The organism is Pseudomonas rhizozeae (assembly GCF_031583775.1).
Taxonomy (GTDB): domain Bacteria; phylum Pseudomonadota; class Gammaproteobacteria; order Pseudomonadales; family Pseudomonadaceae; genus Aquipseudomonas.
The window spans coordinates 1-93,400 of the sequence record NZ_JAVLSB010000055.1 but is presented as its reverse complement, the minus strand read 5'-3'; the positions used below and the strand labels follow the sequence as shown (position 1 = coordinate 93,400).

Here is a 93,400-nt window from a genome sequence, read left to right as displayed (position 1 = left end):
ACCCCTGTGGGAGCTGCGGTGCGACGATTCGACTTGCCAGCGATGACGACCTGCCAGCCAATCCATCACCATCAGATACACCTCCACCCCCTGTGGCGAGGGAGCAAGCTCCCTCGCCACAGAATTATCTGGCAGATGTTCCCAATTCAAAGGTGGGAGCTGCGGTGCGACGATTCGACTTGCCAGCGATGAGGCCAGTCCAGGCAATGAAGTTCCAGCGGCTTGTCTACGCCAACACGGCAACCGCTTTGATTTGCGCCCAAAGCAATTGCCCCGGATGGATGTTGAGCTGGTCGCGGGAGTAGCGAGTAATGCGCGCGAGCAGGGGTGTGCCGCCGGCGTCTAGCTTGATGAGTACGTGGGCGGTGTTGTCGGCGGGCATTTCGCTGATGACGGTGACCGGCAGGCGATTGAGGATGCTGCTGTGTTCCGAAGCTTGTTGGCTGAGGCTGACGTCCCGTGCCTGGACTTTGCAGCGCAGGGCGTGGCCGATGGCGAGTGGCGAATGGGCCACGCGCATGCTCAAGGCGCCCGTGGTGGCGGAGGCGCCGGGCAATTCCAAGGTCAGCAATTGGTAGCTTGCATCGTAGTCACTGACGCGGCCTTCAATCACCACCCCGGCGTCATCACCTAGCGCCAACGGCAGGTCGAGGCGCGCCAGGGTTTCGCCGATCGGGCCGCTGGCCAGTGCCTGACCGTCGCTGAGCAGAACGATGTGATCGGCCAATCGTGCCACTTCATCCTGGGAATGGCTGACGTACAACACCGGGATGTCGAGTTCGTCGTGCAAGCGCTGCAGGTATGGCAGGATTTCGTTCTTGCGCTGGCTGTCGAGCGCCGCCAGCGGTTCGTCCATTAGCAGCAGGCGCGGGCTGGTGAGCAGGGCGCGGGCGATGCCGATGCGCTGGCGCTCGCCGCCGGACAGGTTGTGCGGATGGCGCTCCAGCAGATGGCCAATGCCGAGCAGCTCGGTGGCGTGGGCCATGTCCACGCGCCGCTGGGGCTTGGCGATGCGCTTGAGGCCAAATTGCAGGTTGGCCAGCACCGACAAGTGCGGAAACAGGCTGGCTTCCTGAAACACGTAACCGAGCGCCCGTTTATGCGGCGGCACGAACAGTTTTTGCTGGCTGTCCTGCCATACCTCGTTGTTGACCTTGATAAAACCCTGCTCGGCTTTTTCCAGCCCGGCGATGCAGCGCAAGCAGGTGGTCTTGCCTGAACCCGAGTGGCCGTAGAGCGCGGTAACGCCGCGACCTGGCAAGTGCAGGTCAACGTCCAGCGCGAACCCGGAATACTGCAACTTCAAACGCACATCAATCATCAATCAGCTCCAGCCCGCTTTGGTTTTACGGCTGGAGTACAGCGCCAGCAACACCAGGAACGAAAACACCAGCATCGCCCCGGCAAGCCAATGCGCCTGGGCGTATTCCATGGCTTCGACGTGGTCGTAGATCTGCACCGAAACCACCCGGGTCTTGTCGGGAATATTGCCGCCGATCATCAGCACCACGCCGAACTCACCGACGGTATGGGCGAAGCCAAGGATGGCGGCAGTGATAAAGCCGGGGCGGGCGAGGGGCAGGATCACGCTGAAAAAGGTGTCCCAAGGATTGGCCCGCAAGGTCGCGGCGACTTCCAGAGGGCGGGTGCCAATCGCGGTAAAGGCGTTTTGCAGCGGCTGGACCACGAACGGCATCGAGTAAATCACTGAGCCGATCACCAGCCCGGCAAAACTGAAAGTCAGGGTGCCCAGGCCGAGGGACTGGGTAAATTGCCCGAAGAAGCCATTCGGCCCCAGGGCCAGTAACAGGTAGAAGCCGATCACGGTGGGCGGCAACACCAGGGGCAGGGCGACAATCGCGCCGATGGGGCCGCGCCACCAGGAGCGGGTGCGCGACAGCCACAACGCAATCGGGGTGCCGATAACCAGGAGGATGGCCGTGGTCAGTGACGCCAGTTTCAGGGTCAGCCAAATGGCGGAAAAATCGGCACTCGATAGCGGCATTTAGAGTTGATAACCGTAGGACTTGATGATGGCGGCGGCTTTCGGCCCTTTCAGGTACTCGACCAGCGCCTTGGCGGCGGCGTTGTCCTTGCCCTTGGTGAGGATCACGGCGTCCTGCTTGATCGGCTCATGCAACTCGGCCGGGACGATCCACGCCGAGCCGCTGGTGACTTTGCCGTCCTTGTAGATCTGCGACAAGGCAACGAAACCCAGCTCGGCATTGCCGGTGGAGACGAACTGGAAAGCCTGAGTGATGTTCTGGCCGGTCACCAGTTTGTCTTTGACCTTGTCAGTCAGGTTGAGCTTGCCCAGCACCTGGGTGGCCGCCAGGCCATAAGGTGCGGTTTTCGGATCGGCAATCGACAGGTGCTGGTAGGCGTTGTCGCTCAGCACTTTGCCCTTGGCGTCGACATAACCGTCCTTGGCCGACCACAGCGCCAGAGTGCCGATGGCGTAGGTGAAGCGCGAGCCCTTGACTGTGTCGCCTTCTTTTTCGAGCTTCAGCGGCGTGGTGTCATCGGCGGAAAGGAAAACCTCAAACGGCGCGCCATTTTTGATTTGCGTGTAGAACTGGCCGGTAGCGCCAAACGAAGCAACGAGTTTATGGCCGGTGTCCTTTTCGAATTCAGCGGCAATGGCCTGGACCGGCGCGGTGAAGTTGGCGGCCACGGCAACCTGGACGTCATCGGCGTGGGCAGCACTGAAGGCAAGCGCCGCAAAAAGGGCGACACCGCTGGTGATGAATTTCATTCAAAGCTCCGTTTCAGGCAAGACAGTGGGCAGTTGTTGTTTGGAATCGATTTCGTCGTGCGGTGGTGGAAGCGCTATGTACGGAAATATATAGCGAAATGCCTTTAAGCGGAACTCACTAACGGGTCATTTTTGTGACTTCTTCTAAGCCTGCCCGGAGCCGTTAACGTCGATGGAAACCACCGCCGCCACCGAACGAGTGATTCATCACTCGCGAAGAGGTGTGGAAGTCGTTCAAGCGCTGATTACCAAAATTCCGCGCCGCCGATTCACGATCCAGATTCTGCAGCTGTGCCGACGCATTGGCGCGGGTGGCGCCGCCCTTGACCATGGATTGCCAGCCGTTGTCGGTCTTGCGGTAGACATTGCCGTCGTGCCCGACGTAGACGTTGCCGCCAACCTGTGCCGCCCCGCCGTTGCGTCCCCGAACGCCACCGAATTGCGTGGTGTTGCCGGTGTTAGGGTTGTACACGGCACCGCGGTTGGCGCTGACTTGCGTGCCATTGCGCACATTGCCCGCCGTGACCCGTCCGCCAGCGATAGCGCCGCCCTCAGGGCCGACAATCGAGCCGCTGTGGCCGGCGGCATAGCGTCCGGTAAACACATTGCCGACCGCGCCGCGTTGGCCGGCCGCCGCCACGCCGGTGCGCGAGTTGTAGGCGTTGCCCACCTGGCCGGCCCAGCGATTGCCGGTCCAGGCGTTATAGCCCGCGCCGTAACGGCTAACCGAGGCGCGATCGCCCCATTGGCGGTAGATGTTGCCGGTGGTCCCGGCCCAGCCGCCCGGTCCCCAGGCCACAGCGCCACCGTGATAACCGTAGGCGGCGCCACCCCACGCCAGCGGCGCCGGGTAGAGGTGCGGCCCCCAGGCGTAACCCCAGCCGTAATTGCCCCACCACGGATAAGCGCCCCAGCCCCAGCCCATGGCGACCGTGCTTCCGCCCCAACTCCAGCCGAAGCCAAAACCGAAGGTCCAGCCGGTCCACGGTGTGTAGCGAATCGCAACACCGAAACCATAAGTCACCGGCGGCCCGTACCACACGTTACCCACCCACGGCGTGTACGGATAACCGGTACCGTAGACCACCACGCCACTGTTCGGGTCGAAGGTCGAGCCTTGATAGCCCGGCGTATAACCGACCACCACCGTGTCGCCGCTGACTTCATAGACTTTGACGTAGGTGAGGTAGTGCATCGGTGAGCTGGGCGGAATCGAATAGATCACCGCTGGCACTGAACTGGCCACTGCCCATGGCCCTTGTACCGCCGTCGCGCTGAACCAGATGCCGTTTTCCACCGCGTACCAGTGACTGCTGTCGAGCATGATGATCGGCGTCGAACTGTTGACCACATATTGCAGCGATGTGCCGCCGATGGCGTTGAGCTGCGGTTCGCCGTCGAACTGCGGCGCGGTCATCTTCACTGCACTTTTCTTGATCGCCGAGGTTTGCGGGATGGTCGCGGCAATCGCCGCTTCCCTGGCCTGGGGCGTGCCCGCCACCGAGGCCTTGACGTTCTCTTTGGGGCTGTCGTCAGGGATGTTGGTGAAGTCCGCCGGGAGTTTATCGGCCGGGGTGAAAGTCCACGGGCCGTTCATGTCGCTGGCGCGGAACCAGCGCCCGGAAATCAGCACGTAACTGTTCTGGTCGCCGATCTGCTTGAAGATATGCCCGGTGGTATTGCTGACATAAAGCAACTGGGTGCCCTGGATCGGTTGCCATTGCGCCGGGCCGTCGGTGACCAGCAGTTCGTTGGGCGCGGTGGCGATGTAAATCTTCGGTACTGGTGGCTTAGCCAGGGTCGGGATTTTGTCTTTGGGGTCGCTTTGGCCAGTCAGGAGATCCACCTGACGACTTTGAATTGCGGCTTTCCTGGCTTTTTCAAGATCGGCGCCGGGGGAGGGCAGCGGGGCATAACTGCCATTCAATCCGTCGGCGACCATCCAGCCGTCGAACACATGTAGGTAGTGTTTGCCTTGGGCATCCTTGAGCAGCAATGGCCGGGTATTGATCACTCGCTGCAGTGACGTTCCATCGACCGGGCGATAGGCCGGCTCGCCGTCGATGTACACGAGCATCGCCGGTACCTCGGAATTGATGATGGCCGGCGGGGTGTTGTCGATGGGCGCGCTGTCGGCCTTCTGTTCGGCGGCCAGTACGCCGACCGCCGCTTCCAGTTGATCGAGGGCGATGGTTTTCTTGCGTCCCGCAGCGTCTTTTTGCAGGGCCGCGACCCAGGCCTTGGACTCGCTGGCGCTGGACGGAAAATCGGCTTTGATAAGGGTGTACTGATCCAGTGCGACCCAGCGCGTGGCTTTGTCGACCAGGGTGTGCGCACTGAATTGCACAATGCCGTAGGTGGATTTGCCGTCCTTGCCGGTGGCTTCAACGGCCGCCCGTGCGATCAGGGTGTAGCCGTCCCAATTGTCGAGTTGCGGCTGGTAAATGGTCAGTTCGGTGGTGCCGCTGGTCAGCACCTGGGGCCAGCTCGGGCTGACGGTCGGCGGTTGGTCGGCGGCGGACTCTGGCGCTGCATGGGCTACCGGCACGCTGGCAAGCAACAGTGTGCAAAGTAGCGACCAACAGAGGGCAGGTAAGCGGTGGCGGGTCATTGTCAGCTCCTTCGACAACCGAGTATTGCTCGGTCAAAAAAGCATAGCCGCGCACTTCGCTGGCGCCTGTGAATTTAATGAATTAGCGTTTAGTCGGGGTAGGGCGGAGCGAACCGGTGTGGTATTTCATGGGCACGACCTTTCCATTAAACCCATTCGGAGACCGTGATGTTCAAAGGCATATACATCGAGAAAGACGACCAGGGTTACCGCGCCGATCTGCGTGATCTCAGCGAAGAACAACTGCCCGAAGGCGACGTCACCGTGCGTGTGGCGTACAGCACCCTGAATTTCAAGGACGGTCTGGCGATCACCGGCAGCAGCCCGGTGGTGCGAAAATTCCCCATGGTGCCGGGGATTGATCTGGCGGGTACGGTCGAATCCAGCAGCCATGCGGACTACAAGGAAGGCGACGCTGTCCTACTGAACGGATGGGGCGTCGGCGAGGGACATTGGGGCGGCCTGGCGCAAAAAGCGCGGCTCAAGGGTGACTGGTTGATCCCGTTGCCAAAGGCATTCACTGCCGCTCAAGCGATGGCCATCGGCACCGCCGGTTACACGGCGATGCTGTGCATCCTGGCGCTGGAGCACAACGGCGTGACGCCGGAGCAGGGCGAAATCCTGGTGACCGGCGCAAACGGTGGCGTTGGCAGCTTCGCCATCGCTCTGCTGAGTAAACTTGGCTACACGGTCGTGGCCTCGACTGGCCGCACCTCTGAACACGAATACCTCAAACGCCTGGGTGCCAGCGAGATCATTGATCGTGCCGATCTGTCGGCGCCAGGCAAGCCGCTGGCCAAGGAGCGTTGGGCAGCAGTGATCGATTCGGTGGGCAGCCACACCTTGGCCAACGCCTGTGCCAGCACCCAGGCCAATGGCACTGTGGCCGCTTGCGGTCTGGCCCAGGGCATGGACTTTCCGGCGTCGGTCGCGCCGTTCATTCTGCGGGGCGTGACCTTGGCCGGGATCAACAGCGTGACGCAACCCAAAGCTAAACGAGTAGAGGCTTGGGATCGTTTGGCAACGGACCTGGATTTCGCCTTGCTGCCGCTGATCAGCCACGAAATCGGCCTCAGCGAAGCCATCGACGCGGCACCGCAGCTGCTGGCCGGGCAGTTGCGCGGTCGAGTGGTGGTCGACGTCAACCGCTGAGTTCAGCGCACCTGTTCGCGTTCGAGCAGTTGCCGTTTGCGCTCAACGCCCCAGCGATAGCCCGACAGGTTGCCGTCGCTGCGCACCACGCGGTGACAGGGGATCGCCACCGCCAGGCTATTCGCCCCGCAAGCCTGGGCCACGGCGCGCACGGCTTTGGGTTGGCCGATGCGCTGGGCGATCTCGGCATAGCTGGCGGTGCTGCCCAGGGGGATTTCCCGCAGTGCCTGCCAGACCCGCTCTTGAAACGCGGTGCCGCGCACGTCCAGCGGCAAATCAAGGCCCAGCGCCGGTGCTTCGACAAACCCAACCACTTGCGCGATCAATTGCTCGAACTGCTGGTCCGCGCCGATCAGGTTGGCGCGACGAAACTGGTCCTGCAGATCACGCACCAGTTGATCCGGGTCGTCCCCCAACAAAATCGCGCACACGCCGCGATCGCTCTGCGCTACCAGAATCGCGCCGAGTGAGCATTGGCCTACCGCAAAACGAATGTCGATATTGGCGCCGCCGGCCCGGAAGCGAGTGGGCGTCATGCCCAGCAGGTGATCGGCGGATTCATAAAAGCGGCTGTTGGAGTTGAAACCGGCGTCGTACAGCGCGTCGGTGACTGAGGGGCTGTCCATCAGGCTTTGACGCACGCGCCGCGAACGGTGGGCGGTGGCGTAACCCTTGGGCGTCAGGCCGGTGACTGCTTTGAATACGCGATGAAAATGAAAGGTGCTCAGGCCAGCGGCTTCGGCCAGGGCGGCGAGGCTGGGCAGGTGTTCGGCAGTTTCGATCTGCCGGCAGGCGGCTGCGACAATAGAGGCGTGCTGCGCGGCGGACTTGGTCTGGTCCGAGGTGGCGCGTTTGCTCGGCCGATACCCGGCGGCTTCGGCTTGCTCGGCGGTGTCGAAGAACACCACGTTCTGCGGATTCGGCCGGCGGGCCAAGCTGCTGGGGCGGCAGTAGACGCCGGTGGTTTTCACCGCGTAGACGAATTGCCCGTCGGCCCGTGGATCGCGAGCCAGCACAGCAGCCCAGCGGAGGTCTTTTTCTGATGGGGTGGTCATGATGCGCTGCCCTTGGACGAGTTCAGGCCAGCGTAATCACGCGGGTGATATGCCGCACTCCCGCTCTTGCGGTCAAACTCGAAAGTGCTCATCCGGCCTTGCGCAAGGTGAAATTGATCCGCCGGCTGCCGAGGCGCGGATGCTCGCCGTCCTTGAGCGGCAGCACACCGTGGTAGCGCAGACGGTCGACACCGCCCCAGACCACCACATCGCCATGGGCCAGCGGTATCCGTTGCGATTTGTCGCTACGCTCGTGGCCGCCGAACAGGAACACCGCCGGCAGCCCGAGGGACACCGAGACAATGGGCGCGTCGTAGTCCTGCTCGTTTTTATCCTGGTGCAAAGACATCTTCGCACCCGGCAGGTATTGGTTGATCAGGCAGGAATCCGGCAGGAAGTCGCTGAATCCGGCTTCCTGTGCGGCCGCTTGCGCCAGCTCAAGAAAAGACCCCGGCAGCTCGGGCCAGGGCTCGCCGTTTTGCGGATCGAGTCGGGTGTAGCGATAACCGTGGCGATCAGTGGTCCAGCCCAGCGTGCCGCAGCTGCTGAGGGCCACTGACATGGTGAAACCGCCAGGGGTAGTCATTTGCCGGAAAGGTGCGGCGAGCAGCACGGTTCGCAGTGCCGGTAACAAACGGTCAATCCAGGGCAGGGCGAAGCCGCGCAAGACGTAGGATTGTTCGCCGATCTGTTCACTGCGGCCCGGTTGATCGGGCTCGAAGTCGGCAAACAGATCGAGAGTGCTCGGCGGCATGATGGACGGCGCCTCGTGTCAATGCTGCGAATTACAGGGCTTTGCTGACCTTGATGTCGTCGATCACATCATCGGTCGCACCGTGCAGGGCTTCCAGCGCAGCCTTGGCTTCTTGCTCGGTGCCCTGTTCGAGTTGCGCGAACTCGAAACGACGTTCGCCGTTGAGGGTGTATTTGATCACGTACTTGGTTGTTTGAGCCACGGTGAACCTCTTGTGCCGTCGTGCCGGTGTCAGCTGAGTTTCGAGCTGGAGCGGCGGATGATCTTGATCGAGTGGGTCAGGGTCGGTTTGCGGGTGACGCTGATGGCCTTGCGGGTGATCATGTCGATGGTGATGTTCCAGAACCCGGTACTGGGTGCGGTGATGCGCGCCGGAAAGGTGTCGAACGCGCCGCCGTGGTAGGTGTGACGACCGCCATTCTTGAAGCTGCGGAAGTTGGCGTCGTTCATCAGGCGGATATTGCACATCTGCGAGCACTGGATGACGACAATGTCGTCCTCGTTGAGGTGCTCGCGCTGGTGGATAAATTTCATGGCGCCTCCAGAAGGGCTTTTGCTACTAAATCAAAACGATGGCGAAGTTTATCAGCCCGGCGGCGCAAATATGCGCCCGGGCGTCCCGGCAGCGAAAATTAATAACGGATAACAGGCTATTAATGAGCGATAAAGGTAAGGTGCGCCGGAGAAAAACAGTGATTGTGCTGTCGGAGGGTCTTTATCGGAGGTTTTATATGAAGTGGGGCGTGTGGGTTTTGCCGGTGGCATTGACGATGAGTGGTTGCGCAACAGTCTCGGACATCAATGAGACACTGCCCACCATGAGTGTGATTTCGGGCAAGAAGCCCCATGAGTACGCGCAGTGCCTGGTGGAAAAGCTCGCTGACAGCCGGGGCGCGCTACAAGTCGAACCGTACAAGAGTGGCGTGCGGGTGATCGTGCCGCAGAAGCTGTCCGCCGGGCCGGCCGCGGTGTTCGAGATCGAAGATCGCTCCAGTGGCAGCAGCATCAAGCTGCACGAGCGGCTGTCCAATGTGCCGTTGCGCCCATGGGACGTTCGTAATGCCGCCACCGAATGTATTTCCGGCTGATAAACTGTTGCCAGTCAATCGATGCCGCCAAAGCGAACCTTGGCGGCATCGTCATTTCTGGAGCAGGCATGAAGCGAGAACAGGTACACGATCGACATGCAGAGGGCCATATCTCTGCCACCCATGTGATTCGCAATCCTGCGGATCTGGACGAGTGGATCGTCTTTTTCAAGAAAAGCGCGGGCCGCAGTTTTTTTCTGGTGGACGACAACGATGAAGTCGAGTCCTTTCGCAGTCTGGACGATTTGATCGAGACCCTGAAAGGCCTCGGAATCAAATTCGCTGAAATCCAGATGTAAGCGGTACGGGGGCTTACTTGCAGATCACGGTCACGCTACGGCTTTTATAGTTACCGACGTCAACGCCCAAAGTCTTGTCGCTTTCCTTGGCGGACGGCGTGCCATCGGTGCCGACAATGCGATACCCCGTGCCAGCGCAGGATGCATCGGCTTTTTCGTAGCAGGCGGCCCAGGAATTGGCTTCGCCGGAGCAGTCAATGGCCAGGCCTTGTTCGCCGTTGGCCAGCACGGTTTGTTCGGTCGAGGCGCATCCGGCCAGGGCCAGCAGGGCAAGCAGGGGAATAAGTTTTATCATGTCGGGTCGTCGCTCAAGGCTGGTCGGGTTATTTGCCGCCGCGCCGTTTCGGGGCTGGCGGCTGATCCTGCAACACCGATGCCACTTCGATTGCCAGAGCTTCCGTAGGGAATGCCCCGGCGATCTTTTCATCGCTGGCGCTATTGACCCACCACTGGCCGTCCTTTGCTTGAACGATCAGGTATCCATTGACGCTTTTCACTGCCGACATCGATCTGTCTCTTTGGGGGTTAAAAGGCGCAATGATAGCCGCAATCGCCCCTAAGTGGTGCTGGCAGGCGTACAGTGGACAAGACTCTGGATCGACTCGAAGTGTCGATGCTGGCGTTTCGACAGCGCCCGATGGCAAGGGTTGCGGAACTATCCGCAGAAATATTTCTCTATCTTCGCATCGGCCAGCCAGCGCGGGGCATTGTAAGGTGCCACCAGCCTGATTAGACTGCGCCAAAACCCGTACGCACAGCCCTTTCAAGGACTTATATGATCAAGAAATGCTTGTTCCCAGCAGCCGGTTACGGCACTCGCTTCCTGCCAGCGACTAAGGCGATGCCCAAGGAAATGCTGCCGGTGGTGAACAAGCCACTGATCCAGTACGGCGTCGAAGAAGCGCTGGACGCCGGCTTGACTGAAATTTCCATCGTTACCGGTCGTGGCAAGCGCGCCCTGGAAGACCACTTCGACATCAGTTACGAGCTGGAAAACCAGATCAAGGGCACCGACAAAGAGAAATACCTGGTCGGCATCCGCAAGCTGCTGGACGAGTGCTCGTTCTCCTATACCCGCCAAACCGAAATGAAAGGCCTCGGCCACGCGATCCTGACCGGCCGCCCGCTGATCGGTGACGAACCCTTCGCCGTGGTCCTGGCGGATGACTTGTGCGTCAACCTCGATGGTGACGGCGTACTGACCCAAATGGTCAAGCTGTACGAGCAGTACCGCTGCACCATCGTTGCGATTCAGGAAGTCGATCCGCTGGAAACCAACAAATACGGTGTGATCGCCGGCGAGCTGATTGCCGATGACCTCTACCGCGTGCGCAACATGGTCGAGAAGCCAGCGCCGGAAGATGCCCCGTCGAACCTGGCGATCATCGGTCGCTACATCCTGACCCCGGACATTTTCGAACTGATTAAACAAACCGAGCCAGGCAAGGGCGGCGAAATCCAGATTACCGACGCTCTGATGAAGCAGGCGAAAAACGGTTGCGTGATTGCCTACAAATTCAAAGGCAAGCGCTTTGACTGCGGCGGCGCCGAAGGCTACATCGAAGCGACCAACTTCTGCTTCGAGAACTTCTACAAGACGGGCAAGGCTTACTAAGCGTTCGCTGTTGGTTGTACGAAAAAGCCACCTCCGGGTGGCTTTTTCATTTTTAGGCCCCATTTACTCCGCGGCACTTGTCCGTTAACCCACGGCAGGTATGCTGATGTCCTGCCGAGGAGAGTGAAATGGCCTACGATTTTGACCTTTATGTGATTGGTGCCGGTTCCGGCGGTGTGCGCGCAGCGCGTTTTGCAGCAGGGTATGGCGCAAAAGTCGCCGTGGCTGAAAGCCGCTATCTGGGTGGTACCTGTGTGAACGTCGGCTGCGTGCCGAAGAAATTGCTGGTCTACGGCGCGCATTTCGCCGAAGAGTTTGAACAGTCCGAAGGGTTCGGCTGGACCCTGGGCAAGGCCAATTTCGATTGGCCAACGCTGATCGCCAACAAGGACCGTGAGATCAATCGCCTCAACGGCATTTATCGCAACTTGCTGGTCAACAGCGGCGTGACCCTGCACGAAGGCCACGCCAAGATCGTCGATCCGCACACGGTCGAGATCAACGGTGAGCGACACTCCGCCGAAAACATCCTGATTGCTACCGGCGGCTGGCCGCAGATTCCGGAGATTCCGGGTCGCGAACACGCCATCAGTTCCAACGAAGCCTTTTTCCTCAAAGAACTGCCCAAACGGGTGCTGGTCGTCGGCGGCGGTTACATCGCGGTCGAGTTCGCCGGGATTTTCCATGGTCTGGGCGCCGAGACGACGTTGCTGTATCGCGGCGATTTGTTCCTGCGTGGCTTCGACGGTTCGGTGCGCAAACATCTGGAGGAAGAGCTGACCAAGCGTGGCATGAACCTGCAATTCAATGCCGACATCGAGCGCATCGATAAGCAGGCTGACGGCAGTTTGCAGGTGACGCTCAAGGATGGACGTGTGCTGGTCGCCGACTGCGTGTTTTACGCCACCGGGCGCCGGCCAATGCTGGACAACCTGGGCCTGGAAAACACCGGTGTCACGCTGGATAGCAAGGGCTACGTCGAAGTCGACGAGCAGTACCAGACTCGCGAGCCGTCGATTCTGGCGCTGGGTGATGTGATCGGTCGGGTGCAATTGACCCCAGTGGCGCTGGCCGAAGGCATGGCGGTGGCGCGGCGTTTGTTCAAGCCAGAAGAATACCGGCCAGTGGATTACAAGATGATCCCGACCGCCGTGTTCAGCATGCCCAACATCGGCACCGTCGGTATGACCGAAGAAGAAGCGCGCGCGGCCGGACACGATGTACAAATCTTCGAAAGCCGTTTCCGGCCGTTGAAGTTAACGCTCACTGAATGCCAGGAGCGCACGCTGATGAAACTGGTGGTCGATCTAAAGACCGACAAAGTCTTGGGTTGCCACATGGTTGGGCCAGACGCGGGTGACATCGTTCAAGGCTTGGCGATTGCCTTGAAGGCGGGCGCCACTAAGCGCCATTTCGATGAAACCATCGGCGTGCATCCTACGTCCGCTGAAGAATTCGTCACCATGCGCACGCCTGTGGCCAGGTAATCAACCAGGCTCTGTGTCGGCCGCCGCCGCAAGGGTGGTGGCCAGGCGCAGGGCTGTCTCGGTTTGCGCGAGTTGCAGTTCCAGAGCTTGCTGTGCGCGCCGCTGTTCTTCGCCGGTCTCCTTGAGCGCCTGATGTTCTTCCATCGCAACGCGCAAGCGTTCCTGGAGGAGGGTGCGTTCACTTTCCGTGCGGCTGATTTGCTCGATCATCTGTGTCTCGCGACTGTGGCTCTGCTTGAGCTGATCCTGCATCAGGCTCAGTTCGCGCAGGGTGCCGCGGTTTTCCGTTAGCAGGCGCTCGTTGTCACGATGCAGCTGGGTGATTTCATCCTGTCTGATCAGCGCGCTCTGCTGCGCCTGCCGCAACTCCATCTGCACCTGCTGCACTTGGCCCTCGTGGCGGCGCTGTTCCTGCTCCCGTTGTTCTTTCACGGCATTGCGGTAGTGCTCCAGCGCATCGCGAGCGTGCAGGTGTTTTTCTTCGAGTGAGCGAATCTGCTCGTCTTTGTCCTGCAGGCGCAGTTCGAAATCGCTGAGCGCTTGATTCAGCCCGGCATTGCGTGTTTGTTCGGTCTGCAGCATCGAGTGCGTGCGCTGCAAACTGGCGCTTTCCTGGCTTAGCGCGGCGGCCTGGATATCGAACTGCTGCTGGAGTTGCGCGAGCTGCTGTTGCGCGACCGCCAATTGTGTCTCAAGCGTCATACGCTGTCGATCGAAGGCTTCCCGCGCCTGATCAATCGGCTCCTGAGCCTGTTCCCGCAGGCGCTGCGCCATGCGCGATACCAGACTTGCCAGCTCATCCTCCAGCGCTTCGGTCGGTGATTCAACGTCTGCGACGCCGTCATCCAGTTCTTTGAGATAGCGGTGGATGGTGGTCTTCGAGCCGGTATTGCCCATTTCTATTCGTACTGCATCGATGCTCGGGTGTTCACCGCGGGCGAGGATTGCCGCACGCGCCGATTGCACCACTGCCTTATTCACGCCGCCGCGAGCCATATTGCCTCCTACGATTTCGTACTGTGGTATGTACCACGTATTTAGAGACTGTACCACGCAATGGATAATCAATAAAAATTTCAATTTCACAAGCGGGATATACTGGTATTACCCCGTGTGAGAGGCTTAATCGCTCACTTCAACCGTCTATCCCCGTACACCCTCGGAATCCAGCCATGACCGAACTCGATCGTTATCTGCAAGCCGCCACTCGGGATAACACGCGGCGCAGCTATCGCGCGGCGATCGAGCACTTTGAAGTGACCTGGGGTGGATTCCTGCCGGCGACGGCCGACAGCGTTGCGCGTTATCTGGTGGATCACGCCGGGACGCTGTCGATCAACACCTTGAAGCTGCGGTTGTCAGCCCTGGCGCAATGGCACAGCAGCCAGGGCTTCGCTGATCCGACCAAGGCCCCGGTGGTGCGCAAAGTCTTCAAGGGCATTCGCGCGTTGCACCCGTATCAGGAGAAGCAGGCTGAGCCACTGCAACTGCGGCATCTGGAACAGGTGATTGAGGTGCTGCATCAAGAGGCGGCCAACGCGAAGTCTTCGAATGACCGCCCCGCGTTGTTGCGTGCCAGGCGCGATACCGCGCTGATCCTGCTGGGCTTCTGGCGCGGGTTCCGCAGCGATGAGCTGTGTCGGGTGCGAATCGAGCATGTGCAGGCCCACGCCGGTTCTGGCATCAGCCTGTATCTGCCGCGCAGCAAGGGTGATCGCGAGAACCTTGGCAAGACCTACCAGACACCGGCGTTGCAGCGGCTGTGCCCGGTTCAGGCCTACATCGACTGGATCAACGAAGCGGCGCTGGTGCGCGGGCCGGTGTTTCGCGGCATTGATCGTTGGGGGCACGTGGGCGAGGAGGGCTTGCACGCCAATAGCGTGATCCCCTTGCTGCGCCAGGCCTTGGAGCGTGCCGGGATCGCGGCCGATCATTACACCAGTCACTCGTTGCGACGCGGCTTTGCGTCGTGGGCGCACCAAAGTGGCTGGGATCTCAAATCGCTGATGAGTTATGTGGGCTGGAAAGACATGAAATCCGCCATGCGTTACGTAGAGGCAACACCATTTTTTGGCATCGAGCGGCTCGAAGAAAAACCTGTCGAATCAGCAGATTAAGTTTTCTTCTATTAAGACTGCCCCTCAATAGCGAAAACACATCACTAGCATCAGGTTTGCCAATGAGCTATCGATCGAGTGAGTGGGTAAAGTTCACTTCATCAACTTCTCAACACATGCTTTCAACCACCTGACGGAGAGTCATCGATGCCTATCATCAACAGCCAAGTTAAACCGTTCAAAGCTACCGCCTACAAAAACGGCGACTTCGTACAAGTGTCGGACGCCGACCTGAAAGGCAAATGGTCCGTTGTGTTCTTCTACCCAGCTGACTTCACCTTCGTTTGCCCGACCGAACTGGAAGACCTGGCTGACAACTACGACGCGTTCCAGAAACTGGGCGTGGAAATCTACAGCGTGTCGACCGACACCCACTTTGCTCACGCGGCCTGGCACAACACTTCGCCAGCCATCGGCAAAATCCAGTACACCATGATCGGCGACCCAACCCTGACCATCTCCCGCAACTTCGACGTACTGATCGAAGAAGCTGGCCTGGCTGACCGCGGTACTTTCGTGATCAACCCAGAAGGTCAGATCAAAATCGTTGAACTGAACGACGGCGGTGTCGGCCGTGACGCTTCCGAGCTGCTGCGCAAAATCAAAGCCGCTCAGTACGTTGCCGCTCACCCAGGCGAAGTCTGCCCAGCCAAGTGGAAAGAAGGCGAGGCCACTCTGGCTCCGTCCCTGGACCTGGTCGGCAAGATCTAAGTCAGTGACACGTACACCAGGGCGGTTTACCGCACCTCAGTAAGCTGCACCGCCCACTGAAAACGCCCGGGCGAGATTCGCTCGGGCGTTTTTTTGCGCCTTTTTTTTACCTTTTTCATGGAAATCGCCCGTATGTTGGACGCCAATCTTAAAGCTCAGTTGAAGTCATACCTGGAACGGGTCACCCAGCCGATCGAGATCGTCGCTTCCCTCGACGACGGTGCGAAGTCCCAGGAAATGCTGGAATTACTCAAAGACGTTGCCAGTCTTTCCACCCAGATTACCTTGCTCGATAACGGTGATGATGTCCGCAAGCCATCGTTCTCGATCAACCGCCCGGGTGGCGATATCAGCCTGCGTTTCGCCGGCATCCCGATGGGCCATGAATTCACTTCGCTGGTGCTGGCCCTGCTGCAAGTCGGCGGCCACCCGTCGAAAGCCAGTGTCGAAGTGATCGAACAGATCCGTGCCCTCAAAGGCGAGTTCTCCTTCGAGACTTATTTCTCGCTGTCCTGCCAGAATTGCCCGGACGTGGTCCAGGCGCTGAACCTGATGGCCGTGTTGAACCCGAACATCCGCCACGTCGCCATCGACGGCGCGCTGTTCCAGGACGAAGTCAACGATCGCAAGATCATGGCCGTGCCGAGCGTTTATTTGAACGGTGAGAACTTCGGCCAAGGCCGCATGGGCCTGGAAGAAATCCTCGCTAAGCTCGATACCGGTGCCAGCGCCAAGCAAGCGGAAAAAATCAGCGCCAAGGCGTCGTTTGACGTGCTGGTAGTGGGTGGTGGCCCCGCCGGTGCCGCTGCAGCGATCTATGCCGCACGTAAAGGCATCCGCACCGGCGTCGCCGCCGAGCGCTTTGGCGGTCAGGTGCTGGACACCATGGCCATCGAGAACTTCATCTCCGTGCAGGAAACCGAAGGGCCGAAGCTGGCCAGCGCACTGGAAGAACATGTCAAGCAATACGACGTCGACATCATGAACCTGCAACGCGCCACCGCGTTGATCCCAGCGAAGAACGCCGGTGACCTGCACGAAATCCGTTTCGAAAGCGGCGCGAGCCTCAAGACCAAGGCGCTGATTCTGGCGACTGGCGCCCGCTGGCGCGAAATGGGTGTGCCGGGCGAGCAGGAATACAAAGCCAAGGGCGTGTGCTTCTGCCCGCACTGCGACGGTCCGCTGTTCAAAGGCAAGCGTGTGGCGGTGATTGGTGGCGGTAACTCCGGCGTTGAAGCGGCTATCGACCTGGCCGGTATCGTCAGCCACGTGACCTTGCTGGAATTCGACAGCAAACTGCGCGCCGACGCCGTCCTGCAACGCAAGCTGCACAGCCTGCCGAACGTCGACGTGATCACCAGCGCCTTGACCAGTGAAGTGAAGGGTGATGGCGAGAAGGTGACCGGCCTTGTGTACAAGGATCGCGATTCGGGTGAATTCACTACGGTCGACCTGGAAGGTATCTTCGTGCAGATCGGGTTGCTGCCGAACACCGACTGGCTCAAAGGCACGGTCGAGTTATCGCCTCGCGGTGAAATCATTGTCGATGCTCGTGGCGAGACGTCGCTGCCTGGGATCTTCGCAGCCGGTGACGTGACTACCGTGCCGTACAAGCAGATCGTGATTGCGGTCGGCGAGGGCGCCAAGGCCTCGCTCAGCGCGTTCGACCACCTGATCCGCACCTCGGCCCCGGCATAAATCCACAGCGCTGAAACACAAAACCCCATGAGCGATCATGGGGTTTTTTGTTGTCCTGAGTTTGTGGTTTTGTAATCAGGAGCGTTCTACAGCGGCGCTGGCTGAATGATTTCAACCCAGTACCCATCCGGATCCTTGATAAACGCCAGGCTCTTCATGCGGCCGTCGTTCAGGCGCTTCTGGAAATCGCAGCCCAGGGCTTCGAAACGCTCACACGCGGCGCGGATGTCCGGCACGGAAATGCAGATGTGGCCGAAACCGCGCGGGTCGGTGTTGCCGTTGTGGTAGGCGAAATCCGCGTCGTTCTCGGTGCCGTGGTTGTGGGTCAGTTCCAGAATGCCCGGGATCGATTTCATCCATTCGGTACGCGCGGTGGCATCGGCTGGAATCTGCGCTTTATCCACCAGCGCCAGGAAGTACAAGCTGAACTCGGCTTCCGGAAAGTCGCGTTTTTCCACCAGCGAGAAGCCGAGGATGCGCGTGTAGAAGTCCAGGGATTTGCTGATGTCCTTGACCCGCAGCATGGTGTGGTTGAACACGAAGCCGTGGGTGGACGCGTCAGGTTGGGCGGTGACGCCTGGGAATGTCTCGAGATCGTGCAGGCTCATGGGCCCTCCGGAATAAAGTGGGGCTGATGCAGGCCGTCCATGATACGCAAGGGGGGCGGCTACGCCAAACCCGTGTGTCTGCGGACTTGCCTGACGGCAAAGGGGGGCTCAGACTCGCGGCCATCTGGATAAAGAGCGTGTGGAACAATGATTCAACCTTCGTTGTTTGTTGTAGGGCTGATGTTGGCGGCGGTCGGTGCGCAAGCCGCTGAGCCGGTCATGACCTGGCCAGAGGGCTGGGTCAGCGAAGAGGTTTCAGCGCAAGCGCAAAATGCAGCGGTTCACCGTCAGCGTGCAGTTAAGAACGATGCGGAGGGCAACCCGCTGGTAGTCATGGAACTGACGATGACTACGGTGGAAAGCGGTCATCAAGTCAACTTGCAGGGCGTGTTGCTGGAGATGCGTAAATCCGTGCAGAAGGACTTCGCGCAAAGCGGTTATCAAAGCGTGTGCAACCGGATTCACCCGGCGAGCCTAAGTCGACTGACGGCCGTGGAGACTACCTGCACTATTACCGAGAACGGCCGCCATGTGCTGTCGCAAACTTTGGTGGCGGCGGTGGATGGTGACAAGGCGTATGTTCTTTCCTACGCCGGACAAGCGCAGGCTTATAAGGAAAGCGAGGCGGAAATATCGGCGGCGCGTAACAGCTTGAAACTTTAGCACCGAGCATTTTGTGAAGGCGGCCACGCTGCTAAAAAGCCCAAAGGCATTAAGCCTAAAGTTAGGCTCGGCGGATTAACCGGTTCGCAATTACCGCACATTTTCAACTAATTTGGTGAAATCCGTTGCAACAATAAAAACGCAGACATAAAAAAGCCCTGCATTAGCAGGGCTATCGTGATGCGGCGCTATGAGTTTAACCGCGCAACCAGGAATCCACTGTGGCGGCACCGTATTCTTCCTTCCAGGCTTTCAAGCCACGGTGGTTGCCACCTTTTGTTTCGATCAGTTCGCCGGTGTGCGGGTTCTGGTAAACCTTGACCACCCGAGCGCGACGAGTCTTAGGCGCAGAGGCTTGTTGTAGACCGGATTTCGAAGGATTCGGATCGAGAATGGCGATGATGTCGCGCAAGCCTTTGCCGTAGGTTTTCATCAGCCCCTGGAGCTTCTCTTCGAATTCGATTTCTTTCTTGAGGCCGGCATCGTTCTTCAGCGATTCCAGCTGCGCGAGCTGTTCTTGAAGGGCCTTTTCAGCGGCACGAAATTCAGCGAGTCTGGACAATATCTTTACTCCAATAATGTATTTGGCTGATACCAACCGCAAACAAAGCTATAAGCCAAGAGCCTTGAAGCGACTCGGTGAGAATGACTCACCTGCCGGTTTTGCACAGGCATGAAAAATTGTAGTAGTTAATTTGCAAAGAGTAAATCCTGACTTTTTCTTCATGTAACAAACTGTCTGTCTTTGATTCATGTTGGTGCGGCGTCAATTTTTTATGCCAAAAAAGTGGCTATTTAATGGCGGCTAATGCATTCATGAACTCTAGCGCCGGCATGGGGCGGGCAAACAGATATCCTTGCAGAAAGTTAACGCCGTGCGCCGTCAGGTAATCACTTTGTCCGGTTGTTTCCACCCCTTCGGCAACGGTCCGCAAGTCGAGCTTGGCCGCCAGTTCGATAATGCTGTCCAGTAGATGCCCGGACAATGTATCGATGCCGATCATCGCGACAAAACTCTGGTCGATCTTGAGAAAATCCACATTGAACTGGCGCAAGTAGCCCAGGCTTGAATGGCCCGTGCCGAAGTCATCGATCGCAATCATTACGCCGAGCCCATGGAGCTGTTCGAATAACTGTCGGGTGACTTGCGTCGGCTCGATCAACTCCCGCTCAGTCAACTCCAGCACCAGGGACACCGAGCCGGGTTTGAATGCGTCGAGAAATTCGCGGCAGTCAGCCACCAGCGCCAGATCGTGGCAATGGCTGGCGGTGATGTTGATGCCGATGTGGAAGGGCTGCGTGAAGGACGCGGAGAGCGGCGCCAACAGGGCGGCAGTTTGCTGCATTAGCGAGCGAGTCATCGGCACGATCAGCCCGGAGTGCTCGGCGAACGGAATAAACAGATCAGGTCGTACCAGTCCTTCTTTGGGATGATTCCAGCGCATCAGCACTTCGGCACCGGCCCAGCTTTTGCTAGCGCCGTGAATGACGGGCTGGAAGTAGGGGATGAATTCACCGGCTTCCAGCGCCCGCTGCATTTCAACGCTGGGGGACGAAGCGCGTTTTTGCAGGAAATGCCCCAGGGCACTGGCGATGGCACCGAAGAACACCAGCAGACTAAACAGTGGCGGGTATTCATCGGCCATGTAGCGCCAGGTTTCGCCCGTCGGGTAGCCTGACTCGACCACAAAACGGTAGCGTTGGGATGTCAGGCGAGTGGGCGCCACCGGCAAGTGCGGCGGCTCGCCGGCATGCACCTTGCCATCCGCCGAGAGCCAGTGATCGCCGACTCTCAGCGCGAGCAAAGTTTCGCGTCCGATCAAGCGCAACATATTGCTCAGGTGGTAGCCGTCCAGGGTGGTCAGCGCGCCGAGCCGGCCTTCACTGAGCCGGTACACCAACAGCGCGGTGTCAGGTGTGACCGGATTGCCATTCATCAGCCATAACTGGCCGCCGGCGTAGTCACCGGGGTTGACCGCTTCGCGATAGTCGCCAAATAAGGAACTGCAATAAAGGTTGTTGTCCCATACCAGATTGGTTGAGCGCACGAAGGGCCGGCGCGTGACTTGCTCGCGCAGCGCCAGTTGCACTTCGCTGCAGCGCCGGCCGGACAACGGCAGCAATTCTCTGGCGGCAGCGGCAGTACTGTCGAGCATCAGCTCGAATTGCTTCAAGGCTTCAGCGGCCGTTTGCCGACTGCTTTGCTGCAGCGCCCGTTGCGCTTGCATATGCAGAATGGCGAGGCCCAGCAGGATCGGCAGCAGGCCACAGATGACAGTCAGGATGATGCGGATGTTGCGTGAGCGTCGCGGTTTGACAGTCAAGGGCATAAGCGCAGCCTGTTGCAGAGACGGAAATCCCAGAACTGCGCCAATCACAAGCGCAGCCGGGAGCGGGTGAGAGCAGGATAGATGGCTAGAGGCATCTGTTGGGGATTTCCGTTGCAACAAATCTCTTGCACGGCACTCGCAAAAGGCGATCTGATACAGGAAGCGGACAAACCGATTTACGCTGTGTAGAATCGATTTACGCATACAAGAATAAATGTCTTCTGGCGACAGAAGCCTTGCCCGCAAGAGCCTTGGTTCGACAATGAAGAGTTTCGGTTTCCAGCTGATTTACGGTGACTTCCTCGCCCGCAGCGTGCGCGGCATCTCCTGCGCGCCTCCCGCCAGCCTCTGCGATGCCTGATAACTAACGATCCGTTAATTCTTAGCAGCATGATGAGGCGCCAACCATGGCAGATTTATACGAAAACCCGATGGGCCTGATGGGCTTCGAGTTCATCGAATTCGCATCGCCGACCGCCAATACCCTGGAGCCGATCTTCGAGATCATGGGCTTCACCAAGGTCGCGACCCACCGCTCGAAGAACGTCCACCTGTATCGCCAGGGCGCGATTAACCTGATCCTCAACAACGAACCACACAGTGTCGCGTCGTACTTCGCCGCCGAGCACGGTCCATCGGTGTGCGGCATGGCGTTCCGGGTCAAGGATTCGCAACAGGCCTACAAGCGTGCACTGGAGCTCGGCGCTCAGCCTATCCACATCGAAACCGGGCCGATGGAGCTGAACCTGCCGGCGATCAAAGGCATTGGCGGCGCGCCGCTGTACCTGATCGACCGTTTCGGCGAAGGCAGTTCGATCTACGACATCGATTTCGTGTTTCTCGATGGCGTTGATCGCCACCCGGTCGGGGCTGGCCTGAAGATCATCGATCACCTGACCCACAACGTGTATCGCGGTCGCATGGCCTACTGGGCAAACTTCTACGAGAAGCTGTTCAACTTCCGCGAAATCCGCTACTTCGATATCAAGGGCGAGTACACCGGCCTGACCTCGAAAGCGATGACCGCGCCGGACGGTTTGATCAAGATCCCGCTCAATGAAGAGTCGTCCAAGGGTGCCGGGCAGATCGAAGAGTTCCTGATGCAGTTCAACGGCGAAGGCATCCAGCACGTGGCGTTCCTCACCGACAACCTGGTGGACACCTGGGATTGCCTGAAAAAAATCGGCATGCGCTTCATGACCGCACCGCCGGACACGTACTACGAAATGCTCGAAGGCCGCTTGCCGAATCACGGCGAGCCGGTGGATGAACTGCAATCGCGGGGGATTCTGTTGGACGGCTCGTCCGAGTCGGGCGACAAGCGCCTGCTGCTGCAGATCTTCTCGGAAACCCTGATGGGCCCGGTGTTTTTCGAATTCATCCAGCGCAAGGGCGACGATGGCTTCGGCGAGGGCAACTTCAAGGCGTTGTTTGAATCGATCGAGCGTGATCAGGTGCGGCGTGGTGTGTTGACCGCCGACTGACGTCCCCGCTGTGAAACACCTGTGGGAGCGAGCCTGCTCGCGAAGAGTCCTTCAGCTTCAACGACTACGTTGACTGAACGATTGCCTTCGCGAGCAGGCTCGCTCCCACATTCGGTCAGGCGATAGCTAAGGCTTGCGCTGCCGCACCAAGTGCTTGAAGCCCTCATACACCAGCACCACCACCGCCAGCCAGATCGGAATGTACGTCAACCATTCCCCGGCCTTGATACTTTCCCCAAGAATCAGCGCCACGCCCAGCAGCAGCACCGGTTCGACATAACTCAACAAGCCAAACAGGCTGAACGGCAGCAAGCGACTGGCGATGATGTACACCACAAGCGCCGAGGCACTGATCAGTCCGAGCAGCGGGATCAACAGCGACAACCACGGGTGTTGATCGAATACGCCGAAGCCCTGCGCGCCGCTTTGCACGAACCACGCAGCCACCGGCAGCATCAACGTCATGTCCAGCCACAAGCCGCCGAGGTTATCGGCCTGAATGCGTTTGCGCAGGATGAAGTAAACCGGATAACCCAAGGTCACCAGCAGGGTTGCCCAGGAGAAACTGCCCACTTGATACAACTCGTTGAGCACCCCCAGGCTCGCGAGGAAGACCGCGACTTTCTGCAGATACGACAGGCGTTCGCCGTAAACGATGCGGCCGGTCAGTACCATGGTCAGCGGCAGCAGGAAATACCCCAGCGAAACGTCCAGGCTGTGGCCATTGAGCGGCGCCCACATAAACAGCCAGAGTTGCACCCCCAGTAGTGCGGAGGAGGCGAGCAGGCCGGCGATCAGGATCGGCTCGGCGCGTAACCGGCGCACGATTTCCACGGCGCGTTTCCACTCGCCCGACACCAGCATGAACACGGTCATGCAGGGCACGGTCAGGAGCATGCGCCAGCCGTAGATTTCCACGCCGCTCAAGGGCTCGAGCAGCGACGTGTAGTAATACATGACGGCAAACAGCACCGAGGCTGAAACCGAAAGAGCGATACCTTTAACCACACTGTTCTCGCGTGATGTGATGAACCTCAGGGCTGCGGAGGATACGTGGTTTTTGTGCTGAATATTGGCCGCGTGATCAGGATTTTTGACGTTTCCATCGTCAGTGTGAGCGAGCCTGCTCGCGAAAGCGGTCTGTCAGCCACTGATGCGGTGATTGACTGGCCGCCTTCGCGAGCAGGCTCGCTCCCACCAGGCTCGCTCCCAAAAAGGGATGGCGATTCAGCTGGAACGCAATTTCCGTCCCGAAACGAAATGGCTCACATCATTGAACCCCGGTGTCGAGGAGTGCCCCGGCGTCACCAGCGAATCGATGAAGGCTTCGTCTTCAGCGGTGATCTTCACGGTCTGCGCTTTGGTGTAGGCGTCCCACTGTTGTTCGGTGCGCGGGCCGACGATGGCCGAAGTGACGGCGGCGTTGTTGATCACCCAGGCGATGGCGAATTCGACAATGCCGACGCCGCGACCCTGGGTGTATTCCTGGATCTGCTGGGCAATGCGCAGCGATTCCACGCGCCATTCGGTTTCCAGGATGCGTTTGTCCTGGCGCCCGGCGCGGCTGTTGGCGTCCGGGGTCACGTCCGGCGCGTATTTGCCGCTGAGCACGCCGCGGGCCAGCGGGCTGTAAGGCACCACGCCGAGGCCGTAGGTTTGCGCGGCGGTGATTTGCTCGGTCTCAGCCTGGCGGTTGACGATGTTGTACAGCGGCTGACTGATCACCGGACGGTCGACGCCCAGGTGATCTGCGATCCGAATCACCTCGGCGATGCGCCAGCCGCGGTAGTTCGACAGGCCCCAGTAGCGAATCTTGCCTTGGCGAATCAAGTCGCCGATGGCGGAAATCGTCACCTCCAGCGGCGTGTTGTGGTCTTCGCGGTGCAGGTAATAAATGTCGAGGTAATCGGTGCCCAGGCGCGTCAGGCTGGCGTCGATGCCGTTGAACAGGTGCTTGCGGCTCAAACCGCTGCGGTTCGGCACGCCGTCCACCGGGCCGAAGCCGACCTTGGTTGCCAGTACCCACTCCTGACGGCGGCTGGCGATCGCTTCGCCGACGATTTCTTCCGAACGACCGTTGGTGTAGACGTCGGCGGTGTCGATGAAATTGATGCCCTGGTCCCATGCCTTGTCGATGATCCGCAGGGATTCTTCGGTGCTGGTCTGTTCGCCGAACATCATGGTGCCCAGTGTCAGGCTCGACACCTGTAATCCTGAATGGCCGAGGGTGCGGTAGCTCATGATCGAAATCCTTTTGTCAGTGAGGGAATAGGCTTCAATCAAATACCAGAACCCTTGCCGGGAGCAACCGGAATTCAGCGCCCTGATTCATCTGCTCGAGTCCTGTTGTGAGCCGTCCGCAATAACAACAAACACCACAATCCCTGTGGGAGCTGCGGTGCGACGGTTCGACTTGCCAGCGATGGCGTCCATCCAGCCACCCCTTCAGCAGCTGAACTAGCGCTTTTGCGTGCAGGGTCGCTCCCACAGTTCTTGTGCCGCTACCAGCGCATCCTGACCCCCAAACTGCCGATCAAGCCGTTCAAGTCGTTGTCATCCACGTCACTGCTGTAATCGGCGCTGACATACAAACTTACCGTTGAGGACATCTGCGCCACCAGCCCCAAGCCCAGTTCCACGGTGGATGACTTGCGGCTGCTGCTGATTTTGTCGACCTGGTCCAGCGTTACGGTGTTGGCGCTGGAGACGGTGTGCCAGAGGTTGGTTCTCACATAGGGTTCGACGCCCAGGCCGTTGAGGTCGTAACTGCCTTTCAAACGCGCGCCCACGCGGCCGCTCCAAGAGCTGAGGTTGCTGGAAGTGGCGATGCCCGAGCCGGCGTTCGGCGCGTCGAGGGTGATGCGTTGGTTGATCAATTGCGCCTGGGGTTCGACCACCCAGTTATCGCTGATGCCGATCGGGAAACCGCCTTCGACCGACAAGGTCACCGCGTTGCCTTCAGCCGCTTGGCGCACGCCATGATCGTTGCGGCTGATGCCGTTGACCCGGCCACCGCTGGCGGTCAGGTCGACATGCCAGCCTTCGGCACCAACCAGGCTCCAGTAGGCCCCGAGGCTCGGGCCTTGCAGATTAAGGCTGTCGTGGCGCGGATCGGCCAGTGGCCGCGAGGTCGGGAGGCCGCTGCTGTTGGCCTGAACGTGTGTATAGCCGCCCATCAGCCCCAGATGCTGAGTTGCACCGCCGGCGATGGGCAGGCTGAGCAGCGGCGGGCCTTTGAATTCGCGACCTATCGCTTGCCCGACATAGGGGGTGAGGAAGTCGGTTTCGGCCTGCCGCGAAGGCTGTCCATAAATCCGGTCCCAGGCAAACGGCGCGGCCTCGGCGATGGTCAGTGGCGGGTTGTCAAAGCCCGGCACCCGGGCAAAGTAACCGCCGTAGGCCATGTCGGGGGTGGGCAGGGTGAAGGCAGGGACGTTCTCTCGGTACCAGGGCAGTGTCTCATCGTCCGCAGACTGCGCTCGGACTTCCATGGACGAGCACAACAACAGTGAGCTCGAAACGGTGCACAGGGTGAACGTGATCTCGTGGTGGGTGCGTGGCGTTTTCATGGAGGTCTACCTTGCAATCGCATGCCGGTTCTCGATATGGCGTCTCTCCTACCCCGAATGAGGGGCGACCGAACGGATTGAGGCAAAACCATGGGCAGCCGGCTGACGCGGGCGTTTCCGAGGCTTTGTCCCATAGTTACTTCCGGGGGTAGTAAGGTTGAGATAAGGCGAGCGCAGGCGGCGCGTCAAGAAAACGTCCGATAAGCGGTGCGACAAATTTCACGCGCAAAAGTGCCTGATATTTGACGAATCCCTAAGTGATTGTTTATCTGCAAAAAGCCGCGAAAACACCGGGCTAGAGACGTTGCGTAGCCAACTACCCACCGATTGGCACCACGGTTGCCGGTCACCGCGCGCCGACCAGCGTGTCACCGTAATCGGATACTAAAGGTGCACTTCCACCGCCAACGGCAAATGATCAGACAAATGCGTCCATGGCTTGTTGCCGAGGATTCGCGGATCGTGGCTGCTGGCGTTGCGCAAGTAAATGCGGTCCAGGCGCAGCAGCGGGAAGCGCGCCGGGTAGGTTTTGGCCGGGCGACCGTGATGGCGTTCGAAGGCTTCGTGCAGATCATCGCGCAGGGCGAGGGCGGCGTTGCCTTGCAGTTGCCAGTCATTGAAATCCCCAGCGACGATCACAGGGTCTTTGGCGGGCAGGGATTCGAGCAACTGACAGAGCAGCTGCAATTGCAGTTGGCGATGGCTTTCCAGCAGGCTCAAGTGCACGCAAATCGCATGCACCGTCGCGTGCCCCGGTACATCCAGTTCGCAATGCAGCAAGCCGCGCCGCTCGGGACCGGTAATCGATACGTCGAGGTTGCGGTACTGGCGGATCGGGTATTTCGATAACAGCGCGTTGCCGTGATGACCGTCCGGGTACACGGCGTTGCGGCCGTAGGCGAAATCACTCCACATGCTGTCGGCGAGGAACTCGTATTGCGAGGTTTGCGGCCAATTGTTCAGTCGTGAGGCATGCCGGTCGTGTTCCCCGAGCACCTCTTGCAAAAACACCAGGTCCGCCGAGGTGCTGCGCACCGCCTCGCGTAATTCCGGGAGGATGAACCGCCGATTGAGGGCGGTGAAGCCCTTGTGGGTGTTGACCGTCAGGATTTTCAATCGGTGGATCGCCGGGGGTGGATCCACCGGTTCGATCTGGACGGCTTGCCGCTTGGGATCGCTGGTCACGTTCACTCCGCTGCGTCAGGGGTCTTTCCCATGCGACTGATTCGGCTGTCGCCAGTTCCTGCCACGCGACCGCCGAGCGTCACAGGAACACGACTTCAAAGGGCTGGCCCATGCGGTCCAGAATCACCCGGGGCAACAACGGGGCGATGCCGATTTCCGGCTCGCCATTCAATTGGCTGGCGTAGCTGTGCATGGCGTGGCGCTTGCGGGCGGTGGTCCAGGTGTCGAGGCGTAGCTTGTGGGCGCGGTGCCAGGGAATTCGGTCTTGCTCGCGCACCGGCCAGTGCCAGGCCCAGATCGGCACTTCGACAAACCGCGCGCCAACCATCAACGCCGCTTTGGCACTGGCGCGACCGGCGGCGTCATGGTCGGCGGTGCCGTCCTCGCGCCATGTACTGAACAGCACATCGCCGGCCTTGAGGTAGCGCGCAATGAAATGCACCAAGTGATGTTCGCGTTCGCTCAGGCTGTTATCGGCGAACCCGGCGCGCACCCACTTCAGGCTGTGCATTGGCAACCCGAGGCGGCGCAGGGCTTCGACGCTTTCCTGGGGTCGAAACACGCTGAGGCGTTCCTGTGACCATTGATGCGAGCCGGGATGACTGGAGCTGCCATCGGTGATCGACAGCAACTGCAGTGGATGCCCGAGGGCGCACAGTTGTTGCAGCAAGCCGCCGGCAATCCCGACTTCGTCGCCCGGGTGCGGCGCGACGATTACCGCGCGCGCGCCGGCCGGTACCAGGTCTTCGCTGTCGATGAGGGGGAGAGTGTCGAGATGGCGGGCGCTGTTCCAAATCTGGGGATGCTGGCCGCTGAACATCGCAGAGGGAGTGGTCATGGGTGCTACGTCCTTGTGATTCGCGCCTTCATTGCCGAGTCGATGTCGAGGACATTCAGTGGCAATCCGTGAAGGCAAATGGATAGCTTGGTTCGCGGTGCTCCAAACCCTGGATTACCGCCGAAAGAGTATTGACCAAAGTCGCCGATTCGTCGCGCCACTGGTCGTGGTTTTTTTCAGCCGACTTGCGCCAGATTCCGTAGGAAATCGCCGAAACCGCCTTGGGCTCGGCTGTCCAGCCGCGAGCTGGTCACGACTTGCGGGCGATGGCTCCAGGCAATGGTCGCGCCGCAGCGCTCCAGTTGCCGCACCAGTTGCACATCTTCGTCGCAGGCCAACGCTTCGAAGCCGCCGGCGCGCTCATAGGCTTCGGCACTCACCCCCAGGTTGGCGCCGTGGATGTGCCGGTGACCGTCGGCGGCGGTGTAGCCTTGGTGATAACGAATCTGCACGCTTTCATCCAGTGCTGCGTCCCAATCGCGGACAGTCACGGTGCCGCACACCGCATCGGTGCCCAGCTCGAGTTGCGCCACCAGCCAGTCTTCGGCCACGCAGCTGTCGGCGTCGGAACAGGAAATCCACCGCGCGCCGCGCTCCAGCAAGTGTCGGGCGCCAATGGCGCGGGCCTGGCCGACATTACGCGCGTCGATCGCCAGGCTCTGTACCGGGTACTGCGCGACGATTTGCGCCGACCGATCGGTGCAACTGTCAAGGACCACCAGGATTTCCACGCTTTCGCCGGCCAGCATTTCATGGCTGGCAGCGCGCAGGGCCGCTTGCAGGCATTCGTCGAGCAGGGATTCTTCATTATGTGCCGGGATCAGAATACCGATCATCGCAGGCCCTCCAAAGTGGCCACCGAGCGCGAGTCGCGGCCCCAGAGGTCAAGCATGAAATCAGCGTCGCGGTACTGCAGCAGACGCGGCAAGTGCAGGTGTTCATCGAGCAACTCGTGGACCTGCTCGGCGCTTTGTGGGCAGTTCTCGATAGGCGGGCGCCAGTGACAGGCCAGCAACTGGCCGTCCGGCGCGAGGGATTGCCGTGCATCGGCGATCAGGTGCAGCCAATCAGCGCGATTGAGGTAGTAGCCCAGTTCGCTGAGGACGATCAGGTCGAAGCAGTCTTCGGGCCAGTCACCGGGTAAGCGGCTCTGGTGCACCTCGGCGTGGACAAAACCCTGCAACCGCGCCTGGGCCAGGCTCACGGCGGCACTCGCGGCGTCGCTGCAGACCAGGCGATCGCAACGGGTAGCGAGTTCAGCGCTCAATTCGCCATTGGCGCAACCGGGTTCGTAAATCGCCCGGTAATGAGGCCGAGGCAGGGCGGCCAGGGTCATCGCGCGTTTGCGTTGTTCGTACCAACGTTGGCGAAACGCCCAGGGGTCGGCGTTGGCCTGGAACAGTTGATCAAAGTAACGGGTGTCGACGCTGGTCGCGGGCATGCCATCCTTGGTCATAGAAAAACCACCTCAAAGGGTTGCAGTAAACGGTCAAGCACATAGGGCGCCAACACGGGCGGCAGGCCAATCTGCGGATCGCCTTCCAACTGGCTGGCGAACGCGTGCACGGCATGCCGTTTGCGCGCGATCAATGCCGGTGCAAGGGGGATTTTCCGCGCCCGCTGCCACGGCACCAAGCTGTCTTCCGGCGAGGCCCAGTGCCAGGTCCACACCGGTAATTCGTGAAAGGTCGCCCCAACCCGGCGTGCCGCTTCGGCGCTGGCCCGGCCAACCGCTTCGTGATCGCAATGACCGTCCTCCCGCCAGGTGCTGAACAGCACGTCGTCGGGGCGGATGTGCCGCTGGATAAACGCCACCAGTTCACTTTCCCGCGCTGCGACTTGGCCATCGGAAAAACCACCGCGCAGCCATTTCAGCCGATGCACCGGCAAGCCCAGGCGGCGCAGGGCTTCGGCAGATTCCTGAGGGCGTATCACGCTGAGTTTTTCCACTGGCCAGCGCTCGGAACCTGGGTGGCTGGCACTGCCGTCGGTGACGGAAATCAATTGCAGGGAGCGTCCGGCGGCCGCCAGCAATTGCAGCAAACCGCCGCAACCGAGCACTTCGTCATCGGGATGCGGGGCGATGATTACCGCGCGCGAGCCCGGCGGAACCAGGGAGAGAATGTCGATTTCCGGCAACTGCGCCAAATGCTGCGAGCCTTGCCACAGGCGCAGTGGGGTGCCCTGGCCAACGATCGGATTGGGTTTCATAGATGCCAGGTTCCGCTGGGAGGCGTCGCGACCAGTTGGCCGAGGCCGGCGAGGTCACGTTCGGCATGGCTTTGGCGCAGAAATACCGGCAGATCGGCGATCAATTGCGCGAATTGTCGGTCCTTGCAGTAAGGCCCGGCGCCAAGGGCATGGCCAACGTGTTCGATCACTCGCTCCGCGCTGTGCTCGACCACTGCCCGCACCCGTCGCGCCAACAATTCCGCCGAGCCGTGTGGCGCCGCATCAATGGTCCGCGCGCTGGCGCACAACACCTGAGTCGCCCCGTGCAACGCGCTGTCGACCGCCCCGAGATGCGCCAGGGCGTGAGGCTCCGGACGTTGCTCGCAGTGCAGGCGCAGGCGATCCGCCAGGCAACGCGCCGCGCCGTACCAACACGCAGCGATGCCGATCCCGCCTTGCCAGAAACCTGGCCGTGACAGATAAGCGCCGGGCTCACCAATTGCAATGCCTTGGGCCTCTTCGAACAACACTTCAACACTGCCGGTAGCGCCCATGCCCACAGCGCACCAGCCCTGATCGGTCACATGAACGCCCGGCTGATGCAGATCAACGGCCACCAACTGCTGTTCGCCGTTTTCATTCCAGGCCGTGAGCAAACCATGGCTCAGCACCGCCGCGCCGGAACACCAGGCTTTTCGCCCGCTGATCGTGCAGTTCGAACCTTGGCCTCGGACTTCAACTCTGGCCTGCGGTGGTTCAGCCGCCCACATGCCCCAACTGCTGCCCGGCGCGACGGCTGGGCCGTCGAGCTGGGCGATGATCGACAAGGCATCGGTATGCCCTTCGTACAACTTGCACAGACGCAGATCGTGCGCGCCAACCGCAGCCAGGCCGCGCCAGCGCTCCAGGGTCTGGCCGCTGCCGGGCAGCGGCAAACGGTCCAGACCCTGCTCGATCAGTGCGCGCAGGCAGCGCCCCAGCGCCGGAGTGTCGGGATACTCCGGTGGCTGGGCGCGGAAGAACGCATCGAGGTCCATGTCACTCTTCATCCTCGTGCTGCAGTTCGAACAGCAGCAGCGAACGGCCGGTCACCGAATACTCGTGCTCGAACTCGAAGCGTTCCTGGCCGCGAATCGCCGGCTGATTGGTATCCAGCATGCAGGTCCAGAACCCGCCGTCCGGCACTGGCGGCAAGCGGAAGTTGACGATGTCATGGTGCGCGTTGACCACCAGCAGCACCGTGGCATCGGCGCCCTTACGGCGGATGCCGGTTTCCTGCGCGCGGCCGTCGAGCAGCATGCCGAGGCAGCGATTGTTGGCGTCGTGCCAATGTTCGCTGGTCATTTCGGTGCCATCCGGGGCCAACCAAGTGACGTCCTTGACACCAATGTCCTCGTTGTAATTGCCGACCAGGAAGCGGTTGCGTCGCAGGATCGGATACGCCAGGCGCAGCTTGATCAGGCGTTTGACAAATTTCAGCAGCGCCTTGCCGTCTTCGCTCAGGTCCCAGTTGACCCAACCGATATCACTGTCCTGGCAGTAGGCGTTGTTGTTGCCGTCCTGGGTGCGGGCAAACTCGTCACCCGCCAGCAGCATCGGCGTGCCTTGCGACAGCAGCAGGGTGGCGAAGAAGTTGCGCATCTGGCGCAGGCGCAGTTCGTTGATTTCCGGGTCGTCGGTCGGGCCTTCGACGCCATGGTTCCACGACAGGTTGTTGTTGCTGCCGTCCTGGTTGTTCTCGTCGTTGGCCTCATTGTGCTTGTCGTTGTACGACACCAGGTCCTTGAGGGTGAACCCGTCATGCGCCGTGATGAAGTTGACCGAGGAATAAGGACGCCGGCCACGCTGGTTGAACATCTGTCCCGACGCGGTCAGGCGGCTGGCGAAATCCGCCAGTTGACCGTCGTCGCCTTTCCAGAAAGCACGCACGGTGTCGCGGTACTTGTCGTTCCACTCAACCCAACCCGGCGGGAAGCCGCCGACCTGATAGCCGCCGGGGCCGCAATCCCAAGGTTCGGCAATCATCTTCACCTGGCGTAGCACCGGATCCTGGCGGCAGGCCACGAGGAAGCTGTGGCGCTCGTCGAAACCGTCGTGGTAGCGCCCAAGGATGGTCGCCAGGTCGAAGCGGAACCCGTCGACGTGCATTTCCGTGGCCCAATAGCGCAACGAATCCGTCACCATTTGCAGCACGCAAGGGTGACTCAGGTCGAGGGTGTTGCCCGTGCCGGAATCGTTGATGTAGTAACGCTTGTCGTCGGGCATCAGCCGGTAGTACGAGGCGTTGTCGATACCACGCATGGACAGGGTCGGACCCTGCTCGTTGCCTTCGGCGGTGTGGTTGTAGACCACGTCGAGGATCACTTCGAGGTTGGCGTCGTGCAGGTGCGCGACCATTTCCTTGAACTCGGCGATCTTGCCGCTGGCCAGGTAGCGCGGGTCCGGGGCAAAGAACGCGATGCTGTTGTAGCCCCAGTAGTTGGTCATGCCTTTTTGCAGCAAGTGTTGGTCGTTGACGAAGGCGTGGATCGGCAGCAATTCCACCGACGATACACCCAGGTTACGGATGTGCTTGAGCACGTCGTCGACCATCAGCCCGGCGAAAGTACCGCGCACGTTCTCCGGCACAGCGGGGTGACGCATGCTGATGCCGCGCACATGGGTTTCGTAAATGATGGTCTTGTCCCACGGCACGCTGACGCGTTGGTCGTGGCCCCAGGTGTGCGCCGGGTCAATGACTTTGCTTTTCGGCACGAACGGCGCGCTGTCGCGCTCATCGAAGCTGAGGTCGGCGTCCGGATGGCCGATGGTGTAGCCGAACAGCGCTTCCGACCATTTCAGTTCGCCCACCAGTTGCTTGGCGTAGGGGTCGATCAACAGCTTGTTGTGGTTGAAGCGATGGCCGTTTTCCGGGTCATAGGGACCATACACGCGGTAGCCGTAAATCAGCCCAGGGTGGGCGTCGGGCAAGTAACCGTGGTAGATCTCGTCGGTGTATTCCGGCAGCTCGATACGTTCGAGTTCCACTTCGCCGGCATCGTCGAAAATGCACAGCTCGACTTTGGTGGCGTTGGCCGAAAACAGAGCGAAGTTGACCCCCAGGCCATCCCAGGTCGCGCCGAGCGGGAAGGGCAGGCCTTCACGGATTCGCGACGGTTCCACATGGGATTCGGGCGCGTCTTTCTTTGTACGGGTCATAAGTGCTCCTGCAAGCGTAACAACGGTAAGGCTGAAGTTTTCTAAGGGCGAGTGCACCCATAGTGGCGGGGAAACCCGCCACGGGTGAGGTCATTGAACGGAGTAGGAAGCGTTAGACGGCCGAAGGCTTACGCGGCGCGCGGGGCTTCTTCTCAACGGCTTTTTCGCCCGGCGGAATCACCGAGGAGGCCGCGGCTGGCTTGGCTTTAGGTTTGGCCTTCGCCGCAGCGGGCTTGGCTTCAGCCTTGCCGTCGAGCTTGCCGTTAGGTTTGCTCTCGGATTTACCAGCAGGCGCCTTGGTGCCAGCCTTGCCTTTAGGTGATTTGCTGGGCGCCAGCGCCTCGGCTTCAGCCAGTTTGCGCGCCATCTCCCAGTGGCGGCTCTCCTGACCCTCGGGTTTTCCTTCCGACTCCCAGATCTGGTAGGCAAATTCACGTACGCGTTTATCGTCGGTACTCATCGCAATGCTCCTGCACTGAACTCAAGCTTAGGTAAACAATTGAATAAACAGATTGACCGGGAACACCCCCAGCGCGGCGCTGATGTTCAGCTCCTTGTGGTGTGTGACTGTGCCGTGGGAAAAAAGTCCCTTCAGGTTTTGCCCGGAGGAGGCGAACGGTAGTTTGACCCGCGTATCGCCCCAACTCAGCGCGTCGACCTGAGGATCGGCACTGTTTGCCAGCAAGTTGGCCGCGCGGATCGGGACCACGACAATGGCGCGTTGGCCGTCAAGTTCGCGCATGAAGGCGAGTACCCGATGGGCCTGTTCGCCGACCACTTCCAGCGGTTGATAGGCGCCACGGCGGAACAATTCGGCGTGCTCGGCGCGACACTGCAAGGTGAGGGCGATCAATTGCTGTTTGATCCCGCCTTCGCGCCAACTGGCCAACAGTTCCGCAGGGCTCGACGGTGAATTGAGCGCTCGTTGCCGCGCGGCATAATCCACCGGCCGACGGTTATCCGGATCGACCAGGCTGAAATCCCAGAACTCGTCACCCTGATACAGATCCGGCACACCCGGCACGGTCATACGCAGCAAGGTTTGCGCCAAACCGTTCAGCGCACCGGCCGGGGCAATGTGCTGCACAGCTGCGCAGAGGGCATCGCGCAGCGGTTGGCCGGCGTCGCTGAGCAGCAGTTTTTCCAGGAACGCCTGGGCCGCTTGTTCATAGCTGTCGTTGACTGCGCTCCAACTGCTTTGCAGCTTGGCTTCGCGCAAGGCCTTTTGTTGCCACTGCCAGACGCGCTTGGTGTACTCGGCCAATCCCTCTGCGTCGTCACTGCGCAAGTCCAGCGGCCAACTGCCGAACAGCGCCTGATACAGAAACAGCTCATCCCCTGCAGTCGGTGAGGCCGGGTCATCGCGCAACGGCGCGGCGAGGCTGCGCCAGTGCTCGACCTGTTCGGCGTACCAGCCGCTGTGCTCACTCAGCACCGCCAGTCGCGCTCGGGTGTCTTCGCCGCGCTTGTGGTCGTGGGTTGCCGTAGCCAGAAGATTGTCCGGGAATTGCGCCAATCGCTGGGCGCAGGCCTGATGGAAGTCTTCGACCGGCGCGCTGAATTGCTCGGTGCTGAAGCCGACATCATTGCGCGACAGCAACACGGCCGAACGATAGAACGCGGTGTCTTCCACAGCTTTGGCGGCGGCGGGCGAGGTCAGTTGCTGGAAGCGCACGCAAGCATGTTTGTTGACCTTGCGCGCCCGACCGATCGGCCGATTGCGCCACGGCTCGCCACCCAGCCAACCGGCCAACGAATCGAGCACCGGCCAGTCAGCCTCGCTGAGGGTTTGCCGCGCGCCACTCATGGCTTGCTGGAAAAACACTTCATCCTGTTCGGAGCGGCCAAGCGGGCTGATGTAGGTGCGGTACACCGGGAAGTGCACGATCAATTCCTGCAAGGCCCGACGAATCGCGCCCAGGGTCAGGTCTCGGGTCATCACGTCGCCCCGAGCCAGTTGCAGCAAGGCCTGGGCAACGCTTTCGAAATCCCCGGCCAGGGAACCGTTGAGGATTTGCTGGCGCGCCAGTTGCGCTTCCTGCTGGAACTGCGCCGGACGCTCGCTGTGCTTGCTCCACAGTTCGCCCAAGGTCGTTTCGCCTTCGGGATCGTGTTGCAGCAGCGACAGCTGATTCATGAATTCGTAACCGGTGGTGCCGTCCACCGACCAGTCGCGGTGCAGTGTTTCGCCTTCGCCGAGAATCTTCTCGACATAGATCGGCACATGCCGACCCGGCGCCAGGCTGTCGACCCGACGCCGCAGTTTGCGGCAGTAGCCGCGCGGGTCGGCGAGGCCATCGATGTGGTCGATGCGCAAGCCGTCCACCAGGCCCTCGCCCAGCAACTGGAAAATTTTCTGGTGCGTGGCTTCGAACACTGCCGGGCGCTCGACTCGCAAGCCGCCCAACTCGTTGACGTCGAAGAAGCGCCGCCAGTTGATGTCATCGGCGGCGGTGCGCCAACTGGCCAGGCGATAACTCTGGCGTTCCAGCAACTGGTGCAAGCGTTCAAAGCCGTGGACCTGGGTCGAATCATACTGGCCCAGTTGCTGCTCGATGGCCGCACTGAACAACGGCTCGGCCGCCAATTCCGCCAGTTCGGCTTGCAACGGCACGGCCGAACCGTGGGCGTCGCTTTGGTAGCTCAGGGCGCTGAAGCGATCGGCCAGGTATTTCAGGCGTTCGCTTTGCGGCTCGTCGAAGTCGTCGGTGGGCTTGAGCAGCTCACCGTAATTGCTCGGGCAAATCGGGAAATGATGGTCGTAGTGTTCGACGTAAAAGCCGCGCTCCGTATCGAAGCGCAGTTTCAGCGTGCCTTCCTGCAACGCCACACCGTAGTCGCTGCCCAAAAACGGCAGCAGCAGTTGGCCTTCCATCAACGGGTCGGGGGAGTGCCACTGGATGTCGAAGAATTCGCCATACGGGCTCAGTCGGCCCCAGCGCAGCAAGTCGAGCCACCAGGGGTTGTCGTTGCCGCCCACGGCCATGTGGTTGGACACGATGTCGAGGATCAAGCCCATCCGCTGTTCGCGCAGGGCGCTGACCAGACGCCGCAGCGCCGCTTCCCCGCCCAGCTCGGGGTTGACCTGGGTGGGATCGACCACGTCGTAGCCGTGCATCGAACCGGCACGGGCCTTGAGCAATGGCGAGGCGTAAATGTGGCTGATGCCCAATTGCGCGAAGTACGGCACCAAAGGCACCGCGTCGTCGAGGGTAAAGCCTTTATGAAATTGCAAACGCAAAGTTGCGCGTAGCGGTTGAATCGATTCGCTGTTCATCGGTCACGCTCGGCCGCCTGCAATCGCGCACAGGCGAGCATTTCCAGACGCCGGGCGGCGTCCTCGTCATCCAAAAGAATTTCGCTGTTGTCCCGCAACCGGCGGCGCCAGTTCGGGTGGCTGTCGATGGTGCCAGGGAAGTTCGCCTGCTCGTCGATGCCCAAGGCATCTTCCAGCGGCAACAGCACCAGTGGCGCTCGGGTGTGGCCGAGGAAACGCACGCTGGCGTCCAGCACTTGATCGGTTTCAATGCTTTCCTCGCGGAAGTTCTGCGGATCTTCCGCCAGCACCCGGCGCAAGCCTTCACGCTCACGCTGGCGATGCTGGCGCCACTCGATCTCGCCGTTGGCGTCGGTCAGGCCCAGGCGCGCGTTCCAGTCGATATCGCGACCATGCCACCAGCCATTGAGTGTGGGCAGGTCGTGGGTGCTGGTAGTGGCGAGAGCATTGTCCGGCCAGTCGAGGGTCGGTTTGAAGTGGGTGTTGTCCTGTTCGAACAACAGCACGCGCATGCCGAGGATGTCGCGGGCGATGAGTTTTTCCCGCAGGCCATCGGGCACGGTGCCGAGGTCTTCGCCGAGAACAATCGCCTGATGGCGATGGGACTCCAACGTCAGCAGGCGCAGCAGGTCATCCACCGGGTAATACAGGTAGGCGCCGTCGGCGGGCGGCGAGTCGTTGGGGATCACCCACAACCGTTGCAGGCCCATGACGTGGTCGATACGCAAACCGCCGGCGTGGGCGAAATTGGCCCGCAGCATTTCGATAAAGGCGCGGAAGCCGTTGCGCACCAAGCCCTCGGGGGAGAACGCAGAAATCCCCCAGCCTTGGCCGCTACGGTTGAGAATGTCCGGCGGTGCGCCAACGGTCAGCGAGGCGAGCAATTCATCCTGCCGGCTCCAGGCCTGGCTGCCGCCACCGTCTGCGCCCACCGCCAGGTCGGCGATCAGGCCAATGCCCATGCCGCTGCTGCGCGCAGCGTTTTGCGCACGCTCCAGGCAACGGGCGATCAACCATTGGCAGAAAGCGAAGAAGCCGATACGGCCGGCATTTTCTTCAGCGAAATCCGCCAGCGCCTGGCTGCGCGGGTCGCGCCATTCTTCCGGCCAGTGGCGCCAGTCGAGGGTGTCGCCCTTGGCGGCGCGCGACTCTTGGATGGCTTCAAAACGGCAATGGTTTTCCAGGGCTTCACCACCGCTGTGGCGGAAACTGCTGAAGTCGGCGTGCAGCGGATGCTCACCGTGTACGAAGCCTTCGTACAGCGCTTGGAGGATGCGGTGCTTGGCTTCTGCTGCCACCGGCCAATCGATCAATGGCTGGCTTTCCAGATGCTGCAGATCGGCGCCGAGCCCGGTGCTGTCGATGGCCGCGCGCAGCGCGCGTTCACCGAGGATTGCTCCCGGCGCGGCGTACAGGCTGTTTAGGAACAAGCGGCTGGACGGCGAATATGGGCTATAGCGTTGGGTGTCGCTGCTGAACATCGCGTGCAGCGGGCTGATGGCCAGAGCATCGGCACCGCGCTCACCGGCCACCCGCGCCAGGTCTTCCAGCGCCTGGGTATCGCCAAAGCCGCCATCGCCGGGCCGGCGCAAGGCGTACAACTGCACGCTCAAGCCCCAGGCCCGGGGTGTGACGGTATCGACTGCATCGCCCACGCTGTAGCAGCGGGGCGGCGCCACGGCGAGGGTGAAGTGCTGGCCGTCGATGCTGACGTGCTGGTAACCGACCGGAATCATTCCCGGCAGCACGGCTTCGGCATCGAGCTTGAGATTCAGGGTAGCGCCATCTTCGAGCTGAATCTCGCAGGGCGTTTGCGGGGCAAAATAGCGCGAAAGGTCGACGCCGACGCCCGCGTCAGCGGTCAGCAGCGGTGGCAATTGATGATTGAGTTGGACGGCTTGCAATTCCAGCAGGCTGGCGTCGATTTCCTGGGCAGTGCTGGCCGGATGACCGAGGCCGGTAAGCACGGCGCGCAGTACGGCAGGCTCGACTTTCTGTGGTCGGCCGTTGGCATCGATCCAATCGACCGCCAGCCCGGCTCGGCTGGCGAGTATTTCCAGTTGCGCATCGCTCATGGGCGCTCTCCAGTAGGGGAAGTCAAAGTGACAAGGGCGCTGTAAGCGGTCAGTTCGTTACCCTGTTGCGGCGCACTCTCGAACAACACGCGCGCCTCGGGTGATGGGTGGTAGGCCACAGGCCGGGCGCTGAGGTTCAATCGAATCTGCAACTGGCTGCCATCCCCCAGGCGCCAGCGTGCACTGACGGCGTGATCGGCCAGCACTTCAGCGCCTAATGCTTGTGCAGCCGGCAAGCGCGGGGTGATTTCGCGATGGCGCAGGCTGAGCAGTTGTTGATAGAGGCCGAGCATGCTGTTTTGCGTGTTGTCGGTCAGGTCCGGCCGCGAGTCGTCGAAGGTGCCTTGGGCATTTGGATCGGGAATTTGCTCGCGCTTGTGCTCATCAGCGAAGGCGCTGAACGCGGCGAATTCATTACGTCGACCTTCGCGCACCAGGTCCGCCAGTTCGCCGTGGTGACTGGTAAAAAACAGGAAGGGCGCATCGGCGGCAAATTCATCGCCCATGAACAGCATCGGAATCATCGGCGACAACAGGAGCAGGGCGGTGGCGGCGGCCATGGCTTCGGGCGAGGTCAATTGATGCAGACGCTCACCGAAGGCGCGGTTGCCGATCTGGTCGTGATTCTGCAGAAACAACACAAAGGCGCTGGGCGGCAGATGGCCGCTGGGTTCGCCGCGCGGCGTGCCATGCCGGGTAGTGTGGCCTTGAAACACAAAGCCTTGGCTCAGACAACGGGCCAGTTGCTCGGTGGGCTGCTCGGCATAGTCTTCGTAATAGGCGTCAGTTTCGCCGGTCAGCAGTACATGCAGGGCATTGTGGCCGTCATCGTTCCACTGTGCGTCGAAACCTTGCTGCAGCAAGCTGGCCTGGTTGTGCTCGTTTTCCACGGTTAACCAGACGTGGCGGGCCGGGTCGACCTGCTGGCGAACCTTTTGCGCCAATTCCTGGAGAAAATCCGGGTCTTCGATGGCGTGCACCGCATCCAGGCGCAAGCCGTCGAAGCGGTACTCCAGCACCCACATCAGGGCGCTGTCGATGAAGAAATCCCGCACTTCCCGGCGGCGGAAGTCGATGGCCGCGCCCCATGGCGTGTGTTGGTCTTCGCGGAAGAAGCTTTTGGCGTAGCGATGCAGGTAATTGCCATCCGGGCCGAAGTGGTTGTAGACCACGTCAAGGATCACTGCGATACCGTGGCCATGGGCGGTGTCGATCAGGTGCTTCAGTTGCTCGGGCGTGCCGTAGGAGGCGTGCGGCGCGTAAGGCAGGACGCCGTCATAGCCCCAGTTACGATCACCGGGAAATTGCGCCAACGGCATCAGCTCAATGGCGGTCACCCCCAGCGCGGCGAGGCGCGCGAGTTGGGTTTCGACCCCGGCATAACCGCCGAGCAAGCCGACGTGCAGTTCGTAGATCACTGCTTCGTGCCAGGGCCGACCTTGCCAAGCTGTGTGCTGCCATTGGTAAGCCAGCGGATCGACGACAATGCTCGGCTGATCCAAATCGCCGGCCTGGGCCCGCGAGGCCGGATCGGGGACCGACAGTTCGCCATCGATGTTGTAGCGGTAGCGCGTGCCAGGAGGGCAGCGGGTTTTCAACACGAACCAGCCATCGGCCTGGGGCAGTAATGGCAAGGACGTTCCATCGTCAAACTCGACGCCCACGTAAAACGCATCTGGCGCCCAGAGGGCGAAGCGGGTGTATTCCGCATCCAGCAGGGTTGCGCCGTGGGGCCAGGTTTCAAGGGTCCGTAACGGCATCTATGAAAACCTCTTTCTATAATTTTTGCGATTTACCCAAGGCCTTGGCGACCAGCCGTTCGTAGAGTTCGGCGTAGGGTTCCACGGCTTTGCTCCAGTTGAACGGCGCAGCCATGGCGCGGCAACGCATGGCGTTGAGCAAATCAGGGAAGGCGAAGACCTTGAACGCGCGGCTGAGGGCTTCTTCGTAGCTTTCAACCGTGGATTCGTCGAACAGGAAACCGGTGACGCCGTTTTCGATGGTATCGGCCAGACCGCCGGTATTGCGTGCCACCGGCAACGAACCGAAGCGCTGCGCGTACATCTGGCTCAGGCCGCATGGCTCGTAACGCGAAGGCATCAGCAGGAAGTCGCTGCCAGCGAACATACGACGGGCATCGGTCTCGTTGAAGCCGATCCGCACGCCGATCTGCCCCGGAAAGCGCAGTGCCAGTTCGCGCATGGCTTGTTCTTCTTCAGGCTCGCCGCGACCGATGATCGCGATCTGCCCGCCGTGGTTGACGATGAACTCGGCAACCGCTTCGGTCAGGTCCAGGCCCTTCTGGTAAACCAGGCGCGAGACCACGGCAAACAGCGGGCCCTCGGAGTCGTCGAGGCCAAACAGGTCGCGGACATGATCAGCGTTGCGGGCCTTGCCTTCCCAGTCGCCGATGGCGAACGGGCAGTCAAGATGCGGATCGGTGGCGGCGTCCCAGCTTTCGTCGATGCCGTTCGGGATACCACTGAGCAAACCTTGCTGGGTCTTGGCGGCAAGGAAACCGTCGAGGCCGCAGCCGAAGGCTGGAGTAGTGATTTCCTGAGCGTAAGTGGCGCTGACCGTGGTGATGTGGCTGGAATACGCCATGCCGGCCTTGAGGAACGACATCTTGCCGTAGAACTCCATGCCTTCCTGTTGCAGCGCATGCACCGGAATCCCCAGCTCCGGGCACGAGCCCAGGCTGACCACGCCTTGGTAGGCGAGGTTATGGATGGTGAACAGCGTCGGCGTGCGCTGACCGCGCCAGTGCATGTACGCCGGGGCCAGGCCAGCTGGCCAGTCGTGCGCGTGGACCAGGTCCGGGCACCAGTGGATCTGCGCCAGGTTGGCGGCGATGTCCGCAGCGGCCAGGCCGAGGCGTGCAAAACGAATATGGTTGTCGGGCCAGTCACGGCCGTTGTTGGCACCGTAAGGCGAACCGTCGCGCTCGTACAGTTCAGGGCAGATCAACACGTAGATGACCAGGCCGTCGGGCATGTCCATGCGGCCGATCTTGCACGGCGGCAGCGCGGCATGACCGCCGACTTCGCCGATGATGTGAATCGGGTTCTCGCTATTGAGCACTTGCGGATAGCCGGGGATCAACACGCGCACATCGTGCAGGTGGGCCATCGCGCGTGGCAGCGCGGCGGAAACGTCGCCCAGACCGCCGGTTTTCACCAGGTCGGCGATTTCCGAGGTCACAAACAGCACTTTCTTTTTGTTCGGGTTCTGACTTGGAACGGGCAGCAATGTCTTGGCGCCTGGAGCGATCACCGTACTGACCTTCGCACTGATGGTCGGTTGATGAGGGCGCTCTCCCTGAATATCTAAAGCCGCACTGATCATGTGTCTCTCCCGTGTCGTTGATCTCATTCTGGCCTTGGCATTGGCAATGTTCGTGGCCACATCCTGCGGCCGGGCGCAAACGCGCCACGCAAAGGGAAGCAATCGCAACCCGATACGCTGAAGCAAATGGGTGGATAGGCCGTTGCAAGGAATGAACCAGTGGCAGAGGCCCTACCTTTACCCTGACCCGTCGCCGAGGCTAAAAGTTTCGACTTTTTTAGCGTTGGTTGACCCACTGGTTTTGCCCTGCGAAATCCAGTCTAGGCCAGAAGCTAGAGCGGGGCAGGGACAAGCGGGAAAATTGTTCGACAATCTGAATGGGGGGCTGAGCGGCTGAGGCGATGAACGGTCAATGCACCGACCTTGGGCGGAAGATTCGGGCGGCCGGTTCAAAAAACGGGCGGGGCGGAAAAGGGCGGGCGCACTGGATTGGTGCGCCCACCAGAAGTTCTGAGGGAGGTTTAGCTCAACACGCGAATCGGCTCGCCCACGGCCCAGGCATCGATGTCTTCGATCATCTGCGAGAAAAACAGCTCGTAGTTCTGCCGGCTGACGTAACCGACATGCGGCGTGGCCAAGACATTGGGCAAGGTGCGGAGGGGATGGTCGACGGGTAACGGTTCCTGGTCGAACACATCCAGTGCAGCGCCGGCCAGTTCGTGGTTCTGCAACGCCCGAATCAGGGCAGCCTCGTCCACGATCGGACCGCGGGCGGTGTTCACCAACAGGGCATCCGGCTTCATCCAGGCCAGCGCTTCGGCATCCACCAGGCCACGGCTGCGGTCACTGAGCACCAGATGCACCGAGAGAATGTCCGCGCGCTCGAACAACGCCTGCTTGCTGACATAGGTCACGCCCACCGAGGCGGCACGCTCAGGAGTGAGGTTTTCGCTCCAGGCGATGACCTTCATGCCGAACACCTGGCCAAACTGCGCGACCTTCTGCCCGATACTGCCGAGGCCCAGGATCGCCAGGGTCTTGCCGTGCAGGTCGCCGCCCAGGCCTTGTTGCCAGAGGCCGCCGCGCAAGGCATTGGCTTCCACAAGCAGATTGCGGCTCAGGGCCATCAGCAAGGCCCAGGTCAGCTCCGGCGCTGCATGCTTGTAGCTGTCGGTACCGCTGACGGTGATGCCCAGCGCAGTGGCGGCCTTGATGTCGATTGCCGCGTTGCGCATGCCACCGGTGACCAGCAGTTTCAGTCGGGGCAAGCGGCGCAGCAGGTCTTCATCGAACCGCGTGCGCTCGCGCATCACGCAAATCACCTCGTAACCGTCGAGGCGTTCGGCGAGGGTGTCGTTGTCGGCCGGAAACTCGTGCAAGAAGTTGACCTTGCCCACGGCTGCCAGTACCGACCAATCCACCACTTCTCGCGCGACATCCTGCCAATCATCGATTACCGCAATCTGCACTGCCATGAGCGACCTCTTTACTGGGAAGGAGTGTTCAGCCAGCCCAATAGGGCTTGATGAAATTGCGCCGGTTCTTCCATCTGCGGGGCGTGGCCCATGCCCGGGAACTCGATCAGGGTCGAGCGCGGAATCAGTTTGGCCACCTCTTCGCCCAGCTCCTCGTAGTGACCGAGTTTCGCCTTGACTGCCGGCGGCGCGATGTCGCTGCCAATCGCGGTGGTGTCGCTGGTACCGATCAACAGCAGGGTGGGCACGCTCAGGTTCTTGAACTCGTAATAGACCGGCTGGGTGAAGATCATGTCGTAGATCAGTGCCGAGTTCCAAGCGACTTGTTTCTGCCCCGGTCCTTTGTTCAATCCGGCGAGCATGTCGACCCAGCGGTCGAACTCCGGCTTCCAGCGCCCGGCGTAGTAAGTGTTGCGCTCGTAGGTGCGGATGCCGTCGGCGGTGAGCTTGAGTTCGCGCTCATACCATTGATCGACGCTGCGGTAGGGCACACCAAGGGCTTTCCAGTCTTCCAGGCCGATCGGGTTGGCCAGCACCAGGCGCTCGGTCTGCTGCGGATACTGCAATGCGTAGCGGGTGGCGAGCATGCCGCCGGTGGAGTGGCCCATGACGCTGGCTTTGGCGATGCCGAGTTTTTCCAGCAGGGCGTGGGTATTGCTGGCCAGTTGCTGGAATGTGTACTGGTAATTGTCGGGCTTGCTGGAGGTGCAGAAGCCGATCTGGTCCGGGGCGATCACCCGGTAACCGGCATCGCTCAAGGCTTTGATCGAGCTGTCCCAGGTGGCGCCGCAGAAATTCTTACCGTGCATCAGCACGATGCTCTGGCCGTTCGCTTTGCCTTTGGGCGCGACGTCCATGTAGCCCATTTGCAGGGATTTACCCTGGGACTGGAACTGGAAATGCTGGACCGGATAAGGGTATTCGAAACCTTGCAGTTCCGGGCCGTAGCTCGGCGTCGGGTCCTGAGCGAGGGCGACGGCGGGCAATGCGCCGGCCAGCAACAGGGCGGGCAACCAACGGGACGGTGTGGCGGACATGGGCGAGCTCCTTTTCAAAAATTGATCGATCCTGGGTCGGGTCGATTAGGGCGAGATTAAATTCAGGCAGGGATGGAGCCGTTGGGTTCAACCGATCCAGCCCAGCGTCAGCAGTGCTACCACGGCATAACGCGCGGCTTTGGCCAGGGACACGATCAGCAGGAAGCGTCTAAGGGGTTCGCCCATGACCCCGGCAATCAAAGTCAATGGATCGCCAATGATCGGCAGCCAACTCAGCAGCAGCGACCAATGCCCGTAGCGTTGGTAGTGACGCTTGGCGCGCTCCAGTTGCGTCTCGCTGAGCGGAAACCAGCGCCGATCATGGAAGCGTTCGAGGCGCCGACCCAGCCACCAATTCACCAGCGAACCCAGCACATTGCCCAGCGTCGCCACCGCGAGCAGTGCCCAGAGCCAATGGCGCCCGTCCACCAGTAGCGCCACCAGCAACGCTTCGGATTGCAACGGCAACAGGGTCGCGCCACCCAACGCCGCGAAAAACAGGCCGAAGTAACCGGCGGTGATCAACGGGCGGGGTAGTCCGCCACCACCAGGTCAGTGCCGTCCGTCTTCAGGCCGATCACTTGGTAGGCGTCGCTCATACCGTCCATTTCCATGCCTGGCGACCCCATGGGCATGCCTGGCGCGGCAACGCCGAGCAGGTCACCGCGTTTGCTCAAGGCCAGCACTTGCTCGGCAGGCACATGGCCCTCGACAAATTTGCCGTTGATCAACGCGGTGTGACAGGAGGCCAGGCGTGGCGGCACGCCGTGCTGCTGTTTGAATTCGCTCATGTTGGCTTCGACGCGGTCGTCGACCTTGAAGCCGTTGGCTTGCAGATGGCTGATCCATTTTTTGCAGCAGCCGCAATTGGCGTCGCGGTGCACTTCAATCGGGATCAGATCGGCAGCCTGGGTAAGGGAGGAGATGAACAGGACGCTCAGGGCGGCCAGACGCAGGTGAGTTCGCATGGGATGGTCTCGGCTGGGAAGACACTCAAAAAGAAGCATTCTGACCAATTCGCCCGCGACTGCGCTGCGAGATTGTTTCCAGTTGCTACGCAGCACTGGCACAGGGTGATGCCGTCGGGTGAGAAGAACCCTGTAAGCGCGCGAGTGTTTTTTGTGGGTAAATCAACTAAGAAAATTAAAAACTGACGGTTATACCAATTCGTCAATAACTCCATAGTCCAATAAAAACAGGCACTTGCGATTTGTATCTAAAGTGTATGAGAATTGTAAAACCTTGAAACAATCGCTGGTCAGTACACTCCAGCGCGTCAATACTTGCCGCCGACTTTCGTCGTGCCGGACAACGCTTTTTCATGCATATGGACATTCACTCATGACTATCGGAGTTACTGGAGGCTGGACTAACAAGTCGGGTTTGTTAGTCCAAGATACAGGCACCACCCAGCCGAAGAGCCAAAGCGCGAAGGTCCGGCAAATGCTGGATCTGGTGGGTAACGACCCCAACGCGTTGAATAAAGCCAGAATGGATGAATTGAAGATCTTCAAAAACGTGAAGGGCTTCGATCCGACCAACGTTTCGGCGGCGCAATTGGGCGGCATGAGCAATTTCCTCTTGAGTACCGGCCTGATCAGTGATGTCACCGCGTTGACGCTGAGTAATGCGGGCGACAAGTTCGATCGTTTTGGCATCCAGAGCGACCCGGATGCCAAATTCAATGCACTTGAATACTTCGCGACGCAATTGGACGCTATTCAGCAAAACGCCTTGAAAGGCAACAAGTACGGTGCGTATTTGATCCCGCAATACAAGAAAGCCATTTATGTGCTGCAAAATCTGAAGACCTACGGCATGGGCAACGGCTCGACTGTCCCGACCGACAAAGGCGTCAGTTCAAAAGTCTGAGCGCCGCGCCCATCGTTCGGCGCGAGGGGCGGTCACCCTCGCGCCATTCAGCCCATGGCCGCTGCCAGGCGCTGCATGTGCGAGCAGTCGATGGCCAGCGCCCGCGGTTTCACCCCGCGATGAAACAGCGCCAGCCACCCCTCAGGCCCCGGCGCGGGCATGATGCCGCTAAAGCGAAAACCCAGTGCCGATAAACGCTGCATGTCCTGGGCGAAGCTCAAGCCCAACCCGAGCTTCAGTGACACCAGCCAATGCGCCGGCAATCGGTCCAATTGCCTGAGAATCCGTTTGTCCAGGCGCTGGATCACCAGCTCGATACGCTCCTGCTGATACAACGTGGTCATCGCGGCCGGACTGATGCGCGGCCAGTTCGACTGGGTGCCGAAACGCAGCGTCAGCGGCTCCATCAATTCGCGACTATCCGCCGGCCATGCCAGCGGTGGCAGCGGACGGCGATGGCCCGCGACCATCTGGCAGCCGATGATCATAGTCTCCTGCGGCGACTGGCCGAACGGCGAGGCCACGTAATCCGGCAGCACGCCGCAGTTATGAAAGCCGATACCGCGCGCCAGCCGCTGGGTGTAGGGATGGCTGGTGACCTGCTTGATGCTCAGGGTATGCAGATGCAGTCGCGGCGCCCGGCGCACCAGCTCGCGACCCAGGCGAGTGGCGATGCACTGGCCCTGCGCCTGCGGGTGTACCAGCAACAGCGCCAATTCCGCCTGATGCCGATCTTGCGCGGAACGGCACAGCGCCGCGTGCCCGACCAGACGCCCAGCGTCCCAGGCCAGCAACGAGTACCACTGGCGCCGGGTATTTTGCTGGCCAACCATGATGGGTAGATAAACGTCCGGCTGTGGGTATCGCGGCCCGTATACCTCACTGAACAACTGGCTGACCGCATCGGCATCCTGCGGCTTGAAGGCTTTCAGGGTGACCGGGTTCATGGCTGGCGCTCCCGGCATTGGGCGCCGTAGTCGCGCAGGTCGATGATTCGGCGCAACTTGCCTGAGCGCGGGTGCAGCGAGAGTTGACTGGCCTTGCACGCGCGCACCTCGAATTGTAATTGGCCGTCGTCGATCAACTGCAGCAGCTCCCGATCGCTCCCAACCAATTCCTCCCACAACGCCTGCTCAACCGGCCTCGCGGTGCTGTCGGCCGCTTCCGGCACCCAGTTCAGGATAAAGCGGTCCAGGCTGCCGAAGCGCTCAACCCGCAGTTGCCACTGCGACGTGCCCGCCAGCCGGAGCAACACTTCGTCGAGCTGACTCATGAACAGCGAACGCACGCCGATGTGCACCCGCTGGCTCTGCGCACTGCGGCCCAGCAGCGCGAATTTGCGCTGCGGACCTGGCGGTTCGCGCCAACAGGCACGATCACCCACCGGGTAGCGCAGCAACGGCATCAGCGTGCGATTGAGGTTGGTCACCACCAGCAAGCCCGGACGATCACAGTCCTCGATGGTGTCGTGGGTCTGCTCGTCGACAATCTGCACCCGTACCTGCTCATCGAACACCCGATGCTCGCCCAAAACACAATCCCTGGCGCTGAAGCCAATCAGCCCGGCGTCGACGCAGGCGTAGCCGATCGACGCAATCCGAGCGTTGGGAAAGGCCCGTTGCAGGGTGCGCAACTGGTCGGCGAACAGGCTTTCACCGGCATACAGCAGTGTGCTGACTTGCGGCACTGCGCGCTGCGCCTCCAGCACATGCGCCGCATAACGCAGCAGTTGTGCGGGCACGCTGGCCAGGACGTTGATGTGGTGCTGTTCGACGGCTTGGTCGAGGGTGGCGAAATCCACCGCGCCGGAAAACGGAAACTCGCGCACGGTGACCTGGACATGGGCCAGCGCCTCGTGGACCAACAGGAAACTGGCATACAGGTCGCCGGCAAAGAACAGATTGGCCACGCGATCGCCCGGTGCCAGTTGTTGGGTGATTCGCTGGCCGAACAGGGTGAACATCTGCTGCCATTCCTGACGCGAAAACACGGCGAGTTTGCCGCGACTGGTGGAGCCACCGGTTTTGTAGATCAACGCATCTTCGGCCGGGCCGGTCAGTACCGGCCAGGTGTCCAAGGCCTCGTTACCGGCCCAATACTGCGCCTCCTCGAGCACTGGCAGCAGGTCGAGGCTGTAGGTTGACGGTGCGAGGTGCGCATAGTGTTGTCGGTAGAACGGCGAATGTTGCCGCGCGTAGTTGACCATTTCATCCAGGTTCATGGTTGCGCCGCTCCCGCATCGATTGCGGTGTTGTGCAAGCGTCTGTCCAGCAAATAAGGCACCTTGCCGCTGTGGGCGTTGCGCACGAATTCTGTTGGCAAGCGGTGGCGCACTTCCAGCGTCAACAGCCCGGTGTTGACCAGCAGCGCCAGGCTCGAGTGCTGTAGCAGGCGTTCGCGGACCAGCGTTTCGGGCTGGGCGCAGTTGAACTGCATGTGCTCGCCGCCATCGGCGCGGTAATCAAGCACGATCTGCGCGGCGCCGCCGGCCAGTTCGAGCAATTCGCTGCTGGAGATAAACTCCGAGGTGATCCGCAGCCATTTGCCGTGCCGCTGGTGCAGTTCGAAGCGCGGCGAGTCCAGCCCGCACGGGCAAGCGCCGGGCACCCAGCGACCGCTGTCGCCTACTTCGTAACGCCGCACCTGCTGACCTTCGCGGGCCAGGGAGGTAAATATCAGTCGACCGACCTCGCCGGCGGCCACCGGTGTGTCTTCCTGCAGGTCGACGATTTCCAGGTATTGGGCGTCAGTCAACAGGTGGAAGGTGCCGTCGGACGTGGCGGGGCAGGCGTGTCCGAGCGGCCCGGCATCCACCGAGCCATAGATGGCCGAGCGAATCACGTTGACCCCGCAGGCCTGCATCAATGGCCGGATCGCCTCACTGACATGCTCGCCGCTGAGGTACACCTTGCGCAGGCCGCCGTAGGCGTTAAGACGGGATTGCTCCAGGCTGAACAGGCGCTGCAGGGTGCTGGGCATGCCGATCAAGGTGTTGACGCGCTGGCTGACGATTAGCTCGGCGATTTCGCTGAAGTCATCCTCCAAGGGGGCGCCGATCGGGTACTGCGTGACGCCCATTTGTTCAAGGATCTTCGAGAAACTCGCCAGGCCACCGTATAGATTCGCGCCATAAAACAGGTTGGCCACGCGGTCCTGGCCTGGGTTCAGGCCCAGCGCGAACAACCCATCCGCCACCGCGCGCATTTGCCGGTTGAAGTCGCGGTAGCTGAAACCGGCCAGTGCCGGAGTGCCGCTGCTGCCGCCGGAACGGAAAAAAATCTGCGCCTGGTCCGAGGCCGACCGCGCCATGAAGCTCGGTTTGTCGAGGATCGGCTCACCGTCCAGTGCCGGAGCCACGGACCGTAGGCAATCGAGACTGGCGCGGTGGCTGAGGACCTCGCCTGGCAAACTCACCGACACGCGGCGGCTCAGACGGGTCAAGGCGTAGACCCCGTCGTGGGGTTCGCCGGCGTAGCCATCATGAATCGCGCCTGGGGTGGTGATTCGGCAAATACCAGCGAGCAGCAACGATCGGGCGATGTCCGCTGTGCGGGACGGCGCGACGATCAGCGCACAGCTTTGCAGGCGCGTACGCCACGGCAGCAGCAGGCTGCTCAGTTCTTTAAGCGGCGCGGGGCGTACCAGCAACGTCCGGAACAGCGGTGACGGCGCGAGCTGGCAACTGTGTTCCCACATCACTCGCCAACCGTCGCCGGACCAGACCTGCCCCGGTTGCCCGGCAAAACTCTGCTGCAAGCGCGCGATACTGACGCGGGTGCTGATTTCCGACGATTCCTGAGGCGAAGGCAGAAGGCTCGGCCAGCGCTCATGACGCCGGACGAAGGCCTCGGCCAATTGCTCGCCGATAGACTGCAGAACCTGCGGGTCTTCGCTGTCCACCAACACGCATTGCGGACTGGAGCAGGCCTGCTGGTCGAGCTGGCAGACTTCATCGATCAAGGCGTCGAACGCCGCGCCCGAAGCGGCTTGCGGGCAAACATAGGCGAGGCTGAGCTTGTGCCCCCAGTCGATCCAGCGGCAACCCATCGGCAGTTGTTCGCGGATCGCCTTGAGCGCCGCATCGCCGCCCCAGGCCGAAACGCCATCGGCATGGGCGCTGAGTAGCGGGATCTGCGCGGTACCGACCGGTAACACGGCCACGCAGTCGGCGAGTTGGCCACTGGGGTCTTCCGCCAGCCAGGCCGCGAGCAGGCGGGCGCTGAAACCTGCGTCACTGGAACTGGGGCGCAGCCAGTTGATGTTGCCCGCCAGCAAACCCTCAAGCACCGCGAGAAACGCCAGCAGCGGTGCATTGGACGGAGTCAGGTGCAGCACGAGCCCGAGGGGTTGCCAGCTTTCGAAATGGCTGGAGCGGTAATGGATGCGCCGTGTTGAGTGCGGCTGGTCGCCCAACTCGCGCTCCAGCTTGGCGCTCAACTGGCGCCTTTGGCAAAACGCGATCAGCATCTGCCGCTGTTCGGGATCGAGCGGCAAATCACAGGACGGTTGCGCGAGGCGCTCGGCAAAGCGTTGCGCACAACTGAGCAGCGCTTCGGTCTGCGGCCCGAGCATCAGTTGCGTGGCCAGGCGCGGACGCAGCAAGTCCAGCGCACCTTCGGCGGTCATGGCGGTGTGGAGTTGGCCATTGATCAAGTACATATCAGTGGCTCCCTAACAGTTCAGCGGCAGCCAGCGCGCAACTGCGGCTGGCGCTGGTGCCGGCGCGACCGTGCAGTTCGAACCAGTCAGTGGCCTGGGCGCAGCCGCAGTCGGCGGCGGGATGCAGAGTGGCCAGGTCGCTCATGACCACGGCATGCGCCGGACTGGAAGTGATGTAGGGTGAGAGAAACTGCAACAGACCGGGCTGGCCGTACGGCTGCACGGTGAAATCGCTGGGTCGGCGCACCAGCGCGCGAGCATAGACCGGGACGTGCAAGTGGTGATGTTCACATTCGATGTACGGCACGGCGTGCTCCACTGCGCCATACCCGTCGCGGCAGCGGTCCAGGGCAATGCCCAATTGCTGATGGATGCGCGCGTACAGGTCGGGCTTGGGGATTTGTTCATGGCTGCGGTTTTTCCAGCCACCGCCGAATAACACCAATGACTGCGGCGCCAGTTGAACATCGGTCACGCCGGTGTCACGCATGCGTTGCAGGGCCTGCCAGAGAAACGCCGGGAAGCCGAAAATCCGCACGGGCAAGCCTTCCTCGGCGAATTCCTGCAAGGCGCGGATTACACCGAAACAGTCGAACTCATGGGCGTCGGCCTGACCGGTGCGGCGCAAACCGTAGACCACGCGGTTGGCCGGCGCATAGCGGCAGAGGAACTGATCTGTGAAAGCGCTGCCCAGGGACGTGCGGCCCAGTGGCTCATAACTGAGCAACAGGTAATTGCATGGCGTTTGCGGGGTTTCCCAGCGGTAATGCTGGAAAATCGCGCTGACCATTCCTTGCGCCGCCGCCAGGCTGCGCGTGTCGTAGCGCATGCGACTGAATTGGCCACTGGTGCCGGACGACGTCAGTTCCATGGCCTCGACGCCACTGCTGCTCACCAACAGTCGCTGCTTGAAATAGTCCGCCGGGATCGGCGGTAGCCGCGACCAGTCATCCAACGTCAGTAGCGTCTGGGCGTCCAGGCCATGGGCGGCGAGCCAGGCCTGATATCCGGGAGAGTGCTGGCAGTGGAACCCGGTAATTTCTGCCATGGCGCGCTCAAACAAACCCTGGGGCAGGGCTTGCAGGCAATAGGGTTGTGTCGACGCACACAGTGCATCGGTATGGGGGAAGGTGTTCATGAAAGGACATCTCGTGGGTCAACGTTCGAATCAGTGGCAGGCGGCAGGCGCAGCAACCACGTTATAAGCAAGAGGTAGAGCAGACCCGCCAGGCTGGCGAGTAACGCGAAAGCGCTGGGGCTTTGGCCGGCGCCCGCCACGGTCAGCAGTGCGGCACCGACGCCCATGACCGAGATCGAGATCATCCCGATCAGCGCCGAGACCAGGCCTTTGCTGTGTCCGCTGGCGTTCATCGCCAGGCGGTACAAGGTCGCGTGGCTCATACCCAGCCCGACGCCGTACAGGCTCAGGCCGGTGAGGAGGGCTGCCAGTGGCCTATCGAAAGCGCTGAGTGGCGCGAGCAGGCCGAGCCCGGCCGCCAACGGCCATAGGCCGTGCCGCAATACCTGGGAGAGGCTGAGGCGGGCGATCAACCGACCGAGCAGCAGATTGCCGACGATCACTGCGGCAAACACCGGGACTTGCGCCAGCCCGTAGCCGACGCTGCTCATGCCCAATTGTTCGATCAATAACAGCGGCGACAGGCCGATCCAGGCCACCAGCGGCAGGCCCATGACGCCGAGCGCCAGGCTGGCGGTGACAAATCGGCGGTTGCGCAGCAGCGCCAGATAACCCTGGGCAATCGCGCCCAGGCGCAGTGCCGGTGTGGCAGCGTCGCGCGCAAGGGTCTCGGGCATGCAGCCGTAAAGTCCGAGCCAGGTCAGGGCGCCGATGCACGCCAGCAGCCAGAACAGCTCGCGCCAGCTCAGCCACTCCAGCAGCAGACTGCCCAGCAATGGCCCGAGCAACGGCGAGAGCAAGGCCATATTGCCCAGCAGCGCCATCAGGCGAACCGCGTCGGCTTCACAGAACAGCTCTTGCAGCGCCGGGTAACTCACCGCAATCACAAAGCCCAGGCCCATGCCTTGCAGCACCCGCAGCCATTGGAAGGCCTGGATGTTCGGCACCAGCACCATGGCGCCGCAGGCCAGGGTAAACAACGCGCAACCGATCAGCAGCAAGGGGCGTCGGCCAAAACGGTCCGACACCGGGCCGATCAGCCATTGCACCAGGATGCCGCCAATCAGGTACAGGTAGAACGCGGCGGGTACGTGCGCCGCACTGGCGCCCAGTTCATCGACAACCCCCAACATCGCCGGCATCATCAAGTCGCTGGCCAAGTAAGTGAGAAGTTCGAACACAATGACGCAAACAATAAACCCGAACATTCGGTGTTTATCAGGTGGAATAAGAGAACTAAACATTTTGTTTTTTGATCACTGAAGTTAAACCATGAATGGCCTTGGGTTACTTCAGATTAATCATAAAAAACGTCGAGAAAACTTGGCGATTGCAACCAGTTATGAGTGGCTGGCAGCGGTTTTTCAAAGCGACACAAAAAAGGCAAGATCCTTGAAACAGACCTTGCCCCTGCCAGTTGGAATTAATGCTCCGAAACGCCGAACCATATGCAGTTGAAAGCTTGTTGCGTTGTCGGAGATTGGCTATCGAGAGATTCAGTTATTAACTGGATTGCCGTTAGCCAGCATCGCGCTTGAGTTGTCGAGGGTAATAGTCCGGATTGCCTCGATCATGTTTGTGGTGCCCGCCGCCGTGGGGCAAGAAGGAAAAGCCGCACAGGATCAGGATGACCGAACGGGGGAATCAGCAGTGTGATTCGACGCACCCTTGCGCAGTCCTCATGGTTAACGCCGCAGTGAAGCGAAAAATCTTCATCGGTTGTAACATGTGACCCCGTTTGCCAAGTCGCATCCCATGATCGGGCAGGGACTTGGCATGCATTCGGATACAAACCCGATACACCTCTCACGGTTCAGGAACCCGCAATGACCCAGAAGCAACGTTTGAAATATTCGATTCTGATCTCTTTGATCGTACTGGCCATCATGCTCGGCCTGTCCTGGATGCAGAACGCCGGCATGATCAGCGAGCAGCTGTTCCAGTACATCGCCATTGCCGTGGCAGTGGTGGTCGTGGTGGCCAATGGCGTCATGCGCCGCAAGGTCAAGCCCTGAACGGCGCGCCGCGACCTTACTGACGGCCGGCGAGTAGCGCAGCGGCCTGCTGATGCAGGCTGTAGCTCTTGTCCGGGTTGAGCGTCAGTACCCCTTCGCTGCACAAGCGTTTCAACACTTCGCGCACACTGAGGAAGGACAACGGGATGTCCAGTTCCAGCAGGTGGCTGTGCACGCCGCGCACCCCCAGGCTGCGCTCTTCGGCGGCGGCGCAGAGCAAGGCGTCGATGACTTTCAGGCGGATCAGGCTGGTGCGCAGGCCATAGCTCTTAAGCAACTGGCGGATGCGTTCATTGCTGTGGCGCTCGGCGCTTTTCCCGAACACTCCAGTGCCCGGATTCATCGAAATGCCCGAGGGCGCGTGACTACCGTCCGATGGCAGGTGCGAGTTGTACATGTAAACACTCCTTTTCAGAGCCTGATCAGGAAAAATGGCTGCTCTTACATAACTAGACGTATGAGCGAGCGAAATCATGAAGCCTCGAATGTAGAAATTTTGTCACCGCAGCGTCGCAAACATCCAAAAAGTAAGTGGTTAAGGGTTTTCGACTAATTTTTCCCGGCACGGCTTCGTTATTCTCGGAAGGCCATTTTTCGACCCAGGAGTGAGCGTGATTATTTCCAGGCAGCGATCCACGTTGTGCATTGTCAGTGTGTTGTTGGGCGTAGGACTGAGCCTCGGCGCCAGCGCCCGGACCCAGGAGCAGGCCGCCAGTGTCGACATCCGCCGTACCACCTTTGGTGTCCCGCATATCAAGGCCGACAATGAACGCGGCCTGGGTTACGGCGTCGGTTACGCCTACGGCCAGGACAACCTCTGCCTGTTGGCCAATGAAGTGGTAACTGTCAACGGTGAGCGCTCGCGGTTTTTCGGGCCGGAACAGGTGACCCTGGAGCAGCGGGAAAACCTGGTCAGCGACTTGTATTTCAACTGGCTCAACACACCGACTGCGGTCAACGCGTTCTGGCAAGCGCAGCCGCCGCAGGTCAAGCAACTGATAGAAGGTTATGCGGCCGGCTACAACCGCGCATTGAGCGAGCGTCGTGCCCAGGGTTTGCCTGAACAATGCCGGGATGCCTGGGTTCGGCCGATCACTGCGCTGGACATCATCAAACTGACCCGACGCCTGGTGGTCGAGGGCGGGGTCGGCCGGTTTGCCGAAGCACTGGCCGGCGCCACACCGCCGCAAGCGGTGGCGCAGCGCACCAGCGATGACCAGGCCTTTGAATTGGCGGATGTGCGCATGCAGCGGTTCGCCCTGGATCGCGGCAGTAACGGTGTCGGCATCGGCAGCGAACGCTCGTTCAATGGCCGCGGGATGCTGTTGGCCAACCCGCACTTCCCGTGGATCGGCGGCATGCGTTTCTATCAAATGCACCTGACCATTCCGGGCAAACTCGACGTCATGGGCGCCGCGTTGCCGGGTTTGCCGATGATCAACATCGGCTTCAGTCAGCACCTGGCCTGGACCCATACCGTGGATACGTCCAAGCACTTCACCTTGTATCGCTTGCAGCTCGACCCCAAGGACCCGACCCGCTATCTGCTCGACGGCAAGTCCATCGCGATGACCCGCCAAAGCGTGACTGTGCAGGTCAAGCAAGCGGACGGCGAACTCAAACCGGTGACGCGCGAGGTCTACGGCTCGAGTTTCGGTCCGGTGGTGCAATGGCCGGGCAAGCTCGATTGGGACGCGCACTACGCCTATAGCTTGCGCGATGCCAACTTCGACAACGACCGGGTGCTCAAGCAGTGGTATGCGATGAACACCGCCAGCAACCTCAAGCAACTGCAAGCGTCGGTGCACGAAATCCAGGGCATCCCGTGGGTCAACACCCTGGCCGTGGATGATCAGGGACAGACGCTGTACATGAACGTCTCCGTGGTGCCGAACGTCAGCCAGGACAAGCTGGCGAAATGCAGCGATCCGCGGGCCGGTTTACAAATGTTTGTGCTCGACGGTTCTCGTAGCGGCTGTGCCTGGGACAACCACCCGAAAGCCGTGCAAAACGGTATTTACCCTTCGGACCAACTGCCGCAGTTGGCGCGCAAGGACTTCGTGCAGAACTCCAACGATTCGGCCTGGCTGACCAACCCGGCCCAACCCCTCAGCGAGTTTTCGCCACTGATCAGCCAAAGCGACAAGCCACTGGGCCTGCGTTCGCGGTTTGCGTTGGAACGGTTGAAGGCGCTGGCCGATAAACGCGTAGCGGTCAGCGACCTGCAAGCCTTGGTGATGGACGATCGGGTGTACCTCGCCGGCCAGGTGCTGCCGGATTTGTTGAAGTTTTGCAGTGCCGATCTCGGCGCCGATGCCGCCACCCTGACGCCGGTGTGCACCAGCCTCAAGGCCTGGGACGGCAGCGCCAATCTGGACAGCGGTCTGGGTTGGGTGCATTTTCAGCAGGTGATGGAAGCATTGCTGGAAGCGCCGGACGTCTGGCGCGTCGCCTTCGATCCCAAGGATGCGCCGCACACGCCTCGCGGCTTGGCGGTCGAGCGCGAGCCGGTGGCGGCACAGGTGCGCGCAGCGCTGCTGGCGTCGGCGCAGCAGGTCAAGGAATCCGGATTGCCGACCGACAGTCGTTGGGGTGATATCCAGGTGGTCAACAGCGGCGGTCAGTCGACGCCGATTCACGGTGGCCCAGGGACGCTCGGGGTGTATAACGCAATTCAGAGCGTGCCTGGCGAGGGCGGCAAGCGTGAGGTGGTCAGCGGCACCAGTTACCTGCAAGTGGTGACCTTTGACGAGCAAGGCCCGAACGCACAAGGGCTGTTGGCGTTCTCGCTGTCCAGCGATCCGACGTCGAAGTATGCCCGCGACCAGACGCAAGCGTTTTCGCAAAAGCAGTGGAGTGTGCTGCCGTTCAGCGAGGCGCAGATCAAGGCAGACCCGAATTACCAGGTCCAGACACTGCGCGAGCAGGATGACAAAGCAGGGAGCGTGGCCCAGCACTGAGGCAGGGCTGCTGATAGTGATGCTGATTCAGGCATAAACGAAGGCCGCTTCTCGCAAGAGACGCGGCCTTCAGCTTTTTGGCGGTTGTTGCGGCAGGGCGTTGAGCACCGGATTGCCGTCCTTGTTCTGGGTCAGGTAGACCGGCAGCACCTTGGGCAGCGAGGGCACGAGTCTTTTCATTTCATTGATGTTGTAGATACCGCCGATGCGCAAGCGGCCGGTGCCCTGATCAGCGATCATCACAGGGTTGGCCAGGTAGCGGTTGATCAATGGCAGCGCTTCGCTCAGGGGCAGGTTATCCAGCACCAGTTTGCCGCTGAGCCAGGCCAGCGCATTGTCAGTGGCGTAGGTCTGGCTGATCTGTGGGGAGAAATCACCGTCGCGATAACCGGCCTGCATACCTGCAGTCAGGCGCAAGCCGTCGCCAGGCAAAGTGTCGTTGCTGGTGACCAACACCGAGCCTTCTACCAGATTGACCCGGACCTGATCGTCGTACATCCATACATTGAATCGGGTGCCGGTCACACGCACCTGGCCTTTGGCGGCCTTGACGATAAAAGGATGACGGGTGTCGTGGCTGACAGTAAAAAACGCTTCGCCCTTTTTCAGGATGACACGGCGTTGATCCTTGAAATTGAGATACGTCAGGTCCGTGCCGAGGTTGAGCTGGACTTGCGTGCCGTCCTCAAGGGTGACCAGTCGGACACTGTCCTGCGCTTGAACGTGCTGATAGGCATTTGGCAACCAGCCCAGGTTCCAGCCGCTATAGGCCGCGACTGGCAATGCCAGGACGGTGATTGCCGCTGCCATGCCCCAGGTTCGCCAGGACGTGGTCGGTTTGACGGGCATGATGGCGACAGGCGTAGGAGCGGGATCAGGCGCAATGGCGGAACGAGGCAAGTGCTCGGCGACGTCCCAGATGTCGAGCATGGCGTCGTACTCGAAGGCATGCAGTGGGTCGGCGTCCCGCCAGAGTTCGAATGCCTGGCGTTCCGCCTCGGTGCAGTCTTCCGCATGCAGGCGCATGCACCAATGGGCAGCCGCATCAGTGATGGCGTCGTATTCGGCTTCCGAGTAAGTATGTTCAGTCATCGACTCTTCCTGATTTGCTGCATTCTAACCTTCGAGAGAGTCGCCGAGAACACGGTCATGGCAATTGCATATCAAACTTCATGTTTATTTTCAGATTATCAGGCGATAGGGCCATCGGATTACCTCGGTTATTGCTAATCAGTGATTAAGAAACTATTAAACTCGCCCATTTCAAGGTGAGATATCCGTAGTGCCGGATACTGGATCCAACTGCCGGCCCATTTCGCAGATCAAATAAGCCACCGAATCGGCATTGCGCAAAATGGTGTCGATTCGCCGTTGGGCCGAGTCCACGTCGAGAAAGGCTTGGCGCGCATCGTCAATAGTCTTGGCCCCGGTGGCAGCTTTGACGGCTTTGGCCACGCTGGTTGTGCCGGGGACGTCGCCGAAATCCTGCCAGATATTCAATAAGCTGTTCCAGCGTGCGAACAACTCTTCTCTCGGCGTATTAAGCGAGAGGGCGTTGCGTTGGAAATCCACCTGACTTTGCTTCATCGCCGCGCCGAATCCGGTGATCGGCGCGATAAGATCGCTAAAGGGCCGGCGTGCTTCAAGGAAAGCGATATCGACGGTAGCGGAAAACAGGTGGGAAAATTCGTGGATGATCGTTGCAGCCTGAGCGTGAGCGGTGACGTCAAACGGCACCGTCAAACAGGATTTGTACCAGTCCAGCTGCGGATCGAAAAACAACTCGGTGAAATGCACGGCTTTTTCCTGATCCTCGCCGACCACGAACGCAATTAGTTTGCTGTGTGGCGAGGCGTTCGATCCGACAACAAAACGTTTTGAATCCAGGTCATCCAGCATCGGATCCACCAGCGCTGTGCAAATGGGCACGACCACCGCTTTGATTTTGTCCATCAGGCTGGCGTCAACGGTGCTGACGTCGAACATCTCTTTGAAGAAGCGCTCGAGGCGTGCCGTGGTGGCGTTGATCCGCGCTAACGCCATGTTGTGCATGGCATTGAAAGCGTAGAAACGCGCAAGGTCCAGGGCGTGAATGATGACGCGGGCCTTCTCTGGATACTTGCGGCGAATCTCATCCATGCCGCGCGCCTCGACGTTAAGAAACAATTTGACGTAGCCACGGGTCGCATGCCGATTGTGCATCAACGACATCGCCTTGCCGGTATGAACGCTGTGTTGGTCTAGGTCCAGCACCGGCTGTTGATCAGTGACGATGCGCACGTAAGGGCCGGGATAGGCCTCGCCGACCAGGCGCCACAAAGGCCCGTCTCGACGCACCGGGTAAACCTTGCCGGCAATGGCCGCGTAATGCTGCTGGCTGACGGGAGCCTGATGAGTCCCATGAGTGGTGCGTCGGCCCAGGTCCGCCAGCGCCAGGTCGCGGTTTTCGAAGGCTTGCAGACGTGTTCTGCGCGGATCGGTGATGTGCAGGGCCGACCAGACAGGGGCGACGATGGGCGCTTCAGCGTGCCAGGGCAGGGCGGGTGTCGGTTGCGCGGATGGCGTGCCGCTTTCACGCTCGGAGGCGTGCATCATCCGGCCCAGGTTGACCATTTGCGCGGCACCGGAAATGAACGCTTCGAGGGCGCTCCCCCATTGATGGTTTTGTAATGCCTCGGCCGACGCCTTGAAGTCCTGGTAACTGTGCCAAAGAAATACGCCATAACCGAGTTTGCCCGGCAAAAAGCTCACCGCGCGTTTGATCCCGCTGACCAGCAGTTCTTTAAGCGCAGCCCAGTCCGATTGACCGCGCGTATCACGTTGGCCATCGAGCATCAGCATCAGTAGATCGTGGTTGTCGAGGTAAAAGCGCTGGAGCAGGTTGCCCGCGATGGGCGTATTTCCCAAGGTGACTTCGGATGTTTGCCTGACCGTGGATTTGAACAGGTTGGTGAATGTGGCTTGCTGTGACGCTGGCAGGCGCCGAATCAGCAAGTCCTGCAATGCCCCGGGTGTGTTGAAAGCGGCGATGACTGCCGCTTCATCGCTGAACTCCAACAGCCCGTGGTCGACGGCATAGGGGCAGTACAGCAGGTGTGGTCCGGCCTGGCCGGCGCCCGGGCCCATCAGATACATGCCCAATGCTTTGACGGCGGTCGCGCCGCTGGTGGCCAGCAGTTCCACCGGGCGCACGACCGCCGTAGCGCCATTGATCAGGCCTCGGGCGATGCCGTCCGGCATATCCAGCACTTGCTTGAGCACGTCGAATGCTCCTTTGGAGATCCGCTCCTGCAACATCAGGGCGTGTCCATGGTGCAACAGTTGCCAGGGCACCTGGCGCATGAATCGCTGCCGGCTGATGTTGACCTGTGGATCGCTGCCAGTCAGCCGAGCTTTCAATAGAGCGGTGTAGGCGCTCTTGATGTTGAGTTGCAAGGTCATCTGCCGCACGGCGCCCGCATCCAGCCCGGCGGGCAACGTTTTGCCGGCCTGCGCGCTCACCGTGAAGCCGCTGCCCTGCAGTGCCGAGACGTGGTTCAGGGCGAAGTCGGTCAGGCTTTGCACTGGCCCGGCCAGTGTCAGGTGCGGCGTGATCAACACCTGATCGGCGTCGAGGAACTGCCCGCTGAAGCGGCTTTTCTGCAAGTTTTCAAGTTGCTCGCGTACATAATCGGTCAGGGGTTTGAGACCGTGCAGGTAGTCCTGGTCGTCGGTGACGCTTTGGCGGTATTGCTCCAGCAACTCCAGGTGCAGGGCCTGTTCGGTAAGGGAGGTCATTGCCAGCCAGGGCGGCAGTGATTGCTGGGTGATGATGCTTTGAGCGACTGCCGCTGTGCGAGCCATGCCCGTGGGGACGGGCAGGGTTTTCAAGCGACCAAGCGCTCTGGTCTGGCGGTCGGCACTGAGATTGAGCAAGCGGACCTGATCGCATGCCGACAAGTAATGCTCCAGCGCCGATTGCAAGCGTGTTTCCAGCACATGGCCTTCGATCAGCCGCAAGGGTCCGAGGCGGTAAGTGCGATGGAAAGGACGTGACCCGATGGGGGCATTTTCCAGCAGGCTCATTCGAGCGACGTCGTTATTCAAACGCTGATCCAGCTCGGTACGGGCAGACTGTATCGAGTCGAAGACTTCCAGCCCCCTGGCGGGCGTCCATAAAATGGCCAGTCCGGAGTGACGTGGATCCAGGCCGCCGCGTTCGGTCATCAGTAAACAATGGGCCAACGGCACCCTGTGCAATTGCCCGGAACACACCAGCGTCAGCCACCAGGCGTCCGGGCGAAAACCGTTCAGCCCCGGACGCCGTACGCGGTTCGGTCGATCAGGGTTGAGCACGCATTCGACGATCGCGCGCGCGTTGGCCTGTAAGGTGCCACTGAGCACGCGAAGCTCAGCTTCACTGCGGATGGCCACCGCCCAGGCATGGGCGAGACGGGGTTTGATGCGTTCGATAAAGGCGCGTTGCAACGCTGCGGTGGCAATGGGTTGCTGCGCCCATTCCTGCTGCAACGGCGAGTCGATGCTGGAGCACGTCTTCAGCGCCAGTGCAGCCTTGTCGGCCAGAACCCGGCCAGGCCCTTGCTGACCGACGATCACCGGCGAGGTGCTCCAGCGCCCGCCGGCCTCGAGCACGGTCAGTTGTGGATCGAGCATCCCGCGGATATCCAGCGATTGGTCGAACAAGGCGTGCACGTCGACCAGGCCATCGCTGTGGCGAAATACCGACAGTGCATAGTCGAGATTGCGTTGTTGTTTGCTGAGGATGGTGTCGAACAGCGTCGCAAACACGGGGCCGTTAATCGCTGCACCGGAAATGCCAGGTTGGCTGAAACCAATGAAGCGCTGGCGTTCCTCCTGCGTCAGCAAGTCATACAGTTCGTCTTCGTGGCCCACGGCGCTGAATTTGACTTTCACCGTGTCGAGCAGGTCCTGGTAGTTGTCCAGCACCTGCAAGCCACTGGCGGGGGTGTAGAGGTAAGCTTTTTGCTGCTCGAGCATCAAGGAACCGGCCAGCTCGACATAGTCCGGCGGGTATTCCCACAGGCGCACGCTTTCAACGGTCAGCGGCGGCGTGCCGACAGACTTGTCGCGATCAAACAGACTCATCAGCGCTGCGCTTTGGGTGGGCGTAATGATGCGCTCCTGGCGTTTGAACAGCAGGTCTGCTCGGGCCTTGTCGCTGATGGCCTGGGTAAACAACTGCCGGCGCGATACCCCGGTAACGGCGTCAGTGTTCCAGAAGGTTTCCAAGTGGCTGGCGAGTTGCCGAGTCAGGCTTTCCGCGGTGGTCTTGACTGCGTTATCCCAGTGTTGCTGATCCTGATTGCCCGCCGATGGCGGACGCTGCGGGTGGGTGAACTCACGGACTCGCCCCCTCGGCCAGCCTTGTTGTCGGTAGTAGAGCAGCACGGCGTCGGCCAGCAACATGGAATCGACCCAGCGTCGCGGCGCCGGGGTTCCTTCTACGGATGGGCTGCCGCTGTAGAAGCTGACGTGCGTAACGCGTTGATCAAGGCCCGGCATGGCCGTGCGCAAGGCGTCGTTGAGCATCCGATTCAGCAGCTCGGTCAAGCTAGGCAACTGCAGCAGCGAGGTGAGCAGGCGTTGCGCATTGGCCCGTTGGTTGTCGCGGATCTGCGCTTTCTGATCGTCGAACACATCGCCGCTGATCACCGCTGAACCCAGGCTCAAAGGAGCGGTGTCTTCCAGTGACTGGCGCTGATCCAGGGACAATAGACTCACCAGCTCAGCCCTCGACGCCGGATCGGCCAACCTGCCGCTGAGCGTGGTTTTCAGCAGGGCCAGGCTATCGAATTTTTCCAGACCACCGTAGGGCGTATAGAGCAGCGCGCCCTGGTCCTCCGGCGTCGGATGCAGCACTAAGCTGCCGGACAGGGGAAGGTCGGGCTGGCCGCTGCGCTGGATCAGCAAACGCTCGACGGTCATGGCCGGCGTTTGCGCACTGCGCAAGGCCTGGGTGGACAAGTTGACGTGGCTGAGCCAGGCGAAGTCCTTGAGGCTCAGGCCGTAGGTGGTGGCCCAATCACGCCAGGAACCACGGTTTTCTAGAGCTTCTGGGAAAAACAGCGGAGCTGGGGCTACTGGCATGGCGGGTTCTGGCATAGCGGGTCTCACGGTTGGTGTCGCAGGACCTGGCCTGCAAATCGAGGCCCAGACTAGAAAACCCTTTGCGCTGGGGTGCGGTACATAGTTACCGCAGGCAAATTTATTGACGTGCTATGCACCTGTTGACAGAAGCCTCGTCACGCGTTGTTTAATCGGTGGCTTGGCATACCTCGTTCTCGGCTGTTGCCCCCTCCAATAATGAATAAGCTGGAGCTTCAGATGTCTGCGCAAAATGAACCAGTCCACCTCGCGTTCGATGCGTTAGTGAGCTTGCTGCAACAGATTTTCGTCCGTCACGGCACCTCCGCTGAAGTGGCCGAAACTTTGGCGCTCAACTGCGCTGGCGCTGAGCGCGATGGCGCCCACAGTCACGGCGTGTTCCGCATCCCCGGTTACGTGTCGACACTCAACAGCGGTTGGGTCAATGGCCGCGCGGTACCGGTGGTCGATGACGTGGCGTCCGGTTTCGTGCGGGTCGATGCCGGGGGTGGCTTCGCCCAACCTGCGCTGGCGGCGGCCCGCCCGTTACTGGTGGAGAAAGCGCGGAGCGCCGGGATCGCGGCGCTGGCCATTCACAACTCGCATCACTTCGCCGCGTTATGGCCGGATGTCGAACCTTTCGCCGAAGAAGGCCTGGTGGCCCTGAGCGTGGTCAACAGCATGACCTGCGTGGTGCCGCACGGCGCTGATCGGCCGCTGTTCGGCACCAATCCGATCGCGTTCGCCGCGCCGCGTGCTGACGGCGGACCGATTGTGTTCGATCTGGCCACCAGCGCCATCGCCCACGGCGACGTGCAAATTGCCGCGCGCAAGGGCGAAAAATTGCCAGCGGGGATGGGCGTCGACAGCCTCGGCCAGCCGACCCAGGACCCGAAAGCCATCTTGGAGGGCGGCGCCTTGCTGCCGTTCGGTGGGCACAAGGGCTCGGCGCTGTCGATGATGGTTGAACTGCTGGCGGCAGCGCTGACCGGCGGCAATTTCTCCTTCGAGTTCGATTGGTCCAATCATCCTGGGGCCAAAACCCCGTGGACCGGCCAACTGATGATCGTCATCGACCCGAGCAAATCTGCTGGCCAACCGTTTGCCCTGCGCAGCCAGGAACTGGTGCGGCAGATGCACGCCGCCGGATTGCGGCGCTTGCCGGGGGATCGTCGCCATCGGGAGCGGGAAAAGTCCGCCGCTTCGGGGATCGCCCTCGACGCCGCCGCGCTGGCGCAGTTGCGAGAATTGGCGGGTGAATAAACGCCAGGCACAAAAAAGGCGAGCCGCAGCTCGCCTTTTTCTGTGCCGGATGCCGAATTAACGGCGGCCCAGCAGCAGCCCAACGACCAGGCCAAAACCAGCCGAAACGGCCACGGTCTGCCAAGGGTGACCGCCGATGTAGCTTTCGGTGGCGTCTACGGCCGGCTTGGTGCGATCACGCACGCTGGACACCGAATCCAGTGCCTGTTGCAGTTTTTGCGCGATTTGCCCGCGCAAGGTTTCGGCTTCCTCGCCCACCAGCGAGGCACTGCTCTTAAGGAGTTTGTCCGACTCTTCGATCAGCGCCTGGAGCTCGCTGAACGCTTGATCCTTGATTTGTTCTTCGATGGTTTGCGCGGCATTTTTCCGGGCCATTGTGTGCTCCTTGTAGACGGTAGGCTTGCAGGTGGTAAAGCAGTGAACAATGGAGTCCGCGTGTTGGGTAAAAGTTGCAGCGTTTTTGCACTTGGCGCCGAGCACGGAGATAAATCCACGTCAGACGAAGCGGTCGCACGGTGTAAGATGGCGCCAATTTACACAGCAGGAAATTTCCATGAGCTTCAATCTGGCCGATAAACCCCTCGCCGAACGCGCCGCCCTCGAAGACGAAAAGTCCCGTTTATTCGACCTCTGGCAAAGCAACCTGGGCAAAGCCAAGGGTGAAGCCGCACGGTTGTTTGGCGAGCGCAGCAAGCGCAAAGGCAAATGGTCCGAGTGGGTCCGCTCGGAGCTGGACGGCATGTCGCCGCCCGAGTTCTCCAACATGGTGCGCAGCGAAGTCAATCGCCTGATGGCTGCCAGCAAATAAACGCCGTCAGCTGAAACTGGCGACAATCGCCTCGCGCACGATTAGCAGCAGCGGGTCCTGGGCAGTGTGGGTGCGCCAGCCGAGTTCGATCGGGTAACGCGGCAGCGCCAGCGGGCAGGGCAGCAGCGTCAGCCCGCAGAGTGCGGCGATGCTGCGGGCCGCGTGCCCGGGAATGGTCGCCACCGCATGGCTGCCCTTGAGCAGGTGCGGCAGCGCGGCAAAATGCGTGGTCGAGGCGCAGACCCGCCGGCTCAGCCCGACCGCCGCCAAGCCCTCGTCGGTGATGCCGATAAACCCACCCGACGACACCAGAATGTGTTCGCGCGCCACGAACTCCTCAAGGCTCAACATCGGTTGCCCTTCAGCCAGGCTGATCGGGTCGACCAGGCATTGATAGTCGCCTTCGCCCAGGACTTGGCGGCTGAGTAAGCGTTCGGTGAACCCGCCGGCGGCGATCGCCACATCGATGCTGCGCTCCAGCAGCGCCTGGCCGACGATCTGGCTGTGAGTCTGACGGAAAATCAGCCGAAGCTTCGGTGCGCGGAGGGCAATCTCTTCGATCAGCCGTCGTCCGTAGGCGATCTCAAAATCATCCGACAGCCCGAGCGTCACCGAGCGTCCGTCGAAGTGCTGGCCCGCCGGATCGACCATGGCCAGGCTTTGCCGGCATTTGTTCAACGCTTCGCTGACCACCGGTTTCAACTGGTTAGCCCGCAGCGTCGGCGCCAGGCCGCGCCCGGTACGCACAAACAGTTGGTCGCTATACACCTCGCGCAAGCGGCGCAATGCCGCACTCACCGCCGATTGCGTGACGTTGAGGCGCAGCGCCGCGCGGCTGGCGCTGGATTCGTCGTGCAATGCTTCGAAAACCTTGAGCAGGTTGAGGTCAACGTCGGCGATATTCATTGGGCTCATATCATTAACAAGTGAAGGTGGCTTTATTCATGATCGGGGCCCGTCGCACAATCAGCAACCCCCACTGTCATGGAGTTCGCGGAATGCCCAAATCAATCGTTGCTGCGTTGCAAATCGGTTCGCTGCCCGGCGGCAAGGCTGAGACTCTGGAGCAGATTCTGTCGTGGGAACAGGCCATCAGTGAATCGGCGGCGCGGCTGGTGGTGATGCCGGAGGCCTTGCTCGGCGGCTATCCGAAAGGCGAAGGCTTCGGCACACAACTGGGTTATCGCTTGCCCGAGGGCCGTGAGGCCTTTGCCCGCTATTTTGCCAACGCGATTGACGTGCCGGGCGTGGAAACCGAAGCCTTGGCCGGGCTCTCGACGCGTACCGGGGCAAGCCTGGTGATTGGCGTGATCGAACGCAGCGGCAGCACTTTGTTTTGCACAGCGCTGCATTTCGAGCCCGAGCATGGCCTGGTGGCCAAGCACCGCAAACTGATGCCGACCGGCACCGAACGGCTGATTTGGGGGCAGGGCGATGGTTCGACGTTGTCAGTGATCGACAGCCAGGTCGGGCGCATCGGCGCGGTGGTGTGCTGGGAAAACATGATGCCGCTGCTGCGCACGGCGATGTATGCCAAAGGGGTCGAGGTCTGGTGCGCGCCGACCGTCGATGAGCGCGAGATGTGGCAAGTCAGCATGCGCCACATCGCCCATGAGGGTCGCTGCTTTGTGGTCAGCGCCTGTCAGGTTCAGGATTCGCCCGAGGCGTTGGGGCTGGAAATCGCCAACTGGCCGGCGGACCGTCCGTTGATCGGTGGCGGCAGCGTGATCGTCGGGCCGATGGGTGACGTGCTGGCCGGGCCGCTCAAGGGCAGTACCGGTCTGCTCACGGCACAGATCGACACCGATGACCTGGTGAAAGCGCGCTATGACTACGATGTGGTCGGACACTACGCGCGGCCTGATGTGTTTGAGTTGAGTGTGGATGAGCGGGTGAAGACGGGGGTTCGTTTTATCCAGTGAGGTGTGAGCTGTGCTGCTGGCGTCATCGCAGGCCAGCTCCCACAGGGTTTTGGGTAAATTTTGGAGGGGTTACCAACTGGCCGCAGCGCCGGGCAGGCTGAGGTTGCCGCTGTCGACGAAGCGCATGGTGCCGAACAGGCCGCCCGCCAGTTTGCCGCGCAGGACGTAGGGCAGGTTGTCCAGGGATTGGGTCTGGCTCAGGCCCAGGGTCTGGCGCAGGACCGAGAACGCCGAGACGCTGACGGGGACGGTCAGCACCGCTTCGGAAAAACGCGCGATGCTGCCGCTCTGATCACTCACGCCAGACGCCAACGGGCGACCGTTGACTTCCAGATTCAGCGCCACGCCGTTGTAGTCGATTGCGGTTTCGTTGGGGTTTTGCAGCCGCAGTTTCACAGCGAAGCGCACTTCAAGATCCTGACTCTGCAGCGGCTCGATGCCCACCACGTTGATGTTCAGCGGATCCCGTTGCGGCAGCAGGGCGCAAGCGCTGAGGGTCAGTAACAGCAGGGATGACAGGGCGAAACCGATGAATCTGGGCATGGACAGGCTCTCGACAAAAATGGCGACGCCCCGTGGAGCACAGCGGGCGCCTCCACACTGCGACCGCGTGGTTGGCAGGTCGTTCGCTGTCCGTGGCTTGGGCGTTAGCCGCCCGTCATGTTCATGAACCGCACCACTTGCACGTCATCGTTGAGTTCAAAATTGTGGCGATAGGGCTTGAGTTTCATCGCCTCGATGATCGCCGTGTCCAGCCGCTCCGGGTGTCCGGGGTGGGCGCGCAGCACGGCTTTGAGGTCCACTGCGTGTTCGTTGCCCAAGCACAGCAATAAACGGCCTTCAACCGTCAAACGTACGCGGTTGCAGGTGCCGCAGAAGTTGTGGCTGTGCGGGGAAATAAAGCCCAGGCGAATCTCAGGTGCCTCCGCCAAGCGCCAGTAGCGCGACGGACCCTGGGTCGATTCGGCAGACTCGATCAACGTATAACGTTCGGCGATGCGTTCGCGGACTTGGGCGCTGGAGTAGAAAGATTCGGCACGGCTGTGTTCGCTGATGGTGCCGAGTGGCATTTCTTCGATAAACGAGATGTCCAGTTGCCGATCGATGGCGAACGCCACCAGTTCATTGATCTGGTCGTCGTTGCGGCCCTTCATCACCACGCAATTGAGCTTGGTGTGTTGGAAACCGGCGGCGTTCGCGGCGTCGATGCCACGGATCACTTGGCTCAGGTCACCGGTGCGGGTCAGTTCGCGAAAGCGCTCCGGGTCGAGGCTGTCGAGGCTGATATTGAGGCGCTTGACCCCGGCCTCGAACAGCGGCAGGGCGAGTTTTTCCAGTTGCGAGCCGTTGGTGGTCATGCACAGTTCACGCAGGCCGGGCAGGGCGGCGATGCGTTCACAGAGGCCGACCACGCCGGGACGAATCAGCGGCTCGCCACCGGTCAGGCGAATCTTGCGGGTACCCAGGCCAACGAAGCTTTCCGCCAGTTGATAGATTTCTTCAAGGGTCAGCACCCGTTGGCGGGGCAGGAACTGCATATCTTCAGCCATGCAGTAGACGCAGCGAGAGTCGCAGCGATCGGTCACCGACATGCGCAGGTAGTCGACGCGTCGGGCAAAGCCATCGATCAACACTCGTTCTGACATGACATCCTCGATTGGCGGTGCGGGTCGAAGTGACCGTGCACGCGGGCCGCAACACCGTCGATGTGCGTCGTCGCAGGTTAAAAGCTCTGCGCGGTGCCGTCCAATCACTGCTAACGACCGAGTGATTGACGGCATCTATGATGGCGCTAATGCTGTCAGCCAACCCACTCCCACATGCAAATCGGCCAGGCTCAGGCCGCGGGAATCACGTTGGGCTCGAGAGGCTTGCCGCCCGAATAGCGCTCGGCCGAACCGCTGATCGTACCGTGGGGCACGCCTTTCTCCAGTTCGCTGGCGCCATCGAGCCGCGCCACTTGGTCGGTGCTCAGGTTGAGCGTCAGTGCGCCCAGGGTGGCGTCGAGTTGCTCACGGGTGCGGGAGCCGAGGATCGGGATCAACGCGGTGGTCGAATGCCTGGCCTTGTAGCGCAACCAGGCGATGGCCACGTGGGTCGGGCTGACGCCCAGCTCGGTCGCGACTGCGAGCAGATTGTCCAGCAGCGTGGTCTGCCGGGCGTTGCTCTCGGCGTGTACAAGCACACCCAGTTTTGTCGCGCGGCTGTCGGTGTTGCCTTCGCGGTATTTGCCGGTGAGAAAGCCGCCGCCCAGGGGCGACCACAGCGTCGCGGCCAGGCCAAGCGCTTCGGCCATCGGCAATTGTTCGCGTTCGGCGGTGCGTTCGGCGAGGCTGTATTCGATTTGAATCGCTGCAATCGGCGCGAAGTTGCGCACTTCGGCCAGCAAGTCGGCGCGGGCGATGCGCCACGCCGGGAAGTTCGACAGGGCGCCGTAGTGAATCTTGCCAGCGCGTACCAGGTCATCGAATCCGCGCAGAATTTCTTCCATCGGCGTCACGCCGTCGCTCATGTGCGCATAGAACAGATCGAGATGGTCGGTGTTCAGCCGCTTCAGGCTTTCTTCCACCGCGCGGACCATGTTTTTGCGGTTGTTGCCGGTGTGGGAAATGCCCGCAGCCGGGGTGGTCCCTAGGGAGTACTTGGTGGCGATCACCAGGTTGTCGCGCTCGGCCTGGATGAATTCGCTGAGCATGCCCTCCGACTGACCACCCTGATAACCGTTGGCGGTGTCGATGAAATTGCCGCCTGCCTCCAGGTAACCATCGAAGATGCGTTTGGCCTCGTCCCGCTCAGCGCCATGGCCCCAACCCGTGCCGAAATTACCGGCGCCCAGCGCCAGTTCCGAGACTTTCAAGCCGGTTTTACGACCAAATACTCTGTAATGCATGGGGGAGAACTCCGAGGAAAAACGTCAGCTAATTTAGATGTCTTGAAACATGTATTAAATATGATTGGAGTCATCTATATCGTCAAGAGGCATACTGGGCGCCTTTCGTTCAGCGTAGCTTGTGTATGCCTATCGACTCCCCTCTCAGCGCCTGGCAGGACGCCGTCGCGAATCAAGGTTTTGTCCAGGATGAAGCGCAGGAACAGGCGGTCTGGGCGTTGCAGACTTGTCATGACGCCCTGCATCAGGGCCGCTCGCCGATTACCGGTGTTTACCTTTGGGGTCCGGTCGGCCGGGGCAAGACCTGGTTGATGGACCAGTTCTATCAAACCTTGCGAGTGCCGGCCCGGCGTCAGCATTTCCATCATTTCATGGCGTGGGTGCACCAGCGCTCGTTTCAGCTCACCGGCATTGCCGACCCGCTTAAAGCGCTGGCCAAGGAATTGAGCGCCGAGGTGCGGGTGCTGTGTTTTGACGAGCTGTTTGTTAACGACATCGGCGACGCGATCATCCTCGGCCGCTTGTTTCAAGTGATGTTCGAGCAGGGCGTGGTGATCGTCAGCACCTCCAACCTGCCGCCGGAGCAGTTGTACGCCGACGGCTTCAACCGCGACCGATTTATCCCGGCCATCACCGCCATTCAAAAGCACATGCAAGTGATAGCCGTGCAGGGCGCCGAGGACCATCGGCTGCACCCCGGCACCCTGCAGCAGCGTTATTGGGTAGCGAAGGCGGATCAGTCGAGCGCGCTGGCGTCGGTGTTCGACACCTTGACCGAGGGCCAGCCAACCGTCAGCGGATCAGTGCCGATCGGTTACCGCTCGATCAATGTGCAGCAGGCCAGTGAAAACGTGCTGTGGTGCCGCTACGCTGAGTTGTGTGAACAGCCGTTTTCGGCGATGGATTTCATGGCCCTGTGCGATCGCAATCGGGCGATTCTGCTCAGCGAGGTGCCGGCCCTGAGTGCCCGTCAGCGCCCCGGCCGGATCGCTCGCGGCACCGAGGACGCGGCGGCGCAGGTGGTGGCTGGCGATCGCGTGTTGCCGCAATTGTCAGTGCACGACGACGGTGTGCGGCGCTTTATCGCCCTGGTCGACGAGTGTTACGACCGCAAGGTGCCGTTGTACATCGAAGCCCAGGTGCCGATGGACGCGCTGTACACCGAAGGCTATCTGGAGTTTCCGTTCCGCCGCACCCTCAGCCGGTTGCAGGAAATGCAATTGCAGCGGTTTGGCGGCGCCTGAATTTGACGGGGCTGTAATCAAAGGGAGTGATCAGCATGAATCAGCCGTTATCCCATCATCTGTTGACCCAGGCCTATCAGAACGCCTGGGCCAATCACCGACTGGCCAAAGCCTGGGGCCAATTAAGTACCGCGGAACTGACCGCGCCACGGGTGAGTTTTTTTCCGTCGATCCGCGCCACCCTCAATCACATCCTGACCTGCGACTGGTTTTACCTCGACGCCCTCGAACGCGAGCTGCGCGACGAGCCGCCAAATCCCGATTGCAACGTGTTCTTCACCCGCGAGCAGCCCTGCGTGCGCTACGGTGAATTGCAACGCGAGCAAGCCATGGTCGATCGACGCCTGATCGCCTATTGCGAGCAACTGCAAGATGGCGACCTGAACCGCATTGTCACCATCGCCCGCGAGACTCCCCAGCACGACACTCGCCTGCGCCTGCTTTCGCACCTGTTCGAACATCAGATGCATCATCGCGGCCAAGTGCACGCGATGCTCAGCGGCACTTCGGTGGAGCCGCCGCAACTGGACGAGTTTTTCTGCACTGGCGAAGCACATCTGCGCGCGGCGGATTTTGCTGAACTGGGCTGGACCGAAGCGCAGATCTGGGGCTCGGCTCAATGACGGCAAGCAACGACGTGGCAGCGGCGCGCAGCGCACCGAGCTGTTGGGCGGTGTTCCTGGTGTTTTTGCGTTTGGGGCTCACGTCGTTCGGCGGTCCAGTGGCGCACCTGGGCTATTTTCGCGAGGAATTCGTGATTCGGCGCCGCTGGCTGAGCGAGCCTGCGTATGCGGAACTGGTGTCAATCTGTCAATTCCTGCCAGGGCCGGCGAGCAGTCAGGTCGGGATGGCACTGGGGTTATCCCGCGCAGGTTATCGCGGCGCCTTGGCGGCATGGGTCGGTTTCACGCTGCCTTCGGCAATACTGCTGGCGGTGTTGGGCGTGGGCATGAGCGATTCGCTTTGGACCCTGCCGGCCGGCGTGGTGCACGGTTTGAAGCTGGTGGCGGTGGCCGTGGTTGCTCAAGCAGTCTGGGGTATGGCCCGCAGTTTGTGCGGTGGAGCGTTGCGCAAGAGCATCGCCTTGATAGCAGCAGCCGTGACCCTGGCCTGGCCGGGTACCGCCGGACAATTGGCCGCCATGCTGTTGGCAGCGGGGGTGGGGATAGTGTGGCTCCACAGTTCGGCACCGGACGACGTAGAGGGCTTGGCGGTGCCGATCAGCCGTCGTGCCGCGCGGGGCTGGTTGCTGTTGCTGGCGTTGCTGTTTGTAGGTTTGCCGCTGCTAGTGCTGATCGAACCCTCAACGTTGCTGGCATTGGCTGAGCGTTTCTTTCGCACGGGGGCGCTGGTGTTCGGGGGCGGGCATGTGGTGTTGCCGCTGTTGCAACAGGATGTTGTCGCGCCTGGATGGCTGGCCAACGATGTATTTCTCGCCGGCTACGCGGCGGCGCAAGCCGTCCCGGGGCCGCTGTTCACCTTTGCCGCATTCCTCGGCGGCGCTCTCCACGGTTGGAGTGGTGCGCTGGTAGCCGTAGTCGCGATCTTCCTGCCGTCGTTTTTGCTGGTGGTTGGGGTCTTGCCGTACTGGCAATCATTGCGGCGCTTGGTTGGGGTCGGCGCTGCGGTAGCCGGGGTCAATGCGGCCGTGGTCGGCCTATTGTTGGCGTCGCTGTACCAGCCATTGGTCACCGAGACGATCCATGGTGTGCTGGATGCTTTATGGGTGCTCGTGGCGCTGGTGGCCCTGATGCGATGGCGTTGCCCGCCGTGGATGCTGGTACTCGTTGCGGTGCTGCTGGGCGCCGTGGCCGACGCATAAAAAAGGCGTCCCGGAGGACGCCAACTTGTCCATCTCGAACCACGGAGCAGGGCGGTTCGAGGTCTGTCACTCAAGAGCAGGTGGGCAGTCTGTGGGCCGGCGATTAACGCGGGGTTAAAGCGCCGTCCGTCGACAGAGCGCCTTAGTCCTGCGCCACTTTCGGTTCGAATGGCGCCGGAATCACTTTCGGCTTCATCAAGCTGAAGTCGATCAAGGCCTTTTGCTGGCGCTCATAGGGGTTACCGATCAACAGCGGGCGTGCCTTGAAGCTGTCGCTGACCAGGCTTTTGCTGTGATCCAGCTCATCGAAACTCAGCCCGGCCAGATCGGCCCAGGTGTGAATCAAGTGCGAGCTGCTGTAAGGGCGGCTGAGGTCGCCGGCAAAATTCCAGTCGTGATTTTCACGCCACTTCGGCGAAGCCCAGGCCATGAACGGAATGGTGTACATCGGCGCGGTCGGCTTGGCTTCGTTGCGGCCCAGGGTGGTGTGGCCGGGCGAATCGAACACGTCTTCGCCGTGGTCGGACAGGTACAGGAGGAAGCCGTTCGGGTCGGACTTGGCGTAGTCCTTGATCAGGCTCGACACCACGAAGTCGTTGTACAGCACCGCGTTGTCGTAGCTGTTATAGGTGGGCACCTGATCGTCGCGAACCCCCGCCGGTACGCCCTGGCGATCCTTGAATTTGTCGAAGGTCGGCGGGTAGCGATACTGATAGCTCATGTGCGTGCCGAGCAGATGCACCACGATCAACTTGCGCGGCGCGCTGTCGGTCAGTGCTTTGTTGAACGGCGCAATCACGTCGCCGTCGTACTGCGCGGCGTTCTGGTTGCGGTTGTTGTTCAAGTAAACCTGCTCGTCCGCCTGCTCGGAGAAGGTGGTGAGCATGGTGTTGCGCTTGGTCATGGTCTGCTGGTTGGTGATCCAGAAGGTCTTGTAACCCGCCTGCTTCATCATGCTGACCAGCGACGGCGTGGACAGGTACAGGTCCGGATTCTCTTCATCAGCGAAGGTCAGCACCTGCTGCAAGGCTTCGATGGTGTAAGGGCGCGGGGTGATGACGTTATCGAACACCGCCAGTTGGTCCTTGAGCTTGTCCAGTTCCGGCGTGGTCTTGCGCGGGTACCCGTAGAGGCTCATGCGCTGGCGGTTGGTCGACTCACCGATCACCAGCACCAGGGTTTGCGGCTGCCCCGCGGTGCTGTCCTTGAGATTGTGCAGCGGCGGGATCTGGCTGGCGCTGTCGAGCATCGCCTGCATGCTGGCCAGGGTGTCGAGGTAACGGTGATAAGCCACGGCCATCTGCCACGGCACTGCTGGCTCGATGCGGGTTTCGAACTTCTCGAAGCCGCCGGCAAAACTGCCGGTGCGCGCAGTTTGCTTGATCAGCGGGTAGCCAACCACTGCAACTACCACCACCAGCGCCGCGACCATCGCCTGGCCACGGGGCAGGTTCAGCGGACGCAGGCGAGTCCAGAGGAACACAGCGACGGCCGTGTGGGCGAGGAACGCCGCGACCATCCACCAGGCGAAGTATTGGGTCATGTACTCGCCGGCTTCAGAGATGTTCGACTCGAACATAATGAAGATGACGCTTTGCGAGAACTCTTGCTGATAGATGAAGAAGTAACCCAGGCTGGCCATGGAGCAGGCCCACAGCACCACACCGATCACCGCCGCCAGCAACCGCGTGCGGGCCGGGAACAGCAGCATCGGCGCGAGCCAGAACGCACTCATCACAAAGGCCTGACGGAAACCGGTAAACCCGGAAGTGTCAGTGACCAGAATCAGCAGTTGGGTAATACCCGAAAAGTACCAAAAGAACAGGAACATCCATGCCAGACCGGCCCAATCGAAACCTTTCGCAGTCGTAGTGCTGCGTTTAAACATCGCCATTCAGCGCTCCAGCCAACCAAGAGACGGCCGACCGGGCAGTGAGACGCCGACGAACGGACGCACTGATACCCGGCAGGCCAGAAAAGGCCGGCAGTATTACCAAGGCAATGTGAAAACTTCGTCATTTTTGCCCGCAAAGTCGGGGCAGGGGAGAGTCATTGATTCAAGGCAGGAAACCGCTGCGGGCGGTTTCCTGAAAGACCCGATAAATCAGGCGCGAGAAGCGTGCATCAGCGGCACGGGTTGGGCGCTCTGGCCCTGGATTAACTGGCGCATCTGCGCGAGTTCCTGCTTCAGCTGGTCGCGCTCGTCTTTTAACTGGCGCAGTTCGTCGCGACGGATCGTCACGTAGAGGGTTTGTGCAGGTCGTGCTGGAAGTGCTGTGCCCATTGCTCACCTCGCAAATGGCGTGTTTCAACTGTCAGTTTGCTGCCCGGACGGGCTTCAAAACTCACTATCGGCGCCGATTTTGATTTCTTTTGCGCGGGAATGGAACTTTTTTATTTTTCACGGTCGTTGTGTCTTCTTTGCGACGGCGAACGTTATCGATGGGATAGGCTGTCGACATCGGGCAGAATGCCCGGAAACTATGTCGGAGCGCTCTGGACTAACCACAACAGTCGCAGTGCGCTATAACCTGTGACACACCTTTATTAGCAGTAAGGAGCATCAGCACATGCAACTCGGGATCATTGGACTGGGCCGCATGGGCGGCAATATTGCGCGGCGCCTGATGCTCGATGGGCACACCACCGTCGTCTACGACCGCAATACCGCTTTCGTTGAAAACCTGGTGGGCGAAGGCGCGACTGGCGTCGCCGACCTGGCAGGCCTGGTTGCCGGTCTGGAAAAACCACGGGCTATCTGGGTCATGCTGCCAGCCGGCGCGCCGACCGAAGACACCATCAACGATTTGAGCAACCTGCTCGAGCCTGGCGACATCCTGATCGACGGCGGCAACACCTTCTATAAAGACGACATTCGCCGGGCCAAGACCCTCGCGGAAAAAGGCCTGCACTATGTCGACGTCGGCACCTCCGGCGGCGTCTGGGGCCTGGAGCGCGGTTACTGCATGATGATCGGCGGTGACGCCGAAACCGTGACCCACCTCGACCCGCTGTTCGCCAGCCTGGCGCCGGGCATGGGCGACATCCCGCGCACCAAGGACCGCAAGTCCGATGACGACCGTGCCGAGCGCGGTTACATCCACGCCGGCCCCGCCGGGTCCGGGCACTTCGTCAAGATGATCCACAACGGCATCGAGTACGGGATGATGCAGGCCTTCGCCGAAGGCTTCGACATTCTCAAGACCAAGGCCAGTGAAAGCCTGCCGGAAGACCAGCGTTTCGACCTCAATGTCGCAGACATTGCCGAAGTCTGGCGCCGTGGCAGCGTGGTCTCGTCCTGGCTGCTCGACCTCACCGCCGACGCCTTGGCCAGCGATCCGAAACTCGACGGTTACTCCGGCTCCGTGGCGGACAGCGGTGAAGGCCGTTGGACCATCGAAGCCGCCATGGAGCAATCGGTGCCAGTGCCGGTGCTGTCCAACTCGTTGTTCTCGCGCTACCGCTCCCGTGGCCAGGGCACCTTTGGCGACAAGATCCTCTCCGCCCAGCGCTTCGGCTTCGGCGGCCATGTGGAGACCCCGAAAAAATGACTTCACCGATCCGCAAGAAATCCAAGGCAGAACCCGCACCCCCGACCACGCTGTTCCTGTTCGGTGCCCACGGTGACCTGGTCAAGCGCCTGCTGATGCCGGCGCTGTACAACCTCAGTCGTGACGGCTTGCTGGGGGATGGCTTGCGGATCATCGGTGTTGACCACAACGCCATCAGCGATGAGGACTTCGCCAAGAAACTCGAAGACTTCATCCGCACCGAGGCTGCCGGCAAGGTTGGCAAGGGCGATCAAGTCCTCGACCCGGCCTTGTGGGCCAAACTGGCCAAGGGCATCAGCTACGTCCAGGGTGACTTCCTGGACGACGGCACGTATTCCGCCATTGGCGACAAGATCGCCGCCAGTGGCACCGGCAACGCGGTGTTCTACCTGGCCACCGCGCCGCGTTTCTTCAGCGAAGTGGTGCGTCGGCTCGGCGCGTCCGGGCTGCTGGAGGAAACCCCGGAAGCGTTCCGCCGGGTGGTGATCGAAAAACCATTCGGCTCCGACCTGCAAACCGCTGAAGCGCTGAACGCCTGTCTGCTCAAGGTCATGAGCGAGAAGCAGATCTATCGCATCGACCATTACCTGGGCAAAGAGACGGTGCAGAACATTCTGGTCAGCCGTTTCTCCAACAGCCTGTTCGAGGCGTTCTGGAACAACCATTACATCGACCACGTGCAAATCACCGCGGCGGAAACCGTCGGCGTTGAAACCCGTGGCAGTTTTTACGAACACACCGGCGCGCTGCGCGACATGGTGCCGAATCACCTGTTCCAGTTGCTGGCCATGGTCGCCATGGAACCGCCGGCAGCGTTCGGCGCCGATGCGGTGCGCGGCGAGAAGGCCAAAGTGGTCGGGGCGATCCGCCCTTGGTCGGTGGAGGACGCGCGGGCCAACTCGGTGCGCGGGCAGTATGCCGCCGGCGAGGTGAACGGCAAGGCCCTGGCCGGGTATCGCGACGAGAACAATGTCGCGGCGGACAGCACCACGGAAACCTACGTCGCGCTCAAGGTGATGATCGACAATTGGCGCTGGGTCGGCGTGCCGTTCTACCTGCGCACCGGCAAGCGCATGAGCGTGCGCGACACCGAGATCGTCATCTGCTTCAAACCGGCGCCTTACGCGCAGTTCCGCGACACCGAAGTGGACGAATTGCAGCCGACCTATTTGCGCATCCAGATCCAGCCCAACGAAGGCATGTGGTTCGACCTGCTGGCCAAGCGCCCGGGGCCGGCACTGAACATGGCTAATATCGAGCTGGGGTTCGCCTACAAGGACTTCTTCGAAATGCAGCCGTCGACCGGCTATGAAACCCTGATCTACGACTGCCTGACCGGCGACCAGACCTTGTTTCAGCGCGCCGACAACATCGAAAACGGCTGGCGCGCGGTGCAACCGTTCCTCGATGCCTGGCAGCAGGACGCGAGCGTCGAGCACTACCCGGCGGGCGAAGACGGCCCGGCGGCAGGGGATGAACTGCTGGCCCGCGACGGCCGCGTATGGCACAGCCTCGGATGAGTGAGCAACCGACCCACGCCATCCGTTTTTTGCTCAGTGACATGGACGGCACCTTGCTGCTACCCGATCACAGCCTCAGCCAAGCGACCATTGCCGCCGTTCGTGCCTTGCGTGAGCAGGGCGTGCTGTTCAGTCTGGCCACCGGTCGGCCGCCGAAAGCCATGCTGCAGCAGATCGAAGCGCTCGGCGTCGACCTGCCGACCGCGGCGTTCAACGGCGGCACGCTGGTCAACCCGGACGGTTCGATCCTGATGGCGCATTACTTGCCGGTGCACGCAGCGTTGACCGCGTTGTCGTTGTTCGTCGATCAGCCCGGCGTCGAAACCTGGGTATTCTCCGGCGGCGACTGGCTGGTCAAGGACCCGCATGGACCGATGGTGCCGCGCGAACAGCGCGGTCTCGGCTACCCACCGGTAGTGGTCGAGAGCTTCGAACCGTACCTGGAGCGCATCGACAAAATCGTCGCCACCAGCGCCAACACCGAACTGCTGATCGAACTCGAAGCGCGCCTGCATCCCCTGGTCGATGGCCAGGCGCAGGTGTCGCGTTCGCAACCGATCTACCTCGACGTCACTGCGATGAAGGCCAACAAGGGCGAAGCCTTGGCGACCCTGGCCGAATTCCTCAATGTCCCCTTGGAACACACCGCGGCCATGGGCGATGGCGGCAATGATCCGGCGATGTTCCATCGCGCCGGGTTCTCGATTGCCATGGGCCAGGCCGAAGACACGGTGAAGCGTCAGGCCGATGTGGTCACCGGGGCCAACACCGAGGACGGTGCTGCCCAGGCGATCGAGCGCTACATCCTGCGTCGCTGACCGTTAAAAACCCAAAGCCCGCGCCTGATCGAGTCAGGCGCGGGCTTTTTTGTGGGCGCAGGCTTAGTTCAACCCGAGCTTGCCACGCAGGGTCGAGAGGTCTTCGGCCAGGGTGTTGACCGGCCCGACCAGCGCCTTGCGGTCGTTTTCTTTGACTTTGTCGTAAGTCTCGAAACCGCCGTCACTGGTTTTGTACTTGGCCAGGATCTTGTCCACGGTGGCGAAGTTCTTGTCGACCTTGGCGATAAACGCTTTGTCCTGTTTCTCTAGCTGTGGGTGGAACAAGTCGACGATTTTCTTCGCGCCGTCGATGTTGCCCTGGAAGTCATAGAGGTCGGTGTGGCTGTAGCGGTCCTCTTCGCCGGAGATCTTGGTGGCGGCGACTTCTTCCAGCAGCGCGGCGGCACCGCCAACGACTTTTTCCGGCGGGAAGGTCAGGCCGGCGACGCGGGTTTGCAGGTCTTTGACGTCTTTGTTCAAGCCATCCGCCAGCTCATCCAGGCCCTTGGTGGTGTTTTCTGCGAACAGCGAGTACTCGAGGCGGTGAAAACCGGTGAAGTCTTCGGCCTTCACGCCTTTTTCGTGATCGTCCACCCGCGAGTCGATCGAAGCATCGAGGTCACTGAACAGCTCGGCAATGGGCTCGATTGATTCGTAGAACACCCGGGTCGGCGCGTAGAGTTTTTTCGCGGTCGCCAGGTCGCCTTTTTTCACGGCATCGGTGAAGGCCTGGGTTTGCGTGCCGAGTTGGTCGAGTTGCTCGGTGACGTAGATTTTGTAATCCGACACCGGGGTGACCAGGTCCAGGGGAGCCGTCGCCGCGAAGGCCGACAGCGGAGTGTTGAGCAAGTCAAGGGTCAGCATTAACGCGAGGGGCGACTTTTTCATGGGACGGTTCCGTGGGGTGAGAGTTATGCAGCGGTGGTCGGTTGGATGGCGTTAAGCAATGAGCGACCGATGAAGTCTTTGTCGCCGATCACGCCCGGCAAGGTGAAGAAATAGCCCCCGCCCACAGGCTTGAGGTATTCCTCCAGCGGCTCGCCATTGAGCCGGGTTTGCACGGCGATAAAACCCTTGTCGAGGTCGGCCTGGTAACAGATGAACAGCAGGCCCATGTCGAGCTGACCGTTCTTGTTCACACCGTTTGAATAGTTGAACGGCCGACGCAGGATCAGGTTGGCCTGGCTCGCGGCGGTGCGCGGGTTGGCCAGGCGAATGTGCGCGTCGAGTTTGGTCAGTTTGCCTTCGGGGTCCTTGCTGTAATCCGGGACTTCGGATTCGTGTGCGCCGCCGATGGGCGCGCCGCTGGCCTTGATTCGGCCGAGGATGCTTTCCTGTTCCTGCAACGGCGTGCGGTCCCAGCGTTCGACGAAATTGCGGATGATCCGCACCGCTTGATAACTGCCATTGGCCGCCCAGGCCGGTTCGTCGCTGCCGGGCTGGACCCACACCAGGCTGTCCATGGCCTTGGCGTCGTTGGAGTCGGGATTAGCCGAGCCGTCGCGGAAACCCAGGAAATTGCGCGCGCTCTGCGCCGGTTCGCCAGGCTTTGCCGGGGCTTGCGGCGGCACACTGCCTTCCTGCTTCCAGCGCACCAGCAGCAGGTCCGGCAGGTTTTTCACGATATCGCGCAGAGCGTGGATGTTAGTGTCCGGGGTGTTAGAGCAAAACTGCAGGCTCAAGTCGCCATGGCAGCAGTCGGCTTCCAGCGCGTCGTTGGGGAAACCGACCATGCGGATCAGCCGTTTGGGTTTGACGTCGGCCAGGCCGAAACGCTCATCGAACAGCGACTCGCCCACCGACACGGTGATGGTCAGATTGTCCGGGGTGACCACCGGGCCGAGAATCCCCGAGTCCACCGGCGGCAGTTTCGGATCGACCTGCGGTACCGGGCCGCCGGTCATCAGGAACGCGATGCGTTCGTTGAGGGTGCGAAACAGCCGCTCTAAATCTTCGCGATCGCTGGCCAGGACGTCGAACGACACCAGCATGCCCGCCGTCGGGCGCGGGGTGACGATGCCGCTCTGGTGCCGTCCGTGAAAATCGTGGCGGTCATCGGTCTTGTCGCTGCGCGGTGCCTCGGTGACTTGCGCCGGGTTGGCGGCCATCGCCGGGCAGCTCAAGGCCACGCCCGCCGCGCCCATGCCTATCAGGACACGGCGGCGTTGCAGGTTGAAGGGTGCTGAATCAGTCATCTAAAACTCGTCTTGTGCTTACAGGCCCGAGAGGCCAAGGGCGGGATCGATTCCATCGAGTGCGTCGGCCACAGCCTTGGCCTTGTTGGCGATCTGCTTGCGTTGCTCGGCGCTGACGCTGTCATACGAGGTATAGCCGTCGGCGACCTTGAAGCCATTGAGCTCGGCAGCCAGCTCGGTCACCGCGCTGTCGAGAGGCGGCAGCAACGACGCGGCGGATTTGCTCAGCAGCGGCCGCAGCAACTCGACGACCTTGCGCGCGGCTTGAAGATTGCCGGCAAAACCGTTGAGGTCGCTGTGGCTGTAGCGTTCTTCTTCACCACTGCCAGCGCGCCCATCGGCCAGGCTGTGCAGGTTGCGCGCGACGATGCTCACCAGTTGTTCCGGCGGCAGGCTCTGCGCCAGCAGTTGTTGCTTGAGGCTGGTCACGTCGGTCAGCAGCCGTTGGGCGATCGGCGCCAGGCCAGCGAGGTTGCGTTGCTGGAACAGCGCGTATTCCAGGCGATGGAAACCGACGAAGCCTGGATCCTGCTCGCGTTTTTCGAAGTAATCGGCGCGGGCATTGATACGGTTATCGAGCTCCGCCAGGCGTTGCGCGGCCGGGGCCAAACGCTGATACGCCGCGCGGGCCGGCAGGTATAGCGCTTGCGCCTGGCTCAGGTCACCGGCGTCGATGGCTTGCTGCAATGCGCTCACCGACTGGATCAGCGCATTGCCCTGGCTGCTCAGGTACACCCGGAACTCTGACAACGGCCCGATAAACGCCACCATCGACGGCTTGGCTTTAGCGGCGGCGTCCGATGCGGCAGTCGGCGTTACGTGCAGGGTGCCGCGCGGATTGCTCAACAGGCCGCAGGTGATGGCGTAATCGCCAGGCAACAGGTTGGCGTTGATGATCTGGCTGAGGCCGGGAGCGATGTTCTCGCGTTCTTCGACCACCAGCACGCCGTCGAGAATTTCCCACTCAACTGCCCGGTCGGAATGGTTGACGATGCGGAAACTGGCCTTGCCGGCGGGCACCGTCAGCGCGTTCGGCTCGCAGCTGTGGGCGTTGATGGTCACCAGCACTTCGTTGTGATTGGCCTGGCGCTTGGACGCCGCCAGTTGTGAGGCGTAATAGAACAGGCCACCGGCGGCGATCATCACGATCACCGAACCGGCCAGCGCCCAGCGCAATGCGCGAGGTGGCGTTGCCGCTGGAGGAATAGGCGTAGACATGAAAGCCCTTACTGACTGGAAGCGGAAGAGGGTGCCTTGACGGCAGGGGCGGGCGTCGGGAGCAAAAACATCACCAGCGCCACGGCCAGGTAAATCAGGTAGGCACCGAGGGTGCTGACGGTGGGCGCGTCCTGGTAACCGAACATGCCGGCCAGCACCGAGCCGAGCGGGCCGTCCATCGGCAGCGTCGCGCTGAAGTCGAACAGCACCGTTTGCCCGTGATTCCACAGCCCGGCTTCATGCAGCGCCTGTACCGAGTTGGCCAGAATCCCCGCAGCCACCAGCAGAATGAACAACCCGGTCCAGCGGAAAAACGCGCCGAGGTTCAGGCGCATGCTGCCGCTGTAGATCAGGCAGCCGACGATGATCGCCAGGATCAGCCCGAGCAGGGCGCCAATCGGCGCTCCCAGGCCCTCACTTTGCTGGAATACCGCGAGCAGGAAGAACACCGTTTCCAGGCCTTCGCGGGCCACGGCGAAAAACACCATGGCGATCAGCGCGAACACCTGGTGCTTCGAGCCGGCGAGGGCATAGTCGAGGGATTCGTGCAGGGCATGCTTGATCGAACGCGCCACTTTGCGCATCCAGAACACCATGGAACTGAGAATGGCCACGGCCACCAGGCCCACCACGCCCTCGAACAGTTCTTGCTGTTTCTGCGGAAACTCGGCACTGACCAGTTCCAGACCACCGCCCACCAGCAACGCCAGTGCGGCAGCCAGAAACACGCCGATCCACACCGCCGGCATCCACTGGCCACGGCCGGTCTGTTGCAGGTAACTGGCGATAATGCCGACGATCAAAGCCGCTTCAATGCCTTCGCGCAGCATGATCAAAAAAGGGACAAGCATTCAGCACCAGGTCGATTTAGATAGGGTGCTAATTTGTAACATAATGACATTCATTCTCAAACGACAGTGGTTGACATTTAGCTGAACCTAAGCTGAACAACTGCCAGATCGCCACCATTGCTGCTTTTTTGTGGGAGCCAGCCTGCTGGCGATGGCGGCATGTCAGTCACAGCACCGTTGGCTGACACTCCCTCTTCGCGAGCAGGCTCAGGATTGCGCTAAGATGCCCGCACCCCAAAGGAACAAGGCCCACCCCGTTCACATGTCGGAAAAAGACACCATCTCCTTGCACCTGGTGCGTGAAGCGCTGCTGCAAAGCTGCGCTCCAGGCGCGGCCACTGAGGAAATTCTCGGCAAGGTCGGCCTCGCGCCGGCGTTGTTGTTGCAAGACGATGCTCGCGTTTCGGCCACGACCTACGCACGGCTCTGGCGGTTGCTGGCCCGGCGCAACGACGACGAATTTTTCGGCATGGACCCGCGCAAGCTCAAGTCTGGCAGTTTCGAGTACCTGTGCCGCTCGGCCATGGCGCAGGATTCGCTCGGCGCGGGGTTGGGTTCGGTGCTGGGGTTTCTTTCGCTGATGCTCGACCACCTGCCGGCGCAATTGGTGCGGCAGCAGAGCCTGGCGGAAATCGTCTTGCTCGAAGAAGCGCGGGAGCCACGGCGTGCGTTCACCTATTTCACTTATTGGATGATTGTCCACGGCGTCGCCTGTTGGCTGGGGGGTCGTCGTATTCCGATCCTGGCCATCGAGTTGCGCTGCGCCCAGCCGGATTTCTGCGCCGATTATCAGGTGATGTTCTCGGAAAACCTGCGTTTCGACCGGCCACGCACGCGGATGATTTTTTCCGCCGACGGCCTCGATGCGCCGATCAAGCGCAGCGCCGAGGAATTGAAGCGCTTCCTGGCCCATGCGCCGGCCAATATCCTGGTCAAGTACCGCGATCCGGAAAGCCTGGCCAGCCGGATCAAACAGGGCTTGCGCCAATTGCCCGCCGAGCAGTGGCCGGAAACCGAAGGACTGGCGCAAGGCCTGGCGATGTCGGCCTCGACCTTGCGCCGACGCCTGGCCGACGAGGGCCAGACCTATCAAGGCTTGAAGGACGGCGTGCGCAAAGAATTGGCGATTGTCTGGCTGGCGGAACCGAGCATCAGCTTCAGCGAAATCGCCACGCGGCTGGGCTTTGCCGATGCCAGCTCGTTTTACAAAGCGTTCCGCAAATGGTCCGGCTCGAATCCGGGGCATTACCGCAGCTTGATCCTCAACGACACTCACTGAGCTGGACTCTGTCTGCCTGCAAGGCCGCCATCGCTGGCAAGCCAGCTCCCACAGTGGTCCCCAGCGAACCCACCATCTGTGCCCGACACAACACCTGTGGGAGCCTGGCTTGCCAGCGATGAGGCCGGTACTGCCACCACACCATTCAGACCAGGTTGGTTTCAATTAACTGAACACACCACAACACCTGTGGGAGCTGGCTTGCCAGCGATGAGGCCGGTACTGCCACCACACCACCCAAACCATGGCCAAACCAGTCAAGCAACTTGATGGCTTTGACCATTGCTCCAAACCCCGCGCCGGGCGAGTATTTCCCTGGTTTTACGGTTCCCCCACCTAAAAACAAAACAGAGGGATTCTGGCCATGCGCGATTACTTGTCTGCCACGTCACAGTTCGATTACCAGCACACCGTCAACGCCGCGCTCAGTGGTGATCTGCAAGCGCTGAACGCCTGCGTCGAATGCTGCGACCGGCATGCCTTGCCGGGGCGCATCGCCTTGTTCTGGGAAGGTCGCGACGGTGCCAGCGCCACGTTCACCTTCAGCGATCTGCAAGACAAAGCCGCGCGTTTCGCCAATTTTCTTTTGGCTCAGGGCGTGAAGAAGGGCGACAAAGTCGCCGGCCTGTTGCCGCGCAATATTGAATTATTGATTACCGTGTTTGCCACCTGGCGCATCGGCGCGGTGTATCAGCCCTTGTTCACCGCATTCGGCCCCAAAGCCCTCGAACACCGCTTGCAATGTTCCGGTGCCGCAGTGGTGGTAAGCGACGCGGTCAACCGCCCCAAACTCAACGAAGTGGAAGGCTGCCCGACCATCGTCACCGTCGGCGGCGCCAAGGGCGAGGGCATCGTTCGGGGCGACTTCAGTTTCTGGGCGGAACTGGCCAACCAGTCGCCCGACTGCGAACCGGTATTGCTGAGCGGCGAAGATCCGTTCCTGCTGATGTTCACATCCGGCACCACTGGCCCGTCGAAAGCCTTGTCGGTGCCGCTGAAAGCCATCGTTGCTTTCCAGAGTTACACCCGCGACGCCGTCGACCTGCGCCCGGAAGACGCGTTTTGGAACGTTGCCGATCCGGGCTGGGCCTACGGCATCTATTTCGGCGTTACCGGGCCGATGTCCATGGGCCACCCGATCACCTTTTACGATGGCCCGTTCACCCTCGAAAGCACTTGCCGGGTGATCAACAAATACAACATCACCAACCTCACCGGTTCGCCGACCGCGTACCGCTTGCTGATTGCTGGCGGCGACGGATTCGCCCGTTCGATCAAAGGCAAACTGCGCATCGTCAGCAGTGCTGGCGAGCCGTTGAATCCCGAAGTGATCCGCTGGTTCGCCGACCACCTCGGCGTGGTGATTCACGACCACTACGGCCAGACCGAACTGGGCATGGTCCTGTGCAACCACCATGGCCTGGAACACCCGATCCACCTCGGCGCCGCCGGTTTTGCCTCACCGGGTCATCGCATCGTGGTGCTCGACAACGACTGCAACGAACTCGGTGTCGGACAGCCGGGCATCCTCGCCATCGACCGCACGCAGTCACCGATGTGCTGGTTCGCCGGTTACGAAGGTGGGCCGACCAAAGCCTTCGTCGGCAACTATTACCTGAGCGGCGACACCGTGGAGTGGAACCCCGACGGCAGCATCAGTTTTGTCGGGCGCAGCGATGACGTGATCACCACCTCGGGTTATCGGGTTGGCCCGTTTGACGTCGAAAGCGCGCTGATCGAACACCCCGCAGTGATCGAGGCGGCGGTGGTCGGCAAACCCGACGCCGAGCGCACTGAGCTGGTCAAGGCCTTCGTAGTGATCAACGAGCAGTACCGCGCCACCCCGGAGCTGGCCGAAGAACTGCGCCAGCACGTGCGCAAGCGTCTGGCCGCCCATGCTTATCCCCGTGAAATCGAATTTGTCAGCGACTTGCCGAAAACCCCAAGCGGCAAATTGCAGCGCTTTATCTTGCGCAACCAGGAAATCGCCAAGGCTCAAGAGGCCGCGGCGCACAACGTTTCAGCTTGAACCCAAGGAACTGTGATGGACATTCAGAACAAAGCTTTTCTTGTCACCGGTGGTGCCTCCGGCCTCGGTGCTGCCACCGCTGAGATGCTGGTCAAGGCCGGCGCCAACGTGATGCTGGTGGACCTGAACGCCGACGCCGTCGCGGCCAAGGCACAAGCGCTGGGCTGCCAGAGCGTGGTCGCCGACATCAGCAACGAAGCCGCCGCCGAAGCGGCCGTGCTGGCCGCTGTGCAGGCGTTTGGTGGGTTGCATGGGCTGGTCAACTGCGCCGGTATCGTCCGTGGGGAGAAGATCCTCGGTAAGAACGGACCCCATGCCCTGGCCAGTTTTGCCCAGGTGATCAACGTCAACCTGATCGGTAGCTTCAACATGCTGCGCCTGGCCTCGGCCGCTATCGCCGAGAGCGAGGCGAATGCCGATGGCGAGCGCGGGGTGATCATCAACACCGCCTCGGTGGCGGCGTTCGACGGGCAGATCGGCCAGGCGGCCTATTCCGCATCGAAAGGCGCGATCGCCAGCCTGACCTTGCCCGCCGCCCGGGAACTGGCGCGCTTTGGCATCCGTGTAATGACCATCGCCCCGGGCATTTTCGAAACGCCGATGATGGCCGGCATGACTCCGGAAGTGCGTGACTCCCTGGCCGCCGGCGTGCCGTTCCCGCCGCGCCTGGGCAAGCCTGACGAGTACGCCGCGCTGGTGCGGCATATCATCGAAAACAGCATGCTCAACGGCGAGGTCATCCGTCTCGACGGTGCCTTGCGCATGGCCGCCAAGTAAGGAGGATTTGTCATGTCCAACCACAATGACCCGATCGTAATCGTCAGCGCCGTGCGCACGCCTATGGGCGGTTTCCAAGGTGAACTGAAAAGCCTGAGTGCGCCGCAACTGGGTGCGATCGCCATTCGCGCGGCGGTCGAGCGCGCCGGTGTCGCCGCGGACGCGGTTGAAGAAGTGCTGTTCGGCTGCGTACTGTCCGCAGGCCTCGGCCAGGCCCCGGCGCGCCAGGCTGCACTGGGCGCCGGCCTGGATAAATCCACCCGTTGCACCACCCTGAACAAAATGTGTGGCTCGGGCATGGAAGCGACCATTCTGGCTCACGACAGGCTGATCGCCGGCAGTGCCGAGGTGGTGGTCGCAGGCGGCATGGAAAGCATGTCCAACGCGCCGTATCTGCTGGACCGCGCCCGCAGCGGCTACCGCATGGGCCATGGGCGGGTGCTCGACCACATGTTCCTCGACGGTCTCGAAGACGCCTACGACAAGGGCCGGCTGATGGGCACCTTCGCCGAGGATTGCGCTGAAACCAATGGCTTCAGCCGCGAAGCCCAGGACGCGTTCGCCATCGCCTCGACCACCCGCGCGCAACAGGCGATCAAGGACGGCGCGTTCGACGCGGAGATCGTCCCGCTGACCGTGACCATCGGCAAAGAGCTGGTGGAAATTCGCCACGACGAACAGCCGCCAAAAGCCAAGCTGGACAAGATCACCTCGCTGAAACCGGCGTTCCGCGACGGCGGTACGGTGACCGCGGCCAACTCCAGCTCCATTTCGGACGGCGCGGCGGCGCTGCTGTTGATGCGCCGATCCGAAGCCGAGAAACGCGGCCTCAAGCCTTTGGCGGTGATTCACGGCCACGCGGCTTTCGCCGATACCCCGGGCTTGTTCCCGGTGGCGCCGATTGGCGCGATCAAGAAACTGCTGAAGAAAACCGGCTGGAGCATTGACGAGGTCGAGCTGTTCGAAGTCAACGAAGCTTTCGCCGTGGTGGCACTGGCGACCATGAGCAAACTCGAAATCCCCCACGAGAAACTCAACGTCAACGGCGGCGCCTGCGCCCTCGGCCATCCGATCGGTGCGTCCGGCGCACGGATCCTGGTGACCCTGCTCGCGGCCCTGCGCACTAAAGGCCTGAAACGCGGCGTGGCGGCGATCTGTATTGGTGGCGGCGAAGCGACGGCGATGGCCGTGGAATGTTTGTACTGACGACCAAAAAAACTGTGGGAGCCTGGCTTGCCAGCGATGAGGCCATCACATCCGACATCGATGCTGACTGACCCATCGCCATCGCGGGCAAGCCGCGCTCCCACAGGGTCTGTATTTCAACCAGTTAGGACAAGTCATGATCCCCAACGACGAACAAACCCAAATCAGCGAAGCCGCCCGCCAGTTCGCTCAGGAGCGTCTGAAGCCGTTCGCCGCCGAATGGGACCGCGAGCATCGCTTCCCGAAAGAAGCCATCGGCGAAATGGCCGAGCTGGGCTTCTTCGGCATGCTGGTCCCGGAACAATGGGACGGCTGCGACACCGGTTACCTGGCCTACGCCATGGCTCTGGAAGAGATCGCCGCTGGCGACGGCGCCTGCTCGACCATCATGAGCGTGCACAACTCGGTGGGCTGCGTGCCGATCCTCAAATTCGGCAACGACGATCAGAAACAACGCTTTCTCAAGCCCTTGGCCAGTGGCGCCATGCTCGGCGCCTTCGCGCTCACCGAACCCCAGGCCGGTTCCGACGCCAGCAGCCTGAAGACCCGTGCACGTCTGAACGGCGATCACTACGTGCTGAACGGCTGCAAACAGTTCATCACGTCCGGGCAGAACGCCGGGGTGGTGATTGTGTTCGCGGTGACCGATCCCAGCGCCGGCAAACGCGGGATTACCGCGTTGATCGTGCCTACCGATTCCCTGGGCTATAAAGTCGCGCGGGTCGAAGACAAGCTCGGCCAGCATGCCTCCGACACCTGCCAGATCCTCTTCGAGGACGTGAAGGTGCCGGTGGCCAACCGTTTGGGCGAGGAGGGCGAGGGTTACCGTATCGCCCTGGCCAACCTCGAAGGCGGCCGCGTCGGCATCGCCGCGCAATCGGTGGGCATGGCTCGCGCGGCATTCGAAGCGGCGCGCGACTATGCGCGCGAACGTTCGAGCTTCGGCAAGCCGATCATCGAGCACCAAGCCGTGGCGTTTCGCCTGGCGGACATGGCCACGCAAATCGCCGTCGCCCGGCAAATGGTGCACTACGCCGCCGCACTGCGGGACAACGGCCAACCGGCGCTGGTGGAGGCCTCGATGGCCAAGCTGTTCGCTTCGGAAATGGCCGAGAAGGTTTGCTCGTCGGCGTTGCAAACCCTCGGCGGTTACGGTTACCTCAACGATTTCCCGCTGGAGCGTATTTACCGCGACGTGCGGGTTTGCCAGATCTACGAAGGCACCAGCGACATTCAACGCATGGTGATCTCGCGCAGTCTTTAAACAGGAATTTTTTATGAGCTACGAAACGATTTTGCTGGAAACCCAGGGCCGCGTTGGGCTGATTACTCTGAACCGTCCGCAGGCGCTGAACGCGCTGAATGCGCAACTGGTCAGCGAACTGAACCAGGCCCTCGACAGCCTCGAAGCCGACGCCAACATCGGCTGCATCGTCCTGACCGGCTCGAAGAAAGCCTTCGCCGCCGGTGCCGACATCAAGGAAATGGCCGAGCTGACTTACCCGCAGATCTACATGGACGACCTGTTCAGCGACAGCGACCGGGTGGCCAACCGTCGTAAGCCGATCATCGCTGCAGTCAATGGCTTCGCCTTGGGCGGCGGTTGCGAACTGGCGCTGATGTGCGACTTCATCCTGGCCGGCGACAACGCCAAATTTGGCCAGCCGGAAATCAACCTCGGCGTGCTGCCGGGCATGGGCGGCACCCAGCGCCTGACCCGCGCCGTGGGCAAGGCCAAAGCCATGGAAATGTGCTTGAGCGGGCGCCTGATCGATGCGGTAGAAGCCGAGCGCTGCGGTATCGTTGCGCGCATCGTGGCCAGCGATGAACTGCTCGACGAAGCGCTGAAAGTCGCCACGCAAATCGCCAAAAAGTCTCTGCCGATTGCCATGATGGTCAAGGAGAGCGTCAACCGAGCCTTTGAAGTCAGCCTCTCGGAAGGCGTACGTTTCGAACGTCGGGTGTTCCATGCCGCATTCGCCACCCAGGACCAGAAAGAAGGCATGGCGGCGTTTATCGGCAAACGCGAGGCGGAGTTCACCGGGAAGTGATGTGGCGTTAGTGCCGGCTTTTTCGCGAGCAGGCTCGCTCCCACTAGGATTTTTGCTGGTTTGGAGTATTGGGTTTACAGCCCAGCCAGCTCCCCCAAGATTTTTGCTGGGCTGGGCTGGGCTGGGCTGGGCTGGGCTGGGGTACTGGGTTTACAGCCTCACCACCGGAACTGTGGGAGCTGGCTTGCCAGCGATGGGGCCATCACAGCCAACACAAATCGCCTGACCCACCGCCATCGCTGGCAAGCCAGCTCCCACAGAGGGGGGCGGGTTAAATCTGGTAGTTCTTCAATTCCCGGGCAATCACCAGTCGCTGGATCTCGCTGGTGCCTTCGTAGATCTGCGTGATCCGCGCGTCGCGGTAGTAGCGCTCCACCGGATAGTCCTCGAGGTAGCCGTAGCCGCCATGGATTTGCATCGCTGAGGAGCAGACTTTCTCGGCCATTTCCGAAGCGAACAGCTTGGCTTGCGAGGCTTCTGAGAGACACGGTTGGCCGGCACTGCGCAGGCGCGCGGCGTGCAGGATCAGCAGGCGCGCGGCGTTGAGGCGGGTGTGCATGTCGGCCAGCAGGTTGGCGATGCTCTGGTGCTCGATGATCGCTTTGTCGAACTGCTTGCGGTCCCGCGCATAGGCCAGTGCCGCCTCGAACGCGGCGCGGGCGATGCCCAGGGCCTGGGCGGCGATGCCGATCCGGCCGCCTTCGAGGTTGGACAGGGCAATGGCCAGGCCTTTGCCTCGCTCACCCAACAAATTGGCTTCGGGCACCGTGCAGTTGTTCAGCGTCACGGCGCAAGTGTCGGACGCGCGGATGCCCATCTTGTGTTCGGTGCGGTCGACTATAAACCCGGCGGTGTCAGTCGGCACCAGGAACGCCGAAATGCCTTTCTTGCCCAGTTCAGCGTCGGTCACCGCGAACACAATCGCCAGTTTCGCCCGTTTGCCATTGCTGACGAATTGTTTGGCGCCGTTGATCACCCATTGGCCGTCGCGCAGTTCGGCGCGGGTGCGCAAGTTGTGCGCTTCGGAACCCGCCTGCGGTTCGGTCAGGCAGAAACAGCCGATGGCCTTGCCGCTCGCCAGATCCGGCAGCCAGGTGCGCTTCTGTTCTTCAGTGCCGAAATTCATCACCGGCCCACAGCCCACCGAGTTATGGATGCTCATCAGCGCGCCAGTCGCGCCGTCGCCGGCGGAAATTTCTTCCACCGCCAAGGCGTAGGCCACGTAGTCGACGTAAGTGCCGCCCCATTCCTCGGGGACAACCATGCCCAGCAGGCCAAGCTCGCCCATTTTCGCCACCAGGGCGTCGTCAATCCAGCCAGCCTTTTCCCAGGCTTGGGCGTGGGGCGCGATCTCGCCACGGGCGAAATCCCGGGCCATGTCGCGGATCATCACTTGTTCTTCGCTCAATTCGAGGTCGTGCATGGCTCAGCTCCCGCTCTGCGCAAAACCGTTGAAGAAACCCGCCACCGTCGCCGCATCGAGCGCGTGCAAGGTCGGCGGGTTCCAGCGTGGGTTCTTGTCTTTGTCGATGATCAAGGCGCGCACGCCTTCGATCAGGTCGCCGCGTTCGAACCATTGGCGGTCGAGGTGCAGCTCCAAAGCGAAACAGTCTTCCAGGCTCAAGTAGCGACCACGGCGCAGCATCTCCAGGGTCACCCCCATGGCCAGCGGCGAACGGCTTTCCAGCAGGTCGGCGGTGGCGGTAGCCCAGGCGTGGCTGTCGGCGACTGTCACCGCGCGCAATTGCTCGACCATGCTCGCTACATCCGGCAGGCCGAAGAAGTGGTCGATGGCAGGGCGTAGTGCCGCGATAGGTGCATCCGGCAGTTGCTGCACCGCGAGTTTAGCCAGCAGGCTTTGCAGGTCTTTGAGCGGCGTGTCGTGCCATTCGAGGTGGTCGAGGCGTTGATCCAGCTCGGCCAGGCGCTCGCTCTCGATGTACCAGTCGGCCAGGCCGCAATACAGCGCATCGGCGGCGCGAATCTGCACGCCGCTGACGCCCAGGTAAATCCCCAGTTCGCCGGGGATGCGCGGCAGGAAATAACTGCCGCCGACGTCCGGGAAATAACCAATGGCCACTTCCGGCATGGCCAGGCGACTGCGTTCGGTGACCACGCGCAAATCCGCGCCTTGCACCAAGCCCATGCCACCGCCGAGGACGAAGCCGTCCATCAGCGCCAGCACCGGTTTGCGGTAATGGTGAATGGTCAGGTCGAGGGCGTATTCCTCGACGAAGAAGTCTTGATGGAGGGTGTCGCCGTTTTTGAAGCTGTCGTACAGCGAACGGATATCGCCACCGGCGCAGAAGGCTTTGTCTCCGGCACCGCGCAACACCACGGCGTGAATCCGCGGGTTATCGGCCCAGGCGTCGAGGTGGTGCTGCAGGCTGCGGACCATCTCCAGGGTGATGGCGTTGAGGCCGGCGGGGCGGTTGAGGGTCAGGTGGCCGATGTGATTGCGCACCTCGGCCAGCACGGCGTTGGGCGTGGCGTCCATGGCCGGGGCCGCGGAGGATGTAACCTGAGCAGTCATCACTAACTCCCTGCTTTTATTGTTTTTTATAGAGTGGCTCGCGCGCGAGCGATGCCGGATCGTACCAGTGCAAATTTGCCCTGTACAACCGGCATCCATGCAGGGGGAGTTTGCGTTTTTGCAATGGGCGAGGTGC

Annotated in this window: 83 protein-coding genes; 28 read left to right on the top strand and 55 right to left on the bottom strand. The window is 61.2% G+C overall.

Annotated elements, in window-relative coordinates:
* Positions 1–226 precede the first annotated feature (226 nt).
* From modC to RG836_RS19760, 4 genes are all read right to left on the bottom strand, one after another.
* Positions 227–1,321 (bottom strand): molybdenum ABC transporter ATP-binding protein, encoded by a 1,095-nt coding sequence (gene modC / locus RG836_RS19775; RefSeq protein ID WP_310848686.1) that lies wholly within the window; start codon positions 1,319–1,321, stop codon positions 227–229.
* A 3-nt stretch (positions 1,322–1,324) separates the two neighbouring features.
* Positions 1,325–2,005 carry a molybdate ABC transporter permease subunit gene (gene modB / locus RG836_RS19770; protein ID WP_310848684.1) on the bottom strand — a complete coding sequence of 227 codons (681 nt, stop codon included), beginning with the start codon at positions 2,003–2,005 and terminating at the stop codon, positions 1,325–1,327.
* Positions 2,006–2,755: a molybdate ABC transporter substrate-binding protein gene (modA, locus tag RG836_RS19765; protein ID WP_310848681.1), complete on the bottom strand. Its 750-nt coding sequence runs from the start codon at positions 2,753–2,755 to the stop codon at positions 2,006–2,008. It abuts the gene before it with no gap.
* A 163-nt stretch (positions 2,756–2,918) separates the two neighbouring features.
* The gene (locus RG836_RS19760; protein ID WP_310848679.1) at positions 2,919–5,366 is read right to left on the bottom strand and encodes an autotransporter; all 2,448 of its coding nucleotides are present in this window, start codon (positions 5,364–5,366) and stop codon (positions 2,919–2,921) included.
* Positions 5,367–5,534: 168 nt separating this feature from the next.
* Here RG836_RS19760 and acuI point away from each other — a divergent pair, with 168 nt between their 5' ends.
* Positions 5,535–6,518, top strand: a complete 984-nt coding sequence (gene acuI, locus RG836_RS19755; protein ID WP_310848677.1) for an acrylyl-CoA reductase (NADPH) — start codon at positions 5,535–5,537, stop codon at positions 6,516–6,518.
* Between the two features lie 2 nt (positions 6,519–6,520).
* Here acuI and ada read toward each other — a convergent pair whose 3' ends face one another.
* From ada to RG836_RS19735, 4 genes are all read right to left on the bottom strand, one after another.
* Entirely contained in the window at positions 6,521–7,573 is a 1,053-nt protein-coding gene (gene ada / locus RG836_RS19750; protein ID WP_310848675.1) for a bifunctional DNA-binding transcriptional regulator/O6-methylguanine-DNA methyltransferase Ada, read from the bottom strand.
* Positions 7,574–7,661: 88 nt separating this feature from the next.
* Positions 7,662–8,327 carry a DNA oxidative demethylase AlkB gene (gene alkB, locus RG836_RS19745; protein WP_310848673.1) on the bottom strand — a complete coding sequence of 222 codons (666 nt, stop codon included), beginning with the start codon at positions 8,325–8,327 and terminating at the stop codon, positions 7,662–7,664.
* 31 nt (positions 8,328–8,358) lie between these two features.
* Positions 8,359–8,529: a hypothetical protein gene (locus RG836_RS19740; protein ID WP_310848671.1), complete on the bottom strand. Its 171-nt coding sequence runs from the start codon at positions 8,527–8,529 to the stop codon at positions 8,359–8,361.
* Between the two features lie 29 nt (positions 8,530–8,558).
* On the bottom strand, positions 8,559–8,861 hold the full coding sequence (locus RG836_RS19735; RefSeq protein WP_310848669.1) for a DUF1883 domain-containing protein: 303 nt from the start codon (positions 8,859–8,861) through the stop codon (positions 8,559–8,561).
* Between the two features lie 197 nt (positions 8,862–9,058).
* On the opposite strand from RG836_RS19735, the gene RG836_RS19730 reads away from it, so the two are divergent.
* A complete protein-coding gene (locus RG836_RS19730) occupies positions 9,059–9,415 on the top strand; it encodes a hypothetical protein (RefSeq protein ID WP_310848697.1) in 357 nt (118 codons plus the stop codon).
* A gap of 68 nt (positions 9,416–9,483) precedes the next feature.
* Entirely contained in the window at positions 9,484–9,714 is a 231-nt protein-coding gene (locus RG836_RS19725) for a hypothetical protein (RefSeq protein WP_310848695.1), read from the top strand.
* Positions 9,715–9,727: 13 nt separating this feature from the next.
* Here RG836_RS19725 and RG836_RS19720 read toward each other — a convergent pair whose 3' ends face one another.
* Both RG836_RS19720 and RG836_RS19715 read right to left on the bottom strand, forming a co-directional pair.
* Positions 9,728–10,009: a hypothetical protein gene (locus RG836_RS19720; protein WP_310848667.1), complete on the bottom strand. Its 282-nt coding sequence runs from the start codon at positions 10,007–10,009 to the stop codon at positions 9,728–9,730.
* Between the two features lie 28 nt (positions 10,010–10,037).
* Entirely contained in the window at positions 10,038–10,220 is a 183-nt protein-coding gene (locus tag RG836_RS19715) for a hypothetical protein (RefSeq protein WP_310848666.1), read from the bottom strand.
* A 269-nt stretch (positions 10,221–10,489) separates the two neighbouring features.
* On the opposite strand from RG836_RS19715, the gene galU reads away from it, so the two are divergent.
* Both galU and gorA read left to right on the top strand, forming a co-directional pair.
* On the top strand, positions 10,490–11,329 hold the full coding sequence (gene galU, locus RG836_RS19710) for a UTP--glucose-1-phosphate uridylyltransferase GalU (protein ID WP_310848664.1): 840 nt from the start codon (positions 10,490–10,492) through the stop codon (positions 11,327–11,329).
* Positions 11,330–11,457: 128 nt separating this feature from the next.
* Positions 11,458–12,816 (top strand): glutathione-disulfide reductase, encoded by a 1,359-nt coding sequence (gene gorA / locus RG836_RS19705; RefSeq protein WP_310848662.1) that lies wholly within the window; start codon positions 11,458–11,460, stop codon positions 12,814–12,816.
* On the opposite strand, the gene RG836_RS19700 is transcribed toward gorA, so the two are convergent.
* Positions 12,817–13,812 (bottom strand): DNA-binding protein, encoded by a 996-nt coding sequence (locus tag RG836_RS19700; RefSeq protein WP_310848658.1) that lies wholly within the window; start codon positions 13,810–13,812, stop codon positions 12,817–12,819.
* 176 nt (positions 13,813–13,988) lie between these two features.
* Between RG836_RS19700 and RG836_RS19695 the strand changes: the two genes are divergently transcribed.
* From RG836_RS19695 to ahpF, 3 genes are all read left to right on the top strand, one after another.
* A complete protein-coding gene (locus RG836_RS19695; protein ID WP_310848656.1) occupies positions 13,989–14,933 on the top strand; it encodes a site-specific integrase in 945 nt (314 codons plus the stop codon).
* A gap of 147 nt (positions 14,934–15,080) precedes the next feature.
* Positions 15,081–15,644 (top strand): alkyl hydroperoxide reductase subunit C, encoded by a 564-nt coding sequence (gene ahpC, locus RG836_RS19690; RefSeq protein ID WP_310848654.1) that lies wholly within the window; start codon positions 15,081–15,083, stop codon positions 15,642–15,644.
* A 132-nt stretch (positions 15,645–15,776) separates the two neighbouring features.
* On the top strand, positions 15,777–17,342 hold the full coding sequence (gene ahpF, locus RG836_RS19685) for an alkyl hydroperoxide reductase subunit F (RefSeq protein ID WP_310848652.1): 1,566 nt from the start codon (positions 15,777–15,779) through the stop codon (positions 17,340–17,342).
* An 86-nt stretch (positions 17,343–17,428) separates the two neighbouring features.
* Here ahpF and gloA read toward each other — a convergent pair whose 3' ends face one another.
* Positions 17,429–17,950 (bottom strand): lactoylglutathione lyase, encoded by a 522-nt coding sequence (gloA, locus tag RG836_RS19680; protein WP_310848649.1) that lies wholly within the window; start codon positions 17,948–17,950, stop codon positions 17,429–17,431.
* Positions 17,951–18,169: 219 nt separating this feature from the next.
* Here gloA and RG836_RS19675 point away from each other — a divergent pair, with 219 nt between their 5' ends.
* Complete coding sequence (locus RG836_RS19675) at positions 18,170–18,613, top strand: DUF4946 domain-containing protein (RefSeq protein WP_310848693.1); 444 nt, start codon at positions 18,170–18,172, stop codon at positions 18,611–18,613.
* 196 nt (positions 18,614–18,809) lie between these two features.
* Here the strand turns inward: RG836_RS19675 and RG836_RS19670 are convergent, their stop codons facing one another.
* Complete coding sequence (locus tag RG836_RS19670; RefSeq protein WP_310848648.1) at positions 18,810–19,175, bottom strand: histone-like nucleoid-structuring protein, MvaT/MvaU family; 366 nt, start codon at positions 19,173–19,175, stop codon at positions 18,810–18,812.
* A 229-nt stretch (positions 19,176–19,404) separates the two neighbouring features.
* Positions 19,405–20,943, bottom strand: a complete 1,539-nt coding sequence (locus RG836_RS19665; protein ID WP_310848647.1) for an EAL domain-containing protein — start codon at positions 20,941–20,943, stop codon at positions 19,405–19,407.
* 407 nt (positions 20,944–21,350) lie between these two features.
* Here RG836_RS19665 and hppD point away from each other — a divergent pair, with 407 nt between their 5' ends.
* Entirely contained in the window at positions 21,351–22,427 is a 1,077-nt protein-coding gene (gene hppD, locus RG836_RS19660; RefSeq protein WP_310848645.1) for a 4-hydroxyphenylpyruvate dioxygenase, read from the top strand.
* A 126-nt stretch (positions 22,428–22,553) separates the two neighbouring features.
* On the opposite strand, the gene rarD is transcribed toward hppD, so the two are convergent.
* The 19 genes from rarD to RG836_RS19565 form a co-directional block, all read right to left on the bottom strand.
* Positions 22,554–23,435 (bottom strand): EamA family transporter RarD, encoded by an 882-nt coding sequence (gene rarD / locus RG836_RS19655; RefSeq protein WP_310848643.1) that lies wholly within the window; start codon positions 23,433–23,435, stop codon positions 22,554–22,556.
* Between the two features lie 219 nt (positions 23,436–23,654).
* Positions 23,655–24,668, bottom strand: a complete 1,014-nt coding sequence (locus RG836_RS19650) for an aldo/keto reductase (RefSeq protein ID WP_310848641.1) — start codon at positions 24,666–24,668, stop codon at positions 23,655–23,657.
* A 260-nt stretch (positions 24,669–24,928) separates the two neighbouring features.
* Complete coding sequence (locus RG836_RS19645) at positions 24,929–25,996, bottom strand: autotransporter outer membrane beta-barrel domain-containing protein (protein WP_310848639.1); 1,068 nt, start codon at positions 25,994–25,996, stop codon at positions 24,929–24,931.
* Between the two features lie 384 nt (positions 25,997–26,380).
* Positions 26,381–27,181 (bottom strand): endonuclease/exonuclease/phosphatase family protein, encoded by an 801-nt coding sequence (locus RG836_RS19640; RefSeq protein WP_310848638.1) that lies wholly within the window; start codon positions 27,179–27,181, stop codon positions 26,381–26,383.
* A gap of 79 nt (positions 27,182–27,260) precedes the next feature.
* Entirely contained in the window at positions 27,261–28,019 is a 759-nt protein-coding gene (locus RG836_RS19635; RefSeq protein ID WP_310848636.1) for a PIG-L deacetylase family protein, read from the bottom strand.
* Positions 28,020–28,195: 176 nt separating this feature from the next.
* Positions 28,196–28,855, bottom strand: a complete 660-nt coding sequence (locus RG836_RS19630) for a glycosyltransferase family 2 protein (RefSeq protein ID WP_310848634.1) — start codon at positions 28,853–28,855, stop codon at positions 28,196–28,198.
* Positions 28,852–29,475: a class I SAM-dependent methyltransferase gene (locus RG836_RS19625; RefSeq protein WP_310848632.1), complete on the bottom strand. Its 624-nt coding sequence runs from the start codon at positions 29,473–29,475 to the stop codon at positions 28,852–28,854. Before RG836_RS19625 ends, RG836_RS19630 begins: the two co-directional genes overlap by 4 nt.
* Complete coding sequence (locus RG836_RS19620) at positions 29,472–30,230, bottom strand: PIG-L deacetylase family protein (protein WP_310848630.1); 759 nt, start codon at positions 30,228–30,230, stop codon at positions 29,472–29,474. The genes RG836_RS19625 and RG836_RS19620 overlap by 4 nt, the downstream gene beginning before the upstream one ends.
* The gene (locus tag RG836_RS19615; RefSeq protein WP_310848628.1) at positions 30,227–31,228 is read right to left on the bottom strand and encodes an acyl-CoA dehydrogenase family protein; all 1,002 of its coding nucleotides are present in this window, start codon (positions 31,226–31,228) and stop codon (positions 30,227–30,229) included. Before RG836_RS19615 ends, RG836_RS19620 begins: the two co-directional genes overlap by 4 nt.
* A gap of 1 nt (position 31,229) precedes the next feature.
* Positions 31,230–33,389, bottom strand: a complete 2,160-nt coding sequence (glgX, locus tag RG836_RS19610; protein ID WP_310848626.1) for a glycogen debranching protein GlgX — start codon at positions 33,387–33,389, stop codon at positions 31,230–31,232.
* 112 nt (positions 33,390–33,501) lie between these two features.
* Positions 33,502–33,849, bottom strand: a complete 348-nt coding sequence (locus tag RG836_RS19605) for a DUF2934 domain-containing protein (RefSeq protein ID WP_310848624.1) — start codon at positions 33,847–33,849, stop codon at positions 33,502–33,504.
* Between the two features lie 27 nt (positions 33,850–33,876).
* The gene (locus RG836_RS19600; protein ID WP_310848622.1) at positions 33,877–36,666 is read right to left on the bottom strand and encodes a malto-oligosyltrehalose synthase; all 2,790 of its coding nucleotides are present in this window, start codon (positions 36,664–36,666) and stop codon (positions 33,877–33,879) included.
* Positions 36,663–38,741 carry a 4-alpha-glucanotransferase gene (malQ, locus tag RG836_RS19595; protein ID WP_310848621.1) on the bottom strand — a complete coding sequence of 693 codons (2,079 nt, stop codon included), beginning with the start codon at positions 38,739–38,741 and terminating at the stop codon, positions 36,663–36,665. The genes RG836_RS19600 and malQ overlap by 4 nt, the downstream gene beginning before the upstream one ends.
* A complete protein-coding gene (gene treZ / locus RG836_RS19590; RefSeq protein ID WP_310848619.1) occupies positions 38,738–40,501 on the bottom strand; it encodes a malto-oligosyltrehalose trehalohydrolase in 1,764 nt (587 codons plus the stop codon). Before treZ ends, malQ begins: the two co-directional genes overlap by 4 nt.
* Positions 40,502–40,517: 16 nt before the next feature.
* The gene (gene glgA, locus RG836_RS19585; RefSeq protein WP_310848617.1) at positions 40,518–42,086 is read right to left on the bottom strand and encodes a glycogen synthase GlgA; all 1,569 of its coding nucleotides are present in this window, start codon (positions 42,084–42,086) and stop codon (positions 40,518–40,520) included.
* A 461-nt stretch (positions 42,087–42,547) separates the two neighbouring features.
* Complete coding sequence (locus tag RG836_RS19580; protein ID WP_310848615.1) at positions 42,548–43,501, bottom strand: D-2-hydroxyacid dehydrogenase family protein; 954 nt, start codon at positions 43,499–43,501, stop codon at positions 42,548–42,550.
* Between the two features lie 11 nt (positions 43,502–43,512).
* The gene (locus RG836_RS19575) at positions 43,513–44,538 is read right to left on the bottom strand and encodes an alpha/beta fold hydrolase (protein ID WP_310848613.1); all 1,026 of its coding nucleotides are present in this window, start codon (positions 44,536–44,538) and stop codon (positions 43,513–43,515) included.
* Positions 44,539–44,625: 87 nt separating this feature from the next.
* Positions 44,626–45,060: a YqaA family protein gene (locus tag RG836_RS19570; protein ID WP_310848691.1), complete on the bottom strand. Its 435-nt coding sequence runs from the start codon at positions 45,058–45,060 to the stop codon at positions 44,626–44,628.
* On the bottom strand, positions 45,060–45,506 hold the full coding sequence (locus RG836_RS19565; RefSeq protein WP_310848611.1) for a DUF411 domain-containing protein: 447 nt from the start codon (positions 45,504–45,506) through the stop codon (positions 45,060–45,062). The genes RG836_RS19570 and RG836_RS19565 overlap by 1 nt, the downstream gene beginning before the upstream one ends.
* A 373-nt stretch (positions 45,507–45,879) precedes the next feature.
* Here RG836_RS19565 and RG836_RS19560 point away from each other — a divergent pair, with 373 nt between their 5' ends.
* Positions 45,880–46,410 (top strand): hypothetical protein, encoded by a 531-nt coding sequence (locus RG836_RS19560; protein WP_310848689.1) that lies wholly within the window; start codon positions 45,880–45,882, stop codon positions 46,408–46,410.
* A 47-nt stretch (positions 46,411–46,457) separates the two neighbouring features.
* On the opposite strand, the gene RG836_RS19555 is transcribed toward RG836_RS19560, so the two are convergent.
* From RG836_RS19555 to RG836_RS19535, 5 genes are read right to left on the bottom strand one after another with little or no spacing between them, the layout of a single operon-like run.
* Complete coding sequence (locus RG836_RS19555) at positions 46,458–47,357, bottom strand: GNAT family N-acetyltransferase (protein ID WP_310848608.1); 900 nt, start codon at positions 47,355–47,357, stop codon at positions 46,458–46,460.
* Positions 47,354–48,631, bottom strand: a complete 1,278-nt coding sequence (locus RG836_RS19550; RefSeq protein ID WP_310848607.1) for a phenylacetate--CoA ligase family protein — start codon at positions 48,629–48,631, stop codon at positions 47,354–47,356. The genes RG836_RS19555 and RG836_RS19550 overlap by 4 nt, the downstream gene beginning before the upstream one ends.
* Positions 48,628–51,069 carry an acyl-CoA reductase gene (locus RG836_RS19545; protein WP_310848605.1) on the bottom strand — a complete coding sequence of 814 codons (2,442 nt, stop codon included), beginning with the start codon at positions 51,067–51,069 and terminating at the stop codon, positions 48,628–48,630. The genes RG836_RS19550 and RG836_RS19545 overlap by 4 nt, the downstream gene beginning before the upstream one ends.
* A gap of 1 nt (position 51,070) precedes the next feature.
* Positions 51,071–52,207 carry a LuxE/PaaK family acyltransferase gene (locus RG836_RS19540; protein WP_310848603.1) on the bottom strand — a complete coding sequence of 379 codons (1,137 nt, stop codon included), beginning with the start codon at positions 52,205–52,207 and terminating at the stop codon, positions 51,071–51,073.
* A complete protein-coding gene (locus RG836_RS19535) occupies positions 52,204–53,451 on the bottom strand; it encodes an MFS transporter (protein WP_310848601.1) in 1,248 nt (415 codons plus the stop codon). The genes RG836_RS19540 and RG836_RS19535 overlap by 4 nt, the downstream gene beginning before the upstream one ends.
* A gap of 582 nt (positions 53,452–54,033) precedes the next feature.
* On the opposite strand from RG836_RS19535, the gene RG836_RS19530 reads away from it, so the two are divergent.
* Entirely contained in the window at positions 54,034–54,222 is a 189-nt protein-coding gene (locus RG836_RS19530) for a hypothetical protein (RefSeq protein ID WP_310848599.1), read from the top strand.
* 16 nt (positions 54,223–54,238) lie between these two features.
* Here the strand turns inward: RG836_RS19530 and RG836_RS19525 are convergent, their stop codons facing one another.
* Entirely contained in the window at positions 54,239–54,619 is a 381-nt protein-coding gene (locus RG836_RS19525; RefSeq protein WP_310848597.1) for a fe2+ zn2+ uptake regulation protein, read from the bottom strand.
* A gap of 214 nt (positions 54,620–54,833) precedes the next feature.
* Between RG836_RS19525 and pvdQ the strand changes: the two genes are divergently transcribed.
* Positions 54,834–57,182, top strand: coding sequence for a bifunctional acylase PvdQ (gene pvdQ / locus RG836_RS19520; RefSeq protein WP_310848595.1), 2,349 nt, complete (start codon positions 54,834–54,836; stop codon positions 57,180–57,182).
* A gap of 69 nt (positions 57,183–57,251) precedes the next feature.
* Here the strand turns inward: pvdQ and RG836_RS19515 are convergent, their stop codons facing one another.
* Positions 57,252–58,274 (bottom strand): FecR family protein, encoded by a 1,023-nt coding sequence (locus RG836_RS19515; RefSeq protein ID WP_310848593.1) that lies wholly within the window; start codon positions 58,272–58,274, stop codon positions 57,252–57,254.
* A 171-nt stretch (positions 58,275–58,445) separates the two neighbouring features.
* Positions 58,446–63,290, bottom strand: a complete 4,845-nt coding sequence (locus RG836_RS19510; protein ID WP_310848592.1) for a dermonecrotic toxin domain-containing protein — start codon at positions 63,288–63,290, stop codon at positions 58,446–58,448.
* Positions 63,291–63,527: 237 nt separating this feature from the next.
* On the opposite strand from RG836_RS19510, the gene RG836_RS19505 reads away from it, so the two are divergent.
* Positions 63,528–64,550, top strand: coding sequence for an Ldh family oxidoreductase (locus RG836_RS19505; RefSeq protein WP_310848590.1), 1,023 nt, complete (start codon positions 63,528–63,530; stop codon positions 64,548–64,550).
* A 57-nt stretch (positions 64,551–64,607) separates the two neighbouring features.
* On the opposite strand, the gene RG836_RS19500 is transcribed toward RG836_RS19505, so the two are convergent.
* A complete protein-coding gene (locus tag RG836_RS19500) occupies positions 64,608–64,925 on the bottom strand; it encodes an ElaB/YgaM/YqjD family protein (RefSeq protein WP_310848588.1) in 318 nt (105 codons plus the stop codon).
* A gap of 178 nt (positions 64,926–65,103) precedes the next feature.
* On the opposite strand from RG836_RS19500, the gene RG836_RS19495 reads away from it, so the two are divergent.
* Positions 65,104–65,358 (top strand): hypothetical protein, encoded by a 255-nt coding sequence (locus RG836_RS19495; protein ID WP_310848587.1) that lies wholly within the window; start codon positions 65,104–65,106, stop codon positions 65,356–65,358.
* Positions 65,359–65,364: 6 nt separating this feature from the next.
* Here RG836_RS19495 and RG836_RS19490 read toward each other — a convergent pair whose 3' ends face one another.
* Positions 65,365–66,273: a LysR family transcriptional regulator gene (locus tag RG836_RS19490; protein ID WP_310848586.1), complete on the bottom strand. Its 909-nt coding sequence runs from the start codon at positions 66,271–66,273 to the stop codon at positions 65,365–65,367.
* Positions 66,274–66,356: 83 nt separating this feature from the next.
* Here RG836_RS19490 and RG836_RS19485 point away from each other — a divergent pair, with 83 nt between their 5' ends.
* Positions 66,357–67,280, top strand: coding sequence for a carbon-nitrogen hydrolase family protein (locus tag RG836_RS19485; RefSeq protein ID WP_310848583.1), 924 nt, complete (start codon positions 66,357–66,359; stop codon positions 67,278–67,280).
* Positions 67,281–67,349: 69 nt separating this feature from the next.
* Here the strand turns inward: RG836_RS19485 and RG836_RS19480 are convergent, their stop codons facing one another.
* From RG836_RS19480 to RG836_RS19470, 3 genes are all read right to left on the bottom strand, one after another.
* Complete coding sequence (locus tag RG836_RS19480; protein WP_310848581.1) at positions 67,350–67,823, bottom strand: LEA/WHy family protein; 474 nt, start codon at positions 67,821–67,823, stop codon at positions 67,350–67,352.
* A 104-nt stretch (positions 67,824–67,927) separates the two neighbouring features.
* On the bottom strand, positions 67,928–68,926 hold the full coding sequence (gene moaA, locus RG836_RS19475) for a GTP 3',8-cyclase MoaA (protein ID WP_310848580.1): 999 nt from the start codon (positions 68,924–68,926) through the stop codon (positions 67,928–67,930).
* Positions 68,927–69,117: 191 nt separating this feature from the next.
* On the bottom strand, positions 69,118–70,170 hold the full coding sequence (locus RG836_RS19470) for an aldo/keto reductase (protein ID WP_310848578.1): 1,053 nt from the start codon (positions 70,168–70,170) through the stop codon (positions 69,118–69,120).
* Positions 70,171–70,295: 125 nt separating this feature from the next.
* Here RG836_RS19470 and zapE point away from each other — a divergent pair, with 125 nt between their 5' ends.
* From zapE to chrA, 3 genes are read left to right on the top strand one after another with little or no spacing between them, the layout of a single operon-like run.
* Positions 70,296–71,414 (top strand): cell division protein ZapE, encoded by a 1,119-nt coding sequence (gene zapE, locus RG836_RS19465; RefSeq protein WP_310848577.1) that lies wholly within the window; start codon positions 70,296–70,298, stop codon positions 71,412–71,414.
* Between the two features lie 35 nt (positions 71,415–71,449).
* Positions 71,450–72,037, top strand: coding sequence for a DinB family protein (locus tag RG836_RS19460; RefSeq protein WP_310848575.1), 588 nt, complete (start codon positions 71,450–71,452; stop codon positions 72,035–72,037).
* Entirely contained in the window at positions 72,034–73,236 is a 1,203-nt protein-coding gene (chrA, locus tag RG836_RS19455; protein ID WP_310848573.1) for a chromate efflux transporter, read from the top strand. Before RG836_RS19460 ends, chrA begins: the two co-directional genes overlap by 4 nt.
* 142 nt (positions 73,237–73,378) lie before the next feature.
* On the opposite strand, the gene RG836_RS19450 is transcribed toward chrA, so the two are convergent.
* A complete protein-coding gene (locus tag RG836_RS19450; RefSeq protein WP_310848571.1) occupies positions 73,379–75,130 on the bottom strand; it encodes a phosphoethanolamine transferase CptA in 1,752 nt (583 codons plus the stop codon).
* A 210-nt stretch (positions 75,131–75,340) separates the two neighbouring features.
* Positions 75,341–75,520: a DUF6026 family protein gene (locus RG836_RS19445; RefSeq protein ID WP_310848569.1), complete on the bottom strand. Its 180-nt coding sequence runs from the start codon at positions 75,518–75,520 to the stop codon at positions 75,341–75,343.
* A gap of 286 nt (positions 75,521–75,806) precedes the next feature.
* Between RG836_RS19445 and gnd the strand changes: the two genes are divergently transcribed.
* From gnd to RG836_RS19430, 3 genes are read left to right on the top strand one after another with little or no spacing between them, the layout of a single operon-like run.
* A complete protein-coding gene (gene gnd, locus RG836_RS19440) occupies positions 75,807–76,787 on the top strand; it encodes a phosphogluconate dehydrogenase (NAD(+)-dependent, decarboxylating) (RefSeq protein WP_310848567.1) in 981 nt (326 codons plus the stop codon).
* The gene (gene zwf, locus RG836_RS19435; protein ID WP_310848565.1) at positions 76,784–78,307 is read left to right on the top strand and encodes a glucose-6-phosphate dehydrogenase; all 1,524 of its coding nucleotides are present in this window, start codon (positions 76,784–76,786) and stop codon (positions 78,305–78,307) included. Before gnd ends, zwf begins: the two co-directional genes overlap by 4 nt.
* On the top strand, positions 78,304–79,125 hold the full coding sequence (locus RG836_RS19430) for an HAD family hydrolase (protein WP_310848563.1): 822 nt from the start codon (positions 78,304–78,306) through the stop codon (positions 79,123–79,125). The genes zwf and RG836_RS19430 overlap by 4 nt, the downstream gene beginning before the upstream one ends.
* Positions 79,126–79,188: 63 nt before the next feature.
* Here the strand turns inward: RG836_RS19430 and efeO (RG836_RS19425) are convergent, their stop codons facing one another.
* The 4 genes from efeO (RG836_RS19425) to efeU are packed head-to-tail and all read right to left on the bottom strand — an operon-like array spanning position 79,189 to position 83,389.
* A complete protein-coding gene (efeO, locus tag RG836_RS19425) occupies positions 79,189–80,013 on the bottom strand; it encodes an iron uptake system protein EfeO (RefSeq protein ID WP_310848561.1) in 825 nt (274 codons plus the stop codon).
* A gap of 23 nt (positions 80,014–80,036) precedes the next feature.
* Positions 80,037–81,320, bottom strand: coding sequence for an iron uptake transporter deferrochelatase/peroxidase subunit (gene efeB / locus RG836_RS19420; RefSeq protein WP_310848559.1), 1,284 nt, complete (start codon positions 81,318–81,320; stop codon positions 80,037–80,039).
* A gap of 18 nt (positions 81,321–81,338) precedes the next feature.
* Positions 81,339–82,538: an iron uptake system protein EfeO gene (efeO, locus tag RG836_RS19415; RefSeq protein ID WP_310848557.1), complete on the bottom strand. Its 1,200-nt coding sequence runs from the start codon at positions 82,536–82,538 to the stop codon at positions 81,339–81,341.
* Positions 82,539–82,546: 8 nt separating this feature from the next.
* The gene (gene efeU, locus RG836_RS19410) at positions 82,547–83,389 is read right to left on the bottom strand and encodes an iron uptake transporter permease EfeU (RefSeq protein WP_310848555.1); all 843 of its coding nucleotides are present in this window, start codon (positions 83,387–83,389) and stop codon (positions 82,547–82,549) included.
* 262 nt (positions 83,390–83,651) lie between these two features.
* On the opposite strand from efeU, the gene RG836_RS19405 reads away from it, so the two are divergent.
* The gene (locus tag RG836_RS19405; RefSeq protein ID WP_310848688.1) at positions 83,652–84,668 is read left to right on the top strand and encodes an AraC family transcriptional regulator; all 1,017 of its coding nucleotides are present in this window, start codon (positions 83,652–83,654) and stop codon (positions 84,666–84,668) included.
* A gap of 145 nt (positions 84,669–84,813) precedes the next feature.
* Here RG836_RS19405 and RG836_RS19400 read toward each other — a convergent pair whose 3' ends face one another.
* Complete coding sequence (locus RG836_RS19400) at positions 84,814–84,951, bottom strand: hypothetical protein (RefSeq protein WP_310848553.1); 138 nt, start codon at positions 84,949–84,951, stop codon at positions 84,814–84,816.
* Positions 84,952–85,032: 81 nt separating this feature from the next.
* On the opposite strand from RG836_RS19400, the gene RG836_RS19395 reads away from it, so the two are divergent.
* The 5 genes from RG836_RS19395 to RG836_RS19375 all read left to right on the top strand — a co-directional run bounded on the left by RG836_RS19395 (position 85,033) and on the right by RG836_RS19375 (position 90,731).
* Positions 85,033–86,697, top strand: a complete 1,665-nt coding sequence (locus tag RG836_RS19395; RefSeq protein WP_310848551.1) for an AMP-binding protein — start codon at positions 85,033–85,035, stop codon at positions 86,695–86,697.
* A gap of 15 nt (positions 86,698–86,712) precedes the next feature.
* Positions 86,713–87,474 carry an SDR family NAD(P)-dependent oxidoreductase gene (locus RG836_RS19390; protein WP_310848549.1) on the top strand — a complete coding sequence of 254 codons (762 nt, stop codon included), beginning with the start codon at positions 86,713–86,715 and terminating at the stop codon, positions 87,472–87,474.
* Positions 87,475–87,486: 12 nt separating this feature from the next.
* Entirely contained in the window at positions 87,487–88,680 is a 1,194-nt protein-coding gene (locus tag RG836_RS19385) for an acetyl-CoA C-acyltransferase (protein WP_310848547.1), read from the top strand.
* Between the two features lie 136 nt (positions 88,681–88,816).
* Entirely contained in the window at positions 88,817–89,944 is a 1,128-nt protein-coding gene (locus RG836_RS19380; RefSeq protein ID WP_310848545.1) for an acyl-CoA dehydrogenase, read from the top strand.
* Positions 89,945–89,957: 13 nt separating this feature from the next.
* Entirely contained in the window at positions 89,958–90,731 is a 774-nt protein-coding gene (locus RG836_RS19375; protein ID WP_310848543.1) for an enoyl-CoA hydratase, read from the top strand.
* Positions 90,732–91,002: 271 nt separating this feature from the next.
* Here the strand turns inward: RG836_RS19375 and RG836_RS19370 are convergent, their stop codons facing one another.
* Together RG836_RS19370 and RG836_RS19365 are read right to left on the bottom strand one after the other, a co-directional pair.
* The gene (locus tag RG836_RS19370) at positions 91,003–92,154 is read right to left on the bottom strand and encodes an acyl-CoA dehydrogenase family protein (RefSeq protein ID WP_310848541.1); all 1,152 of its coding nucleotides are present in this window, start codon (positions 92,152–92,154) and stop codon (positions 91,003–91,005) included.
* 3 nt (positions 92,155–92,157) lie between these two features.
* A complete protein-coding gene (locus RG836_RS19365; RefSeq protein WP_310848539.1) occupies positions 92,158–93,264 on the bottom strand; it encodes an enoyl-CoA hydratase/isomerase family protein in 1,107 nt (368 codons plus the stop codon).
* Between the last annotated feature and the right edge of the window lie 136 nt (positions 93,265–93,400).

Bases quoted from the DNA above. Each gene is read 5' to 3' on its own strand.
- RG836_RS19580 (WP_310848615.1), bottom strand. From the start codon at position 43,501: ATGGCAGTGCAGATTGCGGTAATCGATGATTGGCAGGATGTCGCGCGA.
- efeO (WP_310848557.1), bottom strand. From the start codon at position 82,538: ATGTCTACGCCTATTCCTCCAGCGGCAACGCCACCTCGCGCATTGCGC.
- RG836_RS19460 (WP_310848575.1), top strand. From the start codon at position 71,450: ATGAATCAGCCGTTATCCCATCATCTGTTGACCCAGGCCTATCAGAAC.
- zwf (WP_310848565.1), top strand. From the start codon at position 76,784: ATGACTTCACCGATCCGCAAGAAATCCAAGGCAGAACCCGCACCCCCG.
- RG836_RS19600 (WP_310848622.1), bottom strand. From the start codon at position 36,666: ATGAACAGCGAATCGATTCAACCGCTACGCGCAACTTTGCGTTTGCAA.
- RG836_RS19405 (WP_310848688.1), top strand. From the start codon at position 83,652: ATGTCGGAAAAAGACACCATCTCCTTGCACCTGGTGCGTGAAGCGCTG.
- RG836_RS19675 (WP_310848693.1), top strand. From the start codon at position 18,170: ATGACCTGGCCAGAGGGCTGGGTCAGCGAAGAGGTTTCAGCGCAAGCG.
- RG836_RS19605 (WP_310848624.1), bottom strand. From the start codon at position 33,849: ATGAGTACCGACGATAAACGCGTACGTGAATTTGCCTACCAGATCTGG.
- RG836_RS19490 (WP_310848586.1), bottom strand. From the start codon at position 66,273: ATGAGCCCAATGAATATCGCCGACGTTGACCTCAACCTGCTCAAGGTT.
- RG836_RS19505 (WP_310848590.1), top strand. From the start codon at position 63,528: ATGTCTGCGCAAAATGAACCAGTCCACCTCGCGTTCGATGCGTTAGTG.
- alkB (WP_310848673.1), bottom strand. From the start codon at position 8,327: ATGCCGCCGAGCACTCTCGATCTGTTTGCCGACTTCGAGCCCGATCAA.
- ada (WP_310848675.1), bottom strand. From the start codon at position 7,573: ATGACCACCCCATCAGAAAAAGACCTCCGCTGGGCTGCTGTGCTGGCT.
- modB (WP_310848684.1), bottom strand. From the start codon at position 2,005: ATGCCGCTATCGAGTGCCGATTTTTCCGCCATTTGGCTGACCCTGAAA.
- RG836_RS19375 (WP_310848543.1), top strand. From the start codon at position 89,958: ATGAGCTACGAAACGATTTTGCTGGAAACCCAGGGCCGCGTTGGGCTG.
- RG836_RS19720 (WP_310848667.1), bottom strand. From the start codon at position 10,009: ATGATAAAACTTATTCCCCTGCTTGCCCTGCTGGCCCTGGCCGGATGC.
- RG836_RS19395 (WP_310848551.1), top strand. From the start codon at position 85,033: ATGCGCGATTACTTGTCTGCCACGTCACAGTTCGATTACCAGCACACC.
- RG836_RS19715 (WP_310848666.1), bottom strand. From the start codon at position 10,220: ATGTCGGCAGTGAAAAGCGTCAATGGATACCTGATCGTTCAAGCAAAG.
- RG836_RS19575 (WP_310848613.1), bottom strand. From the start codon at position 44,538: ATGTCCGCCACACCGTCCCGTTGGTTGCCCGCCCTGTTGCTGGCCGGC.
- galU (WP_310848664.1), top strand. From the start codon at position 10,490: ATGATCAAGAAATGCTTGTTCCCAGCAGCCGGTTACGGCACTCGCTTC.
- hppD (WP_310848645.1), top strand. From the start codon at position 21,351: ATGGCAGATTTATACGAAAACCCGATGGGCCTGATGGGCTTCGAGTTC.
- RG836_RS19430 (WP_310848563.1), top strand. From the start codon at position 78,304: ATGAGTGAGCAACCGACCCACGCCATCCGTTTTTTGCTCAGTGACATG.
- glgA (WP_310848617.1), bottom strand. From the start codon at position 42,086: ATGATCAGTGCGGCTTTAGATATTCAGGGAGAGCGCCCTCATCAACCG.
- acuI (WP_310848677.1), top strand. From the start codon at position 5,535: ATGTTCAAAGGCATATACATCGAGAAAGACGACCAGGGTTACCGCGCC.
- RG836_RS19380 (WP_310848545.1), top strand. From the start codon at position 88,817: ATGATCCCCAACGACGAACAAACCCAAATCAGCGAAGCCGCCCGCCAG.
- RG836_RS19515 (WP_310848593.1), bottom strand. From the start codon at position 58,274: ATGACTGAACATACTTACTCGGAAGCCGAATACGACGCCATCACTGAT.
- gnd (WP_310848567.1), top strand. From the start codon at position 75,807: ATGCAACTCGGGATCATTGGACTGGGCCGCATGGGCGGCAATATTGCG.
- zapE (WP_310848577.1), top strand. From the start codon at position 70,296: ATGCCTATCGACTCCCCTCTCAGCGCCTGGCAGGACGCCGTCGCGAAT.
- RG836_RS19665 (WP_310848647.1), bottom strand. From the start codon at position 20,943: ATGCCCTTGACTGTCAAACCGCGACGCTCACGCAACATCCGCATCATC.
- RG836_RS19615 (WP_310848628.1), bottom strand. From the start codon at position 31,228: ATGGACCTCGATGCGTTCTTCCGCGCCCAGCCACCGGAGTATCCCGAC.
- RG836_RS19635 (WP_310848636.1), bottom strand. From the start codon at position 28,019: ATGACCACTCCCTCTGCGATGTTCAGCGGCCAGCATCCCCAGATTTGG.
- chrA (WP_310848573.1), top strand. From the start codon at position 72,034: ATGACGGCAAGCAACGACGTGGCAGCGGCGCGCAGCGCACCGAGCTGT.
- RG836_RS19630 (WP_310848634.1), bottom strand. From the start codon at position 28,855: ATGATCGGTATTCTGATCCCGGCACATAATGAAGAATCCCTGCTCGAC.
- RG836_RS19760 (WP_310848679.1), bottom strand. From the start codon at position 5,366: ATGACCCGCCACCGCTTACCTGCCCTCTGTTGGTCGCTACTTTGCACA.
- modA (WP_310848681.1), bottom strand. From the start codon at position 2,755: ATGAAATTCATCACCAGCGGTGTCGCCCTTTTTGCGGCGCTTGCCTTC.
- RG836_RS19555 (WP_310848608.1), bottom strand. From the start codon at position 47,357: ATGAACCCGGTCACCCTGAAAGCCTTCAAGCCGCAGGATGCCGATGCG.
- RG836_RS19540 (WP_310848603.1), bottom strand. From the start codon at position 52,207: ATGAACACCTTCCCCCATACCGATGCACTGTGTGCGTCGACACAACCC.
- RG836_RS19400 (WP_310848553.1), bottom strand. From the start codon at position 84,951: ATGGTCAAAGCCATCAAGTTGCTTGACTGGTTTGGCCATGGTTTGGGT.
- RG836_RS19620 (WP_310848630.1), bottom strand. From the start codon at position 30,230: ATGAAACCCAATCCGATCGTTGGCCAGGGCACCCCACTGCGCCTGTGG.
- treZ (WP_310848619.1), bottom strand. From the start codon at position 40,501: ATGCCGTTACGGACCCTTGAAACCTGGCCCCACGGCGCAACCCTGCTG.
- RG836_RS19470 (WP_310848578.1), bottom strand. From the start codon at position 70,170: ATGCATTACAGAGTATTTGGTCGTAAAACCGGCTTGAAAGTCTCGGAA.
- moaA (WP_310848580.1), bottom strand. From the start codon at position 68,926: ATGTCAGAACGAGTGTTGATCGATGGCTTTGCCCGACGCGTCGACTAC.
- RG836_RS19735 (WP_310848669.1), bottom strand. From the start codon at position 8,861: ATGAAATTTATCCACCAGCGCGAGCACCTCAACGAGGACGACATTGTC.
- RG836_RS19725 (WP_310848695.1), top strand. From the start codon at position 9,484: ATGAAGCGAGAACAGGTACACGATCGACATGCAGAGGGCCATATCTCT.
- RG836_RS19560 (WP_310848689.1), top strand. From the start codon at position 45,880: ATGACTATCGGAGTTACTGGAGGCTGGACTAACAAGTCGGGTTTGTTA.
- RG836_RS19550 (WP_310848607.1), bottom strand. From the start codon at position 48,631: ATGAACCTGGATGAAATGGTCAACTACGCGCGGCAACATTCGCCGTTC.
- RG836_RS19510 (WP_310848592.1), bottom strand. From the start codon at position 63,290: ATGCCAGTAGCCCCAGCTCCGCTGTTTTTCCCAGAAGCTCTAGAAAAC.
- RG836_RS19450 (WP_310848571.1), bottom strand. From the start codon at position 75,130: ATGGCGATGTTTAAACGCAGCACTACGACTGCGAAAGGTTTCGATTGG.
- RG836_RS19365 (WP_310848539.1), bottom strand. From the start codon at position 93,264: ATGACTGCTCAGGTTACATCCTCCGCGGCCCCGGCCATGGACGCCACG.
- RG836_RS19385 (WP_310848547.1), top strand. From the start codon at position 87,487: ATGTCCAACCACAATGACCCGATCGTAATCGTCAGCGCCGTGCGCACG.
- RG836_RS19545 (WP_310848605.1), bottom strand. From the start codon at position 51,069: ATGTACTTGATCAATGGCCAACTCCACACCGCCATGACCGCCGAAGGT.
- RG836_RS19525 (WP_310848597.1), bottom strand. From the start codon at position 54,619: ATGTACAACTCGCACCTGCCATCGGACGGTAGTCACGCGCCCTCGGGC.
- ahpC (WP_310848654.1), top strand. From the start codon at position 15,081: ATGCCTATCATCAACAGCCAAGTTAAACCGTTCAAAGCTACCGCCTAC.
- RG836_RS19485 (WP_310848583.1), top strand. From the start codon at position 66,357: ATGCCCAAATCAATCGTTGCTGCGTTGCAAATCGGTTCGCTGCCCGGC.
- glgX (WP_310848626.1), bottom strand. From the start codon at position 33,389: ATGACCCGTACAAAGAAAGACGCGCCCGAATCCCATGTGGAACCGTCG.
- RG836_RS19700 (WP_310848658.1), bottom strand. From the start codon at position 13,812: ATGGCTCGCGGCGGCGTGAATAAGGCAGTGGTGCAATCGGCGCGTGCG.
- RG836_RS19445 (WP_310848569.1), bottom strand. From the start codon at position 75,520: ATGGGCACAGCACTTCCAGCACGACCTGCACAAACCCTCTACGTGACG.
- RG836_RS19625 (WP_310848632.1), bottom strand. From the start codon at position 29,475: ATGACCAAGGATGGCATGCCCGCGACCAGCGTCGACACCCGTTACTTT.
- efeB (WP_310848559.1), bottom strand. From the start codon at position 81,320: ATGACTGATTCAGCACCCTTCAACCTGCAACGCCGCCGTGTCCTGATA.
- RG836_RS19645 (WP_310848639.1), bottom strand. From the start codon at position 25,996: ATGAAAACGCCACGCACCCACCACGAGATCACGTTCACCCTGTGCACC.
- efeO (WP_310848561.1), bottom strand. From the start codon at position 80,013: ATGAAAAAGTCGCCCCTCGCGTTAATGCTGACCCTTGACTTGCTCAAC.
- RG836_RS19370 (WP_310848541.1), bottom strand. From the start codon at position 92,154: ATGCACGACCTCGAATTGAGCGAAGAACAAGTGATGATCCGCGACATG.
- RG836_RS19390 (WP_310848549.1), top strand. From the start codon at position 86,713: ATGGACATTCAGAACAAAGCTTTTCTTGTCACCGGTGGTGCCTCCGGC.
- RG836_RS19535 (WP_310848601.1), bottom strand. From the start codon at position 53,451: ATGTTTAGTTCTCTTATTCCACCTGATAAACACCGAATGTTCGGGTTT.
- modC (WP_310848686.1), bottom strand. From the start codon at position 1,321: ATGATTGATGTGCGTTTGAAGTTGCAGTATTCCGGGTTCGCGCTGGAC.
- RG836_RS19500 (WP_310848588.1), bottom strand. From the start codon at position 64,925: ATGGCCCGGAAAAATGCCGCGCAAACCATCGAAGAACAAATCAAGGAT.
- ahpF (WP_310848652.1), top strand. From the start codon at position 15,777: ATGTTGGACGCCAATCTTAAAGCTCAGTTGAAGTCATACCTGGAACGG.
- RG836_RS19650 (WP_310848641.1), bottom strand. From the start codon at position 24,668: ATGAGCTACCGCACCCTCGGCCATTCAGGATTACAGGTGTCGAGCCTG.
- RG836_RS19730 (WP_310848697.1), top strand. From the start codon at position 9,059: ATGAAGTGGGGCGTGTGGGTTTTGCCGGTGGCATTGACGATGAGTGGT.
- RG836_RS19695 (WP_310848656.1), top strand. From the start codon at position 13,989: ATGACCGAACTCGATCGTTATCTGCAAGCCGCCACTCGGGATAACACG.
- RG836_RS19495 (WP_310848587.1), top strand. From the start codon at position 65,104: ATGAGCTTCAATCTGGCCGATAAACCCCTCGCCGAACGCGCCGCCCTC.
- RG836_RS19530 (WP_310848599.1), top strand. From the start codon at position 54,034: ATGACCCAGAAGCAACGTTTGAAATATTCGATTCTGATCTCTTTGATC.
- gorA (WP_310848662.1), top strand. From the start codon at position 11,458: ATGGCCTACGATTTTGACCTTTATGTGATTGGTGCCGGTTCCGGCGGT.
- RG836_RS19480 (WP_310848581.1), bottom strand. From the start codon at position 67,823: ATGCCCAGATTCATCGGTTTCGCCCTGTCATCCCTGCTGTTACTGACC.
- efeU (WP_310848555.1), bottom strand. From the start codon at position 83,389: ATGCTTGTCCCTTTTTTGATCATGCTGCGCGAAGGCATTGAAGCGGCT.
- gloA (WP_310848649.1), bottom strand. From the start codon at position 17,950: ATGAGCCTGCACGATCTCGAGACATTCCCAGGCGTCACCGCCCAACCT.
- malQ (WP_310848621.1), bottom strand. From the start codon at position 38,741: ATGAGCGATGCGCAACTGGAAATACTCGCCAGCCGAGCCGGGCTGGCG.
- RG836_RS19565 (WP_310848611.1), bottom strand. From the start codon at position 45,506: ATGCGAACTCACCTGCGTCTGGCCGCCCTGAGCGTCCTGTTCATCTCC.